92 protein-coding genes, 3 tRNA genes, 1 pseudogene and 1 riboswitch are annotated in these 99,024 nt (G+C 70.9%); of the genes and pseudogenes, 52 read left to right on the top strand and 44 right to left on the bottom strand.

Annotated features, from left to right (window positions below; genetic code table 11):
• The 3 genes and pseudogenes from OM076_RS30720 to OM076_RS30710 all read left to right on the top strand — a co-directional run.
• A pseudogene (locus tag OM076_RS30720) lies at positions 1-1,086 on the top strand (hypothetical protein); the annotation flags it as partial.
• A 13-nt stretch (positions 1,087-1,099) separates the two neighbouring features.
• On the top strand, positions 1,100-1,594 hold the full coding sequence (locus OM076_RS30715) for a GNAT family N-acetyltransferase (RefSeq protein WP_270043953.1): 495 nt from the start codon (positions 1,100-1,102) through the stop codon (positions 1,592-1,594).
• Between the two features lie 63 nt (positions 1,595-1,657).
• Complete coding sequence (locus tag OM076_RS30710; RefSeq protein ID WP_270043952.1) at positions 1,658-2,704, top strand: zinc-binding dehydrogenase; 1,047 nt, start codon at positions 1,658-1,660, stop codon at positions 2,702-2,704.
• Here the strand turns inward: OM076_RS30710 and OM076_RS30705 are convergent.
• From OM076_RS30705 to thiE, 6 genes are read right to left on the bottom strand one after another with little or no spacing between them, the layout of a single operon-like run.
• On the bottom strand, positions 2,695-2,925 hold the full coding sequence (locus tag OM076_RS30705; protein ID WP_270043951.1) for a hypothetical protein: 231 nt from the start codon (positions 2,923-2,925) through the stop codon (positions 2,695-2,697). The genes OM076_RS30710 and OM076_RS30705 overlap by 10 nt on opposite strands.
• Positions 2,926-2,933: 8 nt before the next feature.
• Positions 2,934-3,509 (bottom strand): DsbA family protein, encoded by a 576-nt coding sequence (locus OM076_RS30700; RefSeq protein WP_270043950.1) that lies wholly within the window; start codon positions 3,507-3,509, stop codon positions 2,934-2,936.
• Positions 3,478-4,845: a dihydrolipoyl dehydrogenase gene (gene lpdA, locus OM076_RS30695; protein WP_270043949.1), complete on the bottom strand. Its 1,368-nt coding sequence runs from the start codon at positions 4,843-4,845 to the stop codon at positions 3,478-3,480. The genes OM076_RS30700 and lpdA overlap by 32 nt, the downstream gene beginning before the upstream one ends.
• 12 nt (positions 4,846-4,857) lie before the next feature.
• The gene (locus OM076_RS30690) at positions 4,858-5,595 is read right to left on the bottom strand and encodes a sulfite exporter TauE/SafE family protein (RefSeq protein WP_270043948.1); all 738 of its coding nucleotides are present in this window, start codon (positions 5,593-5,595) and stop codon (positions 4,858-4,860) included.
• Entirely contained in the window at positions 5,592-6,245 is a 654-nt protein-coding gene (locus OM076_RS30685) for a hypothetical protein (RefSeq protein WP_270043947.1), read from the bottom strand. The genes OM076_RS30690 and OM076_RS30685 overlap by 4 nt, the downstream gene beginning before the upstream one ends.
• Positions 6,232-6,858, bottom strand: a complete 627-nt coding sequence (thiE, locus tag OM076_RS30680; protein WP_270043946.1) for a thiamine phosphate synthase — start codon at positions 6,856-6,858, stop codon at positions 6,232-6,234. The genes OM076_RS30685 and thiE overlap by 14 nt, the downstream gene beginning before the upstream one ends.
• 19 nt (positions 6,859-6,877) lie before the next feature.
• A riboswitch (TPP riboswitch) is annotated at positions 6,878-6,985 on the top strand.
• Here thiE and thiO point away from each other — a divergent pair.
• The 4 genes from thiO (at position 6,982) to OM076_RS30660 (ending at position 10,043) form a co-directional block, all read left to right on the top strand.
• Complete coding sequence (gene thiO / locus OM076_RS30675; protein ID WP_270043945.1) at positions 6,982-8,088, top strand: glycine oxidase ThiO; 1,107 nt, start codon at positions 6,982-6,984, stop codon at positions 8,086-8,088. It overlaps the preceding riboswitch by 4 nt.
• Positions 8,085-8,291 (top strand): sulfur carrier protein ThiS, encoded by a 207-nt coding sequence (gene thiS / locus OM076_RS30670; RefSeq protein WP_270043944.1) that lies wholly within the window; start codon positions 8,085-8,087, stop codon positions 8,289-8,291. The genes thiO and thiS overlap by 4 nt, the downstream gene beginning before the upstream one ends.
• A 1-nt stretch (position 8,292) precedes the next feature.
• On the top strand, positions 8,293-9,081 hold the full coding sequence (locus OM076_RS30665) for a thiazole synthase (RefSeq protein WP_270043943.1): 789 nt from the start codon (positions 8,293-8,295) through the stop codon (positions 9,079-9,081).
• 146 nt (positions 9,082-9,227) lie between these two features.
• Positions 9,228-10,043 (top strand): type IV toxin-antitoxin system AbiEi family antitoxin domain-containing protein, encoded by an 816-nt coding sequence (locus OM076_RS30660; RefSeq protein WP_270043942.1) that lies wholly within the window; start codon positions 9,228-9,230, stop codon positions 10,041-10,043.
• Position 10,044: 1 nt separating this feature from the next.
• On the opposite strand, the gene OM076_RS30655 is transcribed toward OM076_RS30660, so the two are convergent.
• The 7 genes from OM076_RS30655 to OM076_RS30625 form a co-directional block, all read right to left on the bottom strand.
• Positions 10,045-15,006 (bottom strand): Ig-like domain-containing protein, encoded by a 4,962-nt coding sequence (locus OM076_RS30655; RefSeq protein WP_270043941.1) that lies wholly within the window; start codon positions 15,004-15,006, stop codon positions 10,045-10,047.
• Positions 15,007-15,059: 53 nt separating this feature from the next.
• On the bottom strand, positions 15,060-17,771 hold the full coding sequence (locus OM076_RS30650) for an Ig-like domain-containing protein (protein ID WP_270043940.1): 2,712 nt from the start codon (positions 17,769-17,771) through the stop codon (positions 15,060-15,062).
• Positions 17,772-17,841: 70 nt separating this feature from the next.
• Positions 17,842-19,527 carry an Ig-like domain-containing protein gene (locus OM076_RS30645; RefSeq protein ID WP_270043939.1) on the bottom strand — a complete coding sequence of 562 codons (1,686 nt, stop codon included), beginning with the start codon at positions 19,525-19,527 and terminating at the stop codon, positions 17,842-17,844.
• 79 nt (positions 19,528-19,606) lie between these two features.
• Positions 19,607-21,847, bottom strand: a complete 2,241-nt coding sequence (locus OM076_RS30640; RefSeq protein ID WP_270043938.1) for a choice-of-anchor Q domain-containing protein — start codon at positions 21,845-21,847, stop codon at positions 19,607-19,609.
• 3 nt (positions 21,848-21,850) lie between these two features.
• Positions 21,851-23,566 carry a choice-of-anchor Q domain-containing protein gene (locus OM076_RS30635; RefSeq protein WP_270043937.1) on the bottom strand — a complete coding sequence of 572 codons (1,716 nt, stop codon included), beginning with the start codon at positions 23,564-23,566 and terminating at the stop codon, positions 21,851-21,853.
• A 57-nt stretch (positions 23,567-23,623) separates the two neighbouring features.
• Positions 23,624-25,351, bottom strand: coding sequence for a choice-of-anchor Q domain-containing protein (locus OM076_RS30630; protein WP_270043936.1), 1,728 nt, complete (start codon positions 25,349-25,351; stop codon positions 23,624-23,626).
• A gap of 41 nt (positions 25,352-25,392) precedes the next feature.
• Positions 25,393-27,057, bottom strand: a complete 1,665-nt coding sequence (locus tag OM076_RS30625; protein ID WP_270043935.1) for a choice-of-anchor Q domain-containing protein — start codon at positions 27,055-27,057, stop codon at positions 25,393-25,395.
• Positions 27,058-27,233: 176 nt separating this feature from the next.
• Between OM076_RS30625 and OM076_RS30620 the strand changes: the two genes are divergently transcribed.
• Both OM076_RS30620 and OM076_RS30615 read left to right on the top strand, forming a co-directional pair.
• Positions 27,234-32,543: a ThuA domain-containing protein gene (locus OM076_RS30620; protein ID WP_270043934.1), complete on the top strand. Its 5,310-nt coding sequence runs from the start codon at positions 27,234-27,236 to the stop codon at positions 32,541-32,543.
• Positions 32,544-32,607: 64 nt separating this feature from the next.
• On the top strand, positions 32,608-33,075 hold the full coding sequence (locus OM076_RS30615; RefSeq protein WP_270043933.1) for an ester cyclase: 468 nt from the start codon (positions 32,608-32,610) through the stop codon (positions 33,073-33,075).
• Here OM076_RS30615 and OM076_RS30610 read toward each other — a convergent pair.
• Positions 33,065-33,685 (bottom strand): endonuclease/exonuclease/phosphatase family protein, encoded by a 621-nt coding sequence (locus OM076_RS30610; protein ID WP_270043932.1) that lies wholly within the window; start codon positions 33,683-33,685, stop codon positions 33,065-33,067. The two genes, OM076_RS30615 and OM076_RS30610, sit on opposite strands and share 11 nt — an antisense overlap.
• On the opposite strand from OM076_RS30610, the gene argF reads away from it, so the two are divergent.
• The 3 genes from argF to OM076_RS30595 are packed head-to-tail and all read left to right on the top strand — an operon-like array spanning position 33,685 to position 35,917.
• Positions 33,685-34,587, top strand: a complete 903-nt coding sequence (gene argF, locus OM076_RS30605) for an ornithine carbamoyltransferase (RefSeq protein WP_270043931.1) — start codon at positions 33,685-33,687, stop codon at positions 34,585-34,587. The genes OM076_RS30610 and argF overlap by 1 nt on opposite strands.
• Positions 34,588-34,998: a hypothetical protein gene (locus OM076_RS30600; RefSeq protein WP_270043930.1), complete on the top strand. Its 411-nt coding sequence runs from the start codon at positions 34,588-34,590 to the stop codon at positions 34,996-34,998.
• 52 nt (positions 34,999-35,050) lie between these two features.
• Positions 35,051-35,917: a type IV toxin-antitoxin system AbiEi family antitoxin domain-containing protein gene (locus tag OM076_RS30595; protein WP_270043929.1), complete on the top strand. Its 867-nt coding sequence runs from the start codon at positions 35,051-35,053 to the stop codon at positions 35,915-35,917.
• Here OM076_RS30595 and OM076_RS30590 read toward each other — a convergent pair.
• Positions 35,911-36,849: an aldo/keto reductase gene (locus OM076_RS30590; protein WP_270043928.1), complete on the bottom strand. Its 939-nt coding sequence runs from the start codon at positions 36,847-36,849 to the stop codon at positions 35,911-35,913. The genes OM076_RS30595 and OM076_RS30590 overlap by 7 nt on opposite strands.
• Positions 36,850-36,858: 9 nt before the next feature.
• Entirely contained in the window at positions 36,859-37,572 is a 714-nt protein-coding gene (locus tag OM076_RS30585; RefSeq protein WP_270043927.1) for an SDR family oxidoreductase, read from the bottom strand.
• Positions 37,573-37,674: 102 nt separating this feature from the next.
• Here OM076_RS30585 and OM076_RS30580 point away from each other — a divergent pair, with 102 nt between their 5' ends.
• Positions 37,675-38,520 (top strand): helix-turn-helix transcriptional regulator, encoded by an 846-nt coding sequence (locus OM076_RS30580; RefSeq protein WP_270043926.1) that lies wholly within the window; start codon positions 37,675-37,677, stop codon positions 38,518-38,520.
• Here the strand turns inward: OM076_RS30580 and map are convergent.
• Complete coding sequence (map, locus tag OM076_RS30575; protein ID WP_270043925.1) at positions 38,458-39,192, bottom strand: type I methionyl aminopeptidase; 735 nt, start codon at positions 39,190-39,192, stop codon at positions 38,458-38,460. The two genes, OM076_RS30580 and map, sit on opposite strands and share 63 nt — an antisense overlap.
• Before the next feature lie 21 nt (positions 39,193-39,213).
• Between map and rlmD the strand changes: the two genes are divergently transcribed.
• Positions 39,214-40,599, top strand: coding sequence for a 23S rRNA (uracil(1939)-C(5))-methyltransferase RlmD (gene rlmD / locus OM076_RS30570; protein WP_270043924.1), 1,386 nt, complete (start codon positions 39,214-39,216; stop codon positions 40,597-40,599).
• Between the two features lie 47 nt (positions 40,600-40,646).
• Entirely contained in the window at positions 40,647-41,585 is a 939-nt protein-coding gene (locus tag OM076_RS30565) for a hypothetical protein (protein WP_270043923.1), read from the top strand.
• Between the two features lie 33 nt (positions 41,586-41,618).
• On the opposite strand, the gene OM076_RS30560 is transcribed toward OM076_RS30565, so the two are convergent.
• Both OM076_RS30560 and OM076_RS30555 read right to left on the bottom strand, forming a co-directional pair.
• On the bottom strand, positions 41,619-41,777 hold the full coding sequence (locus OM076_RS30560; protein ID WP_270043922.1) for a hypothetical protein: 159 nt from the start codon (positions 41,775-41,777) through the stop codon (positions 41,619-41,621).
• Between the two features lie 61 nt (positions 41,778-41,838).
• Positions 41,839-42,606: an esterase/lipase family protein gene (locus OM076_RS30555; RefSeq protein ID WP_270043921.1), complete on the bottom strand. Its 768-nt coding sequence runs from the start codon at positions 42,604-42,606 to the stop codon at positions 41,839-41,841.
• 63 nt (positions 42,607-42,669) lie between these two features.
• On the opposite strand from OM076_RS30555, the gene OM076_RS30550 reads away from it, so the two are divergent.
• Positions 42,670-43,608, top strand: coding sequence for a zinc-binding dehydrogenase (locus tag OM076_RS30550; protein WP_270043920.1), 939 nt, complete (start codon positions 42,670-42,672; stop codon positions 43,606-43,608).
• On the opposite strand, the gene OM076_RS30545 is transcribed toward OM076_RS30550, so the two are convergent.
• The 5 genes from OM076_RS30545 to OM076_RS30525 are packed head-to-tail and all read right to left on the bottom strand — an operon-like array spanning position 43,597 to position 48,607.
• Positions 43,597-44,220: a TPR end-of-group domain-containing protein gene (locus tag OM076_RS30545; RefSeq protein ID WP_270043919.1), complete on the bottom strand. Its 624-nt coding sequence runs from the start codon at positions 44,218-44,220 to the stop codon at positions 43,597-43,599. The two genes, OM076_RS30550 and OM076_RS30545, sit on opposite strands and share 12 nt — an antisense overlap.
• Positions 44,196-44,801, bottom strand: a complete 606-nt coding sequence (locus OM076_RS30540) for a uracil-DNA glycosylase family protein (protein WP_270043918.1) — start codon at positions 44,799-44,801, stop codon at positions 44,196-44,198. The genes OM076_RS30545 and OM076_RS30540 overlap by 25 nt, the downstream gene beginning before the upstream one ends.
• 49 nt (positions 44,802-44,850) lie before the next feature.
• Entirely contained in the window at positions 44,851-46,758 is a 1,908-nt protein-coding gene (locus OM076_RS30535; RefSeq protein WP_270043917.1) for a PHP domain-containing protein, read from the bottom strand.
• An 11-nt stretch (positions 46,759-46,769) separates the two neighbouring features.
• Positions 46,770-47,387 (bottom strand): response regulator, encoded by a 618-nt coding sequence (locus OM076_RS30530; RefSeq protein WP_270043916.1) that lies wholly within the window; start codon positions 47,385-47,387, stop codon positions 46,770-46,772.
• Positions 47,384-48,607 (bottom strand): sensor histidine kinase, encoded by a 1,224-nt coding sequence (locus OM076_RS30525; RefSeq protein ID WP_270043915.1) that lies wholly within the window; start codon positions 48,605-48,607, stop codon positions 47,384-47,386. Before OM076_RS30525 ends, OM076_RS30530 begins: the two co-directional genes overlap by 4 nt.
• A gap of 105 nt (positions 48,608-48,712) precedes the next feature.
• On the opposite strand from OM076_RS30525, the gene OM076_RS30520 reads away from it, so the two are divergent.
• Together OM076_RS30520 and OM076_RS30515 are read left to right on the top strand one after the other, a co-directional pair.
• Positions 48,713-49,165 (top strand): plastocyanin/azurin family copper-binding protein, encoded by a 453-nt coding sequence (locus OM076_RS30520; RefSeq protein WP_270043914.1) that lies wholly within the window; start codon positions 48,713-48,715, stop codon positions 49,163-49,165.
• Positions 49,162-49,575, top strand: coding sequence for a hypothetical protein (locus OM076_RS30515; RefSeq protein WP_270043913.1), 414 nt, complete (start codon positions 49,162-49,164; stop codon positions 49,573-49,575). Before OM076_RS30520 ends, OM076_RS30515 begins: the two co-directional genes overlap by 4 nt.
• A gap of 68 nt (positions 49,576-49,643) precedes the next feature.
• Here the strand turns inward: OM076_RS30515 and OM076_RS30510 are convergent, their stop codons facing one another.
• The 5 genes from OM076_RS30510 to OM076_RS30490 all read right to left on the bottom strand — a co-directional run bounded on the left by OM076_RS30510 (position 49,644) and on the right by OM076_RS30490 (position 54,568).
• Entirely contained in the window at positions 49,644-50,828 is a 1,185-nt protein-coding gene (locus OM076_RS30510) for an inositol-3-phosphate synthase (RefSeq protein ID WP_270043912.1), read from the bottom strand.
• A gap of 49 nt (positions 50,829-50,877) precedes the next feature.
• A complete protein-coding gene (locus OM076_RS30505; RefSeq protein ID WP_270043911.1) occupies positions 50,878-51,525 on the bottom strand; it encodes a CDP-alcohol phosphatidyltransferase family protein in 648 nt (215 codons plus the stop codon).
• 14 nt (positions 51,526-51,539) lie between these two features.
• Positions 51,540-52,310, bottom strand: a complete 771-nt coding sequence (locus OM076_RS30500; RefSeq protein WP_270043910.1) for a phosphatase PAP2 family protein — start codon at positions 52,308-52,310, stop codon at positions 51,540-51,542.
• A gap of 205 nt (positions 52,311-52,515) precedes the next feature.
• Positions 52,516-54,072: a hypothetical protein gene (locus tag OM076_RS30495; protein WP_270043909.1), complete on the bottom strand. Its 1,557-nt coding sequence runs from the start codon at positions 54,070-54,072 to the stop codon at positions 52,516-52,518.
• 67 nt (positions 54,073-54,139) lie between these two features.
• Positions 54,140-54,568: a CAP domain-containing protein gene (locus OM076_RS30490; protein WP_270043908.1), complete on the bottom strand. Its 429-nt coding sequence runs from the start codon at positions 54,566-54,568 to the stop codon at positions 54,140-54,142.
• A 286-nt stretch (positions 54,569-54,854) separates the two neighbouring features.
• Between OM076_RS30490 and OM076_RS30485 the strand changes: the two genes are divergently transcribed.
• Genes OM076_RS30485 through OM076_RS30465 form a run of 5 tightly spaced genes read left to right on the top strand, consistent with a single transcriptional unit; the run spans position 54,855 to position 59,626 of the window.
• Positions 54,855-55,523: an endonuclease III domain-containing protein gene (locus tag OM076_RS30485; RefSeq protein ID WP_270043907.1), complete on the top strand. Its 669-nt coding sequence runs from the start codon at positions 54,855-54,857 to the stop codon at positions 55,521-55,523.
• Positions 55,524-55,545: 22 nt separating this feature from the next.
• Positions 55,546-57,459, top strand: coding sequence for a molecular chaperone DnaK (gene dnaK, locus OM076_RS30480; protein WP_270043906.1), 1,914 nt, complete (start codon positions 55,546-55,548; stop codon positions 57,457-57,459).
• The gene (locus tag OM076_RS30475) at positions 57,459-58,046 is read left to right on the top strand and encodes a nucleotide exchange factor GrpE (RefSeq protein WP_270043905.1); all 588 of its coding nucleotides are present in this window, start codon (positions 57,459-57,461) and stop codon (positions 58,044-58,046) included. The genes dnaK and OM076_RS30475 overlap by 1 nt, the downstream gene beginning before the upstream one ends.
• Positions 58,047-58,048: 2 nt before the next feature.
• The gene (dnaJ, locus tag OM076_RS30470; RefSeq protein ID WP_270043904.1) at positions 58,049-59,173 is read left to right on the top strand and encodes a molecular chaperone DnaJ; all 1,125 of its coding nucleotides are present in this window, start codon (positions 58,049-58,051) and stop codon (positions 59,171-59,173) included.
• A 3-nt stretch (positions 59,174-59,176) separates the two neighbouring features.
• Positions 59,177-59,626 carry a heat shock protein transcriptional repressor HspR gene (locus OM076_RS30465; protein WP_270043903.1) on the top strand — a complete coding sequence of 150 codons (450 nt, stop codon included), beginning with the start codon at positions 59,177-59,179 and terminating at the stop codon, positions 59,624-59,626.
• Here OM076_RS30465 and OM076_RS30460 read toward each other — a convergent pair.
• Complete coding sequence (locus OM076_RS30460) at positions 59,613-61,013, bottom strand: MFS transporter (RefSeq protein ID WP_270043902.1); 1,401 nt, start codon at positions 61,011-61,013, stop codon at positions 59,613-59,615. The genes OM076_RS30465 and OM076_RS30460 overlap by 14 nt on opposite strands.
• A gap of 68 nt (positions 61,014-61,081) precedes the next feature.
• On the opposite strand from OM076_RS30460, the gene OM076_RS30455 reads away from it, so the two are divergent.
• Complete coding sequence (locus tag OM076_RS30455; RefSeq protein ID WP_270043901.1) at positions 61,082-61,444, top strand: MarR family winged helix-turn-helix transcriptional regulator; 363 nt, start codon at positions 61,082-61,084, stop codon at positions 61,442-61,444.
• On the opposite strand, the gene OM076_RS30450 is transcribed toward OM076_RS30455, so the two are convergent.
• Positions 61,437-61,817 (bottom strand): hypothetical protein, encoded by a 381-nt coding sequence (locus OM076_RS30450; RefSeq protein WP_270043900.1) that lies wholly within the window; start codon positions 61,815-61,817, stop codon positions 61,437-61,439. The genes OM076_RS30455 and OM076_RS30450 overlap by 8 nt on opposite strands.
• Before the next feature lie 132 nt (positions 61,818-61,949).
• On the opposite strand from OM076_RS30450, the gene OM076_RS30445 reads away from it, so the two are divergent.
• Positions 61,950-65,441, top strand: coding sequence for a serine/threonine-protein kinase (locus tag OM076_RS30445; protein WP_270043899.1), 3,492 nt, complete (start codon positions 61,950-61,952; stop codon positions 65,439-65,441).
• Here the strand turns inward: OM076_RS30445 and OM076_RS30440 are convergent.
• Complete coding sequence (locus OM076_RS30440) at positions 65,438-66,235, bottom strand: C1 family peptidase (RefSeq protein WP_270043898.1); 798 nt, start codon at positions 66,233-66,235, stop codon at positions 65,438-65,440. The two genes, OM076_RS30445 and OM076_RS30440, sit on opposite strands and share 4 nt — an antisense overlap.
• Entirely contained in the window at positions 66,220-66,474 is a 255-nt protein-coding gene (locus tag OM076_RS30435) for a hypothetical protein (RefSeq protein WP_270043897.1), read from the bottom strand. Before OM076_RS30435 ends, OM076_RS30440 begins: the two co-directional genes overlap by 16 nt.
• Before the next feature lie 62 nt (positions 66,475-66,536).
• Here OM076_RS30435 and OM076_RS30430 point away from each other — a divergent pair, with 62 nt between their 5' ends.
• The 8 genes from OM076_RS30430 (at position 66,537) to clpB (ending at position 74,883) form a co-directional block, all read left to right on the top strand.
• Complete coding sequence (locus tag OM076_RS30430) at positions 66,537-67,196, top strand: FHA domain-containing protein (protein ID WP_270043896.1); 660 nt, start codon at positions 66,537-66,539, stop codon at positions 67,194-67,196.
• A gap of 36 nt (positions 67,197-67,232) precedes the next feature.
• Positions 67,233-67,940, top strand: coding sequence for a response regulator transcription factor (locus OM076_RS30425; RefSeq protein ID WP_270043895.1), 708 nt, complete (start codon positions 67,233-67,235; stop codon positions 67,938-67,940).
• Positions 67,928-69,304: a sensor histidine kinase gene (locus OM076_RS30420; protein WP_270043894.1), complete on the top strand. Its 1,377-nt coding sequence runs from the start codon at positions 67,928-67,930 to the stop codon at positions 69,302-69,304. The genes OM076_RS30425 and OM076_RS30420 overlap by 13 nt, the downstream gene beginning before the upstream one ends.
• Positions 69,305-70,006: 702 nt before the next feature.
• Positions 70,007-70,459, top strand: a complete 453-nt coding sequence (locus tag OM076_RS30415) for a hypothetical protein (RefSeq protein ID WP_270043893.1) — start codon at positions 70,007-70,009, stop codon at positions 70,457-70,459.
• Positions 70,452-70,907: a hypothetical protein gene (locus OM076_RS30410; RefSeq protein ID WP_270043892.1), complete on the top strand. Its 456-nt coding sequence runs from the start codon at positions 70,452-70,454 to the stop codon at positions 70,905-70,907. The genes OM076_RS30415 and OM076_RS30410 overlap by 8 nt, the downstream gene beginning before the upstream one ends.
• Positions 70,904-71,755 (top strand): FAD:protein FMN transferase, encoded by an 852-nt coding sequence (locus tag OM076_RS30405; protein WP_270043891.1) that lies wholly within the window; start codon positions 70,904-70,906, stop codon positions 71,753-71,755. The genes OM076_RS30410 and OM076_RS30405 overlap by 4 nt, the downstream gene beginning before the upstream one ends.
• Positions 71,752-72,318, top strand: a complete 567-nt coding sequence (locus tag OM076_RS30400) for a ferric reductase-like transmembrane domain-containing protein (protein ID WP_270043890.1) — start codon at positions 71,752-71,754, stop codon at positions 72,316-72,318. The genes OM076_RS30405 and OM076_RS30400 overlap by 4 nt, the downstream gene beginning before the upstream one ends.
• 6 nt (positions 72,319-72,324) lie before the next feature.
• Positions 72,325-74,883, top strand: a complete 2,559-nt coding sequence (clpB, locus tag OM076_RS30395) for an ATP-dependent chaperone ClpB (RefSeq protein ID WP_270043889.1) — start codon at positions 72,325-72,327, stop codon at positions 74,881-74,883.
• On the opposite strand, the gene OM076_RS30390 is transcribed toward clpB, so the two are convergent.
• On the bottom strand, positions 74,855-75,577 hold the full coding sequence (locus OM076_RS30390) for a hypothetical protein (protein WP_270043888.1): 723 nt from the start codon (positions 75,575-75,577) through the stop codon (positions 74,855-74,857). The genes clpB and OM076_RS30390 overlap by 29 nt on opposite strands.
• A gap of 71 nt (positions 75,578-75,648) precedes the next feature.
• Here OM076_RS30390 and OM076_RS30385 point away from each other — a divergent pair, with 71 nt between their 5' ends.
• The 3 genes from OM076_RS30385 to purE all read left to right on the top strand — a co-directional run bounded on the left by OM076_RS30385 (position 75,649) and on the right by purE (position 77,611).
• Positions 75,649-75,930 (top strand): GYD domain-containing protein, encoded by a 282-nt coding sequence (locus tag OM076_RS30385; RefSeq protein ID WP_028062947.1) that lies wholly within the window; start codon positions 75,649-75,651, stop codon positions 75,928-75,930.
• Between the two features lie 8 nt (positions 75,931-75,938).
• Positions 75,939-77,153, top strand: a complete 1,215-nt coding sequence (purD, locus tag OM076_RS30380; protein ID WP_270043887.1) for a phosphoribosylamine--glycine ligase — start codon at positions 75,939-75,941, stop codon at positions 77,151-77,153.
• A gap of 77 nt (positions 77,154-77,230) precedes the next feature.
• On the top strand, positions 77,231-77,611 hold the full coding sequence (gene purE / locus OM076_RS30375; protein WP_372518096.1) for a 5-(carboxyamino)imidazole ribonucleotide mutase: 381 nt from the start codon (positions 77,231-77,233) through the stop codon (positions 77,609-77,611).
• On the opposite strand, the gene OM076_RS30370 is transcribed toward purE, so the two are convergent.
• Complete coding sequence (locus OM076_RS30370) at positions 77,608-77,898, bottom strand: DUF1330 domain-containing protein (RefSeq protein WP_270043885.1); 291 nt, start codon at positions 77,896-77,898, stop codon at positions 77,608-77,610. The genes purE and OM076_RS30370 overlap by 4 nt on opposite strands.
• Before the next feature lie 25 nt (positions 77,899-77,923).
• On the opposite strand from OM076_RS30370, the gene purB reads away from it, so the two are divergent.
• The 7 genes from purB (at position 77,924) to OM076_RS30335 (ending at position 85,015) form a co-directional block, all read left to right on the top strand.
• Entirely contained in the window at positions 77,924-79,198 is a 1,275-nt protein-coding gene (gene purB, locus OM076_RS30365) for an adenylosuccinate lyase (protein ID WP_270043884.1), read from the top strand.
• Positions 79,195-80,286: a M24 family metallopeptidase gene (locus OM076_RS30360; protein ID WP_270043883.1), complete on the top strand. Its 1,092-nt coding sequence runs from the start codon at positions 79,195-79,197 to the stop codon at positions 80,284-80,286. The genes purB and OM076_RS30360 overlap by 4 nt, the downstream gene beginning before the upstream one ends.
• A 16-nt stretch (positions 80,287-80,302) precedes the next feature.
• Positions 80,303-81,172 (top strand): phosphoribosylaminoimidazolesuccinocarboxamide synthase, encoded by an 870-nt coding sequence (locus OM076_RS30355; protein ID WP_270043882.1) that lies wholly within the window; start codon positions 80,303-80,305, stop codon positions 81,170-81,172.
• On the top strand, positions 81,169-81,390 hold the full coding sequence (gene purS, locus OM076_RS30350) for a phosphoribosylformylglycinamidine synthase subunit PurS (RefSeq protein ID WP_270043881.1): 222 nt from the start codon (positions 81,169-81,171) through the stop codon (positions 81,388-81,390). Before OM076_RS30355 ends, purS begins: the two co-directional genes overlap by 4 nt.
• Positions 81,387-82,049, top strand: coding sequence for a phosphoribosylformylglycinamidine synthase subunit PurQ (purQ, locus tag OM076_RS30345; protein WP_270043880.1), 663 nt, complete (start codon positions 81,387-81,389; stop codon positions 82,047-82,049). The genes purS and purQ overlap by 4 nt, the downstream gene beginning before the upstream one ends.
• On the top strand, positions 82,049-84,247 hold the full coding sequence (gene purL / locus OM076_RS30340; protein ID WP_270043879.1) for a phosphoribosylformylglycinamidine synthase subunit PurL: 2,199 nt from the start codon (positions 82,049-82,051) through the stop codon (positions 84,245-84,247). The genes purQ and purL overlap by 1 nt, the downstream gene beginning before the upstream one ends.
• A 183-nt stretch (positions 84,248-84,430) precedes the next feature.
• The gene (locus OM076_RS30335; protein ID WP_270043878.1) at positions 84,431-85,015 is read left to right on the top strand and encodes a hypothetical protein; all 585 of its coding nucleotides are present in this window, start codon (positions 84,431-84,433) and stop codon (positions 85,013-85,015) included.
• Positions 85,016-85,061: 46 nt separating this feature from the next.
• Here the strand turns inward: OM076_RS30335 and OM076_RS30330 are convergent, their stop codons facing one another.
• On the bottom strand, positions 85,062-86,447 hold the full coding sequence (locus tag OM076_RS30330; RefSeq protein WP_270043877.1) for an aspartate aminotransferase family protein: 1,386 nt from the start codon (positions 86,445-86,447) through the stop codon (positions 85,062-85,064).
• A 269-nt stretch (positions 86,448-86,716) separates the two neighbouring features.
• Between OM076_RS30330 and purF the strand changes: the two genes are divergently transcribed.
• The 5 genes from purF (at position 86,717) to OM076_RS30305 (ending at position 92,734) form a co-directional block, all read left to right on the top strand.
• Positions 86,717-88,147 (top strand): amidophosphoribosyltransferase, encoded by a 1,431-nt coding sequence (purF, locus tag OM076_RS30325; protein WP_270043876.1) that lies wholly within the window; start codon positions 86,717-86,719, stop codon positions 88,145-88,147.
• Positions 88,148-88,220: 73 nt separating this feature from the next.
• Positions 88,221-90,122, top strand: coding sequence for a RecQ family ATP-dependent DNA helicase (locus tag OM076_RS30320; RefSeq protein ID WP_270043875.1), 1,902 nt, complete (start codon positions 88,221-88,223; stop codon positions 90,120-90,122).
• The gene (purN, locus tag OM076_RS30315) at positions 90,119-90,751 is read left to right on the top strand and encodes a phosphoribosylglycinamide formyltransferase (RefSeq protein ID WP_270043874.1); all 633 of its coding nucleotides are present in this window, start codon (positions 90,119-90,121) and stop codon (positions 90,749-90,751) included. The genes OM076_RS30320 and purN overlap by 4 nt, the downstream gene beginning before the upstream one ends.
• Before the next feature lie 35 nt (positions 90,752-90,786).
• Positions 90,787-92,355 carry a bifunctional phosphoribosylaminoimidazolecarboxamide formyltransferase/IMP cyclohydrolase gene (gene purH / locus OM076_RS30310; RefSeq protein WP_372518095.1) on the top strand — a complete coding sequence of 523 codons (1,569 nt, stop codon included), beginning with the start codon at positions 90,787-90,789 and terminating at the stop codon, positions 92,353-92,355.
• 10 nt (positions 92,356-92,365) lie between these two features.
• A complete protein-coding gene (locus OM076_RS30305) occupies positions 92,366-92,734 on the top strand; it encodes a hypothetical protein (RefSeq protein ID WP_270043872.1) in 369 nt (122 codons plus the stop codon).
• Between the two features lie 67 nt (positions 92,735-92,801).
• Here OM076_RS30305 and OM076_RS30300 read toward each other — a convergent pair whose 3' ends face one another.
• Positions 92,802-93,353 carry a TetR/AcrR family transcriptional regulator gene (locus OM076_RS30300; protein ID WP_270043871.1) on the bottom strand — a complete coding sequence of 184 codons (552 nt, stop codon included), beginning with the start codon at positions 93,351-93,353 and terminating at the stop codon, positions 92,802-92,804.
• 113 nt (positions 93,354-93,466) lie between these two features.
• Between OM076_RS30300 and OM076_RS30295 the strand changes: the two genes are divergently transcribed.
• Positions 93,467-93,538: transfer RNA gene (locus tag OM076_RS30295), tRNA-Lys, on the top strand.
• A gap of 219 nt (positions 93,539-93,757) precedes the next feature.
• Positions 93,758-93,958, top strand: a complete 201-nt coding sequence (locus tag OM076_RS30290) for a hypothetical protein (protein WP_270043870.1) — start codon at positions 93,758-93,760, stop codon at positions 93,956-93,958.
• A 191-nt stretch (positions 93,959-94,149) separates the two neighbouring features.
• On the opposite strand, the gene OM076_RS30285 is transcribed toward OM076_RS30290, so the two are convergent.
• The 4 genes from OM076_RS30285 to OM076_RS30270 form a co-directional block, all read right to left on the bottom strand.
• Positions 94,150-94,221, bottom strand: a tRNA-Glu gene (locus OM076_RS30285).
• A 19-nt stretch (positions 94,222-94,240) separates the two neighbouring features.
• Entirely contained in the window at positions 94,241-94,993 is a 753-nt protein-coding gene (locus tag OM076_RS30280; RefSeq protein ID WP_270043869.1) for an SDR family oxidoreductase, read from the bottom strand.
• Positions 94,993-95,325, bottom strand: coding sequence for a hypothetical protein (locus OM076_RS30275; RefSeq protein WP_270043868.1), 333 nt, complete (start codon positions 95,323-95,325; stop codon positions 94,993-94,995). The genes OM076_RS30280 and OM076_RS30275 overlap by 1 nt, the downstream gene beginning before the upstream one ends.
• A 7-nt stretch (positions 95,326-95,332) precedes the next feature.
• A complete protein-coding gene (locus OM076_RS30270; protein WP_270043867.1) occupies positions 95,333-96,319 on the bottom strand; it encodes a hypothetical protein in 987 nt (328 codons plus the stop codon).
• A gap of 169 nt (positions 96,320-96,488) precedes the next feature.
• On the opposite strand from OM076_RS30270, the gene OM076_RS30265 reads away from it, so the two are divergent.
• Positions 96,489-96,668 carry a hypothetical protein gene (locus tag OM076_RS30265; RefSeq protein ID WP_270043866.1) on the top strand — a complete coding sequence of 60 codons (180 nt, stop codon included), beginning with the start codon at positions 96,489-96,491 and terminating at the stop codon, positions 96,666-96,668.
• A 50-nt stretch (positions 96,669-96,718) separates the two neighbouring features.
• A tRNA-Val gene (locus tag OM076_RS30260) sits at positions 96,719-96,792 on the top strand.
• Positions 96,793-97,102: 310 nt separating this feature from the next.
• Here the strand turns inward: OM076_RS30260 and OM076_RS30255 are convergent.
• The 3 genes from OM076_RS30255 to OM076_RS30245 all read right to left on the bottom strand — a co-directional run.
• A complete protein-coding gene (locus OM076_RS30255) occupies positions 97,103-97,252 on the bottom strand; it encodes a hypothetical protein (protein ID WP_270043865.1) in 150 nt (49 codons plus the stop codon).
• Between the two features lie 61 nt (positions 97,253-97,313).
• Entirely contained in the window at positions 97,314-98,144 is an 831-nt protein-coding gene (locus tag OM076_RS30250) for a hypothetical protein (RefSeq protein ID WP_270043864.1), read from the bottom strand.
• 363 nt (positions 98,145-98,507) lie between these two features.
• On the bottom strand, positions 98,508-99,024 hold a 517-nt coding region (locus OM076_RS30245), incomplete at its 5' end, for a transposase (protein WP_270043863.1).

Raw genomic sequence — 99,024 nt, 5'->3', positions numbered from 1 at the left:
GACGGCCGCGTCGCCGCCCCTTCCCGGCGGCGCCGCGGACGCCTCCTCGCGGCGTCCGGCGTGCTCGTCGTCAGCGCCGGCGCGGGCATCGCCCTCGCGACCCGCGGGGAGGACCCGCCGCCGCCCGCTCCCGTCTCGCACGCCGTCGTCGCGCGGTCGACGCCGCTCGTCGCCGGCAAGGTCGGCGTCACGCTGCCGCCCGGCTGGAGCGTGCTCTCGTTGCCGGTCGACGTGCCCGGCCTTCCGCACGAGCGTGCGGCCGCGCCCGCCGGCAAGGAGTCGGCCGGCGTCGTGCTGGCGGGGATGGCACCGCGCGACACGCACAACCCGAAGCTCGTCTCGCCCCGGCTCCACGCGGGCAAGCCGTCCGAGGCGCGGCTCGGCGCCTTCCCCGCCTACCGCTATGAAGGGCTGCGCTGGAACGGCCGCAAGCTCACCGTCTACGCCGCGCCCACCTCGGCGGGCGTGGCGACCGTCGCGTGTCTGTCCCCCGCGCCCGGCTGCGAGCGGATCGCCCAATCGCTCACCGTGCCAGGCGCCACGGCCTTCCCGCTCGGCGCGAACCCCGCGTTCGCGGCCGCCGCCAACCGCGCGCTCAAACTGCCGTCCCGCTCGCTCGCCACGGGCACGCCCAAGGCCTTCCGTCTCGTCGGCGGCGACTATCGATCCGCCCGCTCGAAGCTCGCCCGGATCAGCACGGGCCCGGCCGATGAGCCGCTGCGAGCCGGTCTCGCCGACCAGTTGGAGCGCATCGCCGCCGCCTACCGCGGCCTCGCCGCGGCGCGCACACCCGGGCCCTACGCGAACGCCACCAGGCGCGCCCGCGGGGCCGAGGACGCCCTGCGCCGCACCGTTCGCGGCAGCGTCTATCGCGACGCCATCCGCGTCCCGGGCCCGCGGCCGATCCCCACGCTCCGCCACGCGCCGGTCGTCCCGCCACCGACGCCCACACCGGTCCCGCACAGCGACCCCACCCCCGTTCCCACCGCGGTCGCGACCGCCACGGCGGTGCCGACCGCGGCCCATCCGCGCAAACCACCGAAAATGGGCTGCGACCCCGGCCCGTGCACCGGCGGGGACGGCTGACAACCTACGGTTCGTGATCGATATTCGCCGCGCCACGCCGGAGGACGCCGAGGCGCTCGTGCGCATCCACGCGGATGCGAGCGCCTACTACGCGGAGCTCGAGCCCGCGCTGTTCCAGACCCCCGACCTCACGGGCTACGCCGAGCTCGTCGAGCGCGATCTCGCCGAGGCGGACGACACGACCCTTGACCTCGTCGCGGCGGTCGGCGACGAGATCGTGGCCACGCTCTACGCCCGCCTGATCACGCCGCAGGAGGGAGCCGAGTACGCCTACCCGCGCGACGTGACGCGGACACGGGTGGAGATCGCCTACCTCGCGACCTCCGCGCAGCACCGGCGCAGCGGTGCCGGCCTCGCGCTAGTCGAGGCGGCCGAAGCGTGGGGACGTGAGCACGGAGCGACGGTCGCGGAGGCTTCGACCTACCACCGCAGCGCGCTCTCGATCCCGTTCTGGACGCTGGGCGCGGGCTACGCGCCGCGGTCGATCGTCTTCCGCAAGGAGCTCTGAAGCGGCGCGGTAACGCTCGGGTGGTGTGGTGTAACGGCGCCACACCCGACGGGAGGAGAACCCATGAAGGCACTCGTATTCGGCGGCCCGGGGCAGCGGTCCTGGGACAACGTGGACGATCCGGGCATCACGGACCCGACCGACGTGATCGTCAAGGTCGACACGACGACGATCTGCGGCACCGACCTCCACATCCTCAAGGGCGACGTGCCCGCGGTGACGGAGGGCCGCATCCTCGGGCATGAGGCCGTCGGCACCGTGGTCGAGACGGGCGCCGCCGTCACGTCGCTGAAGAAGGACGACCGCGTGCTCGTGCCCGCGATCACCTCGTGCGGGCGCTGCGGGCCGTGCAAGGCCGGGATGGCGGCGCACTGCGAGGCCGTGGGCGGGATCGGGTGGATCTTCGGTCACCTGATCGACGGCGTTCAGGCCGAGTACGCGCGCGTCCCGTTCGCCGAGACGTCCGTGCATCTCGTCCCGGAAGGTGTCTCAGACGAGCAGGTCCTGTTCCTCGCCGACATCCTGCCCACGGGCTACGAGATCGGCGTCCAGAACGGCCGGGTCGGGCCCGGCGACACGATCGCCGTCGTCGGCGCCGGCCCGGTCGGCCTGGCGGCGATGATGACCGCGGCGATCGCCGGCGCGGGGCGGATCATCGCGGTCGACATGGCCGAGTCACGCCTGCGTCACGCCGCCGCCTCCTTCGGCGCGACCCACACCGTGGTGGGCGGGGAGAACGCCGAGGCCGAGATCATGGAGATCACCGGCGGGGCGGGTGTCGACGTGGCGATGGAAGCCGTCGGCGTGCCGGCGACGTTCGACCTCTGCACCCGCATCGTGCGGGCGGGCGGCACCGTCGCCAACATCGGCGTCCACGGGGCGCCGACGACCCTGCACCTCGAGGAGCTGTGGATCAAGAACATCACGATCACCACCGGCCTGGTCAGCGGCAACACGATCCCGACGCTGCTCAAGCTCGCCCGCGACGGCCGCATCGAGGCCGAGAAGCTCGGCACCCACCGCTTCTCGCTGGGCGACATCGAGGAGGCCTACAACGTCTTCGGCGCCGCCGGCGAGCACGACGCGCTGAAGGTCGTGATTCAGGCCTGATAGCGGCGCCACTTGGCAAGGAACTCGTCCGCCTCCAGCTGCGCCAGGTCGGCGCGCAGGGCGCGGGCGAGCTTGCCCGTGTCGCGCGGGCGGGTGTCCCAGAACAGGACGACCTCGCCGGTGTCGATCTCGATCACTTCGACCTGCTCGATCGCGTCGCTGGGGCGGAAGAACCGGCCCTGACGGTGCACGATCAGCTCGTAGGCGCGGTTGCCTCGCATCGCCGCGCCTAGACCGGGATCGCCCGCTCGCCGGACAGGACCTCGCCGCCGATCCAGATGGCGGGCAACTCAGTCACGCCGTCGGCCGTGGCGCGGGCGTTGGCCTCGGCGAGCGCGCGCTTGGTGCTGCCCAGCTCGACGCCCTTGATCACCGCGGTGGGGTGCATCTCGCACGCGGCGGCCGCGATCAGGACGTTGTCGGGCAGTGCGAGATCGCGGCCGGCGGCGAACGCCTGCCGCAGCGCGGCGAGCGAGAAGGCGACGCCGCGGCCGATCCACTTCGCGTACGTCGCGGCGAGCAGCGCCCAGCTCTGGTCCTCGGCGGGGAACGGCTCCGGCCAGCGCATCTGCATCAGGCCGAGCTCCGCGGCGCGGCGCTCGACGTCCTCCCGGTAGGAGGCGACCTCCTCGGCGCAGCGAAACCCGAACGACCCCACGCCCACCGGGATCCACTCCGGCACCTCGCCGAGCGCGTGCAGCGCGCGCTCGGCGACCAGGTAGGACTCGGGTGACGCGAAGTCGTAGTAGAAGCGGGGCTGCTCCGGCTGTTGCTCAGCCGTGGATGAGCCAGCCGTCGGCGGCACGGGCAGCCTCCATGACACCCTCCGACAGCGTCGGGTGGCCGTGGACGATCCGTGCGACCTCGGCGTAGCCGCCCTCGAGCGCCTTGGCGTTGACGAGCTCCTGGATGAGCTCCGTCGCCTTGGCGCCGACGATGTGCCCGCCGACCAGTTCGCCGTAGCGCTTGTCGCCGATGATCTTGATCAGGCCGCCGCGGTCGCCGTAGACCGTGCCGGCGCCCACCGCGCCGTACTGGACCTTGCCGACGACGACGTCCATGCCCTGCTCGCGCGCCTGCTCCTCGGTCAGCCCGAAGGAGGCGACGTTGGGCGTGCAGAACGTCGCGCGCGGAATGTCGATGTACTCGATCGGGTGCGTCTCGAGGCCGGCGGCGTGCTCGACGGCGATGACGCCCTCGTCGGACGCCTTGTGCGCGAGCGCGGGGCCGGGGACGAGGTCGCCGATCGCGTAGATCTTGTCGGCGCTGGTGCGCAGGTTGCCGTCGACCTCGATCAGGCCGCGCTCGCCGAGCTTCACGCCCGCCGCCTCGAGGCCGAGCGCCTCGACGTCGGGCCCGCGGCCGGTGGCGATGACCAGCCACTCCGCCTCGCCGGTCGCGTCGCCGTAGGAGAACGTGACCTTGTCGTCGTGGGACTGGACGTCCTTGACGAGCGTGTTCGTGTGGACCTTGATGTTCTGCTTGGAGAGACCGCGGCCGGCGATCTTGGAGATGTCGGCGTCCTCGGTGGGGAGCACGCGGTCGAGCGCTTCGAAGAGCTGGACGTCGACGCCGAGGCGGCCGTAGGCGGAGGCGATCTCGGAGCCGGAGGCGCCGGCACCGAGCACGGCGAGCGTCTTGGGCAGCTCGGGCAGCGCCCATGCCTCCTCGGTGCCGATCACGCGGCCACCGAAGCTCGTGCCGGGGACGGACTTGGCCACGGACCCGGTGGCGAGGATGATCGCCTTCGACGCGGTGTAGGTCTCGTCGCCCACCTTCACGCCGCCATCGACCAATGAGCCGACGCCCTCGATGTAGGAGATCTTGTTCTTCTTGAACAGGCCGCTGACGCCGCCGGTGAGGGTCTTGACGACCTTCTCACGGCGCGCGGAGACCTTGGAGAAGTCGACCGTGCGCGAGGGGATCTCGATGCCGAACTCGTCGGCGTCGTCGACCTCGGCCAGGATGTCCGCCACGCGCAGGACGGCCTTCGCGGGAATACACGCGTAGTTCAAGCAGCGCCCGCCGACAGTGTCCTTCTCGACGACGGCGGTGTTCATCCCGAGCTGGGCGGCGCGGATCGCCGCGACGTAACCACCCGGCCCGGAGCCGATAACGATGCAGTCAAATTGCTCGGGCATAAGGCGGTGACGTTAGCGCGTAACTAGCAGGATCACCGCGACGACGGCACCACCGATAACAACGATCCATCTCAAGACCTCGGAGGGGATGTGCCGGCCGTAACGCGCGCCGACCTGCGCGCCGACGACGGAGCCGACGGCGATCAGCCCCGCCGCCTCCCACGCCACGTCGGCGACGGCGATGAAGAGGATCGCCGCGACCCCGTTCGCCACCCCCGCGAGGACGTTCTTGAGTGCGTTGAGGCGCTGCAGGTCGTCCGGGAAGCAGAACCGCAGCAGCGACATCAGGATGATTCCCTGCGCGGCGCCGAAGTACCCGCCGTAGATGCCGGTGCTGAACGCCGCGGCGGTGCCCGCGGCGGTGTGATCGACGTCGGCGTGGGTGGACGGCGTGCGCTTGATCGCCATCAGCACGACCGCGAGCAGGATCAGGATCGGGACGACGGCGTCGAACACGGCGTCCGGCAGTTCGAGCAGCAGGATGCCGCCGATCAGCGCGCCGACGCTGGTGCCGCACGCGAGCGTGATCGCTCTTCGCCGCTGGCCTTTGAGCTCGCGCCGGTAGCCGATCACTCCGCTGATGCCTCCCGGCACCAGCCCGACGGTGTTGGAGACGTTGGCGACGACGCTCGGATAGCCGACCGCCAGCAGCACCGGGAAGGTGATCAGCGAGCCGCTCCCGACGATCGCGTTCACGCCGCCGGCCGCGAACCCCGCCGCGGTCACGGCGATCGCCTGCCAGAACGTCACTCGCGTGGCACCTGCAGCCGCGCCATCACCCGGACGAGCAGCCAGAACACGGGCGAACAGGCGCCGATCACAGCGAGCGCGAGCAGCACGGCGAGCAGGTTGCCGGCAAACGCGAGCGAGAGCGTGGACACGATGATCGAGAGCGCGAGCAGCGCCTGGAAGAGCAGGATCACGAGGTACCGGCGCGTCCACAGGCCGGCGGCGACGGCCACCATCAGGATCGCGAACGCGAAGCCGGTGGCGGGCGACTCGCCCCCGGCGCCCAGCGCGGCGGCGATCAGATTGATCGCCGCGATGAACAGCGCGAGCGCGGTCGCGAGCTTGAGGCCGAGCGGGCGCTCATCCGGGCCGAGCGGCTGCAGCTGCGCCTGGATCGCCTCGGTCTTGGCGCGCGACCGCGCGTACCCGCGCGCCATCGCGTCGCGATCGGCCGTCGCGCCGGTGGGGGTTGCGCCGGCGCGGCCCGGCGCCGCGCCGGCCGCGTCTCGCGTCGCCGGCACGTCGTCGGTGTCGTCCGGGCGCGCTGCGCCGGCCGCGTCTCGTCTCGCCGTCCCGTCGGCAGTGTCGTCCGGGCGCGGCTCGCCGTCCGCCGCCCCGACGGGTCGGGCCTCGTCCGCCGGCGCCTCTCCGCGCGGGTCAGCGCTCGACACCGACGCGTCCTTCCAGCGCCGCGCGCAACTCGCGCGCCGCGGCCTCGGGGTCCTCGGCGTCGGTGATCGCGCGGACCACGACGATCCGGCTCGCCCCGCGCTCGACGACCTCGTGCACGTTGCCCGCGTCCAACCCGCCGATCGCGAACCAGGGCTTCTGCACCGTTTCCGCCGCGTGCTCGACGTACGCCAGACCGACCGCCGCGCGGCCCGGCTTGGTCGGCGTCGCGTGGACCGGGCCGACCGCGAGGTAGTCGACGTCGATGTCCGCCTCGGCGGCCGCGGCCTGGTCCGGCGCGTGGGTCGAGCGCCCGACGATGCGGTCCGGGCCGACCGCCGCCCGCGCGATGGCCGGCGGGTCGTCGTCCTGCCCCACGTGGATGCCGTCAGCGCCGCACGCCTGCACCAGGTCCGGCCGATCGTTGAGGATGAAGAGCGCGTCGTGGCCGACGAACGCCGTCGCCGCGCGCACCAGTTCCTCGTCGTCGAGCGACTTGTCGCGCAGCTGGATGAGGTCGACGCCTCCGCGCACGGCGGCGGCGATCCACTCCCGTGGGCGGGCGGGGCAGACGAGGTACAGGCGAGCCGTGGCGAGGCGCTCTCGTGGCGTCACCCACCAGGGGATACCATGAAGCGCAGAACACGGGAGCCCGCAATCGGGCTGAGAGGGCGCCAGCGGGGCGCCGACCGTCGAACCTGATCCGGGTCGTGCCGGCGTAGGGAGGCCGTAACCGCAGTGCCAGTCCAGTCCGAGAGCTTCGACGTTGCCGTCGTTGGTGGTGGCGCGATCGGCCTCGCCTGCGCATGGCGCGCGTCGCAGCGCGGCGCGCGGGTCGTCGTGATCGACTCGGGCGAGCCCGGCGCGTGGAACGTTGCTGCCGGAATGCTGGCGCCAGTCTCCGAGGCCGACTTCGGCGAGCGCGAGTTGCTGCAGCTCGGCCTGCAGAGCTCCATGCGCTACGGCGCGTTCTGCGCGGAGCTGGACGACCCTGGCTACAGCTCGATCAGCACGCTGGTCGTTGCGCGCGACCGCGACGAGGCCGAGGAGCTCGACCGGCTCCTGGCCTTGCAGCGCGAGCTCGGGCTCCTGGTGGACCGTCTGCGGCCGTCGCAGGCCCGGTCGTGCGAGCCCGCGCTGGCGCCGACGATCCGGCTCGCGCTGAACGTCATTTCCGACAACGCGATCGACCCCCGCAAGCTCGTCGCCGCGCTGCGCCGTGCGTTCACCGGGGAGCAGCGGACCGGCCGCGTCACCGGTCTCACCAGGCAGGGCGACCGGGTCACCGGCGTGACGCTCGAGGACGGGACGATCGTCGCCGATCAGGTCGTCATCGCCGCCGGCGTCGACGTCGCGTGCCTCGACATCCCGGAGCATGCTCGCGTTCCCGTCCGCCCGGTCAAGGGCCAGGTCCTGCGCTTGCGCGACCCGAACGGACCCGGTCTCGTGTCGCGGACGATCCGCGGCCACGGGGTCTACCTGGTGCCACGCGTCGACGGTCGCTACGTGCTCGGCGCGACGATGGAGGAACGCGGTTGGGACACGACGCCGACCGTGGGCGGCGTCTATGAGCTGCTGCGCGACATGAGCGAGATCGTCCCCGGGATTCTCGAGCTCGAGATCGAGGAGATCATCGCGGGCCTGCGTCCCGCGACGCCCGACAACCTGCCGGCGATCGGCCGCGGGGCGCTCGAGGGCCTGGTGTGGGCCACGGGCCATTACCGCAACGGGATCCTGTTGACGCCGATCACCGCGGAGCTCGTCGTCGACGCGCTGGCCGGAGAGAGCCTGCCCACGTACGCCGTCGCCGCCGATCCGCGCCGCTTCGAAGGAGTACTCGCATGAAGGTCCTGCTCAACGGCGAGACCGCCGAGCTCTCTCCCGGCGCCACCGTGCTGACCGCGTTGGAGTCGCTCGACCTGCCCGGGGCGGGCCGTGGAGTGGCGGTCGCCGTCGACGCCGAAGTGGTCCCGCGCGGACAGTGGGAAGCGACGCAATTGCACGAGGGGGCGCGGGTGGAGATCCTGCGCGCGATCCAGGGAGGCTGAGATGGCCGTCACCGATACGAACACCGATGTCCTGACCATCGCGGGTGTGGAGCTGGGTTCCCGGCTGCTGCTCGGCACGGGCGGGTTCCGCTCGCTCGACGCGTTGGCGGGCGCCTTGGCCGTCTCGGGCTCCGAGCTCGTGACGGTCGCGCTGCGACGCATCGATCCGTCTTCGCGCGGCTCGATCGTCGACGTGCTCGACCGCGCCGGCGTCAAGCTCCTCCCCAACACCGCCGGCTGCTTCACCGCGCGCGACGCCGTGCTGACCGCGAAGCTCGCCCGCGAGGCGTTCGAGACCGACTGGGTCAAGCTCGAGGTCGTCGGCGATGAGCGCACGCTGCTGCCGGACGCGGTCGCGCTGCTCGAGGCCGCCGAGGAGCTCGTCGACGACGGCTTCGTCGTGCTCCCATACACGAACGACGATCCGATCCTCGCCCGCCGGCTGGAGGACGTCGGCTGTGCCGCGGTCATGCCGCTCGGCTCCCCGATCGGCTCCGGGATGGGGTTGCTGAACACCTACAACCTCCGCCTGATCCGCGAGCGGGCGGGCGTCCCGGTGATCCTCGACGCGGGCATCGGCACCGCCTCCGATGCCGCGCTGGCGATGGAGCTGGGCTACGACGCGGTGCTGTGCGCGACCGCGATCTCCCGCGCCGAGGATCCGGAGACGATGGCCCGGGCGATCCGCCTGGGGGTCGAAGGTGGCCGCTTGGCCTATCGCGCTGGTCGTATTCCACGCCGCCTATATGCGCAGGCTTCGACGCCGGAGGACGGCGTTGCGCAGTTTTGATGCACTCTTGGTGCAGTTAATTCACAAACGCGTGTAGATCGGTTGCATGCGGCGGCGCGAATCTCCCCGGCATGCCGCCACCGAGGGGTCCGCGCTCAGAAAGTAAGCCACACGCTTACCAAGCCATCACGGTCGCCGATCTTGCCGTGGCGAAGCGGGCGGCCGGGCAGTGGGGCGTGCTGTCGCTCGACGAGTTGCGCGCGTGCGGGCTCAACAAGGTCGCGGTCGGCGTGCGCGTTCGCCGGGGCAATCTGCATCGGCTCTACCGAGGCGTGTACGCGGTCGGCCACCGCAATCTGACGGTCGAGGGCCAGTTCCTCGCAGCGGTCAAGGCATGCGGTCCCGACGCTGTGCTCTCGCACTACTCGGCGGCGGCTCTGCGCGAGCTCGTGAGATGGGACGGGCGGCCGTTTGAGATCACGGCGCCATCGGCGCACTCGCATCCGCGGATCAAGGCGCACCGCAGCACATCGATCGAGCGTGTCCTCGTGAAGGGGATTCCGGTGACGCCGAAGCTGCGTACCGTGATCGATCTCGCGGATTTCGAGGACGAGGCGATCGTGAAGCGCGCGTTGCGGCAGGCGAAGTTCACCCGCGCCGAGCTCGAGCAGCTGCCGGCCCGGATCCTCGATCTGGGCGTTGTGCCGACGAGCAGCCCGCTCGAGGATCGCGTCCACGATTTCATCGTCCGGGCAGGCCTCGAAGCACCGCTCGTCAACGCGCCATACCGGCTGCCGACGAGGACGGTGATCCCCGATCTCTATTGGCCACATCTGCGGTTGATCGTCGAGGTCGACAGCGTCGAATGGCATGACGATCCGCTCGCCCGCCGAGACGACGCCGCCCGCCAGGCCGAGCTCGAGGCCGCCGGCGAGCGGGTGTTGCGGGTGACGAGCGTGGACATGCGCAAGCCACCGCTCATCCTGGCGCGGCTCCGTGCTGCGGGGGTCGGAGATGCTTGAGCTACTTCTTCTTCGGACGTGCGGTGTAGCTCTTGCCCTTCTTGATCAGGACCTTCTTCTTCTTGGCGAAGTCCTGAACCTCGACCACCCCCGTCGCGACCTTGGTCACGGTGGTGGTGCAGGTGTCGGTGACGAGCCACTTGGTGCCGCGGACGGTGGCAGCGGAGTACTGGCCCTTGGTGCGGAACTTCCCCTTGCCGTCGCCCCACAGCTTGCGCGTCTTCGGCTTCTTGGCCGCGGCGCTCGCCGAGGACTTCTTGGGCTTCGGGCAGCCGGTGAGCTTCTCCGTCAACGTGAGCACGGTGAATCCGCCGGAGTGGCTGAGCTTGAAGATGCCGTCGTAGAACTTGGCGACGCCGCCGTCGGAGCGGGTGATCTCGACCACGCCCTTGCGGGCATCGACCTCGGCGCCGTTCTTGATCAGCGAGGGACTGAGTTTCACGAACACCTTCGAGCCCGGGAGCTTGATCAAGACGGTGCCCGAGACGGGTGTGATGTCGACGCTCTGGTTCGCGACCGGCGTCGGGGTCGGGGTCCCGGTGGGCGTCACCGACGGCGTGGGCGTGGGGGCCGGCGTGGCTTGCTGCGGCACCGTGACCGTGAACGCGCGCTGCGTCGTCTGGGCGTTGCCGGCGGCGTCGACCGAACGGACGGAGAAGACGTAGTCGCCGGGTGCGAGCGCACCGAACGTCTTCGGCGAGGTGCACGCGCCGAACTCGCCCGTCACCGGGCCGGGCCCGTCGAGCTTGCACGCCGTCGAGACCGCGTCGGCGGCCGAGAAGCTGAACGCCGGCGAACTGTCGGTGGTCGGGCCATCCGGTCCGGAGACGACGGCGGGCGCGGCCGGGGGTGTGGTGTCGACCGTGAAGGCGCGGCTGGCCGGCGTCGCGTCGAGGTTGCCGGCCACATCGGTCGCGCGGACCTCGAAGGTGTGCACGCCGTCGGTGAGCTGCGGCGAGGTGAACGGCGAGGTGCAGTCCACGAACGCCGCGGCGTCGATCTGGCACTCAAACGTGGAGCCCGGCTCGTCGGAGACGAACGTGAACGTCGGCGTGGCGTCGTTCGTCGCGCCGGACGGGCCGGCGCTGATCGTGGTGCTGGGGGCGCCGGTATCGAGGGTGAAGGTCTGCGACGCGGGGGTGGGATCGACGTTGCCGGCCGGATCGGTGGCGCGCACGTCGAACGTGTGCGTACCCGCGCCGAGCGTTGCCGTCGTGAAGGGCGAGTCGCAACTCGTGAACGCTCCCCCGTCGACGCGGCACTCGAACGTCGCGCCGGCCTCGTTGGCGCTGAACATGAAGCTCGGCGTGGCATCGTTCGTCGGAGTCGCAATCGGCGTCAGGGACGTGTTGGGCGCCGTCAGGTCGACGACGAACACGACCGAGGCAGGCGAGGGATCGGGCGTGCCCGCCGCGTTGAGCGCGCGGATGTCCACCGTGTGTTGGCCGGCAGTGAGCGGTCCCGCAGTGAACGGCGAGGTACACGCGGCGTAGGCGGTCCCATCGACGCGGCATTGGAAGGACGCTGCTCCTCCGGTGCCCGTGAACGAGAAGCTCGGCGTGGTGTCGTTGGTCGCCGCGCCGGGACTGCTGGTCACGTCGGTGTTCGGCGTCGTGGTGTCGATCACGAACGTCTGCGCGGCCGGAGTGGCATCCGTGTTCCCGACCGCGTCGGTGGCGCGGACGTTGAACGTGTGACTGCCGTCGCTGAGCGGCGCGGAGGTGAACGGCGACGTGCAACTCGCGAACTGCGCGCCATCGATCCGGCATTGGAACGTCGAGCCGGCCTCGCTCGAGGTGAAGGAGAACGACGGTGTCGGGTCGTTGCCGAGGTTGTCGGCACCGACAGTGATCGTCGTGTCAGGGGCCGCGGTATCGACGGTCCAGCCGCGCGAGGCGGGGGTGGCGTCCGTGTTGCCGGCGGCATCGACCGCTCTGACCTGGAACGTATGGGCGCCCTGCGCGAGCCCGGTGTAGCTCGCGGGGCACGCGGCAAACGCGGCGCTGTCGAGCGAGCACTGGAAGGTCGAGCCCGCTTCGGTGGAGGTGTAGGTGAAGGCGGCGGAGGTGGAGGCGACCGTGCCGGTCGGGCCGCCGGTGATGTCGGTGTTAGGCGCGACGGTGTCGACGGTCCAGGTACGCGTGGCGGGTGAGGCGTCGATGTTGCCGACGCCGTCGGTCGCGCGGACGGCGAAGGTGTGCGAGCCCTGGGCTAGGCCGGTGTATCCGGCGGGGCACGCGGCGAAAGCGGCGCTGTCGAGCGAGCACTGGAAGGTCGAGCCCGCCTCGGTGGAGGTGTAGGTGAAGGTCGCGCTCGTGGAGGACACGCTGCCGGTCGGCCCGCCGGTGATGTCGGTGTTGGGCGCGACGGTGTCGACCGTCCACGATTGCGTGGCCGGGGACGCGTCGGTGTTCCCGGCCGCGTCGATGGCGCGGACCTGGAAGGTGTGCGCGCCTTGTGCGAGGCCGGTGTATCCGGCGGGGCAGGCGGCGAACGCTGCGCCGTCGAGGGCGCACTGGAAGGTCGAGCCCGCCTCGGTCGAGCTGAAGGTGAACGTCGCCGAGGTCGAGGCGACCGCGCCCGTCGGGCCGCTGTTGATCGTGGTGTTGGGCGCGACGGTGTCGACCGTCCACGATTGCGTGGCGGGCGAGGCATCGACATTGCCGACGGCGTCCGTCGCGCGGACCTGGAAGGTGTGCGCGCCTTGTGCGAGGCCGGTGTATCCGGCGGGGCAGGCGGCGAACGCTGCGCCGTCGAGGGCGCACTGGAAGGTCGAGCCCGCCTCGGTCGAGCTGAAGGTGAACGTCGCCGAGGTCGAGGCGACCGCGCCCGTCGGGCCGCTGTTGATCGTGGTGTTGGGCGCGACGGTGTCGACCGTCCACGATTGCGTGGCGGGCGAGGCATCGACATTGCCGACGGCGTCCGTCGCGCGGACCTGGAAGGTGTGCGCGCCTTGTGCGAGGCCGGTGTAGCCGGCGGGGCAGGCGGCGAAGGCGGCGCCGTCGAGGGCGCATTGGAAGGTCGAGCCCGCCTCGGTCGAGCTGAAGGTGAACGTCGCCGAGGTTGAGGACACGTTCCCGCTCGGCCCGCTGTTGATCGTCGTGTTGGGCGCGACGGTGTCGACCGTCCACGATTGCGTGGCGGGCGAGGCGTCGACATTGCCGACGCCGTCCGTCGCGCGGACCTGGAAGGTGTGCGCGCCTTGTGCGAGGCCGGTGTAGCCGGCGGGGCAGGCGGCGAACGCGGCGCCGTCGAGGGCGCACTGGAAGGTCGAGCCCGCCTCGGTCGCCGTGTAGGTGAACGTGGCCGAGGTCGAGGCGACCGTCCCCGTCGGTCCGCCGGTGATGTTCGTGTCGGGTGGCGTCGTGTCGACCGTGAACGAGCGCGACGCCGGCGTGTTGTCCACGCCACCCGCGGCCGACTGCGCGCGGACCTCGAAGGTGTGCGAGCCCTGGGCGAGCGGGACGGTGGTGAACGGCGTGCTGCAGGCCGCGAACTGCGCGCCGTCGACCCGGCATTGGAAGCTCACCGCGCCGCCCGCCCCGGTGAAGGTGAACGTCGGCGTGGTGTCGTTGGTCGGCCCGTTCGGCCCGCCGGTGATCGTCGTGTCGAGTGCCGCGACGGTGAACAACCGGGACGCCACAGGACCGCTCGGGAACGCCGAATCGCGCACCGAGAACGTGTAGGACCCGTTGCCCAGGCCGGTGTAGAGCGCCGCGTTGGACTTGTAACACGTGACGAAGCCCGCGGACTGGCCGGGTCCGGTGAGCTGGCAGACCGGGTCGGCGCTCGGATCGGTCGAGCTGAAGTCGAACTGGACGCTGTCGGTGGTGATCGTCGTCCCGTTCGGCCCGCTCGTGATGGTGTAGGTGGCGGGCACGTCGAGCTCATACGCGCCGGAGTCGCACGCCGTGCCCTGCGGGCGGTACAGACCGCGCTGATCGAGCGTGCCCGCGGCGCAGTTGCTGCCCACCGCCAGGCGATCGACCGCGGGGCTGGCCCCGCTGATCGGGAGGACGTCGACGTCGCCGCCCGCGCTCGCGAGCTTCGTGTCGAGCTGCGGATTGCCCGTGAAGTTGAAGCCGCAGGTGTCGTTGTCCTCGACGTTGGCGCCGGCGTCGGTGGGCTTGACCGCGTTGCAGTTGACCGTCGCGGTGCCGATCTTGTTGCGCGCGAGGATGCTCCCCGCGATCGACGTCCGGCCTGCCGCGGTGCTCGAGATGCCGCCGGCGGCCGCGCCGGTCCCGCCGACGTTGTCGGCCACCGTCGAGCGGACCACCGAGAGGATGCCGCCGAGGTTGACCGCGGCGATGCCGCCGGTGCCCCCGGCCGCGGCGGTGTTGTTGAAGACCGTCGAGTCGGTGAGCGCGATGCCGGTGATCGGCTGCGTCTCGGTGTTGCCGACGTTGACCAGGCCGCCGCCCGTCGTGGTCGCGGTGTTGCCGTCGATCAGGCTGTGGGCGATCTGGGTGATCCCGTTCTGCAGGTTCGCCACGCCGCCGCCGCGCGCCGCCTGGCTGCCCGTGATGTGCACGGAGTCCAGCACCAGGCTGCCCTGATTGAGCACGCCGCCGCCGTCGTTGGAGCCGGCCTGCCCCGCGGCGCCGTTGCGGATCGTGAAGTGGCTGAGGGAGACGGTCGCCCCGGCCGCGACCCGCAGCCCGCGGTACTTCGCGCCCCCGTCGATGATGTTCGTGCGGGCGCTGGTGCCGACGATCGTCATGTCCGACCCGACGGCGAGATCGTTGTTGATGTTGATCGTGCCGGCGGGGACGTTGATCGTGTCGGCGGGCCGTGTGATCTCCGCCGCGGCGATCGCTGCGCGCAGGCTCGGGCAGGTCGTGCCCGCACAACCGGTCGGCGTATCGCTGCTGCCGTTGGTGACCGTGAAAACGTCGGCTCGAGCCGGGGACGCGAGCGCCAGCGCTGCGAGCACGGCGATGAAAGCGGCGCCCAAGCGCATCTCAAGCGACACTAACCCGAACTTGGAGCATCAAGCAAGGCCCAAACGGTCAGTCACCGCTTAGGCCTGGCGGTGTAGCGCTTGCCCTGTTTGAGGAGGATCGTCTTGCGCTTGGCGAAGTCCTCGACGGCGACCACGCCGCGCACCACGCGCGTGAGCGTGGTGGTGCACGTGTCCTGGACGAGCCACTTGGTGCCGCGGACGGTGGCGGCGCTGTACTGGCCCTTGGTGCGGAACTTGCCCTTGCCGTCGCCCCAGAGCTTGCGGGTCTTCGGCTTCGCGGCCGCGGCCCGCGCCGGCGAGGACTGCTTGGCCTTCGGGCAGCCCGTGAGCTTCTCCGACAGCGTGAGCGTGGTGATGCCGCCGGACTGCGAGAGCTTGAAGATGCCGTCGTAGAACTTGGCGACGCCGCCGTCGGAGCGCGTGATCTCGACGATCCCCTTGCGCGCGTCGACCTCGGCGCCGTTGGCGATCACGGAAGGGCTGAGCGGCTCGAACGTCTTGGCGCCCTTGAGCTTGACGAGCACCGTGCCGCCCACCGGCTTGGCGCCGACGCTCTTCCCGGCGACCGGGCTCGGCGCGGGAGTGGCCGTCGGGCTGGGGGTCGCGGTCGCCGCCGGCAGCACGACCGGCGGGAGCACCGTGAACGTCCGCCGCTCGGGCGTCGCGTCGACGTTGCCGAAGGCGTCGACGGCGCGGACCGTGAACGTGTGCTCGCCCACCGCCAGGCCGTCGAACGCGACCGGAGACGCACACGGCGCGAAGGCCGCGTCGTCGAGCGAGCATTCGAACGTCGCTCCGGTCACGGGCGAGGTGAACTCGAACGGGCCGTCCCCGGCGAGCGTCGTCTCGGGTGGGGTCGCGTCCATGAAGAAGGAGACGGTCGCCGGGGAGGCGTCGGCGTTGCCGGCCGTGTCGACGGCGCGGACGGTGAAGGTGTGCAGGCCGCGCTCGAGCGGTGCGGTCGTGAACGGCGAGGTGCACACGGTGAGCGCGTCGTCGTCCACGGCGCACTCGAACGCGCCGGTCTCGGTCGCGGTGAACGTGAAGGTGGGGGTGTTGTCGCCGGTCGTCGCGGGAGGGTTGCCGGTGATCGTCGTGTTCGGCGCGGTCGTGTCGACGACGAAGGTCTGGCTCGCCGGGGAGGCGTCGGCGTTGCCGAGCGCGTCGACCGCGCGCACCTGGAACGTGTGCGTGCCCTGGGAGAGCGCCGGCACCGTCCGCGGCGAGGTGCAGGTCGCGAACGCCGCGGTGTCGACGCGACACTGGAACGTCGCTCCCGCCTCGGAGGAGAAGCTGAAGGTCGGCGTCGTGTCGTTGGTCGGCGAGGCGATCGGTATGAGCGTCGTGTCCGGCGCGGTCACGTCGACGGTGAACGAACGGGACGCGATCGGCGGGTTCGTGAAGGTTCCGTCCAGCGCGCGGACCGAGAACGTGTAGGCGCCACTCCCGAGCCCGCTGTAGCTCTGCGCCGTCGGGCTCGTGCAGGCGGCGAACGCCCCGGACTGCCCCGGACCGGTCATCCGGCACTGCAGCGACACGCCCGGCTCGGTCGTCGAGAACCCGAACGACGCGGTCGCCGACGCCACCGTCCCGGTCGGGCCGGAGGTGATCGTCACCGTCGGCGCCTGGTCGACCTCGTAGGCGCCGGCGTCGCACGCCGTGCCCTGCGGGCGGGTGACGCCGCGCTGGTCGACGGTGCGTGGCGTGCACGCGGCGACGTCCACCGCGGAGCTGTTCGACGGGATGGTGAGCGCGGGTGGCTGGGAAGTGTCCAGCGCCGCGGCGAGCTGCGGGTCGGTGTGGACGCCGCCGAGGCCGCACTGGTCGGCGCTGTCGGGCGTCACGTTGCCGCCGTCATCCGTGGCCGCGGAGGCGAGCGCGCAGTTGGAAGGCAAGTCCTGCGGGCCAGGGCCGAAGTTGAACGTCGACGTGTTGCCGGCCACGATCGAGCCCTGGAAGCGGGCGTTGGTGGCCGCCGACGAGATCCCGCCCGCCCCGCCGCTCGGCGTGCCGGCGCGGGCGTTGTTGCGGGCCAGCGTCACACCGCGCAGCACCGGCGCCTGCCCGGTGTTGTTCTCGATCGCGATCCCGCCGCCGTTGCGCGCCGAGTTCGACGCGATCGTCGAGTCCTGGATCGTGATGGGCGTCGCGGTCGTCTGGCCCTGGACGTAGATGCCGCCGCCCGCCGCGGTGAGCGCGGTGCCGGTCGCGGTGTTGGCGTCGATCAGGCTCGACTGGATCGTCAGCGAACCCGCGCCGAGCACGCCGATCCCGCCGCCCTGCGGCGCGCTGCCGCCGGTCACCCGGACGCGGTTGAAGGTCGCGGTCGCCTGGCTGGAGACCAGCACGTTGCCGCCTTGCCCGGAGGTGATCGTGCCGCCGCGCAGGGTGACCCCCGTGACGGTGACGCCGGCCGAGCTGCCGATGACGAGCGCGCGGATCGTCCCGGGCGACTGGATCGCGGTCGAGTTCGCGCCCGCGCCCTGGATCGTGATCCGCGTCGCGCCGTTCGGCACGGTCAGCGCGCCGGACGCGGCGGTGACCGCGTAGGTGCTGCCGGCGGCGAGGACGATCACGTCGTCGGCGGTGTTGCCGTTGGCCGCCGCCGCGGCGATCGCCGTACGGACCGTGCAGAGCGTGGCGGTGCATCCCGCGGCGCCCGGCGTGTCCGCCGTCGTCGTCACCGTGAACGTCGCGGCCTGGGCCGGTGCCGCGGTCACGAGCATGGCGAGCCCCAATAGAGCTACGGTGCGCACGCTCATCTGCGAGCGACCCTAACCGGGCCATTGACCGTTGGGCAAGAGCCGAACGGTCCGATCATTCGGGCACGGCTTACTTCTTCGGCTTGGCGAGGTAGCTGCGGCCCGCGCGGAGCAGCACCGTCTTGCGCCGCGCGCTGTCGCGGACCGATACGACGCCCTGCGAGGCTCGCGTGAACGTCCCGTCGCAGGAGTCCTCGACCAGCCACTTGCCACCACCGGTCGTCGCCGTTCCGGACCTGCCCTTGATGCGGAACTTGCCCTTGCCGTCGCCCCAGAGCTTGCGGGACTTGGGGTTCGCCGCGGGCGCCTTCGTCCTCTTGCAGGGCGCGAGCGTCTCGCTGAGCGTGAGCTCGAGGTAGCCACTGACCTGCTGCACCACGAAGAGCCCGGCGTAGAACGTCGCGCGTTCGAAGGCCTTGCCGTCGGCGGGCTCGACGGTGAGGACGGCCTTGCCCTTACGGGCATCGATCTCCGAGCCGAGCGGGACCGCCGACGACCGCGAGATCGCCACGAACTCGGTCGTTCCCGGCTTGCGCACGAGGATCGTCCCGCTCGACGCGCGCACGACGACGCTCTCGCCGGCCTGCGGCGTCGGGGTCGGCGGGGCGATCGCGACCGGTTCCGGGGCGGGAGTGGGCGCCGCTTCCGGGATCGCGACGACGGGCGGAGCGGCGACCGTGAAGGCGGTCGGCGCAGCGTCGGAGTGGTTGCCGGCCTCGTCGAACGTTCGCAGCGTGAAGCGGTAGCTGCCGGGTGGCAGATCGGGATAGGCCTTCGGCGACGTGCAGGCGCGGAAGCCGCTGTCGCCCGACGGCCCCTCGAGCCGGCACTGGAAGGAGCTGCCGCTCTCCGCGGGAGCGAAGGTGAACGTCGTCTCCGAACGGGCCGGGGCGACCGCGGCCGGCGCGGAGCGGTCGACGACGACGGTGACCGGGACCGGCTCGCTCGACAGGCCGGCGGCGTCCTTGGCCGTGATCTCGACGCGGTACTCGCCGTCGTCCGGGGTGGGGACGACGAAGGGCGACGAGCAGTCCTGCGGTGCCGGAACGTCTGTCGAATGCGCGACCGAGCAGGTGAACGTCGCGGCCTCGGACGCCGTGAAGGCGATCGTCACCGGCGTCGCGTTGGTCAGGCTCGGCGGCGCGGAAGTGATCGTGACCGCGGGGGCGATCGTATCGACGCGCACCGTGCGCGTCGCCGGCGCCGAGACGTTGCCCGCCGCGTCGAATGCCGTGGCCGTGAGGACGTGCGTCCCGTCGGCGAGGCCGTCGAGCTTCAGCTGCCACGTCCCGTCGGCGCCTAGCGTCGCGGCTCCCTTGTCGACGTCGTTGTCGGAGACGCGCACGGACGTGGCGTCCGCGGCGAGCGTCCCGTCGAGCACGACGGATGCGCCGACCACGGCGTTGTCGGCCGGTGACGTGATCGCCGGCGGCGCCGGCGGGACCGTGTCGACGGTGAACGACCGCGTGGCGCTGAGCGCGGGGTCGTGGGTGTCGGACGGCGAGACGACGAGCCGGTAGTCGCCGTCGGGCAGGTCAGTGAGCTGGTATGGCGAGGTGCACGAGACGTTCGCGGGGTTCGGTTCCACGCGGCAGTCCGTGGGGAACGCGGCCGTGAACCCGAAGCTCGGGGAGCGGTTGTTCGTCGGCCCGCTCGGGCCGGCGGTGAAGACCACGGGATCGGCCTGGGCGTGCGCCGCGGGAGCGAACGCCAGACAGGCGGCCGCGATCCCGATCGTCATCCACTTCCAGCGCATCCGTTCCTTCCTCGGGCCTCTGGTCGAGGTTAACCGAGCACCGTCGCGTGGCTACGCCAACGATCGTCCACTTTCACGGCTATTTCTTGGCCCGCGCCGTGTGGGACTTGCCCTTGCGCAGCACGAAGGTCTTCTTCTTGACCTCGTCGCGGACGTCCACGACCCCCTCCGCGACCCGCGTGATGGTGCTGGTGCAGGTGTCCGTCACGAGCCACTTCGTCCCGCGGACGGTCGCGGCGCTGTACTGGCCCTTGGTGCGGAACTTGCCCTTGCCGTCGCCCCACAGCTTGCGGGTCTTCGGCTTCTTGGCGGCGGCGCTGGCCGAGGACTTCTTGGCCTTCGGACAGCCGGTGAGCTTCTCGCTCAGCGTCAGCGTCGTGATGCCACCCGCCTGGCTGACGAGGAACAGGCCGGCGTAGAAGGTCGCCTTCTCGCCCGTCGACGTGGTGATGACGACGACCCCGTGGCGGGTATCGATCTCCGCCCCGTTGAGCAAGACGCCCGCGCGCAGCGGCACGAAGGTCTTGGCGCCCTTCGGCTTGACCAGGACGGTCCCGCTCTCCGGCTCGACCTCGACGCTCGTGTTCGCCACCGGCGGCGGTGTCGGAGTCGCGGTCGGCGTGGCGGTCGCGGTCGGGATCGCCGTCGCGGTCGGCTCCGGAGTGGGCGAGGTCGTCGCAACGGCCGTGGGGGTCGGGGTCGGCGTCGGCGTCGGAACGGCGGCCCCGACGGTGAACGTCCGCGTGGCCGGCGTGGCGTCGGCATTGTTCGCGGCGTCGAGCGCGCGCACGCGGAACGTGTAGGTCTGATCGAGCGGGAGGTCGTTGTACGTCCGCGGCGATTCGCAGGCGGTGAACTCGACCGGCCCCTGGTCGAAGCTGCACTCGAAGCGCGCGTTCGGCTCGCTGGAGCTGAAGGAGAACGTCGGGTCGGTGCCGATCGTCTCGGTCGGCCCGGGCGAGTCGATCGTCGTCTCCGGCGCCGTCAGGTCGACCGTGAACGTCGCGAAGTCGCCCTGGCTGAGGTCGGTCGCGCCCGCCGGGCGCACCTCGAAGCGGTACGCGCCCTCCGCCAGGTTGCTGTAGGTGATCCCCGAGTCGCAGCCGGAGAACGCCGGCTTCGGGTCGCTGGGCCGGATCAGGCGGCAGGCGTAGTCCGGCCCGGCGTCCGAGTCGAAGGAGAACGTCGCGGTCTGGCTGCTCGTCGGCCCGCTGGGCGGGTCGCTGATGGTGATCTTCTGGTTGACGCGGTACTCCCAAGCGCCCGCGTCACACGGAGCGGACCGGGCGAAGCCTGTCTGGTCGAGCGGCGAGCACGTCCCGCCGATGTTCTCGGCCGGGCTCGGCGTGTCGAACGGCAACACGTCCGTCTCGCCGCCGTAGTTGCGCAGGTCGGTGTCGAGGCCGGGGCTCTGATCGCTGCGGTCCGTCTGCTGCGCGAAGTTGCAGTCAACTCCCGAGTCGACGTTGAACCCGTCGCTGACCACGCCCGTGCCCGCGCAGTTGGACTCGCCGATCGGTCCTTGGTTGGACGCCACGATCGAGCCGCTCACGTGTGCGCTGCCCTGGCTGATGTTCAACCCGCCCGGGGCGCCGGCGGTGGCGGTGTTGCGCGCGAGCGTCACGCGCTGGAGCGTCACGGAGTCCTGATCGCCGCCCCACTGCATGATGCCGCCGCCCACCCGCGCGGAGTTGAAGGCGACCGTCGAGTTCGTGATCGTCAGGTTCGCCGCGGCGAGGCCGTCGCCGCCGAAGTTGAGGATGCCGCCGCTGTCACCGCCGCCGTCCGGGGCGGAGTTGTGGTCGATCAGGCTGTTCGAGATGGTCATCGTGCCGTTGCGGTTGGCGATACCGCCGCCGCTGTAGGCGCGACCGCCGGTGCTGCGGATGTGATCGAGCGTCACGGTGGCGCTGGCGGCGACGATGTTCCCGCCGAAGTAGCCCGCGGCGTCGGTCGCGACGCCGCCGGCGACCGTCAGGTTGCTGATCGAGGCGGACCCGCCGTTGATCTGGATCACGCGCGACACCGGCGCCGCGTAGAGGGTCGTGGTGCGTGCGCTGTCGCCGCGCAGCGTGATGTCGGAAGTGAGCAGCAGCGGGCCCTGCGTGAGCTGATACGTGCCGGCCGCCAGGTCGACCTCGTCGGCCCCGGCGGCCTGCGCGGCCGCGGTGAGCGCCGCGCGGATCGTCGTGCACTGGCCCGACGCGCACGACCCGGTGTCGTCGCCCGTCCCAGTCACGGTGAAGGTGTCGGCCGCCGCGGGTGCCGCGGCAACCAGCAGCGCGGCGATCGTGGTCGCCAGGAATCCGTTCCAGCGCATCGTTTATCGCCTCGGTCTCGCGGTGTAGCTCTTGCCCTTGCGCAGGATAACCGTGCGCTTTGTCACGTCGTCGCGGACGCCCACCACGCCGGTTGCGACCGTCGTCCTGGTGTAGCGGCATCCGTCCTGCACGAGCCACTTGGTACCGCGAACGGTCGCGGCGCTGTATTGGCCTTTCGTCCGGAACTTGCCTTTCCCGTCACCCCAGAGCTTGCGCGTCTTGGGCTTCTTCGCCGCCGCGCGGGCCGATCTGGCCGGCGCGCACGGTGCCAGTGGCTCGTTGAGCGTGAGCGTCGTGATCCCGCCCGACTGCGTGACCTTGAACATCCCGGCGTAGAACTTCGCGGTCTCGGGCTTGCCGCCGGCCTTGGGCACGGACGTGAGCGTCACGACGCCCTTGCGCGCGTCGACGGTCGAGCCGACCTTGATGGCCTGCACCGCGGGCAGCAGCTTGAACGTCTTGCTCCCTGGGTCGCGCACGAGGATCGTCCCGCTGAGGCTGCCGCCGACGACCGTCTTCCCGTAGACCGGGGTGGGCGTGGGGGTGGCCGTCGGCGCCGGCGTGGGTGCGACGGTCGGCTGCGGGGCGGGAGCGGCCGTGGGTGTCGGCTCCGGGGGCGGCGGGATGTACTCGAACGCCCCGGAATCACACGCGGCACCCACCGGTCGCGCGGTGCCGGTCTGATCTTGCGTGCCGGCGCCGCAGTCGACCGCGCGATCGATCGCCGGGCTCCCCGCGAGCAGCGGCAGCACGTAGGTCCCGTTGATCGTGACGAGTTGCGGCGCGAGCCCGGCGTCGGCGTTCTGGCTGCCGTTGGTGAATCCGCAGTCGCTGCCGGACTCGACGTTCTGGCCGGAGTTCGCCGGCGCGAAGGGGGCGCAGTCCGACGGCGCGGTGACGCCCGTGCGCGGCGCGGTCGCGCTGTTGCGCGCGACGATCGAGGACTTGACGGTGAAGTTGGCCTGGGCCGGCGTGATGTAGAGCCCGCCGCCGGGGGCGGTGGTGGAGCGGTTGTCGGCGACCGTGACGCGCTCGAGCGAGACCGCGCTCGCGTTGTCGCGCGACGCGATGCCGCCGCCGCTCGCCGCGGAGTTGAAGGCGACCGTGGAGTCGACGAGCGCGAGCGTTCCGGCGTTGCCGCCCGCCTGCAGCGGCTGCGCGAGGATGCCGCCACCGGAGCCGGTCGTGCTGTTGTTGTCGATGACGCTGGAGACGGCCCCGGCGATCAACCCGCCTCGCAGCGCGATCCCGCCGCCACCGCTCGGGGCGGAGTTGCCGGTGATCCGCGACCCCGTGAGGATCAGGCGCGCACTGCCGGAGACGAGGATGCCGCCGCCGTACGGATTCGCCGTGTCCGTCGTCGCGTTGCCGCCGGTCACCGTCACGCCCGTCAGCTGCAGGACATGTTCCGAGCTGACCGTGAAGATCCGGAACGTGTTGTTGCCGGTGATCGTCGTCGACGACGCGCCGGCGCCCGTGATCGTGATCGTCTTCGGGATCGTGATCGAGCTGGTCAGCGTGTAGGTGCCGGCCGGCACCGTGATCGTGTTCGACGCGTCCTGCGAGCCGTTTACCGCGTTGCGGAGCGTGCAGATCTGCGGACAACCAGCCGCGCCCGCCACGTCATCGGTCCGATTGACGGTGAAGTTCGCGGCGGAAGCCGGCCAGGCGGCGAGCAGCACGAGTACGAGAGCGAGCGGTACAGCGGAAAGGCGCATCCGGCGCGACGACATTAGTTCGGGTTGGTGGTGGTTTGCAACCGACGGAAGTCTGGGTCAGCGGCGTGGGCGGGCGGTGTACGACGTGCCCTTGCGCCGGATGATCGTGCGCTTGGTCACGTCGTCGCGGACGCTCACGACGCCGCTGGCGACCGTCGTCCTGGTGTAGCGGCATCCGTCCTGCACGAGCCACTTGGTCCCGCGGACCGTGGCGGCGCTGTATTGGCCCTTGGTGCGGAACTTGCCCTTGCCGTCACCCCAGAGCTTGCGCGTCTTGGGCTTCTTCGCCGCCGCCCGCGCGGACGACTTCGCCTTCGGGCACGGCGCGAGCTTCTCGGTCAGGGTCAACGTGGTCAGACCGCCGGACTGGGAGACCTTGAAGGTGCCCTCGTAGAACACGGCCTTCTCGCCGGTCGAGGTCGTGATCTCCACGCGGCCCTTGCGGGTGTCGACCTCTGACCCGTTGCCGATCACCGACGCATCGAGCGGGACGAACTTCGACGTGCGCGGGAGCTTGACCAGCACCGTGCCACGCACCGGCGTGGCCCCGACGCTCTCGTTGCGCACGGGTGGTGGCGTGGGCGTGGGTGTCGCGGTCGGGCTCGGCGCCGGGGTCTCTGTGGGCGTCGGCGTCGGTGTCGGCTCCACCGGCGGCGGCTGATACTCGTAGGCGCCGGCATCGCACGCATTGAGCTGCGGGCGAGCAACGCCGCGCTGATCGACGGTTCGCCCGGCGCAGTCGGCGATGTCCACCGCCGGGCTGTTCGCGGGGAGCGCCAGCGCGGGCGGCTCGGAGGAGTCCAGCGCGGCCGCCAGGTGTGGATCGGCGTGGGAGCCGCCGAGGCCGCAAGCGTCGGCGGTGTCGGGCGTGACGTTGCCGCCGGCATCCGTGGCGGGGGTGGCGAGCGAGCAGTTGGACAGCAGGTCCTGCGGGCCGGGGCCGAAGTTGAAGGTGGACGTGTTGCCGCCGACGATCGAGCCTTGGAAGGTGGCGTTGGTGGCGGCGGACGAGATCCCGCCCGCCCCACCGCTCGGGGTGCCGGCGCGGGCGTTGTTGCGCGTCAGGGTCACGCCGCGCAGCACCGGCGGCTTGCCCGAGTTGTTCTCGATCGCGATCCCGCCGCCGTTGCGCGCCGAGTTGGACACGATCGTCGAGTCCTGGACGGTCAGTGCCGTCGTGAAGGTCTGGCCCTGGACGTAGACGCCGCCGCCCGCCGCGGTGAGCGCGGTTCCGGTCGCGATGTTGGCGTCGATCAGGCTGGACTGGATCGTCAGCGCGGTCGCGCCGAGCGCGGCGACCCCGCCACCTTGGGCCGCGTTGCCACCGGTGATCCGCACGCGGTCGAGCGTCGCCGAAGCCTGGCTCGACAGCAGCAGGTTCCCGCCCTGGCCGCTGGCCCCCGACCCGCCGCGCAAGGTGACGCCGGTGATCGTGACGCTCGCGTTGCTGTTGATCGTGAGCGTGCGGATCGACGCCGGAGGTTGGATCGTCGTCGAATTCGCGCCTGCGCCTTGGATCGTGATCCGCGTCGCGCCGGTGGGAATGGCCAACTGCCCGAGCTGCGTGCTGACCGCGTATTGCCCGGCAGGAAGCACGATCACGTCATCGGTCGTGTTCCCATTGTCCGCGGCGGCGCTGATGGCGCTCCGGAGCGTGCACAGCGCCGCGGTGCAGCCGGAGGCGCCGATGGTGTCGGCGGGCCCGGTGACCGTGAACGTGTCCGCGCTCGCCGCGGCCGGAAACAGCGCGAGGACGACCGTCGCGAGAGCGAGCTTGGCGGTCAAGGCGCTGTGAAAAACCACGGGCGCGTTGGAAGTTGCGGCGGCTACTTCTTCTTCGCCCGGGCGACGTACGGCTTGCGCTTGGTCACCAGGACCCGCTTGTGCGTGACGAAGTCCTCGACCTGGACGGTGCCCGTGCTGACCCTGGTGGTCGTCGTGGTGCACGCGTCCTGGACGAGCCACTTGGTGCCACGGACGGTGGCGGCGCTGTATTGGCCCTTGGTGCGGAATTTGCCCTTGCCGTCGCCCCAGAGCTTGCGGGTCTTGGGCTTCTTCGCCGCCGCGCTCGCCTTGCCCTTGGCCTGCTTGCAGCCTGTGAGCTCCTCCGTCAGCGTGAGTGTCGTGAGCTTCTTCGTCTGCTGGATCTTGAAGATGCCGTCGTAGAACGTGGCCTTCTCGCCCGGCGTCGTGGTCGTGATTGTGATCTCGCCGTCGCGCGCGTCGATCTCCGAGCCGTTGGGCACCACGCCGTCCTTGAGCGGGATGAACTTCTTCGTCTTCGGGTCCTTGATCTTCACGTCACCGGTCACGTCCGCGGCAACGGACTTGTTCGTCACGGGGGTGGCCACCGGCGTGGCGATCGGAGTCGCGACCGGAGGCTCCGGGGTGGGGACCGGCGGTTCGGGCGTCGGGGTCGGCTCCGGCGGAGCCTGTGGCGGGACCCCCGACAGCTCGTACGCGCCCGCGTCGCAGGCGGACTCCCCGTTGGGAACCCGGTTGTAGCCGCGCTGGTCGATCGTCACGAGGCACGGCGTCACGTAGTCGACCGCCGGGCTCGCGGCGGGGATCGTCAGCACGTCCGTCCCGCCGCCCGCGTTGACGAGAGCCGCCGACAGACCCGTGCCGATGCCGACGCGGTTGGTGCCGTGGTCGAAGCCGCAACTGTCCGCGTTCTCGACGTTCTGGCTCCCGCTGCCGATCGTCCCGGAGCAGTTGCCTTGCGGATTGTTGGCGATGATCGACGCGTTGACCGACGAGCTCCCGCCTTGCAGCAACAGCCCGCCCTGCGTGTTGCCCGCCACCGTCGACGCCAGGATCGAGACGGAGTTGCTGCCGGTGCCGCTGGACAGGATTCCGCCGCCCTGCTCGTTGACCGTGTTGGAGAAGACGGTGGAGTCGGCCACGACCAGCTCGGCCGCACCCTGCGAGCCGTTGTTGTAGATGCCTCCGCCGGTGCTCGCGGTGTTGTGGTCGATCAGGCTGTTGGCGATCGTCAGCGTGCCGGAGTTCGCGATGCCGCCGCCGCTGATGGCGGTGCCGCCCGTGACGCGGGCGAACACGAGCCCGACGTGCGAGCCCTGACCGACGAGGATGTTCCCGCCGTCGCCGGAGACCGGGGCTCCGCCGGCGATCGTCATGTTCGAGAAGCTCACGGTGACCGGTCCCTCGACGTCGAATACCCGGGCCGGGCTCGCACCCTGAATCGTCGTCGCGCGAGCACCCGCGCCGACGATGCCGACATTCGAGGTCAGCTGGAACTGCCCGGCGGTGAGCGTGATGGTCCCGGGGGGGAGCGAGATGGCGTCCTCATTCGGGTCGCGCCCGGCCTCGAGCACGGCGTCGCGCAGGGTCGGGCAACTCGCCGGGGTCACGCAACCCACTGGATCGCCCGTGTCGCCGGTGCCGGTGACGAAGTAGGTCTCGGCCGCCGCGGGCGAGGCCGTGAGGAGGCTGAGAGCGAGTGCGGCGACGATGACACGGGAGCGCATAGGTGCTCTCGACCCTAATGGGACGGCCGATTTTTTGCCCGAGATCCAGAACCCGGCACTCCAAGAACCGGTTACTCGTGTCATTCGACGGATGGTCGATCAAGATTTGCGTGACAGATGACAAAAGGCTGATAGCTTCCCGCGCCGCTTGAAAGTTGAATGAGAGGGGGAGTTCCATGCGTTCCAGGAGGGGAGCGGGCCTTGGCCTGCTCGTTGCGCTGCTCACGTGCGTCTTTGGTGTGGGCACCGCACGGGCGGCCGGGCCGCTCGAGAAGGTGCTCGTGTTCTCGAAGACGGTCCAGTTCCGTCACGACTCGATCCCGCAGGGGATCGCCGCGATCCAGACGCTTGGGACGCAGAACGGCTTCACGGTCGACGCGACCGAGGACTCGACGAAATTCACCGACGCGAACCTCGCGCAGTACGACGTCGTCGTCTTCCTGTCCACGACGGGCGACGTCCTCAACGACACGCAGCAGGCCGCGTTCGAGCGCTACATGAAGGCCGGCGGCGGCTACGCGGGCGTTCACGCCGCTTCCGACACCGAGTACACGTGGCCGTGGTACGGCCAGATGCTCGGCGCCTACTTCCGCAACCACCCGAACGGCACGCCGACCGCGACGGTCAAGATCGAGGACGCCGACGAGCCCTCCACTACGGGGATTCCGGCCTCCTGGACGCGCGCGGACGAGTGGTACAACTTCCAGAAGCCGAACGACCCGGTGGTCGGCGGCAACCAGGCGGGCATCCCGGACTACTCGCCGCGCACGAGCGGCGTCCACGTCCTCGCCACGGTCGACGAGTCCACGTACGACGAGGTCGACGACTCCGCCGACGCTGACGACCACCCGGTCGTCTGGTGCTCGAACTTCGACGGCGGCCGCGTCTGGTACACGGCGCTGGGCCACACCCAGGCCTCCTACTCGGAGCCTGACTTCCTCAAGAGCCTGCTCGGCGGCCTGAAGACCGCGGCGGGCGCCACGGACGCCGACTGCGGCCCGATGCGCACCTCCCCGCCCACGAGCAACGACTTCGAGCTGGCGACGCTGGCCAAGGGCGTCGACAAGACCGGCGAGCCGATCTCGCTGGCCGTGCTGCCGGACCGCCGCGTCCTGCACACCTCGCGCGACGGTCGCGTCTGGCTGACGACGCCGAACTCGACCACCTCGCTGGCGGCCCAGCTGAACGTCTACTCGCATGACGAGGACGGCCTGCAGGGCGTCGCGGTCGACCCCGACTTCGCGACCAACCAGTGGGTCTACCTGTACTACGCGCCGCGCCTGTCGACGCCGCTCACGGACGCGCCGGAGACCGGCGACGCCGCGGCCTTCGCGCCGTACAAGGGCCACAACAACCTGTCGCGCTTCAAGCTCGGCGCCGACGGCAAGCTCGACCTCGCGAGCGAGCAGACGATCCTGCAGGTCCCGACCGACCGCGGCATGTGCTGCCACGTCGGCGGCGACATCGACTTCGACGCCCAGGGCAACCTGTACATGGTCACGGGCGACGACTCCAACCCGTTCTCCTCCGACGGCTTCGCGCCGATCGACACGCGCGCCGGCCGCAACCCGGTCTTCGACGCGCAGCGCACGGCGGCCAACACCAACGACCTGCGCGGCAAGCTGCTGCGGATCAAGGTCGGGCCTGACGGCACCTACACGATCCCGGCCGGCAACCTGTTCACGCCCGGCACGATGGGCACCAAGCCCGAGATCTACGCCATGGGCTTCCGCAACCCGTTCCGCTTCGCGGTCGACCGCGCCACGGGCTATGTCTATCTCGGCGAGTACGGCCCCGACGCCGGCGCCGCGCAGGCGAACCGCGGCCCGGGTGGCCAGGTCGAGTTCAACCTGATCAAGCAGCCCGGCAACTACGGCTGGCCTTACTGCACGGGCAAGAACGACGCCTACAACCAGTGGGACTTCGCCACCAACACGGGCGGCGCGAAGTTCGACTGCAACGCGCCGAAGAACACCTCGCCCAACAACACGGGCCTCACTGACCTCCCGCCGGCGGTCCCGGCGTGGATCGCCTACGACGGCGGCAGCATCCCGGCGTTCGGCTCGGGCTCGGAGTCGCCGATGGGCGGCCCGACGTACCACTTCGACGCCAGCAACCCGTCGACGACGAAGTTCCCCGCCTACTTCGACGGCAAGAACTTCGCCTACGAGTTCGGCCGCGCGTGGATCAAGACGTTCACCGGCGGCGCCGACGGCAGCTTCCCCGCCATCGAGACCTACTTCGGCAACTTCGGCTTCAAGCAGCTGATCGACCTGGAGTTCGGCCCTGACGGCTCGCTGTACGTCCTCGACTACGGCTCCGGCGGCTTCTTCCAGGGCGACGAGAACTCGGCCGTCTACCGGATCGACTACGTCTCGGGGCAGCGCAGCCCGGTCGCCGTCGCCAAGGCCGACAAGACGTCCGGCCCCGCCCCGCTGGCGGTGCAGTTCTCCTCCGCGGGCTCGATCGACCCCGACGGCGGCGACCTCACCTACGCGTGGGACTTCGACAACGACGGCACGGTCGACTCGACCGCTCCCAACCCGGCGCACACCTTCGCCGCGGGCCGGTACATCGCCGCGCTGACGGTCAAGGATCCCTCCGGCAAGGAGGCGCACTCGTCGGTGAACATCGTCTCCGGCAACACGATGCCGACGGTCAAGATCAACCTGCCGGCCAACGGCGCGATCTACAACTACGGCGACACGATCAAGTACACGATCACCGTCACCGACCCCGAGGACGGGACGATCGACTGCTCCAAGGTCCTGCTGAACACCGCGCTCGGTCACAACGACCACTCGCACGGCGATCAGTCGATGACCGGCTGCAGCGGCCAGTTCACGATCCCGCAGGCGTGGGAGGACAAGACCCAGCACACCTGGTACATCCTCGGCGCCAGCTACACCGACAAGACCACGGGTCTCGAGCTCACCGGCACGAACCAGGTCATCCTCGAGTGGAGCACGCAGCAGGCCGAGATGTTCGACGAGAACTCCGGCATGCAGGAGACGCGTGCCACGGCGGCCGCGGGCGGCGGCCGGATGGGCTACACCGATCCGGGCGACTGGCTGAAGTTCAAGGACATCAACCTGACGGGCATCACCAGCGTCACCGCGCGCACGACGGGCGTGGCGAACAGCCGCTTCGAGCTGCGCGTGGACTCGCCGACCGGTCCGCTGGTCGCCTCGATCCCGGTGGTCTCCTCCGGCGACTGGGAGATCTACAAGACCCAGGACCCCGCCGCGGTCACCGACCCGGGCGGGACGCACGACCTCTACGCCGTGTTCCCGCAGTCCAACATGGACCTCGACGAGTTCACGTTCAACGGTCCGGGCGCCAACGGCAACGCGACACCGGTCATCTCGGCCGCGAGCGCCACGCCGCTGTCCGGCGCCTCGCCGCTGAAGGTCGACTTCACGGCGAACGCCACCGATCCCGAGGGCACCGCGGTCTCCTACTCGTGGGACTTCGGCGTCGCGGGCGTGCCTGCCGCGACGACCAAGGACGCCTCCTACACCTACACGCAGCGCGGCCTCTACACCGCCACGCTGACGGTCAAGGACGCGGACGGGCGCAGCGCGACCCGCACGTTCACGGTCGAGGTGCTCGGCACGTGCCCCGGCACGGACCTGTTCACCGGCACGACGCTTGACCGCACGGTCTGGCCGACGATCGTCCGCGAGGACGCGGCCAACTACAAGGTCGAGAACGGGTTCCTGAAGATCAACGCCGTCGCCGGTGACATGTGGACCGGCGCCACGACGGCCAAGAACATCATCTCGCGCCCCGTGCCCAAGGGCCCGTGGACCGCGACGACGAAGGTGACGCTGGCGCAGGTCGCCAACGGCGAGCAGGCGGCGGTCATCCTCCGCCAGAGCGACACCGAGTTCCTCAAGGCGGCGTACATCCGCACCGCCGAGGGCCGCAACATCGAGCTGGTCGGCCTGCGGGCAGGCTCTGAGCCCACGGTCGAGCGTTCGGCGATCTTCGCGACGAGCGCGCCCAACACGGTGTACCTGCGGATGACGTCCAACGGCACCACGGTGTCGGCGGCGTACTCGCTGGACGGCGTGACGTTCACGACGGTCGGGACGCCGAAGGCGCTCGATCGCATGACCAGCCCGCTGATCGGCATCTCCGCCTACAACGGCACGGCCGGCACGCCGGCGAGCTTCGAGTGGTTCAACCTCTCGGGCTCCGACGACGAGTTCGACGGCAACGCGCTCAACGACTGCCGCTGGTCGACGATCCTGCGTCCGGTCGCGGGCGAGGTGCGCGTGACGGGCGGCCAGCTGCAGATCGACGCGATCGACGGAGACCAGTACAACGGCACGTCGACCGCCAAGAACGTGCTGCTGCAGAACGCTCCGGCGAGCGGCCCCTGGCAGGCGATCACGAAGGTGAAGATCCCGCAGGGCGGCTCCTACGAGCAGGGCGGGCTGATCCTGTTCAAGGACGACAAGAACTTCGCCAAGGCCGTCCTGATGGATTCCGAGGGCAGCGGCTGGGTCGTGGAGTTCGGGCAGGACATCAACGGCGTGGCGAGCACGCCGACCGGCTACCGCTCGGCCTCGCTGCCCGCGAGCGTCGAGGCCAACGGCATCTGGCTGCGGATGACGAGTGACGGGACGTCGCTGAAGGCGGCCTACTCGCTCGACGGCACGGCGTGGACGGACATGACCCTCACCCGGTCGCTCGCCACGCTGGCCACCCCGAAGATCGGCCTCGCCGGCTACCACGGCAACGGCCAGCCGATCTCGTTCGATCGCTTCGAGCTCAAGGCCGGCGCGCAGAACTCGGCGCCGGTCATCTCGTCCGCGACCGCGACGCCTTCCGGCGGCAACGCACCGCTGCCGGTGCAGTTCGGCGTCACGGCCACCGACCCGGAGGGTGCCGCGCTGACGTACGCGTGGGACCTCAACGGCGACGGCACGACCGACTCGATCCAGCAGAACCCGACCTACCGCTACACCGTGGCCGGCACCTACGTGGCCAAGGTGACCGTCTCCGACGGTGAGCTGACGGCGTCGAAGACCGTGACCGTCACGGTCACCGGCGTGGCCGTCAGCGGTGACGCCCCGGTCACGGGCGAGGTCCCGGGCACGCTGAGCCTGACGCTCGGCGGTCCCGTCTCGTTCGCGACGTTCATGCCGGCGCTGACGAAGGACTACACGGCGTCCACCACGGCGATGGTCACCTCGACCGCCGCCGAGGCGGTGCTGACGGTCGGCGATCCGTCGGCCAACGCGACCGGGCACCTGGTCAACGGCAGCTTCTCGCTGGCGCAGGCGCTGCAGGTCAAGACGGGCTCGGCGGCGTTCGCGCCGGTCACGGCCTCGACGCCGCTGACCAGCTGGACGGCGCCGGTGGGCAAGGCGGCCGTCGCGATCGACTTCAAGCAGTCGATCGCCGAGACCGACGGGCTGCGCAGCGGCACGTACGGCAAGACGCTCGTGTTCACGCTCTCGACCACGACGCCGTAAGCGAATGATCGTCCCCGGCCCGACCGGTTCGCCGGTCGGGCCGGGGTCAGCCATCATTTGGCCGATGGAGGTGGACGAGCTCTTCGATGCCTGGGAGCGTGCGTGGTCGGGGCGCGACCCGCGCGCGTTCGAGGCCGTGTGCGTGAGCGGCGTCCACTACGAGGACCCGCTGACCCCCGAGCCGCTCGTCGGGACGCGCGATCTGGCCGCTCACGCCAAGCGGCTGTGGGAGGCGGTACCCGACGCGCGGGTCAACACCACCGGCGCGCGGATGAGCGACGGGACCTTCGCGTGCGCGCCGTGCCGGCTGCTGGGCACACACAGCGGTCCGCTCGGGCGCATCTCGCCCACCGACCGCCCGATCGAGGTCCACGCGGTGGTCTACGCGGAGCTCGAGGACGGGTTGTTGAAGCGCGTGCGGGCGTTCTTCGACGTCTACGCGGCCGCGATGACGCTCGGCGTGCTGCCCAAGCCGGGAACGGCCGGGGAGCGGGCGATGCTGATGCTGCGGGGGTTCGGGATCAGAGGGTGACCCGCACCGGCGGGTGGTCCGAGAGCCGACCGCGGTCGAGCACCTCGTAGGTGGCGGCGCCGTGGCCATAGAGGTGGTCGACGTGGTTGCCGCCGAGCCAGTTCAGGCCCGGTAGGTCGGGTTTGCCCTTGAGGTTCAGATCACCGCCGAAGAGGAACGCGTCCGGGAAGGCCTCGAGCGCCCGGTCGACGTCCCGCCGTGCCCACTGGTCCTTGTGCGTCGACGCGTGGAGGTTCACGACCCAGCCGGGTTCGAGTCTCACCGCGTGCGCGTAGCGACGCTCCGGCCACCAGGTCAGGCACTGGGTGCGGTGCGCTTCGATCTTGTGCGTGCGCACGAGGATCGCGTTCGCTCCGCCGCCGTTGGACTTGAGGATGTCGGGGTTTCGTGTGGAGACCGCTTTACGCAGCGCGAGGCCGAAATTGCGGCTGGTGTTGACCTCGCGGTGGTCGGCTGTGGCCGCCGCGGCGAGGTGGGGCGGCCACCACGGCGGCACTTCTTGCAGCAGCGCGACGTCCCACTCCCACCCCGCCAGCGTCTGCGCGAACTCGTGGAGGAGGGAACTCCCGGAGGGGTTCGGGCTCCGTCCGTGGTAGAGGTTCCAGGTCAATGCCCGCACCTCAACATTTCATCACTGGCGCTGAACTCGACGCGGACCGGCTCGCGGCGCTGCTTCGTCGCGCCGTCGCGCTCAAGCAGGCACCGCTCTCCTCGCGGGCGCTCGAGGGCCGCACGATGGCGCTCGTGTTCAACAAGCCGTCCACCCGCACGCGCACGTCCTTCGAGTCGGGCGTCTTCGAGCTCGGCGGGCATCCGATGGTCCTGCGCCCCGACGAGATGCAGCTGACCCGCGGCGAGTCGATCCGCGACACCGCCTACATCCTCTCGCGCCATTCGTCGGTGATCGGGTTGCGCACCGGCGACGAAGACGAGATCAATGGCTTTGCCGAACATGCCACTGTTCCCGTTGTGAACATGCTTTCCCCGCTGCACCATCCATGCCAGGCGCTCGCCGATTTGCAGACCATGCAGGAGGCGCTCGGCTCGCTGGACGGCCGCGTCGTGACCTACGTCGGCGACGGCAACAACGTCGCCCGCTCGCTGGCGGTCGTGGGTGCGTTGGCGGGTGTGGAGGTGCGCGTGGCGGCGCCGTCCGGCTACCAGCTGCCCGTCGGGGAGACACCCGCGATCCTGTTCGAGGATCCCTACGAGGCGGTCGCCGGCGCCGACGCCGTCTACACCGACGTGTGGGTCTCGATGAGCGACTCCGAGGACTCCGCCGCCACGCGCCGCGTGGCGCTCGCCCCATATGTGATCGACGACGCGCTGCTCGACGCCGCGGGCGGGGACGTCTTCGCCCTGCACTGCCTTCCGGCCCACCCGGGCGAGGAGATCACGGAGTCCGTGCTGTACGGCTCCCGCCAGCGCATCTGGGATCAGGCCGAAAACCGGCGCCATGCACAGAAAGCGCTCCTCGAGCTTCTCGTTTCGGCCGACGGGCAGGACGGGTAGGTGTCCGCGGCCATGCCGCAGGCCAAGAAGACGCCGCCCGAGGATGAGTCGTCCCGCAGCGTCCTGAACCCGCTCGACGTGATGGTGATCACCCGCGAACGGCTCCAGGACACGCTCGACGACGCCGTCCGCCGCGGCCGCATGACCCGCGACGACGCCACCGACCTCCTCGCCGAGATCGTCCGCCGCGCGATCTCCGCCCCCACCGACCGGGTCATGCGTGAGGTCCGACGGGTGACCGGCGCCGCCGACGTCTTCCCGATCGACGAGTACGACGAGCTGACCGCGGCGCAGATCGTCTCGCGTCTGGGAGAGCTGCCGGTGGGCGAGCTGCGGCGGGTGCGGGACTACGAACGGCGAAACGCGAACCGCAAGACGGTCTTGGCGGCGCTGGACGCCAAGTTGGCCTGAGCGTCGCGAACGTCGAGTTTCTCGAGTACAGCGCGAGAAACTCGACGCTCGGGTGGCCGCTCGCCAGTTCAGTGTGGTGAGCCTCGCCCAGTTGCATGAGTGCGGGATGTCGGACGGTCAGGTCACGTGGCGCGTGCAGAGTGGGCGGCTGTTCCCGTACTTCCGCGGGATCTACGCCGTCATCCCGCAGCTCTCGATGGAGGGCGTGTTCGTCGCGGCGGTGATCGCCTGCGGGCCGGGAGCGGTGCTCTCGCACTACTCGGCCGCGGCGCTCCGCGGGTGGGTCGAGTGGGACGGGCGTCAGCCGGAGGTCACGACACCCACGCCCCGCTACCACCCCGGCATCCGGACGCACCGGTCGCAGACCGTCGAACGCGTCGTCATCAACGGGATCCCCGTGACTCCGGCGGCGCGGACCGCCATCGACATCTCCGCGACGCTGCCCGAGCGGCGGCTCCGGCGGGCGATCAATGAAGCGCTCAACCAGCGGCAGCTCGAGCTTCGCGACCTCGTCACGTCTGGTCATCGAGGCGCGCGCAAGCTGCGCCGGGTCCTCGCGAGCGCCGCGCCGACCCGCAGCGAGCTGGAGGACGTCGTCCTGGCCGTGCTCGCCGATCTGCCGAAGCCCGACGTCAACCGGCGGGGGACACGGTTCGTGCCCGATTTCCGGTGGCCGGCGCACCGGGTGATCCTCGAGGCCGACAGCGTCCGGTTCCACGACCAGCCGCTGGCACGGGCCGACGACGCGAACCGCCAGCGTGCCCTCGAGCGCGAGGGCAACACGGTTCTGCGGACGACGTGGGATGAGGCGACACTTCGCCCCGGGGTGCTCGAGCGGCGCGTGCGCGCCGCCCTCGATGCGTCGACCGTCGAGTTTCTCGAGTACAGCGCGGGAAACTCGACGGTCGCGGCTCAGTAGCGCGCGCCGACCGGGTCAGGCAGCGCGTCCAGCTCCGCCAAGTCAGCGGCGCTCAACACGAGCACCGCCGCCGCCGCGTTCTCCTCGAGCCGGGAGCGGCGCTTCGTGCCCGGGATCGGGGCGATGTGCTCGCCCTGCGCGAGCAGCCACGCCAGAGCCACCTGCGCCGGCGTCGCGTCGTGCCTGGCAGCGACGGTCTTGACCGTCTCGACGAGCGCCGCGTTGGCGTCCATCGCCTCGGGCTGGAAGCGCGGGTTGTTCTTGCGGAAGTCGCCCGACGGGAACTTCTGCGGCTCGAGCTTGCCGGTGAGGAAGCCGCGGCCGAGCGGCGCGAACGGGAGGAAGGCGGCGCCGTGGGCGGCGCACCACGGGACGACTTCGGCGAACGCGTCGCGCGTCCACAAGGAGCCCTCGGACTGGACGGAGGCGACCGGGTGGATCGCCTGCGCGCGCTCGAGTTCCTCGACACCCACCTCGGACAGGCCGATCGCACCCACCTTGCCCGCCTCGACCAGCGACGCCATCGCGCCCCAGGTCTCCTCCAGCGGCACCTCGGGGTCGACGCGGTGGAGCTGGTAGAGGTCGACGAAGTCGGTCTGCAGGCGGCGCAGGGAGGCGTCGATCGCGGCGAGCACGTGCTCCGGGCGGCCGTTGCGCGCCAGGACGTACTCGCCCGCGTCCTCGACGACGAGCCCGCACTTGGTGGCGAGGACGGCCTCGTCGCGCCGGCCGGCCAGCGCGCGGCCGACGAGCTCCTCGTTGGTGTACGGGCCGTACATGTCGGCCGTGTCGAGCAGGGTCACACCGAGGTCCAGCGCGCGGTGGATGGTCGCGATCGACTCGGTGTCGTCGCGGTCGGCGGCCGAGTACGCCCAGGTCATTCCCATGCAGCCGAGCCCGATGCGCCCGGTGTCCCGTCCAGCGATCTTCATACGGTCACCTTAGGCCTGCATCGTGGGCACCAGCTCGACGCGGGAGAGGTTGACGTGGGTGGGCTGGGACGTGATGAACGTGATCACGTTCGCCACGTCCTCGGAAGTGAGCAGCTCGATCTCGGCGAACATGGCGTTGAGCTCCTCCTGCAGCCCGGGACGCACGTGGTCGGCCAGCTCCGACTGCGTGCCTCCCGGCTCGACGATCGTCACGCGCACGCCGCGGCCCGCCCACTCGGCGCGCACGCCCGCGGCGAACTGGGTCGCACCCGCCTTCGTCGCCGCATAGCCCGCGTAGTTCGGGAAGGCGATGTGCGCCGCGATCGAGGACACGACGACGAGATCCGCCGGCCCGCCGCGCTCCGCGGCGGCCAGCAGCGACGGCGCGAACGCGCGGGTGGTGTTCACGAGCCCGATCAGGTTCGCGTTGAGCATCCGGTCGAGGTCGTCCGCCGCGGACTCCTCGGCGGGGGAGGGGAGCATCACGCCCGCGTTGGCGACGACGAGGTCGGCGTCGCTCGCCGCGGCTTCCAGCGCGGCGCGGTCGCCGACGTCGGCCGCGACGGCGGTGCCGCCGAGCTCGTCCGCGAGTGCCTCGATGCGGTCGGCGCGGCGGGCGATCAGGGTGACGTGGGCGCCGGCGGCGGCGAGAGCGCGGGCGGTGGCGGCGCCGATTCCTGAGGAGGCGCCGGTGACGACGGCGCGGCGATCTTGCAAGTTCATGCCACGCAGACTGCGCCGGCGACCCGCCCCTTGCCAGGCGTCGCCGGAGCCTAGGACGCACAGACCCACCCGCCCGCGAAACTCGTGCGGCACACTGGTCATATGGCCGAGCTCGGTGACTTCCTCCGCACCCGGCGCGCCCGTCTGCAGCCGCAGGACGTCGGGCTTCCCGACTACGGCCGGCGCCGCGTCCCAGGCCTCAGAAGAGAAGAGCTCGCCCAGCTCGCGGGCGTCAGCGTCGACTACTACGTCCGGCTCGAGCAGGGCCGCGACATCCAGCCGTCGGACTCGGTCCTCGACGCCATCGCATGCGCGCTCCAGCTCACCGACGACGAGCGATCGCATCTGTTCACGCTCGTCCGGCCGCGTCGCCGCGCTCGCCGCCGTCCCAGCGAGCGGGTGCGTCCCGGGGTCCAGCGGCTGGTCGAGCGGATCGAGTTCCCAGCGTTCGTGCTCGGGCGCCGTATGGACGTGCTGGCCTACAACGCCCCGGCGGCCGCGCTGCTCGGCGGCATGCGTGAGCGCAACATGCTGCGGTACATGTTCTTCGACGACGGCGCCCGCGCGCTCTATCCCGACTGGGAGCAAGTCGCCGCCGAGGGCGTCGCCTACCTGCGGCTGACGGCCGGGGAGGACCCTGACGACGCCCAGCTCGTCGAGCTGATCGGGGAGCTCTCCCTGCACAGCGAGCCGTTCCGCCGCCTGTGGGCGCGGCACGACGTGAAGTCCAAATCGTTCGGCGTCAAGACCTTCGAGCACCCGCAGGTCGGGCCGCTCGAGCTCGACTACGAGTCGCTCAAGCTGCCCGACGCCGACCAGACGCTCGTGACCTACACCGCGGCGCCCGGCAGCCCGTCGGAGACCGCGCTCGGACTGCTCGCCCAGCTAGGCCGTGAGGAGGATCGGGGCGGCGTCGGTGATGACGATCGTGTGTTCGAAGTGCGCTGAGGGCGAGCCGTCCTCGGTGCGGATCGTCCACCCGTCGTCGTCCACGTAGACCTCGCCCGCGCCCGCGGCGATGATCGGCTCGACCGTGATCACGAGCCCGTTCGTCAGCTCCGGGCCGTCCCAGGCGATGTTCGGGACGTCGGGCTCCTCGTGGATCCGGCGGCCGATGCCGTGGCCGGTGAGCTCGGCGCAGACGTTGAAGCCGCGGCGCTCGACCTCGGCCTGCACGGCCGCGCCGATCGCACCCACGTTGTTGCCGGCGCGCGCCGCCTCCAGGCCGAGCCGCAGCGCGGACTGCGCGGCGGCGGAGAGCCGCTGCTCGCGCGGCTTGACCTTCCCGACCTGCACGGTGCGGCAGGCGTCGGCGTAGAAGCCGTCGAGCTCGGCGGTGACGTCGAGCTTGACGAGCTGCCCTTCGCGCAGGCGGCGCTTGCCCGGGATGCCGTGCACGCACTCGTCGTCGAGCGAGATGCAGGTCGTGCCGGGGAAGTCGTAGTCGAGCATCGGGCCCGAGCGGGCGCCGTGGCGGGCGAACACCTGCGCCGCGACCTCGTCGAGCTCGGCCGTGGTCACGCCCGGGCGTACGCGCCGGGCCATCTCGCGGATCGTCTCGGCGACGACGCGGCCCGCGGCCCGCAAGGCGGCCAGCTCATCAGGGTCATCGATGGACACCCTGTCATCCTCACACATCTCATGTCTTCGGCAACTTTCACCCGGCCGTCGCGCGGCGACGTGCTGGAACTCACGATCGATTCCCTGGCCCACGGCGGCAACGGCGTCGCCCGGCGCGAGGGATACGTCGTGTTCGTGGCCGGCGGCATCCCTGGCGACAAGGTCCGTGCCGAGGTCGGCAAGGCCAAGAAGGCCTACGCCGAGGCGCGGGCGATCGAGATCCTCGAGCCCTCGCCCGAGCGCGTCCCCGAGTTCGCCGACCACCCCGGCGCGCCGTGGCAGGTGCTCTCCTACGAGCGCCAGCTCGAGGTCAAGACGGAGCAGGTCGCCGACGCTCTGAAGCGCATTGGCAAGCTCGACGACATCGAGATCGAGCCGATCGTGCCCGCCGTCGAGCAGTGGCGCTACCGCAACAAGCTCGAGTACTCGTTCGGCACCGACGAGCAGGGCGAGCTGGTGTGCGGCTTCCACGCGCCCGGCCGCTGGAACGAGATCGTGCCGATGGTCGATTGCAAGCTCGCCAGCGAGAAGTCCAACGAGCTGCGCGAGCAGGTCCTGCAGTTCTGCAAGATCGAGCGCCTGACGGCGTGGGATCGCAAGGACCACCGCGGCTTCCTGCGCAACGTCGTCATCCGCGAGGGCCGGCGCACGGGTCAGACCCAGGTGCGCCTGATCACCTCGCCCGGCAAGTTCGACGTCGACGGCTTCATCGACGCCGTCGACGCCGACGGCCTCTGGTGGACCCAGACCTCCGACCTCGGCGAGAGCACCTACGGCGGCGAGTCGATGCTGCTCTCCGGCGCTCCCCAGCTGACCGAGCAGCTCAACGACCTCGACTTCCTGATCTCGCCCGAGGCGTTCTTCCAGACCAACACCGAGATGGCCGAGCGGCTCTACGGCATCGCCATCGAGTTCGCCGGCCTGCGCGGCAGCGAGCGCGTCTTCGACCTCTACTGCGGCATCGGCACGATCGGCCTGAACATGGCCGCCCGCGCCCGCAAGGTGATCGGCTTGGAGATCATCGAGCCCGCCGTCGCCGACGCCCTCGAGAACGCCCGCATCAACGAGATCGTCAACGCGTCCTTCTACGCGGGTGACGCGCGGCTGGCCCTGCGCGAGCTCGTCGAGAAGGAGGGCAAGCCGGACCTCGCGGTCATCGACCCGCCGCGCGCCGGCCTCTCCCAGAAGATCGTGCGCCGGATCGTCGACGCCGCGCCGGCGCGGATCGTCTACGTCTCCTGCAACCCGACGACGCTGGCGCCCAACGCGGCCCAGCTGGTCGAGGCGGGCTACAAGCTGATCAAGGTGCGCCCCGTCGACATGTTCCCGCAGACCCCGCACATCGAGTGCGTCGCGCTCTTCGAGGCGGGTCCCGACGGCGTGCAGAACCCGGACCGCGAAGCTTAACCGTTCGGTCGCGTCCGATTGCGTCGGACGCGAGCTACGTTCGCCTCATGAGATGGGTCTGCGCCGCCACAGCGATGATCGCGTGGTGTTCCGTCACACCCGCGTACGGCCAGTCGTCGACGCGGTATCTCGACTGGAGAGCCGGTGACACGCCGTACCTCCACGCGGTCCCTGGCCCGAAGGCCTGGGCCGGCAAAGTCGAGGTGGTCCGTTGTCCCGCCGGCGGAGCCTGTGAGTCGACGCCGACGCCGATGACGCCCGAGGGCTACGTCGACCTGACGGCCATCGCGGCCGGCGACAGCTACGAAGCGCGATGGAGCGAGGACGACATGGTCGTGAAGGCCGTTCGTACACCGCCTTGGCTCGGCCCCTACGTGGTCACGGCTCCGCCGGCGGTCGCGGGTGTGCCCGCCGTCGGCGGGACGCTTTCGGCGGTCCTCGCGGAGGTCTCAGGCGGCTGGGGCGCGCCGTGGGGCCCGTTCAGCGGCGGCTCGCTCGCCGTGTGTCGCTCGCCGCAGGCGACCGACTGTCAAGTGCTCGGGGAAGGCTCGGCTCCCGTCCTCATCAGCGAGCGCTGGACCGGTTGGTACGCGTTCGCCACCACTGGCTTCGTCTCAGGTCAATCCCACCCTACGGATTCGATACCGGTGTATGCGAAAGGGGTGTACCCCTACGCGGTCGAGTCCCTGCAACCGAGTGCGAGACGCGCGGTCTCGGCGCCGGCCGGTCCGATCGCGACCGCCACCGCCACGATCCGCGACCGCGCGCTCCGGCGAGAGCACCGGCTGAGCGTGGCGAGGGTCACCTGTCCTCTGCCCTGCTCGGCGCAGTTCAAAGTGAGCGGTGGTGGCGAGAAGGCCTACACGCAAACGGTGGCCGTGACCGGATTGGCGGCTTTGACGATCCCGCCGCGGCACGGCAAGCTGCGCGTGCGCGTGACGGTCGACGGGAAGCTGCTGGCCAGCGGCACGTCAGTGGCGCGATAGGAGAACCGTGCGCCGCGGGACGACGCGGGCGGGCTAGGCGCCGCCGAACGGCGGGATCTGGCGCCAGGAGCTGGCGCGGGGATCGTCCGGCGTGGGCGGGCGCTCGGCGGCCTCGATGGTCTCGACCATCTCGCGCGGCGGCTCAACGGCCTGCCACTCGCCCTTCGCGTCCAGCTGCACTTTCAACTTCATGGGTGGCGGCTCGCCGGCCGTCTGACTGCGGGCGGGCTCTTGACGGGGCATACAACCGAGTCTAGGCCGCTTCGGCCCAGAACTCACCGTCGTCGTCGGCGAAGGAGCCGAGCGCGTTGCCGACCTCGGCGTAGACCTCCGCGTTGAGGCCCATCCCGAGGTGCGACGCGCGCACCTCGACCTGGTTCGCGGCCGGGTCCAGGCAGGCGTGCCAGTCGACGACGCCGTCGGTCTTCGAATACAGCGCGGTGTAGCCGACCTCGTCCGGGAACGGGCCTGCCAAATCGGCGCGGAAACGCTTGCAGCAGGCGCCCCGCAGGCAGCTCACGCGGAACATGCCGGGGACCTTGCCGGTGCCCAGCGCCCCCACGACGAGTACTTGGGCGAGCACGAACGGGTGGGCGCTGAGCTGGCGCACGGTCGGCGCGCCGAGGGTCACGATCCCGCTCACCAGGTCCGGGCGACGCGCTCCCAGCACCCGCGCGAAGACCCCTCCGCGCGACTGCCCGATGATCGCCACGCGGTGGCCGGTGATGTCCGCCAGCTCCTCCAGGCGGACCTCGAGCCGCGCGAGGTATTCCTCGCTGCAGCCCACATTGGCGCGGATCCCGGCCCGGTGCGGGCGGTAGCCGTTCTCGCGCAGCCAGCGGGTCATCGTCGACATCGAGCCGTCGCCCGCCATGAACCCGGGGATCAGCAGCACGGGGCGCCCTTCGCCGTCCGGCACCCCGCCGCCCCGCCACACCGAGCTGCGGAACAGCGCCGCGGCCTCCACGCCGGCGAGACCTTCGCGCCAGAGCGGGGGGAAGTGCGGAAGTGATACGCCCACGGAAAAGGTTTACCCCATTCAGTCGCAATACGTACACGACGAACGGGGAGTAGCCTCGCGAGCATGCGTGCCGCCACCATCCGCGATGGCCGGATCGAGGTCGTCGAACACCCGGATCCGGAGCCCCAGGACGGCCAGCTCCTGGTCCGCGTCAAGGCCGCCGGCCTCAACGGCGCCGACATGATGCAGCTCGCCGGGGGCTACCCCGCGCCGCCCGGCGTCCCGCAGGACATCCCCGGGCTGGAGATCGCCGGAGAGGTCCTGAGCTGCGGGCGGCGAGCCGGGCGTTTCGAACCGGGCGATCGCGTGATGGCGATCGTGGCCGGCGGCGGGCAGGCCGAGCTCGCGGTCGTCCACGAGCGCACGGCGATGCCCGTCCCGGAGGAGCTCGACTGGACCGCGGCGGGCGGCGTGCCCGAGGCGTTCACGACGGCCCACGACGCCCTCTTCACCCAGGCGGGGCTGATGTGCGGCGAGCGGCTGCTCGTCCACGGCGCCGCGGGCGGGGTCGGGATGGCGGCCGTCCAGCTCGGCACGATGACCGGCGCGCGCGTGACCGCGACCGTGCGCAACGAGCAGCACCGGGCCCAGATCGCGGCCCTCGGCGTCCACGCGATCTCTACGGAGGGCTTCGCGTCCGAGGGCGAGTACGACGTGATCCTCGAGCTCGTCGGCGCGCAGAACCTGTCCGAGAACCTCGACGCACTCGCGACCGGTGGCCGGATCTGCATCATCGGCGTCGGCGCGGGGGCCAAGACCGAGATCAACCTGGTCAAGCTGATGGGTAAGCGCGGGCGCATCCACGGCTCGACCCTGCGCAACCGGCCGATCGAGGAGAAGGCGATCGCCGCGCGGCTGATGGAGAAGATGGTCCTGCCGGGGTTCGCGTCCGGCGATCTGTCCGTCCCCGTGACCGAGACGTTCGCGTTGGCGGACGCCCCCGCGGCCTACGAGCGCTTCCTGGCCGGCGGCAAGCTCGGGAAGATCGTCCTACAGACGTAGCGACTCGAGATCGGCGTCCTTGGACGCCCACTCGCGCGTCTCGGGATTGTTCGCGAAGGCGACCTCGAGATGCGCGAGCGCGTCTTCGCGCCGGCCGGCGAGCGCCGCGTAACACGCGAGGTTGTACTGCAGCGACGGGTTGTCCGGGTGGGCCTCCAGGCCCTCCGCTGCGATCTCGTAGGCACGCGCGTAGTCGCCGGAGCGGTAGGCCGGGGTCGCGCGGTACCAGTACTCGAACGGCGACGGCGGCCCGGCCGCCCCCGGCTTGCCGCCGATCACCAGGACCGTCGTGTCGTCCTCGGCCGCCTTCGCGGCGCGATGCTGCTCCGGGCGGGCGAAGACCAGCGTGCCGGGCGGCGCGTCGATCGTCTCGCCGTCGAGCTCGAACTCGGCCCGGCCGGTCAGCACGACGTAGAGCTCCTCGTGCCGGCCGGACCCGTGGCCCTGCTCGTCGTGGGGCTCGATCACCTCGTCCCCCGCCCGCGGCCCGGTGTAGGCGTTCACGCCGAACGCCGAGACGCCCAGGGCCCGGGCGATCGGCCGGTAGACGCCCTCTCCCACCTCGACCGATTCGAGGTCGGCGAGGCCTAGTACGGAGGGAAGTCGGCCCACCAGCCCCCCAGCTCTCGGAACGCGCTCCAGAACGCGCGCTTGGCGGATTCCTCGTCGAGCGACCGGTCGATGTCGGGCACGTAGAGCGCCTCGATCGACGGGGTCAGCCGCTGGACGACACCGGGCGACTCGAACACCTCGCGCGCGAGCGGCAGCTGCAGCTCGTTGAGGATGTCGAGCGCCTCCATACCCATGACCACGATGATCTTGGGCTGCACGATCGCGATCTCCTCCACCAGCCGCGCGACGCACTCCGGCGCGGCCAGCAGCGGGTCGGCGACCGGGCACTTCACACACAAGGTGCCGTAGACGACCAGGGGGTCGATGTCGAGCCGCTTGAGCGACTTCATCAGGGCGGTTCCGGCGCGGCCGTAGAACGCGACGCCCTCCTCGACCTCCGCGGGCGTGGGCGCGTGCTTGAGGAGCATCACGTCGGCTTGCGGGTGGCCAGAGCCGAGGACCGGCATCAGGTTGCCACGGGGGCAGCGGTCACAGCTCTGTAGCTCGCGAGTGAACGTGTTGAGCTCGCGGATGGCGCGCTCGAGGTACTTCTCGCGGATCTCGTCGTCGGTGGCGGGCATTGCGCCGACCGGTTTCACCCCGAGGCCGGGTTCCCCTCCACTCTGCAACTCACTGCCCGCCGCGCCCCGCGACGGCCTTGGCCACCTTGCGCCGGCGGGTGGCCGCGCGAGCGGCCGACGGAGCGGCCTTCGTCTGCAGGAACTTGAGCGCCTGAACCCTTGCGTAGCGCAGGGATGAGGGCTTGGCGGCGATGTCGGCGTCGCGCAGCGATTCGAGGAACTCCTTGGGCCCGTCGAAGTCGCGCATGCTGATCCGGACGCTGCCCAGGCCCTGGGCGACGTGTGAATCACTTCCTGCACCGCCGACGATCCGGTACTTGCCCGCGAAGCGCACGGCCTCCTCGTTGAAGGCCGGCAGGGCGATGCGCGGATTGAAGACCTCGATCGCGTCGATGTCTGAGACGACGGCGAGCATGTGCTCGTAGTCCGGCACCGAGTGCATCCGGTCGAAGGGATGCGGGACGTAGACGATCCCGCCCTGGCGGCGGATCTCGGCGATCGTCTCGGCGAGCGTCATCCCGCGCGGGATCTTCTCCTCGATGAACAGGCCGATAACCTCGCCCTGGTCGGCGGTCATGACCTCCTCGCCGACGATCACCTTGATGCCGTACTGGGCGGCCTTCTCGCGGGCGTCCAGCGCGCCGGAGACCTCGTTGTGGTCGGTCACCGCGATCGCGCCCAGGCCGACGTCCACGGCGGTCGCCAGCAACACGTCGACCGGTGTCGCGCAGTCGCTGGAGTGGTCGGTGTGCATGTGCAGGTCGACCTCGATCAGCTTGCGCTTCGCGAGCCGTGCCCGGACCTCGGGCCTGGGGTCCGGGTCGTGGCGCTGCGCGGCCAGGCGGGCGTAGATCGCCTCGACCTCGTCGGCGACGCGCGACCAGGCCAGCTCCCCCCGCGCTTGCGCGCCGTGCTCGGCGATGCTCGTGCGCAGCGGCTCGTCGCGGATCAGGCGCTCGAGCTGCTCGGTGAGGACGTCGACGTCGCCGGGCTCGAAGTGCAGGCCGACGTCGCCGTGGCGCAGGATCTCCTCGTAGACCGGCAGGCGCGAGGTGAGCGGGACGGCGCCCGCGCCGAGCGCGCGCACGACCACGCCGGGCGCGGTCTGCTGGCCGAGCGAGGCCGTGACGACGACGTCGGCGCCGGCGAGGGCGAGCTCTTCGTCGTCGACGACCGTGACCCGGTTGCGCAGGCTCGAGCGCAGGGTCGGGATCGCGCCCGTCTTGGAGTAGACGACCGCTTCCCACGGCAGATCCTCCGGGAGGTGGCGCAGAGCGCGCAGGAAGAGCCGCAGCGCGGCGCGCTCCTCGCGATCGGAGAAGACGATCCGCACCGGCGCGCCGGGCTCGCGCTCCACCCGCGTCTCGCTCGTGACGCCGGGGCGCAGGAGCTCGTACCGCGCCGGGAAGTAACGGTTCAGCAGCTCGGCGGTCGCCTCGTAACTGGCGGTGCGGGCGTCGAGGCGGCCGAAGAAGGTCTCGACGAACTTCCGCGCCACCTGCGTGGAGAGCACCCGCTCGGCGGGCGCGTGGAAGGAGCCGACGTTGAGCGCGCGCGAGTGCCGCAGCGCCACGGAGCCGGCGCTCGGCGCCCACGGCTCGTGCACGTGGACGAAGTCCAGCGGCGCTGCGCCCAGCACGTCCTCGATCGTGCGCGCGATGTCGACCGGGGGCGCGGGATTGATCCCGCGGCGGCTGCCGGAGAACAGCAGCTCGCCGACGCCGAGCACCCGCACCCCGCCGTCCGGGTCGAAGAAGTCCTCAGGCGTCTCGCGCGCGGCGCGGATCAGCTTGCGCGACTCGCGCACCAGCTCGGGCGAGCGCGAAGGGGCGAGCAGGAGGACGCGGTGCCCGCGCTCGGCGAGTTCCCGCGAGACCTCGGCCGCGAACGTCCCGACCTCGTTCGCATCCTCGAACGGATGCGGCGCGACCTGGGCGATGGCGAAGCGCTCTGCCACTGACCCGCAGCCTACCGGACGCCGTTTCTGTGGGCCCAGAGCGCCGCCGCGGTGCGGTCGGTCACCCCGATCGCGGCGAAGATCTTCGTCATGTGCGCCTTCACGGTCTTGTCCGTGATCCCCAGCGCGCGGGCGATCTGCTTGTTGGGCAGGCCTTCGGCGACGAGCTTGAGGACCTCGCGCTCGCGGGCGGTGAGCGTGGAGCCGGCCTCAGGCGTCGCGCGGGTGAGGACGGCGTGGGCGGCGCGCGGGTCCAGCGGGGACTCGCCACGCGCGGCGGCGCGGATGCCGCGCAGCAGCTCGTCCGGCTCGGCGTCCTTGAGCAGGTAGCCGCGCGCGCCGGCGTCCAGCGCGCCGAGCACCTGCACGCGGTCCGAGAACGCGGTCAGCACGACGACCTGGGTGTGCTCGCTGGCGGCGCGGACGCGGCGGGTGGTCTCGATGCCGTCCATGCCCGGCATCGCGAGGTCCACGAGCGCCACGTCGGGCTTGAGGTCGCGCGCGAGGGTCGCCCCGGTCGAGCCGTCGCCCGCGTCGCCGACGACCTCCATGTCCTCCCCCGAGGCGATCAGCCGGGCGAGCCCGGCTCGCACCAGCGCGTGATCGTCGATGAGCAGGACGCGGATCACAGCTTCAGGAGGATGCTGGTTCCGCGGCCGGGCGTCGAGCGGATCTCGAGCGTGCCGCCGTGCTCGCGCGCGAGGTCGTCGAGCATCCGCAGGCCGAGGTGCGGGCGGGTGTCGGTGGGCGCGTCGAAGCCGTCGCCGTCGTCGGTCACCTCGAGCGTGGGTCCGCGGGTCACGCTGACGTGAACGCTCGACGCGTGCGAGTGGGCGGCGACATTGCGCAGCGCCTCGTGGGCGGTGCGGTACAGCAGCGCCTCGGTGCCGCGGCCGAGCTCGAGGCCTTCGTCGACGTGCAGCTCGGTGCGCATCCCCTGGCTCTGCAGCGGCGCGAGCAGGTCCTCGAGCGCGCCGCCGAGGCCCTGGCGGTGCAGGTCGTCGGGGTAGAGCTCGACCAGCAGCGTGCGCAGGCGGCGGATCGCCTGTCGCACCTGCGCGCCGGTCTCGTGGTCCTGCGCGGCACCGAGCGTGAGCGAGACCGCGACGAGGTCCTGGACGACGCCGTCGTGCAGGTCGCGAGCGAGGCGGCGGCGCTCGTGCTCGGACGCGGTCACCGCCTGGTAGAGCAGCTCCTCGCGCTCGCGCTGGCCGCGCTTGAGGCGCCGCGACAGCGACCAGCCGAGCGGGACCTGCACGAGCCAGAGGGCGAGCAGGACGCCGAGGACGATCGGGATCACGTCCCGCCACACGCGGTGGGTCTCGGCCGAGATCGCGCCCTCGCGGAGGTAGGTCTCGAACAGCAGGCGGGTGCCGTGCGGGCCCGGGATCCCGAGGTAGACCTCTCGCAGCGCGCCGCGGCCGGCCTCGAAGCGGTTCTCCGGGCGGGTGAGGTCGCTCACGTCGGCGTGCACGCCCGGGTGGCGGAACAGCGCGCGCTCGTCGGGCTCCAGCGCGAAGCGCTTGCCGATCAGCCGCGGCTCGTCGGAGTAGACGATGCGGCCGCTCTCATCCCAGAGCTTCACGCGCACGACCGGGTCGCGGAGCACGTAGAAGCGCACGACGCGGTCGAGCTTCTCCAGGCTCTGCTGGTTCCCGGTCAGCACGCCCGGCTCGATCGCGGGGGCGACGACGGCGTTCCCGGCCAGCTCCGTGACCTGCTTGGCGTCGCGCAGCGCCTCGTTGCGGGAGATGTGGCGGACGGCCAGCACGCCGACGACGGCGACCGCGAGCACCACGAGCAGGCCGCTGAGGGCGAACTGGGTGACGGGTGAGAGCAGGCGGCGCATCGCTACCGAGGATGGCGGCGCCCGGTGGGTCCCGCATTGGACCTTGGTCGTATACGACCAAGGTCGGGTGGGAAAGTGGACCCGTCTGGAGCGACCGTGTCGGCCATGACAAGACTTCCTCTCGCCGCCCTCCTGATCGGTGTCAGCGGCTTCGTCGCCGCCTGCGGGGGCTCCAGCGCCTCCGGCTCGACGACGACCAGCACCGGCTCCAACGCCGCCTACAGCGCGCCTGCCGCGACCGCAACCGCGGCTGCCGCCACCTCGTCCTCCGCCCACGTCACGACGCTGAAGCTGAGCGCGGACCCGGGCGGCGCGCTGCGCTTCAACAAGAGCCGCCTGAGCGCCAAGGCGGGCAAGATCAAGCTCGTGCTGACGAACCCGTCGTCGTCCGGCATGCCGCACGCCATCGCGATCCAAGGTCACGGATCGGGCAAGGTCGTGCAGCCGGGCGGGACCTCGACGCTCACCACGACCCTCAAGCGCGGCACCTACACGTTCATCTGCCCCGTTCCCGGCCACGCCGCCGCGGGCATGAAGGGCACGCTGACCGTGCGATGACAGAGCGCGCGAACACCATCACGATCGTCGGTGTGGCGGGGATCGGCCTGATCCACCTGCTCGACAGCATCGACACCTTCCACGAGACCCGCTGGCTGTTCTGGGCCTACGTGCTGCTGATGGCCGCGACGCTCGTGGTCTCCGCCGCGCTCCTGTACGCGCCCGACCCGCGCTGGCTGGCGGCCGCGGCGGTCGTCGCGCTCCTCCCGCTCGCCGGCTACATCCTCAGCCGCACCACGGGCCTGCCGGGCGCCGACGACGACGTCGGCAACTGGACCGACCCGCTCGGCCTCGCGTCCCTGTGGGTCGAAGGCGCCGTCTTGGCGACCTCGTCCGCGGCACTGGCCCTCTCCCCCCGCCGCGCACCCGCCCCGGCCCGCCCGTTGACCGTCACCCCGCTCGAGAACTGAGCCGCGTTAAAACGACCCGCGCCGCCCGTTGAGAGGCGGCGCGGGAACGAAAGCGAGGGCGGGGCGGCTTACTCGGCCGCGACCTTTTCGTCGGCCTTCTCGGAGGCCTTCTTGTCGCGTGCGGCGCGGGAGACCTTCTCGGCGCGGGCGTACTGGGCGATGAAGGCCTCGGTGTCAGCGCGGGCCTGATCGTCCGGGCGCTGGTTCATCGGGGACTTCATGAGGTACGAGCTGGGGCCGTCGAGCTGGCCGGCGACGCCGTGGTTCAGCGCGAGCTTGCAGCAGCGGGCGGCGTCGATGACGATGCCGGCCGAGTTCGGGGAATCCCAGACCTCGAGCTTGAGCTCGGCGGTCAGCGGGACGTCGCCGAAGGCCGCGCCCTCGAGGCGGATGTGCGCCCACTTGCGGTCCTCGAGCCACGGCACGTAGTCCGACGGGCCGACGTGGACGTCCTTGGCGGGCATGTCGTGATCGACGATCGACGTGACCGCGTTGGTCTTGGAGATCTTCTTGGACTCCAGGCGCTCGCGCTCGAGCATGTTGTAGAAGTCCATGTTGCCGCCGACGTTGAGCTGCGACGTGTGCTGCAGCTCCACGCCGCGGTCGCCGAAGAGGCGGGCGAGCGCGCGGTGAACGATCGTCGCGCCGACCTGGGACTTGATGTCGTCGCCGACGATCGGCAGGCCCGCCTTCTTGAAGCGGTTGCTCCAGTACTCCTCGCGGGCGATGAACACCGGGATGCAGTTGACCATGCCGCAGCCGGCCTCGAGGATCTGCTCCACGTACCACTTCGTGGCCTGCTCGGAGCCGACCGGCAGATAAGAGACGACGACGTCGGTGCGCGTCTCCTTGAGGACCTCGACGATGTCGACCGTCGAGCCCGGGGCCTTGGTGATCTTCTCGGACAGGTACTTGCCGAGGCCGTCGTGGGTCATGCCGCGCTGGACGGGGACGCCCAGGTGCGGCACGTCCTCCTTGACGAACTTGATCGTGTTGTTCTGGCCGGACCAGATCGCCTCGGAGAGGTCCTTGCCGACCTTGTCCGCGTCGATGTCGAACGCCGCGGAGAACTCGATGTCCGAGATGTGGTAGCCGCCGAGGTCCACGTGCATGAGGCCGGGCACGCGCGTGCCGGCTTCAGCGTTCTTGTAGTACTGGACGCCCTGCACGAAGGCGTTCGCGCAGTTGCCGACGCCGATGATGGCGACGCGGACCTTCTCGTTCTGGTAGCGGCTGGTGCCGTTGGTGCTCAAGAAACTCGATTCCTTCGCAAAGGGGGTGACCGTTGACAGGTAAACCCTGTTAGACGGCTTCAGTTACAGGCTTATTCAGCTCCGAGCGCACGTGGAAGATGCGCTGAAAGACCGTCACGACCGCCATCACGGCCAGGACGTACACGGCCGGTTCGATCGCCTTGAGGTCCCCGAAGACCAGGCCTGCAGAGAGTACGACGACACGAAACGCACGGTCGGCGATGCCCACCTTGCACTCCACGCCCAGGGCCTCGGCACGCGCTCGCGTGTACGAGACCATGATCGACGCGATGACCGCGACGACCACCATCGCGACCGCGACCTGGTTGGACGCGATGAACGTCAGGTCCGGGTCGTCTGCGAACTGATAGGCGACCGCCGCGAGGACGATGCCCTCCTCGACGCGGTCCAGCGTCGAGTCCAGGAACGCTCCGAACGGCGACGCCTTGCCGGACATCCGCGAGTAGCGGCCGTCGAGCGTGTCGCATACCGAGCCGACGATGAACGCGATGCCGCCGGCGATCCACCAGCCCTGCAGGATCAGCACCGCCGCGACCACGCACAGCGCGAAACCGGTCAGCGAGATCGCGTTCGGCGTCAGTCGCGACTGGATCAACCGGTTGCGGAACTCCGTCTGATAGTCGCGGGGTCCGTTCCCGCGGCCGCGCGGGGAGCTCTCTACGGGAGGAGTCGCCATGGTGGCCGATGAGCCTATCCGGCGCGCGCCGGTGCCGGTAGGGCCGCTTGGTCGGGATCCCAGGCCCATGCCGCCGGCCGCACGCGGGCGAACACCGTCTGCGCCGCCAACGCGCTGATCCCCGCGACCAGCGCGCCCGTCACCGCGTCGAAGATCCAGTGGTTGGCCGTCACGATGACGACACCGGCGACGATCGGCGCGTAGAGCGCCCACAGCACCTTCGCCCACCGGTGCTTGACGATCCGCAGCATCGGGACCCCGAGCATCAAGGCGAACCCGACGTGCATCGAGGGAACCGCGGCGTATGGGTTGAAGAGGGCGTTGACGTCGGAGTCCGACGAGACGCCGGTGAAGTCCGACACCGAGTCGATGAACCCGAGCTCGGGCAGCATCCGCGGCGGCGCGGTCGGGTACAGGATGTAGCCGATCAGCGCCAGCACCATCGCCACCATGAACATGTTGCGCACGAAGTAGAAGTGCTCGTTGCGGAACAGGTAGATGAACGCGAGCGTGCACGTGGTGACGATGAAGTGGGTGTTGAGGTACATCCAACTGCCCACGTCATTGACGAACCCGGTCCCGACCGCCCAGTTCTGGATCGCCGGTTCGGCGAACACGTGCAGGTGCCGCTCGAGCGACACGATGTCGCGAGCATGGTTGAACGCCTCCGCGGACTGGTCGAAGACCTGCCCGCGAACGAGCCGGTAGAGCCAATACGCACCGCAGAACAACACGATTTGCCACAGCAGGTCCCGCACGCCACGGGGCAACAGGTTCTTCACCATCGCCCCCGAGGCTAATACGCGAAGGGCGGACGCTCCACGGGGGCTAACACCCGTTATCGCCATGTGGTGGATCGCTGGCCAGATCCACGGTCGTTCCTGCCGGCGGCGATCGCCGCGGTCGTACTGGTGGTCCGGTGGCGGCGATCGCCGCCCGGCAGGGGCGAGCGGGGCCCGCCAGAATCCGCCACAGGGCGGTGACGGGTGTTCAACACCCCTTTGCCTGTCTGCCTCGCTCCAGGCCGAACTTCGCCTGCACGAGGATCACGCCGCCGTCGTTGTGGGGCTCGACCTCGGTCCAGCCGTCGTCGGCGCGGGAGAGACAGGCGTCGGTCGTCGACCAGTACTTGGTGTAGCGGTAGCGCACGACGGTCGTCTTGGAGGCGTCGAGCATGAACCAGTTCGGGCCCGCCGCCAGCAGTTTCGCGCCGTTGGAGGCGGGCGGGTCGGTCCCGCGGACCTCCCAGATCCGCCAGCGCGGGGACTCGTACTTGAGCTTGAGGAACTTCGCCCCCCGTTCGAGCACCACGGCCTCGGCGCGGGCGGAGTAGTCCAGCGGGGCGTTGGGCAGCGCGACCCAGCGCACGGCGTTCTCCTGCAGCCACGCGTGGTAGGTCGCCGCGGTCATCGGCTTGCCGTCGTAGAAGATCGGGTTGGCCTTCTGGTCGAGCTGGCGCTCCCACCCGCGGGCGAGCGGGACGACCTTGGCCAGGTCGGCGGCCTCCCAGTGGTTGACCGTCATCGGCACCTCGACGCGCTCGCCCGGCTTCGTCACGCGCGCGAGGAAGTCGCGCGCCTCGGCCTGGAAGGCGAGGCGGGTGCTCGGGTCGCCGTGCGCCTCGGCGACGGCGCGGACCGCGGGCAGCCACTGGAGGTAGAGCAGGCCGACGCCGACGACCGCCAGCGCGAACACCGGCACGCGCTTGCGGTGCGCGAGCGCGAGCACCGACGGCCCGGCGAGCACGCCCAGCCGCAGCGCGTTCTGCCCGAACGGCGACGGGACGACGAACGCGCCCACCAGCACGATCAGGTACAGCAGCCCGCCGGCCCACAGGGTCCGGCGACCCGGCGCGAGCAGCGCGACACCCGCGCCGGAGATCACGAGCATCGGCCAGAACGCGGTCGCGGTGAAGCGATCGGTGCCGCCTTCGGGGAAGAGCAGATAGAGCCCGACGCCGCCCGCGAGCGCGGGGAGCCCGAGCCACAGGGCGGTTGCCACCGCGGGTCGTCCGTCCGCCATCAGCTTCGCCAGCGCGCCGAGCATCAGGAACACGCCCGCGACGGGACTGGCCAGCATCGCCGCGAGCGCCAGCACGCCCGAGAGCACGCGGCGCTTGGACCGCGCGGCCGACCAGGCGCCGACGGCGAGTGCGATCCCCAGCAGGAACGGCATCCGCCCGATCAGGACGTTGGAGAGCACGCCGGCGGTCAGCAGCCACATCGCGGCCGCGCCCGCCGAGTCCGACGGCGCCGCCGCTCGCGCGAGCGGGATGAAGAGCAGGACCGCGGCGACGGCGCTCAAGACACCCACGTAGGCGGGCCCGATCGCGGCCGCCAGCGGCGCGAACAGCAGCGAGTACCCGAGCACGTGGTGCCCGCCGTACCACTGCGCGTTCCAGACGGTCAGCCCCTCGTGCTGGAAGAGCCACGCGCGATAGGAATGCGCGGCCATGTCGGCGGTCGCCGGTTGGGCCAGCAAGTAGATCCCGCAAACCAGCGCGCAACCCAAGGCCGGCGCGAGGGGATGCTCGAACGCGCGCCGCATGGCGGAGCAGACCCTAGCGCCCGGCTGGGCGGCGGGCATGAGGGGGCGGGATGAGGGGTGGAGCGCTTTAGTGCGCGGAGGCGAAATCCGCGGTCACGAAGCACCGCCGCGAGCCGCTGCGCCCGACGCCGATCCGCCGGAAGGAGCGCGAGAGCATGATCTTGCGGTGCGGGGCGGAGTTCAGCCACAGGTTCACGACGCGCGTCGCGTTGCAGCCGTCCATCCACGCGATGTTCTCGCCGACCTTGCGCGTGCGGACGTAGCGCCGCACCCGACGCCCGACGTCGCCGTGACCGATCCGATTGGTGCGTCGCATCGTGGCCGAGTGGGCGCCGGCCGCGCGGGCGAGGCCGCTGCTCGAGCGCAGGCGCGGAAGTCCGTAGCTGGCCCGCGCGTTGTTGAGGGCGCGGATGATCGAGGCTTCTGTGGCGTCGTGGCTCGCCGCGGACGCACGCGAAGGCGCGACCACACAGGCGATCAGTAACACGGCAAGCACGGCTCGCCGCACTGACGTGACGGACATGGGGCTCTCCCTGGGAACCGCGCGCCCGACCAAAGGCACGCGTACTTGCACGGGTCTGGGGACCCGCGTTCCAGTGCATTCCGTCGCTGGAACTCTGACCACCCGCGCTTCCGTCGCGGGCCCCGCAACCTAAAGGTCGCCCGGCAGGAATTCGTACATAACCCTGCCGTATCGTCAGAAAGCATACCCTGATACGTGCTTTTTCCCCTAATCGGGGTAGGGCGCGTCAACCGGACGGGTCACGCATAGGCTGCTGAGGGTGTCCGCCCCGAACCGCGCCCGAGTCCGGCGCATCCGCGACCGCCTCCGCGAGGTCTACGGGCGCCCGTTCGCGCCCCCGCACGGCCACGGTCTGGACGAGCTGATCCTGACCGTCCTGTCGCAGTCCACCAACGATCGCAACCGCGACGTCGCGTTCCTCGCCCTGCGCCGGGACTTCGGCGATTGGGCCGCCGTCCGCGACGCCGACAACGCCGACGTGGAGCGCTCGATCCGGCCCGGCGGGATCTCCAAGGTCAAGTCCGCGCGGATCCAGGAGATCCTGCGCGACATCGACATCGACACGTTCGACGAGCACCTGGCGAGCCTCGGCGTCAACGACGCGAGACAGGAGCTCGTCGCCCTCCCCGGGGTCGGCCGCAAGACCGCCGCCTGTGTGCTGCTGTTCGCCTACGGGATGCGCGACATCCCGGTCGACACGCACGTGAGCCGCGTCGGCACCCGCCTCGGGCTGTTCCGCGAAGGCGCCCCGTTCGAGGAGCTGCATGACGCGATGCTCGCCCTCACCCCGCGCGGGCAGGAGCTCGAGTTCCACGTGAACCTGCTCCGCCACGGGCGCCGGACGTGTCATTCAAGGCGCCCTAAATGTGAGGAGTGCGCCCTTCTGCGGCTCTGCCCGACCGGCTACAATCTGCGCCAAGCAGACTGAGATTTTCAAGAGGAGCAAGCATATGGCAAAGACGATCGGAATCGACCTCGGGACCACCAATAGCTGTATGGCGGTCTTCGAGGGCGGTGAGCCGACGGTCATCGAGAACTCCGAGGGCGGCCGCACGACGCCGTCCGTCGTCGCGTTCACTGCCGGCGGGGATCGTCTCGTCGGCACCGTCGCAAAGCGCCAGGCCGTCACCAACCCCACGAACACGATCTTCTCCGTCAAGCGCTTCATGGGCCGCAAGGAGGCCGAGGTGCGCGAGGAGGAGTCGATCGTCCCGTACAACGTCGTCTCCGGCTCCGGTGGCGACGCCCGCATCGAGGCCGGTGGCAAGCAGTACTCGCCGCCGGAAGTCTCGGCGATGATCCTGCAGAAGCTCAAGGCCGACGCCGAGGCGTACCTGGGCGAGACCGTGGACTCCGCGGTCATCACCGTCCCGGCCTACTTCAACGACGATCAGCGCCAGGCGACCAAGGACGCCGGCCGGATCGCGGGCCTGGACGTCAAGCGCATCATCAACGAGCCGACCGCGGCCTCGCTCGCGTACGGCCTCGACAAGGAGTCCGACCAGACGATCCTCGTCTTCGACCTCGGCGGCGGCACGTTCGACGTGTCCGTGCTCGAGATCGGCGACGGCGTGTTCGAGGTCAAGTCCACCGCCGGTGACAACCACCTCGGCGGCGACAACTTCGACAAGGCGATCGTCGACTGGCTCGGCGCGGAGTTCAAGCGCGACCAGGGCATCGACCTGACCGCCGACAAGATGGCCCTCCAGCGCCTCTACGAGGCCGCCGAGAAGGCCAAGATCGAGCTGTCCTCCGCCCAGGAGACGCAGATCAACCTGCCGTTCGTCACCGCGGACGCCTCCGGCCCCAAGCACCTCGACGTGCGCCTCACGCGCGCCAAGCTCAACGAGCTGGCCGGCAGCCTGATCGAGCGCGTCGTCGGCCCGGTCCGCCAGGCGATGGACGACGCCAAGGACAAGGGCGTCAAGAACATCGACCACGTCGTGCTCGTCGGCGGCATGACCCGCATGCCGGCGGTCCAGGACAAGGTCAAGGAGCTCACGGGCAAGGAGCCGCACCGCGGCGTCAACCCGGACGAGGTCGTGGCCATGGGCGCCGCGATCCAGGCGGGCATCTTCTCCAAGGACGTCAAGGACGTCCTCCTGCTCGACGTGACCCCGCTCACCCTCGGCATCGAGACCAAGGGCGGCGTCATGACCAAGCTGATCGAGCGCAACACCACGATCCCGACGCGCAAGTCGGAGGTCTTCTCGACCGCCGAGGACAACCAGCCCTCCGTCGAGATCCACGTCCTGCAGGGCGAGCGCGAGATGGCGACCTACAACAAGTCGCTCGGCAAGTTCCAGCTGACGGGCATCCCGCCGGCCCCGCGCGGCATCCCGCAGATCGAGGTCGGCTTCGACATCAACGCCGACGGCATCGTGAAGGTCTCGGCCAAGGACCTCGGCACGGGCAAGGAGCAGCAGATCGAGATCAAGTCCGGCTCCGGCCTGTCGGACGACGAGATCAAGCGCATGGTGACCGACGCCGAGTCGCACGCCGACGAGGACAAGCGCCTGCGTGAGGTCGTCGAGGCCCAGAACCAGGGCGAGTCGGCGGTCTACACGGCCGAGAAGCAGCTCAAGGACCTCGCCGAGCAGATCGACGACGCCTCCAAGGCCGAGATCCAGGAGGCCATCAAGGCCGTCAACGAGGCGCTGAAGGGCTCCGACGCCGAGGACATCAAGGCCAAGACCGAAGCGCTGCAGACGGCGTTCCACCGCGTGAGCGAGCAGATGTACGAGCGCGCGCAGGCCTCCCAGCAGGCGGAGGAGCCGACCGCCAACGGCGCGTCCAGCACCAACGGCTCCGCCTCCTCCGAGGAGGAGGTCGTGGATGCCGAGGTCGTCGACGAGTCCAAGTGATGACGGAAGACACTCGTACCGAGCCTGAGGAGACGATTCAGGCACAGCCCGTCGCGGAGGAGGACGACTTCTCCGCGGCGGCGCCGCCGCATCCTGCCGCGGCCGGGACGGGCGAGGTCTCCTTCGGCGACGCCGAGGCGCCCGCCGCTTCCGAACTGAAGATCGCGCAGGACAAGGCCGACGACTACCTGGAGCTGGCCAAGCGCACGCAGGCCGACTTCGAGAACTACCGCAAGCGGATGGCGCGCGAGAACGCGGCGGCAGTGGACCGTGGCATGGCCAAGCTGGCCAAGGAGCTGCTGCCCGCGATCGACCACCTCGAGCTCGCGCTGAAGGCCGCCGCCGGCCATGAGGACGTCGTCAAGGGCTTCGCGATGGTCGCCGGCGAGCTGCAGGCGGCGCTGAACCGCGTGGGCATCCAGACGTTCTCGCCGCAGGGCGAGGTCTTCGACCCCAACGAGCACGAGGCGATGGCCCAGCAGCCCCACGAAGGCGTGGAGCCGGGCACCGTGGTCGAGGTCTACCAGTCCGGCTACCGGATCAATGGCGCGGTGCTGCGGCCCGCGCGTGTCGTGGTCGCGGGGTAGCGATGGCGAGAGCTCCCGATCACTACAAGACCCTGGGGGTCGACAAGAAGGCGTCCCAAGAGGACATCAAGAAGGCGTACCGCAAGCTCGCCCGCAAGTACCACCCGGACACGAACTCCGAGCCCGGGGCGGAGGAGCGCTTCAAGGCGATCTCCGAGGCCTACGACGTGATCGGGGACCCGGAGAAGCGCAAGAAGTACGACCGTGGCGGCTCGGTCTTCGGCGGCGGCAACCCGTTCGGCACCGGCACGACCGGCGGCGGAGCGGGCGGCGGCGCGACGGCGACCGACTTCGGCTCGTTCTCGGACATCCTGTCGGGCATCTTCAACTCCGGCGGCGGCGGGCGTGACCGCACGAAGCCGTCGGTGGAGCGCGGCAAGGATCTCGAGACCTCGGTCACGCTGTCGTTCGAGCAGGCCAATGAGGGCGCGCAGATCCCGGTCTCCGTCGCCACCCACGCGGCCTGCGGCACCTGTCGCGGCAGCGGCGCCCGCCCGGGCACGTCGCCGAAGGTCTGCCCGGTCTGCAACGGCCGCGGCGTCGAGGCCCAGGGCCAGGGCGTGTTCTCCATCACGCGCCCGTGCCATCGCTGCAACGGCTCCGGCACCGTGATCGAGGATCCGTGCCCGACCTGCGGCGGCGAGGGCCGGCTGAGCGAGATGAAGCGCTACCGGGTCAACATCCCGGCCGGCGTGCGCGAGGGTTCGCGCATCAAGCTCGCGGGCAAGGGCGAGGCGGGTCTGCGCGGCGGCCCCGCGGGCGATCTGTACGTGATCACCCACGTGACCGAGTCCCCGGTGTTCAAGCCCAAGGGCGAGAACTACGAGGTCGAGGTGCCGATCACCGTCACCGAGGCGCTCGGCGGGGCCGAGGTCGAGGTCCCGACGCTCAACGGCACCAAGAAGCTGCGCGTCGCGCCGGGAACGAAACACGGCACGCTGCAGCGTCTTCGCGGCGAAGGTCCCCCGATCCTCTCCGGTTCCGGCCGGGGCGACCTGCACTATCGCTTCGTGATCGAGATGCCGACCGACCTCACCCAGGAGCAGCGCGACGCCGTCGAGCAGCTCTCGAAGGTCATGAACGGCAACCCGCGCGAGCGGATCCTCAGGGCGGCGGGGAAGGCCTAGCCGATGGCTGCCCGCCGCACCACCACGCGCATCACGGCCCGCGTCGACCACGACCGCGGGGTCTTCATGATCTCGGTCGCGGCCGAGCTGGCCGAGATGCACCCGCAGACGCTGCGGATGTACGAGACGCGGGGGCTCATCGAGCCCAAACGCTCCCCCAAGGGCACGCGCCTCTACTCGCAGGCCGACGTCGAGCGGCTGCGGCGGATCCAGGAGATGACGACGGAGTGGGGGATGAACCTCGCCGGCGTCGAGCGGGTCTTCGAACTCGAGCAGCAGCTCGACCGCATGCAGCGCAAGGTCGACGTCCTCGAGCGCCGCGCGGAGCAGCTGCTCGAGGAGATCGCCCGGTTGGAGGAGAAGCGCGAGTCCGTCAAGGCCGAGATCGTGAAGTTCGAGGCCGCCCCGGGCACCGCGCTCATCCCCCACCGTCGCGGGTCTAAGAGGCCGTAGCGACCACCTCGTCGGTGCGCGGCCGCACGACGCCGGTCAGCGCCAGCACGAGGCTGAGCACGGCGACCCCGAGCACGATCGCGATCGCCGTCCGGTAGTCGCTGATCGTTCCCTGGCCCACGACGGCGCTGACCGCGGCCAGCACGATCGCCCCGCCCATCTGGAACGAGGTCTGGACCAGGCCGGCGGCCAGGCCCTGCTCATGGTCGGAGACGCCCGCGGTGGCCTGGACGCTGAGCGCCGCGTAACCGAGGGCGAAGCCGAGGCCGAGCAGCATGATCGTCGGCAGGAACGTGAGCACGTAGGGCGTCGCGTCCACGCGCAGGAAGAGCGCGTAACCGGCCGCGAACGCGACCGTGGAGGCCACGATCGGCTTGGCCGTGCCGTAGCGCGTGATCACCGTGCCCATCCGCGGCGCGCCGACGGCGACGAACAGGCCGGCGGGCAGGAACGCCAGCGCGGTCTCCAGGGCGCTCCACTGGAGCGTCTTCTGCAGGTACAACGTCGCCACGAACTGGAAGCCGACGTAGGCGCCGAACAGGCACATCGCGCCGAGGTTCGCCCGCACGAGCGGGGCGGAGCGGAGGATGCCGAGCCGCACGAGCGGCTGCGGCGCGCGGCGCTCGACGGCGACGAAAGCTGCGAGCAGGCCCGCGGCGAGCAGGAACGCGGCGATCGTCTCGGGAGCGGCCCAGCCCGCATTGGGCGCCTCGACGATCGTGCGCACCAGCAGCAGCATCCCCGCGGTCAGCAGCAACGCACCGGGAAGGTCGTAGCGGCGCTTCTGCCCGATGTGCGGGCGGTCGCGAGCGATGTAGCGCGGCATCAGGAACAGCAGCAGCGCCGCGACCGGCACCGGCAGCAGGAAGGTCCAGCGCCAGCCGACCTCGGTCAGCAGGCCGCCGAACACGAGCCCGAAGGAGAACCCGCTGGCGCCGAACGCGTTGAAGATCGCCATCGCCTTGTTGCGGGCGGGGCCTTCGGTGAAGGTCGTGGTGAGCAGGGAGAGCGAGGCGGGGACGGTGAACGCCGCGGCGACGCCCTTGAGGAAACGGGCGGCGATCAGCAGGGCGCCGCTGTCGACGAGTCCGCCCATCAGCGAGGCGAGCGTGAAGACCGACAGCGCCGCGATCAGCACCCGCCGCCGGCCGAGGAGATCAGCGGCGCGGCCTCCGAGAAGGAGCACGCCGCCCAGACCGAGCACGTAGGCCGAGATGACCCACTGCAGCTGGGAGGTGGTGAGGCCGAGGTCGGCCTGGATCGAGGGGAGTGCGACGCCGACCATCGAGACGTCGAGCCCGTCGAGGAAGAGCACGCCGCACAGCAGGAAGAGCGCGGTCCAGAGACGCGCGTCCCACCGCTGAGCAGCCGGGGAGGAAGAAGTCATCCCCAGAGACAATACATGCACGTGCATCTAATGCAATAGCAATAGATGCACGGTGTACAATCGACAGCGTGTCAGTCGATCTCGGTGAGCAATGGCGTGAGCTCCTGACGCGCCATGCCCGCACGGCGTGCGCGCTGGACGAGGCGCTGGCCGACCACGGGCTCGGGATGAGCGAGTTCGAAGTGCTCGAGCGGCTCGCGTGCGACTGCGGCGAGAAGCCTCGGATGCAGGAGCTGGCCGCCGCCGTGCATCTGAGCCAGAGCGCGCTGTCGCGTACGGTCGCCCGCCTCGAGAAGGACGGACTCGTGGCCCGCGCGATGTGCCCGGAGGACCGGCGCGGGATCTCGGTCTGTCTGACCGAGGAAGGACGCGAGCGCTACGACGCGGCGCGTCCCACGCACCGCCGAGTGCTCGCGGAAACCCTCAGTTAGCCGGCGAGGCCCAGAGCGCGAGCTGCAGGGCGGACGCGAGGCGGTGGTGCGTCGCGTCGCGGATGTCGTCCTCGGTCAGACGGACGACGATCACGCGGTGCGAGGCGGCGTCGAGCGTGAACCCGCGGCCGGCCATCGCGCAGGCGACCTGCCAGGCGTCGCGGCCCGTGTCGCGCAGGTCGATCGCGAGGCGGACGCTGTCGCTGCCGCTCTTGACCTCCGGGCCGAGGACCCGGACGTTGTCGAGCTCGGCGATCCGGTCTCTTGCGATCATCGCTGCGGACCTGACGCGTTCAAGAGTCGCCTCGGCGGCGAAGTCACGCTGGATCGTCGTGACGTCGGAAGCGGGGAAGAGAAGGGAGGGGGCGGCCATGGCGTAACCCTCCCCGATCGTCGAGGGGACCACCATGAGCTTGGGGGGTGAACCTTTCCCACGGCGGGTGTGAGGCATCTCCCCCCATCGAGTGAGACACCGGCGTCCGTAGACTTCGAGGTTCTGAGCCAGTTGCGCTCCACGTGCCCGAATTGCGGTCGCCCGCTGGATGCGGATGGCGGTCCTTGCCCGGCATGCACGATCGCCTCCCCGGAGGCGGCCGCGCCGGTCGCGGCGAGCCCGGGGATGGTGGCCGGCCGCTATCTCCTGCAGCGCCAGCTCGGCCGCGGGGCGGCCAAGGACGTGTGGCTCGCGCACGACCTCACGCTCGACCGCGGCGTCGCGCTCGCGCGGGTCAGCGGGCCTGGGGCGTGGGAGCGGCTGCGCCGCGAGGCCCGGCTCACCGCCCGCCTCGGCGGTCACCGGCACATCGTCACCGTGCACGACGTCTTCGAGGACGACGGCACGCCCTGCCTCGTCGCCCGCTACATGACGGGCGGGTCGCTCGCCGACCGGCTCGAACGCGCACCCGCCCGCCGGCTGGAGCCCCAGGAGGTGATCGCCGCCGGGCGCGAGATCGCCAACGCGCTCGCCCACGCGCACGCCCACGGCGTCGTCCATCGCGACGTCAAGCCCGACAACGTCTGGATCGACGCCGAGGGGGAGGCCGCGCTGGGGGACTTCGGCGTCGCCGTCGCCGAGGGCGAATCCGCTCCACCCGCCGGCACGCCGCGCTACGCCGCGCCCGAGCAGACGCTGGGCGAGGCCGCGACGCCGCTGTCGGACCTCTTCGCGCTCGGCGTGACCCTGTACGAGCTGCTGTGCGGGTCGCGGCCGTTCGACTCCAAGGACATCTTCCGGATGCGCGTCCCGCCGCCGCCGTCGAGTCGCGTGACCGGCGTCCCGGAGGCGCTGGACCGGCTGATCCTCGCGCTGATCGCGCCCGATCCCGCGGACCGGCCCGCCGACGCCGTGGGCGTCGCGCGCGAGCTCGACCGCCTGATCTCCCGCCCGTCCGAGGAGGCCTTCACGCCCGCCGGCGTGGTCGGCCGCGGTCCCGAGCTCGAGCGCCTGCGCAAGGTGCTGACCCAGGCCTGGAGCGGGACGGTGCGCACGGTCGTCGTCGCGGGCGAGTCGGGCATCGGCAAGACGACGCTGCTCGACGCACTCGCCAACGAGGCCGGCAACCGCGGTGGCGTGGCGGTCCGCGGGCGCGGCGAGGCGGAAGGGCGCCCGTACGGCGTCTGGCGCCCGGTCGTGCGCGCGCTGAGCGGCCTCGTGGCGGGCGAGACCGACCCCGCGCTCGGCCCACTGCTGGGCGGCGCGGCCACCGGTTCCGGGGGCGAGGAGCAGCGCCTGCAGCTCTACGACGCCGTCGCCGATCTGCTGGCGATCGCCGCGACGGACGCGCCGCTGGTCGTCGTGCTCGACGATCTCCACTGGGCGGACGCGTCGTCGCTGCGGCTGCTGTCGCACGTGGTGGCGGCCGAGACGGCGGCGCGCGTGCTCGTCGCCGGCGCGTACACCGAGGGCGAGGTCGCCTTCCCGGAGGTGCTGGAAGGGATCGAGGGCGATTCGCGCGTGGCGCGGGTGGAGCTGGGCGGGCTGGAGCCCGAGGCCGTCCGCGCGCTCCTGCCCGCCGACGTCGCGCAGCCGACGGCCGACTCGATCCACCGCCGCACGCGCGGCAATCCGTTCTACGTCGCGGAGCTGATCCGCCTGCTCTCCTCCGGGTCCGTCGACGACGACACCAGCACGACGCTCGTCCCCGCGCGCGTGCGCGAGGTCGTCCGCCGCCGCGTCGAGCGACTCGGCGACGAGGCCTGCGCGGTGCTGGAGGTGGGCGCGGTCGCTGGGCGCTTCACGATCGCCGACCTCTCGCGGGCGGCGAGCGTGCCGCGGGCGACGGTGGCCGCCGCGGTCGACCGCGGGCTCGCCTCGGGGCTCGTCTCCGCCGAGCAGGCCGGGCACTTCTCCTTCGCGCACGGGATCGTTCGCGACGCCGTTCGCGAGGCGCTCCCCGAGCAGCGCCGCGGCGCGATCCACGAGGCGGTGGCCGGCGCCCTGATCGTTCGCCGCGACGCGGGTGCCGACGTCCCCGCGGCGCAGATCGCCTTCCACGCGCTGGCCGCCGCGCGGGCCGGAGCGGACCCGCAGTCCGCGTGGGATACGGCGGTGGAGGCCGCGCAGGAGGCCGCCGCGACGCTCGCGCACGCCGAGGCCGCGCGCCACTACGCGGAGGCGCTCGAGGCGATCGCCCTCGGCGCCGAGGCACCCGCCGCGGAGCGCCGGGCGACGATGCTCGCGCTCGCCGAGACGACGTTCGCCGCGGGGGACATCGAGGGCGCCCGCCGGCGCTACGCCCAGGCCGCGGCCAGCGCGCGCCGCGACGCGGATGCCGACGCCATGGCCGAGGCCGCGCTGGGGTTCTCGCAGGTGCACCCGTACGGCGCGACCGACCCCGAGGGCATCGCCCTGCTCACGCAGGCGCTCGACCGGCTGCCGGCCGGGGACGGATCGCTGCGGGCACGCGCGACGGGTCTGCTGGCGATCCTCGAGCCCGAGCAGGAGCGGCGCGAGGCGCTGATCGACGACGCGCTGACAATGGCCCAGCGCCTGAAGGACGAAGCCGTCGTCGGCGCGCTGTACCCGATGCAGCTCGTGGTCGAATGGCGCCCCGAACGCGCGGCCGACCGGGCGCGGGCGGCCGAGGAGCTGGTGCGCGTCGCGGCGCGGCACGCGGACCATGGCGCGCTCGCGTGGGCGTATCTGCACCGGATCCGCGACGCCCTGCAGGCGGGTGACGTCGCGCGCGCCGACGCGGATCTCGACCGTGCGCGCTCCGTGTCGCGGGCCACCCGCCGGACCCACCACCGCTGGTTCCTGATGGTCTACGAGGCGGGCCGGGCGGCGTTCGCCGGCCGCCTCGACGAGGCCGAACGCCTCAACGACGAGGCGCTGGCCCTCAACCGCCAGCACGGCGAGGACTGCTACCAGGAGTACACCGTGCACCGCCTGGTGCTCTCGCGGCTGCGCTGGCGCCCGCAGGACGCGGACGCGGTGGCGCTGCGCGGGTTCGCCGCGCGCTACGCCCTGCTCCCGGTCTGGGAGGCGATGCTCGCCTCGCTCGAGTGGGAGCTGGGGGACGTCGAGGCCGCGCGCCGGAGCGTCGTGATCTGCGCGCACGACGGCTTCGCCTCCGTCGTCGGCTCGCCGGACTTCCTCCCCGCTGCGCTCTGCCTCGCCGAGGCCGTCTCAGGGGCGGGCGAGCCCAAGCACGTCGAAGCGCTCTACGACCTGCTGCTCCCGCACGCCGAGGCCAACCCGGTGCTGATCAACCTGTGGGCGATCTGGGGTCCGGTCGCGCGCGGGCTGGGCCTGCTCGCGGCCGCGGACGACCGTCCACAGGACGCCGCCGCGCACTTTTCCGACGCGCTGCGGCTGGCCGGTGAGTGGGGAGCGCAGGGCTGGGCGCTGCGCACGATCGGCGACTGGCTGGCCACCGGTGTCCCGGTGCCGGATCGGACCGCGATCGTCAACCACGGCCTCGTGCTGGCGCGCGAGCTCGGCCTGCCGGGCGTCGCGGCGAGGATCGCCGACGAGGCGCAGGCGATTTCGACCTAGAGCATCACGCCGTAGCTCTCGATCACGGCCTGGGCCGTGTACTCGAGGCTCATGCGCGCGTAGCCGCCGTCGCGCCAGGACGGTCCCCAGCTCGAGCGCAGCAGGAAGTGGTCCGGTCCGTAGCCGAACAGCGCGGCGGCGTGGCTGCCGTGCGCCGCGTCGCGGTCGAAGACGTCGAGCGTCGCACCGGGGGTCTCGAGCTTGCCGTCGAGCGCGATCAGGACGAGGACCGGGCCGTTCTCGTGCATCCAGCGGCGCCACTCGTCGAAGTGGGCGGTGCGGTCGGTCGCGCTGTCGTCGCCGAGGTTGAAGTAGGCCATGATCCGCCGGCGCTTGGCGGACGCGTAGTAGGCCTCGGGCGACCCGGCGGCCAGCCGGCCGGACCACGGCAGCTCGTCCTCCAGGACCGCGCCGAACTTGCGGATCACGTCGAGGCCCGCCTTCAGGCTCGTGCCGTCCTCCTCGAGGAAGGTCGACGGGTACTCCTCGCGCTGGTCGGTCTCCTTCGCCGACATCCACACGTGGCGGGCCGAAAGCGGCTTGTCGGGCTCGAGCCGGCCGGCCTCCACCATGTGCCAGCGCAGCACCGAATCGGCGACCGCCCAGCCGACGCACGACGCGGTGCGTCCCTGGTCGGGAACCGTGTGCCAGGGACGCCGCAGGTCGATCTCCGCAGGCAGCGGCGCCTCGCCGAGCGCGCCGTCCGCGTGGGCCTTGGCCGCGTCGAAGTCATCCGCCGTCGCGCGCGAGCGCCGCGCGGCGGGGATCGCCGAGATGTTCAGCTTCCCATCCACGACCCTGCGTCATCGTGCAGGCCGGCGGCGCGAGCGGCGACCGGTTCGGAGCGCGTTGTGTCCGGCTGCAACTCGAGCACGAGCTCGTAGTTGGCGACCGCCGCGGCGAGCGCGAGCGCGTAGTCCTGATCGTTTTGATCCTTCGCTTGCTGGAACTTCTTGGCCAGCAGATCTTCACGCGCGGACTCGTCGAGATCGGCGTATCCGGGCCACGGTTCGCGAGGAGAGATGTCGCTCATAATTCCGCGACTCTACGTGGTTCGCTGGCTCTCTTGGAGGCGGGTCCGTAGAGTGACCGTTCGTGCACGACTGGCCGGATCGTCACGCGTCCACCCCGAGCGAGTTGCAGGACCGCCTCGCGGCCGAGCGTTCGGACGCCCCCTTCGTCGAACTTCGCGACGGCGATGGCGTGCAGCGCTTGGTCACTTTGACCGAGGGTTTGACCGTGGGACGCTCGCCCGCGTGCGGGATCGCGTTGATCTGGGACGCGCAGGTCTCCCGGTCGCATGCGTCGATCGAAGCGGTCGACGGTGTGTGGACGGTGCTCGACGACGGGCGCTCGACCAATGGGACGTTCGTCAACGAGGAGCGGGTGCAGGGCCGGCGCACGCTCCGGCACCTCGACGTGATCCGCGTGGGCGCGACCCGGCTGCGCTTTCACGACCCCTCGGCGACGACCGACTCCAAGCTGACCGAGGTCGCCGCGCAGGCGGTCGTGCCGACCCTGACGCCGGCCCAGCTGCGGGTGCTCGTCGCGTTGTGTCGTCCGGCCGGCGGCCCCGCGTCCAACGAGGAGATCGCGGATGAGCTGACTGTGTCGATCGACACGGTCAAGACGCACATGCGGGCGCTGTTCGACGCATTCAGCCTGCAGGCGTCGGCGCCCTATAAGAAGCGCTTCGAGCTCGTGCGCCTGGCCGTGGACGCGGGCATGGTCTCGCCGCCCGACGGCCGCCGTTAGCAAACCCTTTGCCTTAAGCGCCCTAGCCTTGCGTGGGTGAAGCCGCGCGTGTTGTTCGTCGAGGACGAGGAGTCCATCTCGTCGCCGTTCGCGAGTGCTCTGGCGCGCGAAGGGTTCGATCCGGTCGTGTGCGGGTCTTTGGCGGAGGCGCGGTCGGCGTGGGCGGGTTCGGAGTTCGATCTCGTGCTGCTGGACCTGATGCTGCCCGACGGCGACGGGCGGGATTTCGCGCGGGAGTTGCGCGGCTCGGGCTCCGAGGTGCCGATCATCATCCTCACCGCCCGCGGGACCGAGCTCGAGCGGGTGGTCGGCCTCGAATTGGGCGCCGACGACTACGTGGTCAAGCCGTTCAGCGGCGCCGAGGTGATCGCGCGGATGCGGGCGGTGCTGCGGCGGGTCAAGCCCACGGCGGCTGCCGCGCCGCCGTCGGATCTGGTGGTCGGACCGCTACGGGTCGAGCTGGGCTCGCGGCGGGTGTGGCTCGACGACGCCGAGCTCGGGCTCAGCCGCAAGGAGTTCGACCTGCTGGTGGAGCTGATGTCGCACGCCGGCGAGGTCGTCACCCGCGAGGACCTGATCTCGCGGGTGTGGGACGAGAACTGGTTCGGCTCGACCAAGACGCTGGACGTCCACGTCGGGTGGCTGCGCGGGAAGCTGGGCGACGACGCCGCGGCTCCCCGGTGGGTGCACACCGTGCGCGGCGTCGGCTTCCGCTTCACCGGGCCGGCGGAATGGGCGTCCTGACCCTCCGCGCGCGGCTGGTGCTGGCGCTGGCCTACGTGCTCGTGCTGGCGATCGGCTCGATGCTCGTGCCGCTGGTGCGCTCCGTCCGCGACCGCGTCAACGCGGAGGTCGAGACGCAGGCGCTCTCGCAGGCGGAGATCGTCGCGGCGACCTATGCGGGGGGCGCGTCGGGGGACGACCTGGTGCGCGAGGCGGCGCGCTCGGTGCGCGGGCGGGTGGTGATCGTCGACCGGCGCGGCATGGTCGTCGCCGACTCGTCGCCCGGCTCGATCGGGGCGAACTTCTCGTCGCGGGCGGAGATCGCCAGCGCGCTGCGCGGGCAGGTCACGCGCGAGCAGCGCGACAGCTCGACGCTGGGGCAGCGGATCCTCGCGACGGCCGTGCCGGTGGTGCGCGGCGGGCGGACCGACGGGGCGGTGCGGATCACCCAGAGCGTGGACGCGGTCAGCCGCGCCTTGCGCTCCGCGACGCTCGGGTTGGTGCTCGTGGGCCTGATCGTGCTGCTCTTGGGCCTGGCCGCGGGTGCGCTGTTGGCGGCCTCGGTGGTGCGACCGCTGGTGCGGCTGTCGGCCGCGGCGCGGCGGGCGGGTGAGGGGGATCTCTCCGTGCGCGTGCCGGTGGAGGGGTCGCGCGAGCAGCGTGAGGTCGGCCTCGCCTTCAACGAGATGACCGGGCGGGTGCAGCGGATGGTCGACGCGCAGCGCGACTTCGTCGCCGACGCCTCGCACCAGCTGCGGACGCCGCTGACCGGGTTGCGCCTGCGGTTGGAGGAGGCTGCGGCCACGTCCTCCGGGCCGTCTTTGGAGCAGATCGAGGGTGGCTTGGCCGAGGTGGACCGGTTGTCGGGCGTGGTCACCGAGCTGCTGATCCTGAGCGAGGCGGGTACCGCCCGCCCGCCGGACGCCGCGACCGACTTGCTGGCGGGTGCCCGCCGGGCCGTCGAGCGGTGGTCGTCGGCCGACGTGGTCGTCACCGGGTCGTCGAGCGTCGTGCGCTGCACCGTCGCCGACCTCGACCGCATCCTCGACGTCCTGATCGAGAACGCGATCGACTACGGGCCGCCGGGCCAGCGCATCACGCTGGTGGGTGCGCCGGGGCGGCTCGACGTCGTCGACGAGGGCCCGGGCCTCGCCCCGGGCGAGGAGGAGACGATCTTCGCCCGCTTCCACCGCGGCACCGTCGGCCGCGCGTCGCGCCGTCGCGGGACCGGGCTCGGCCTGCCGATCGCGCGCGAGCTCGCGTCGCGCTGGAACGGCAACGTGACTCTCGCCAACCGCGCTTCGCGTGGGACGAGGGCGACGATCGTGCTGCCGCTGGCCGACGGCACGACGCCGAACGAACCCGTCGCGGCGGGTGCGGCATGACGGGTTGGCGCCGCAACCTCGCGATCGGCCTCGCCGCTGTGGCCGGGCTGCTCGTCGCGGCGGCGCTCACCACCGCCGCGAGCTCGCTCTCGCGGCAGAGCATCGGGCTTTCGTCCGAGCCGCTGACCGCGGGGAGTTCGCTCGCGCCGGTCGAGACGCCCACCGCCACGGCTTCCCCGACCCGGACCGCGCGCCCGACACGGACCCCGACACGCACGCCGCGACCCACACCGACTCGTACCGCGGTGCCGACCGCTGCCCCGACTGTCGACGACAACTCGGGCTCTGGGAGCGACGACCATTCGGGCCGTGGACGGGGCCGCGGCAGGGGACGCGGGGGCGACGACTAGGGCCTGAAAGTCAACGGCTCCGGGTGGGGGAGGGGGAAGTGGCAGTGCCACCCGTCCCTGGCTGGCGTGGGTCCGCTCGGTGCGCGGCTCTGTTGGGGTCGAAGTGCCGTGCTGGGATACCGACAGTTACGGGCGTGGTGCTGACACGCCCGTCCGCGCCGGGCCTTCCGGTGATCGGTTACGGCAAGCAACGAAGTCATGCGCGAGGGGGTGACGAACAAATGAGTCCTGTGAGGACGCAAATGTTCATCACCCCCACCAGCGCAGTTGACGTTCGTCTACAGCGAGGCTTTGCCAAACCTTTCCCGTCTCCTACCACCCACTTGGGGGCCCGGATCCGATGGTGTGTGGCATGAACCTGCGCACTCCCCTCGTCGGCTCCCTCGCCGTCCTCTCAGCCCTCGGTGGCGTCGCCGCCGCCGCGATCGCTCTGCCGAGCTCGCCGCCGAAGCCGACGGCCGTCGCCGTCGCGACGCCAACGCCTGAGGTCCGGACCGAAACGGTCCGCCGCACGATCCATGTCGTCCGCCGCGCGAAGGCCACGCCCACACCGGCGCCCGCGCGGGCCGTGAGCACGCCCGTGGCGACCGCCTCGCCAGTGGCTCGGCGCTCGTCGTCGGTCGACGATTCCGGCCATCACAGCGGCGGCGTCGACGACTCGGGTCATCACCGCGGCGGCGGCACTTCGGGCCCGGGCAGCGGTGGCGACGACTCGGGTCACCACAGCGGCAGCGACGATTCCGGCCACCACGGCGGCGGGTCGGGTCGCGGGCGCGGCCGGGGCCGCGGCGGCGACGATGACTGACGCCGGCGACGGGCCGCGATCGGACCCGGACGCACCGACCGCGAAGCTCCCGCGCGTCCCGTCAGGCGCCGGTGAGGCGCCGACCGCCGAGCTGCCGCGCGTGCCGCCGAAGGCGCCCGCTCCGCGGCGCGAGCGGATCCGCAAGCCGGGCCCGCTGACGGTGATCGCCGGCTCGTTCGGGCTGTTCTTCGCGATCACCGCGCTGCTCGCCGCACAGATGCGCCGCGGCGCCGACCCCGCCCTCGGCGCGCCGAAGCCACAGCTCCTCGCCGCCGCGCCCGCGCCTCGCCACATCCTCGTCCGGCGGGTGATCGTGACCCGGATCGTCGAGTCCGCGCAGGGGGGTGCCCCGTCTAACTCACGCCCACCGAGCGTTTCCCCGGGCACCCCCGCACCTCCCGCCGCACCCGCACCCGCTCCGGCGCCCCTCACCACTCGCTCCTCATGACCGACGTCAGCTTCGACTGCATGGGCACGACCGTCCGCCTCGTCACCGACGCGGCCGACGACTGCCGCGCCTTCCTCGAACACTTCGACGCGACCCTCAGCCGCTTCCGGCCGGGCAGCGAGCTGTGCCGGCTCAACGCGGACCCGCGCGAGGAGGTTCCCGCCTCGCCCCTGCTGCGCGCGGCCGTCTCCGCCGGCCTATTCGCGGCGGAGCTGACGAACGGCCTCGTCGACCCCACGCTCGTCTCCCAGCTCGAGGCCAACGGCTACGACCGCACCCGCCGCACGCCCGAGCTCCCGCTCGCCCAGGCACTTGCAAAAGCCCCACCGCGCAGCCCCGCCAGGCCCGACCCCGACGAACGCTGGCGCGAGATCACGCTCTCCGACGGCACCGTCCGCCGCCCGCCGGGGCTGAGATTCGACACCGGCGGGACCGGGAAGGGCCTCGCGGCGGATCTCCTCGCGAAGCGTCTCACCGGCCGCTGGGCGGTCGACTGCGGCGGCGACCTGCGGGTCGGCGGCGCCCACGCCGTCGAGGTTCGCCACCCGCTCACGCACCAGCCGATCCACACACTCGAAATCCAGGACGGCGCCGTCGCCACCTCCGGTATCGACACCCGCCTGTGGACCGCCGAAGACGGCACGCCCCGCCATCACCTGCTCGACCCGTCCACCGGCACACCCGCCTGGACCGGCCTCATCAGCGTCACCGCGCTCGCACCCACCGCGCTCGAGGCCGAGACGCTCGCCAAGGCCGCGCTCCTGAGCGGGCCGCGCCACGCCCAGAACTGGCTCGCCAAGCACGGCGGACTGCTGTTCACCGACGACGGCGACGTCCATTTCGTATGAACCCGCAAGAGCACACCTGGTGGCTCCTCAGCCGCTCGGCGGGGATCGTCGCGCTACTGCTGATCGCCGCCTCGACCCTGATGGGCCTCGCTCTCGCGAACGGCCTCGCCAAGCAGCCGCAGGCCCGCAAGTCGATCACCACGTTCCACGAGCACACCGCCAACGCCGGCCTCGCCGCCATCGGCCTGCACGGCGTGAGCCTGCTCGGCGACGCGTTCCTGCACCCGCGCGTCACAGACCTCCTCATCCCGCTCGCCATCGACTACCGCCCGCTCTACGTGGCGACCGGGATCGCAGCCGGCTACATCGCGGCGCTCCTGGGCCTGAGTTTCTACGCCCGCAAGCGGATCGGGGCCAAGCGCTGGCGCAAGCTCCATCGCGCCACGCCCGTCGTCTACGTCCTGGCCCTCATCCACACGCTCGGCGCGGGCACCGACGCGGGCTCGTCGTGGCTGCGCGCGTTCATGCTGGCAACGGCCGTCCCCGCGGCGACACTTCTCGCGCGGCGGTTGATCGCAACGCGCAAGGCGGGTAGAATCTCAGTCACTCCGACTAAGATTTAGGAACACATGCAAGCCGACCGCTTCACGATCAAGTCCCAGGAGGCGTTGCAGGCCGCCATCGCCGTCGCGGCCGACCTCCAGCACACCGAAACTCAGCCCGAGCACCTGCTCGTCGCGCTGATCGACCAGCCTGAGAGCGTCGTCGGGCCCGTCCTGCGCAAGCTCGGCGCCCGCCCCGGTGCGATTCGCGCCGAGGTCATGGATCTCCTGAAGAATTTCCCGACGATCACCGCGGGAGCCAAGGAGCCGGCCACCAGCCGCGAGCTGATGGACATCCTGCGTCTCGCCGAGCGCGAGGCGGGCAAGCTCAACGACGAGTACATCTCGACCGAGCACATCCTGCTCGCGCTGACCGGCGCGCAGGCGGGCGAGGTCGCGAAGGTCCTCAACCGCAGCGGCGCGAACCACAAGAACACGCTCGAGGCGATCGAGGCCGTCCGCGGCCCGCACCGGGTCACCGACCAGAGCCCCGAGGACAAGTACCAGTCCCTGCAGAAGTTCGGCCGCGACCTCACCCAGGACGCGGAGGACGGCAAGCTCGACCCGGTCATCGGCCGCGACGACGAGATCCGCCGCGTCATCCAGGTGCTGTCACGACGCACCAAGAACAACCCCGTGCTGATCGGCGAGCCCGGCGTCGGCAAGACGGCCATCGTCGAAGGCCTCGCCCAGCGCATCGTGTCCGGGGACATTCCCGAGAGCCTGCGCGACCGCAAGGTCATCAGCCTCGACATCGGGGCCCTGCTCGCGGGCAGCAAGTACCGCGGCGAGTTCGAGGAGCGCCTGAAGGCCGTCCTGAAGGAGATCCAGGACGCCGAGGGCCAGGTCATCCTGTTCATGGACGAGCTGCACACGATCGTCGGCGCCGGCGCGGCCGAGGGCGCGGTCGACGCGTCCAACCTGCTCAAGCCGATGCTCGCCCGCGGCGAGCTGCGCGCCGTCGGCGCGACCACGCTCGACGAGTACAAGAAGCACGTCGAGAAGGACGCCGCCCTGGAGCGCCGCTTCCAGCCGATCTACGTCGGCGAGCCGAGCCTCGAGGGCACGATCGCGATCCTGCGCGGCCTGAAGGAGCGCTACGAGGCACATCACGGCGTCACGATCACCGACGCCGCGCTGATCGCCGCCGCGACGCTGAGTGACCGCTACATCGCGGACCGCTTCCTCCCCGACAAGGCGATCGACCTCGTCGACGAGGCCGCGTCGCGGGTCTCGATCGAGCTGAGCAGCGTGCCCACCGAGATCGACGAGGTCGAGCGCCGCATCAAGCAGCTCGAGATCGAGATGGTCGCGGTCGGCAAGGACGAGACCGCCGCGGAGCGCAAGGCCGAGATCGAGCGCGAGCTCTCAGACCTGCGCGAGACCGCGGCCGGCATGCGCGCCCAGTGGGAGCGCGAGAAGGAGCAGGCCGAGGGCCACGGCAAGCTGCGCGAGCGCCTGGACGAGGCGCGGCGTGAGCTCGAGCGCGCCGAGCGCGAGCTCAACTACCAGCGTGCGGCCGAGCTGCGCCACGGCGAGATCCCGGACCTCGAACATCGCCTGCAGGACGCCGAGAACCGTCCGGAGGAGACCTACGAGCCGCCGGTCTACCTGAGCGAGCGCGTCGACGTCGAGGAGATCGCCGAGGTCGTCGGCAAGTGGACGGGCATCCCGGTCTCCCGCCTCGTCGAGGGCGAGGTCGAGAAGCTGATCCACATGGAGGAGCGCCTGCACAAGCGCGTCATCGGGCAGGAGGAGGCCGTTCAGGCGGTCAGCGACGCGCTGCGCCGCTCACGAGCCGGCCTGAGCGACCCTGACCGCCCGATCGGCACGTTCCTCTTCCTCGGCCCCACCGGCGTCGGCAAGACCGAGCTGGCCCGCGCCCTGGCGGAGTTCATGTTCGACTCCCAGGACGCGATGGTCCGCATCGACATGTCCGAGTACATGGAGAAGCACTCGGTCGCGCGGCTGGTCGGGGCGCCTCCCGGCTACGTCGGCTACGAGGAGGGCGGCCAGCTGACCGAGGCGGTGCGCCGCCGGCCCTACGCGGTCGTCCTGCTCGACGAGATCGAGAAGGCCCACAGCGACGTCTTCAACGTGCTCCTGCAGGTCATGGACGACGGTCGCCTGACCGACGGCCAGGGCCGGACCGTGGACTTCAAGAACACGGTGCTGATCATGACCTCCAACATCCCGGGCGGACGGGCGGGGGTGGACGCGAACTTCAAGCCGGAGTTCGTCAACCGCCTCGACGACATCGTCGAGTTCGACCCGCTCTCCCGCGAGCAGCTGCGCGAGATCGTCGACCTCCAGGTGGCCCGCCTGATCGTGCGGGTGGCCGAGCGCGGCGTGGACGTGCACCTCTCCGACGCCGCTCGCGACCTCCTGGGCGAGATGGGCTATGACCCGGCCTACGGCGCCCGCCCGCTCAAGCGGGTGATCTCAAAGTCGCTGGTCGATCCGCTCGCGCTGTCGCTGCTCAAGGGCGAGTTCGCGGCGGGCGACCGGATCGAGGTCGACGCCGAGGAGGGCAACCTGCGCTTCCAGCGGACCCGCGTCAGCGAGCCGGAGACCGTTTCGGCTTGATCTTCGGGGCCTTGCGCACCTTGACGGTCAGCGGAACGCGCGGCGAGGCCTTCGGGTCGTAGTTCGGCTTCTGGTCGAACTGGATCGTCCACACGCCCACCTGCGGGCTCTTCTTGAACGGGAACTGCTTCCGTTTGACCGAGAAGAGTCCGCAGTCGCCCGTCGGCAGACCGAGGCTGATCGTCTGCTTCGACTTGCCGGCGTAGACGTAGTGCATGTAGATCGGGAGCGTCAGATCCGTGAAACCGCGGCCGCGGAAGCGCACCCGGTCGCTGGTCGCGGCCGCAGCCGGCGACTGCTCGACCGACAGGCGCGTGACCTTCGAGGTCGCGATCGCCGAATTCGCCAGCGTGTCGTGCTCCGTTGCGCGTAGCGTGAACGTCCGCTGGCCTTCGTCGATGAACGGCGCCGGGACCGAGCCGCTCAGCGTGCCGTCGTACGCGGCCTGCGGCTGCGGGTCCGGGAGCGTCTGCAGGATGTCGTCGAGGAAGATGTCGATCTTCGCGAACGGGGTGAAGTTCTGCCCTTGGACGACGACGAACTCGCGCTGCGCCTCCGTCGCGGCGACGTAGCACGGCCTGAGGCCGCCGAGGGAAGGGGGCTGAACCGGCGTCGGGACCGGGGTCTGCGCGGACGCGGACACGGTTCCGAGCACCGCGAACGCGATGGCGAGGAGGGTGGTACGAAGGAGCATCGTCACGTAGAACACCGCATCGGCCGCGATGGTTCGGTAGAAGGAACGGTGAATCCAGCGAGGAGGACGCCGTGCCGACATACATCATGCTCTCGACGCTTACGCCTGAGGGAATTCAAACGGTTCGTAATAACCCGCAACGCATCCGCGAGGTCAACAAGGAGGTCGAGCAGCTCGGCGCCGAGGTCAAGGCGCAGTGGGCGACGCTCGGGTCCTTTGACTTCGTCAACGTGATCGAGGCGCCTGACGACAAGACGATGGCGCGCATCTCGCTCGAGCTCGGCTCGCGCGGCACCGGGCACTACGAGACCTTGATCGCGATCCCGATCGACGACTTCATCGCTGCGCTTTGACGCCTCGGGTGCTCGTCATCGGCGGCGGAGGCCGCGAGCACGCGATCGTGCGCGCGCTGCTGCGCTCGCCGCAGGCGCCCGAGGTGCTCTGCTCGCCCGGGAACGCCGGGATCGCGCTCGAGGCGGCGCCGTTCGACGGCGCCGACGATCCGGCGCGGATCGCGGCAGCCGGGATCGATCTCGTCGTGATCGGCCCCGAGGTCCCGCTGGTCGCGGGGTTCGTCGACCGCTGCCAGGCGGCGGGCGTCGTCGCGTTCGGCCCGGTGGCCGACGCGGCGCAGCTCGAGGGCTCCAAGGCGTACGCCAAGGAGGTCATGGAGGCCGCGGGCGTACCGACCGCGGCCTACACCGTCGTGGCCGACGTGGCCTCCGGGCTCGCGTCGATCGACCGCTACCCGGTCGCGCTGAAGGCCGACGGCCTGGCCGCGGGCAAGGGCGTCGTGATCGCCGCCTCCGAGGAGGAGGCGCGGGCGACGCTCGAGGACATGCTCGTCGGTCATCGCTTCGGCGACGCGCCCGTCGTGGTGGAGGAGTTCCTCGAGGGCGTCGAGCTCTCCGTGCTCGCGCTGTGCGACGGGGTGCGTGCCGTGCCTTTGGCTCCGGCGCGCGACTTCAAGCGCATCGGCGAGGGTGACACCGGCCCGAACACGGGCGGGATGGGCGCGTTCTCGCCGGTCGAGGGCGCCGACGCCGCGCTCATCGAACGCGTCCGCGTGGAGATCTGCCAGCCCGTCGTCGACGAGCTCGCCCGCCGCGGCACGCCGTTCCACGGCGTCCTCTACGCGGGGCTGATGCTGACCGCGGAGGGCCCGAAGGTGATCGAGTTCAACGTGCGCTTCGGTGATCCGGAGACGCAGGTCGTCCTCCCGCGGTTGAAGTCCGACCTGCTCGACCTGTTCCAGCGGTCGGTCGTGTTCGGCGGGCTGGCCGGCGCTGCGCTGGAGTGGGACGAGCGCGCCGCGGTCACGGTCGTCCTCGCCTCCCGCGGCTACCCGGCGTCCTCGTCGTCGGGCGACGTGATCAGCGGCTTGGAGGAGGCGGGCGGCGAGGTCACCCACGCGGGCACGGCGGCCAAGGACGGCGCGATCGTCACGGCCGGCGGGCGCGTGCTGAACGTCACCGCCCTGGGCGCCGATCGCGAGGCCGCCCGCGCCGCCGCCTATGCTGCGGCCGACAAGATCACCTTTCCTGGCAAGACCTACCGCAGAGATATCGCCGCATGAGCAAACCCACCACCGAAACCGAAGTCGAGACCGCCCTCGAGGGCCTGGAGGTGGATTCTCCGCACGTCGGCATCGTCATGGGCTCCAAGTCCGACATGCCCGCGATGGAGAAGGCCGCCGCCGAGCTCTCCGAGCGCGGCATCCTGCACGAGGTGCGGGTGATGTCGGCGCACCGCGATCCCGAGATGGTCGCCGAGTACGCCAAGAACGCCCGGATGCGGGGCCTGCGGGTGATCATCGCCGGCGCCGGACTCTCCGCCGCGCTGCCGGGCGTGGTCGCCGCCCACACCGATCTCCCCGTGATCGGCGTGCCGCTGACGTCCAAGACCTCGATCGCGGGCGGCCTCGACGCGCTGCTCTCGATCTCGCAGATGCCACCGGGCGTCCCGGTGGCCTGCGTGGGCGTGGACAACGCCCGCAACGCCGCCGTGCTGGCGGCGCGCATCTTGAACGCCTAGACCCCTTCGACGATCCGGATGTCGCGCTCGGCTCCGTCGCCGAGCGCGGCCAGCGCGGCCTGGTAGGCGGGGCCGTCGTGGGCGGCGATCGCCTGCTCGACGCTGTCCCACTCGATCAGCGTCACGCGCTCGTTCTCGCCCAGCTCGTACACCGCCGCGGGCATGCCGCGGGCGATGAACGTGCCGCCGGCGCTCTCGAGCGCGGGCTTGGCGAGCGCCGCGTACGCCGCCATCTTGTCGGTGTCGTTGATCGCGCGATAGCTGCTGATCCAGTACGCCTTGGGCATGGCCGGGATTCTAGGCTTGAGGGCAATGATCGCCCGCTATACCCGGCCCGAGATCGGGGCCGTCTGGACCGATGAGGCGCGCTTCGGCGCGATGCGCGACGTCGAGGTCGCGGCTGCCGAGGCGCTCGACGGCCCGACGCCGGAGGACCTGGACGCCATCCGCGCGGCCACCTTCACGGTCGAGGCGATCGACGAGCGCGAGAAGATCCTCGACCACGACACGGCGGCGTTCGTCGACGTGCTGGCCGCGTCCGCGGGCCCGGCCGGGCGGTGGATCCACTACGGCTTGACGTCTTCGGACGTGGTCGACACCGGGATGGCGCTGCAACTGCGCCGCGCGGGCGCGCTGCTGGTGCCGGCGGCCCGCACGCTCGCCTGGGAGCTGGCCGAGAAGGCGCGCGAGCATGCCGACACGCTGTGCGTGGGCCGCACCCACGGCGTGCATGCGGAACCGACGTCGTTCGGTCTCAAGCTCGCGGGCTACGCGATGGAGGCGCACCGCAACGCCGAGCGGCTGGAGCGCGCGTTCGCGCAGATCACGGGGGCGATCTCCGGCGCGGTCGGCACCTACGCAACGCTCGGGCCGGACTACGAAGAGCGGGTGATGGCGAACCTCGGGCTGCGGCACGAGGACATCTCCACCCAGGTCGTGCCGCGTGACCGGCATTCGGAGCTGCTTTCGTCGATTGCCCTGTGCGGCGCGGGGTTGGAGCGCTTCGCCACGGAGATCCGGCACCTGCAGCGCACCGAGGTGCGCGAGGTCGAGGAGCCGTTCCGGAAGGGCCAGAAGGGCTCGAGCGCGATGCCGCACAAGCGCAACCCGGTCGTCTGCGAGCGGATCTGCGGCCTGGCGCGGGTGCTGCGCGGCAATGCCCAGGTGGGGATCGAGAACGTCGCGCTCTGGCACGAGCGCGACATCACGCACTCCTCCGCCGAGCGGATCGTGCTGCCGGACTCGACGATCCTGCTCGACCAGCTGCTCGCCCTGACGCTGCGCGTCGTGCGCGGCATGACGGTGCACAAGGACCGCATGCTGGCCAACCTCGAGCTGACGAGCGGCGCGCTGTTCTCCCAGCGGGTGCTGCTCGCGCTCGTGAGCGGCGGGATGCAGCGCGACGACGCGTACCGGATCGTCCAGCGCTTCGGGCAGCAGGCGTGGGACACCCAGACCCCGCTACGTTCCCTGCTCGAACAGGACGGCGTCGAGATCGACTTCGATGCGGTCTTCGACTACAGCTACTACACGCGCTTCGTGCCCGAGGTGCTGGCGCGGCTGGAGGTGATCCCATCGCCGTCTTGATCCATGGAGCGTCAGACCTCTCCGCGACGATGTTCCACGAAGTGCCCACGGGCATCACGGACGCGTTCCTCTACCTCGAGAACGATGGTCGCCGCGCGGCGACGGTCTCCGTCCTGGACGCGGCCAAGGTCACCGGGTTCGGGATCGAGATCCTCGACCCGAACACGCTCGGCATGGACGATCTGGTCGCCGCGGGGCTCGACCGGCTCGCGATCGACGCCGAGATCGCGCTGCGGGCCACGCTCGCGCTGCGGATCAGCTCCGCCTCGGTCCCGCCCGAATTTCCGCTCTTCGTCGCCGATCATCTGCGCGCGAACGGGATCGAGCTGACCGTCGACGACGACGAGTTCGTCCGCCGCCGGCGGGTCAAGTCCGAGACCGAGCTCGACGGCATCCGGCGCGCGCAGAAGGCCGCCGACGCGGCGATGGGCGTCGCGCGGTCGCTGATCCACGAGCTGCGACCGGGGCTCACCTCCGAGGAGGTGCGGTTCGCCATGCAGGCGACGTGCGAGGAGCACGGCTGCGAGCTGCCCGACGACGTGATCGTCTCGCACGGGGCGCAGTCGGCGATCGGCCACGAGTCCGGCTCGGGCGCGATCGAGGCGGGTGAGCCGGTGGTGGTCGACATCTGGCCGCGCGACCGCGTCTCTCGCTGTTGGTCAGATATGACCCGCACGTTCGTGGCGGGCGGGGGCGAGCCGCCGGACGAGCTGGCCGAGTACTGGCGCCTCACCCGCGACTCCCTCGATCGGGTCTACGCCGATCTGGGCCCGGGCGCGAACGGCCGCAAGCTCTTCGAGCGCTCGTCGGAGCCCTACATCGAGGCGGGCAAGCCGACGCAGCTCACCAAGGAGCCGGGCACGATCCTGGAGGACGGGTACTTCCACGGGCTCGGCCACGGCGTCGGGCTCGAGGTCCACGAGCGCCCGCACATGGGCCGGCTGGACGATGATCTGGTGCCCGGCGACGTCGTCACGGTCGAGCCGGGGTGCTATCGGCGCGGCTTCGGCGGGTGCCGGCTGGAGGACATCGTGCTCATCACCGAGGACGGCTACGAGGTCCTCACCGATTTCCCGTACGACCTGTGAAGTAGCCTGAGGCGACGTGTCAACCCTTCCGCTCCTGCACTCCGGCAAGGTCCGTGAGCTCTACGACCTGGGCGGCGACCTCCTGATGGTTGCCTCCGACCGCATCTCCACTTACGACGTGGTCCACCCCACGCCCATCCCGGACAAGGGCCGAGTACTCACCGGGCTGTCCGTGCTGTGGTTCGGGTTGACGCGCGACATCGTCCCGAACCACTTCGTCTCGGCGACCGACGGCGTTCCCGCCGAGTACCGCGGCCGCGCGCTGCGCGTGCGGCGGCTGAAGATGCTGCCCGTCGAGTGCATCGTGCGCGGCTACATCACCGGCTCGGGATGGAAGGACTATCTCGCCACCGGCGCGGTGTCCGGGCTCACGCTCCCCGAGGGGCTGCAGGAGTCCGAGCAGCTCCCGGAGCCGCTCTACACGCCGTCGACCAAGGCCGAAGAGGGTCACGACGAGGCGATCGACTTCGCCGAGACGGTCAAGTTGCTCGGCTCCGAGGAGCTGGCCGCGCAGGTGCGCGACGTCTCGATCGCGGTCTACAAGGCCGTCGCCGCGCATGCCCTGGAGCGCGGCGTGATCCTCGCCGACACGAAGTTCGAGTTCGGCGTGGACGACGCGGGTGTCCTGACGTTGGGTGACGAGGTCTGCACGCCCGATTCCTCGCGCTTCTGGCCGGCGGACACCTACGAGGTCGGGCACGGTCAGCCGTCGTTCGACAAGCAGTACGTGCGCGACTGGGCGACCGGGAGCGGGTGGGACAAGAACCCGCCCGCGCCGGCGATCCCCGCCGACGTGGTCGAGCAGACCCGCGAGCGCTACGTCACCGCCTATGAGCGGCTGGCGGGCGAGGAGTTCGGCGCGTGGCTGGATCGGGTCGCCCCGTGAGCCGCGTTCGCGTGCTGATCCGGCCCAAGGCCGGGATTCTCGACCCGCAGGGTCAGTCCGTGGAGCGCGCGTTGCCCGCCTTGGGCTTCGAGGGCGTCAGCCACGTCCACGTCGGCCGGCTGGTCGAGCTCGACGTCGAGGACACGTCCCAGGTCGCGGCGATGTGCGAGCAGCTGCTCGCCAACCCGCTGATCGAGGATTACGAGATCCAGTCGTGAAGTTCGGGATCGTCCGGTTCCCGGGCTCCTGCGATGAGGTCGACGCGCTGGTGGCGGCCCGTCGCGTGGGTGAGGCCGAGCTTTTGTGGCATGGCGACGCTGACTTGCGCGGCGTCGACGCCGTGATCATCCCCGGCGGGTTCTCCTACGGCGACCACCTGCGGGTGGGCGCGATCGCGCGCTTCGCCCCGGTCATGGGCGAGATCGAGCGGTTCGCGGCTACCGGTGGTCTGGTATTGGGCATCTGCAACGGCTTTCAGGTGCTGTGCGAGGCGGGGCTGCTTTCGGGCGCGCTGTTGCCCAACACGTCGCTGAAGTTCGTCTGCCGCCAGGTGGGGCTCGAGGTCGTCAACGCGTCGACGTCCTGGACGGGCGCGTGCTCGGTGGGCGAGACGCTCTCGATCCCGGCGAAGCACACGACGGGCCGCTACTACGCGCCCGATCCGGTGCTCGACGAGCTCGAGGCCAACGGCCAGGTCGTCCTCCGCTACCGCGCCGGGGAGAACTTCAACGGCTCCGCGCGGGACATCGCGGCGGTCTCCAACCCGGCGGGCAACGTCGTCGGGCTCATGCCGCATCCCGAGCATGCGGTCGATCTGCTCACGGGATCCGCAGACGGGCTCAAGCTGTTCGAGTCGGCCGCGCGGGTGCCGGCGTGATGGCCAAGCATCGCGAGCTGGGCCTCACCGACTACGAATACGACCTGATCGTCTCCAAGCTCGAGCGCGAGCCCAACGAGGTCGAGCTCGCCGTCTTCTCGCTGATGTGGTCCGAGCACTGCGGCTACAAGCATTCGCGGCCGCTTTTGAAGACGTTGCCGACGGAGGGTCCGCGGCTCGTGCTGGGCCCGGGCGAGAACGCGGGCGCGGTCTCGGTGGCTCCGGGCCTGGCGTGTGCGTTCAAGGTCGAGTCGCACAACCACCCCAGCGCGGTCGAGCCCTTCGAGGGCGCCGCGACGGGCGTCGGCGGCATCCTGCGCGACATCTTCGCGATCGGCGCGCGGCCGATCGCGATCTTGGACTCGCTGCGCTTCGGCGAGGTCTCGACCTCGGCGCGCTCCCGGTACCTGCTGGAGCGGGCGGTGGCGGGCATCGGCCACTACGGCAACTCGATCGGGATCGCCACCGTCGGCGGCGAGATCTACTTCGAGGGTCCGTACGAGCAGAACTGCCTGGTCAACGCGATGGCTTTGGGGCTGATCGAGACCGACAAGCTCATTCGGAGCGCTGCCGCCGGCGTCGGGAACATCGTCGTCCTGTTCGGCGCGAAGACGGGCCGCGACGGCATCGGCGGCGCGTCGGTGCTGGCGTCGGCCGAGCTGGACTCCTCGGAGGACAAGCGGCCGACCGTGCAGATCGGCGACCCGTTCACCGAGAAGAAGTTGCTCGAGTGCTCGCTGGAGCTTTTGGACCGCGGTCTGTTGGTCGCTCTGCAGGATCTGGGCGCTGCGGGCCTGACGTCGTCGTCGGCTGAGATGGCCTCCAAGGGCGAGGTCGGGCTCGACCTCGACGTCCGTAAGGTCCCGCTGCGCGAAGAGGGCATGGAGCCGTTCGAGATCATGGTCTCGGAGTCCCAGGAGCGGATGCTGTGCGTCGTCGAGCCTGCGCGGGTCGACGAGGTGCTGGCGGTCTGCGCGCGCTGGGAGGTCGACGGCACGGCGATCGGCGTGGTCACGGACACGCGGCGGTTGCGGGTCTTCGAGGGCACTTCGCTCGTCGGCGACATGCCGGTCACGGCTCTGGTCGACGAGTGCCCGACCTATGAACTCTCGCCCGCCGAGCCGGCCACGCCGCTGTACCCGGCGCCGCCCGTGGTGCTGACGTCGTCCGATCCGGGCGAGGTGCTGGTCGCGCTGCTCGGGTCCTCGAACGTCGCGTCGCGCAAGTGGGCGTTCGAGCAGTACGACTCGATCGTCGGCTCGCGCACCGTGCGCCGGCCCGAGTCGGCGGACGCGGCGGTGCTCATGCTCCCGTCCGGTGACACCGATCCGCTGACCGTCCTGTACCCGGACGGCTCCGACGGGGCGCGGCCCGCGATCGCGGTGGCGATCGACGGCAACGGCCGTCGCGTGGCCGCCGATCCCTACCGGGGCGCCGTCGAGGCGGTCCTGGAGTGTTCGGCCAACCTCGCCTGCGTCGGCGCGGAGCCGCTGGGGTTGACCAACTGCCTGAACTTCGGCAACCCGGAGAAGCCGCACATCGCGTGGCAGTTCACGCGGGCGATCGCGGGGCTGGGCGACGCCTGCCGCGGGTTCGGGATTCCGGTCGTGGGCGGGAACGTGTCCTTGTACAACGAGGGCGGCGAGGGGCCGATCTACCCGACGCCGGTGGTCGGGCTCGTGGGTGAGCTGCCGGACGCTCGCCGGGCGGGGCGGCTCGGGTTCCTGGCCGAGGGCGACGTCATCGGGCTCGTGACCGCGGGCTGGGCGCCGTCTTTGGCCGCGTCCGAGCTGTCCAAGCTGCGCGGCGAGGTCGTCGCGGGGCCGCTGCCCGCGGTCGACCTGGGCTCCGTGAAGGCGCTGCACGCCGCGATCCGCCAGGCCGTCCGGTCCGGCGCGCTGCACTCGGCGCACGACGTCGCCGAGGGTGGCGTCGCGGTCGCGCTCGCGGAGTCCTGCATCGCGTCAGGGCTCGGCGCGGTGGTTTCGGGGCTCACCTCGGAGGCCGAGCTGTTCGGCGAGGGCCCGGGCGCCTTCGTCGTCTCCGGTCCGGCGTCCGCGCTGGCGGCGTTCGGTGGCGCCGCGCGGGTGATCGGCACCGTCGGCGGTGACGCGGTCACGATCGAGGGTGTGTTGAGCGTGCCGCTCGACGAGCTCGACCGCGCCTTCACCTACGGCCTGGCCGACCTCCTGCACTAGCGGCTCCTCGACGTGTGGGTCTTCGGTCTGCGATCGAGGACCCACACGGTCGTCACTTCGGAATAGCTCGCCCTTCTCGGCGTCTCGTCGGACATGCACCCGACGAGACGGCCCTCCACTTCGGCTCGTCGAATCGCGAATCACGTATTCGCGACCCCCTCGACCGCCTCTTTGGAGTAAGCGATGCCTCCGAGTCTTCTCTCCGACGCGGCGCTGGTCACGCTGGGTCGGCCCACGCCCGCCCCCGCGACGCTGCGCGTCGACGCCATGCTCCTCACCCGCGGTCTCGCGGGCACCGAGCCGCTGGTCGCCGCCGCCCTGCTGATCGACGCCGTCCGCTCCGGTCACCTCGACGTCCTCGAACGCCGCCGCGTCGTCGCCGGCCGCCACACCGCGGGTGAGCCGGCGCTGCTCGCCGACCTCCGCGACCGCGTCCTCGCCTCAGCCCCCGGGTCCCCGCTGACCTGGATCGAACGCACCGCGACGTTCGCGCCCCACCGCATCGCGACCGAGCTCGTCGTGGCGGGCCTCGCGTCTCCGCTCCGCGCGCGCTTCCAGCGCACCTTCACGCTCGGTGTCGACGCCCGCGCCGAAGCCGCGGCCCGAGCGCACATCGCGCTCGACCCGGCGCTCGCCGTCCTCCTCTACACCTTCGGCATCCCGACGGGAGACCCACTCCCCCCGTCGAGCCACACCCGCCCCGCGGCCGAACAGGCGATCCTCGCCGCCTTCCGCGAAGCCGCCACCACCGCCCGCCTCGCCGTGTGATGGATTGGTAAGCCTGTGGCTTACCAACCCATCTAAGGCCGCACCGCTACGACATGAGGTCGTCGGCCATCGCCTCGAAGACCTGGACGTACGCGTCGACCGACGCGTCGTCGTGGGTGACGGACAAGGTCCACTCTTCCTCACGCCCCGGCGTCATGAAGATGCCGCGGTTCATGTTGTAGAGCCAGGCCAGCTCGGAGAGGTCCTTGTCCTGGTTGGCCTTGAAGGTCTCGTAGTCGACGATCTTCGACGGCGAGAACGTGACGCAGCCCTTGGAGCCGACGCCGACGGCGTAGCCCGGCAGGTTGTGCTTGCGGATGACGGCCTCGCAGCCGGTCAGGATCCGGTCGTTGAGACCGTCGAGGTGCTCGTAGGCCGCCGGGGTCAGGACCTCCAAGAGGTTCGCCCGCGTCGCGGCCATGCCGAGCGGGTTCCCGTTGTAGGTGCCCACTTGGTAGACGGAGCCGTCCTCGACGGCCGCCATCGCCGCTTCGGTGCCGCCGATCGCGCCGATCGGCGTCCCGCCGCCCAGTGCCTTGGCCAGGGTCACGAGGTCCGGCGTCACGCCCCACTTCTCAGTGGCGCCGCCCGGCGCGATCGTCAGACCGGTCTTGACCTCGTCGAAGATCAGGATGATGCCGTGGCGGCGGGTGATGTCGCGGACGGCTTCGAGATAACCCGGCTCCGGCAGCACGACGCCGAGGTTCATCATCGCCGCTTCCATGATCACGCAGGCGGGCTTGCGGCCCTCCGCGGTCAGGCGCTCGATGCGGCGCTCCATCGCGCCCGCGTCGTTGAACGGCACCGGGATCGTCAAATCCACGACCGCCTGCGGGATGCCGGCCCCGTAGGGCAGCGAGGCGAGGTTCTCGTGGTCGCCGATCTGGTCGTACTCGACGCCGATCGAGACCATCACGCCGTCGTGATGACCGTGGTAGGAGCCGAAGATCTTCACGATCGTCTCGCGGCCGGTCGTGCCGCGGGCGATGCGGATCGCGTCCATCGTGGACTCGGAACCGGAGTTCGTGAAGCGCCACTTCGGCAGACCCCAGCGGCGGGCGAGCTCGTCGCCCACGACGACCGCGTCCTCGGTCGGCGCCGCGAAGTGGGTGCCGGACGAGTACCGCTCCTGGATGGCCGCGCCGATCGCCGGGTGGGCGTGGCCTTGGACCATCGAGCCGAAGCCGTTGTGGAAGTCCCACATCTCGTTGCCGTCGACGTCCCACACGCGCGGGCCGGAGCCGCGCTCCAGGTAGATGGGCCACGGATCGCGCAGCTGGTAGGAGGATGCGACGCCGCCGGAGAGGTGGACCTGCGCGCGCTCGTACATCTCCTTCGAGCGCTGCGTGCGGTCGTTGAGCTGCTTCTCCTCGCGCTCGACGAGCTCCGCGATGCGCTGGCGGGGAATCTGAACAGGTGCGTCGGTGGCCATATTTATCCCGTTCCCGAGTCGGACTGGGCTGCCCGGCGTGGCCGTGCGAGGCAGCGGAGGTCCATGGAGCCTAGTGCTCGGCGATACTTGGCGCGGCAGACGCATCGTCATGTCCTTGGACGCGTGCCGCCACACAGTGTTGCCTTCGGAACGGCACGCCGACGGCCGTGCGCCCGGGGCGACGAATCCTCCCCTTCCCCTCCGGGCGCCTTGCTAGCCTGAACTGGCCGGTCGTTCTCACGGCAACCTTCTCTTGCCGGCGGTTCCCCTTGCCTGACCCAGCTCCCCTCGAAGACCGCGATGGCCCGCGCGATGAGTGCGGTGTCTTCGGCATCGTCGCACCCGGTCGCGAGGTCGCACGCCTCACGTACTTCGCGCTCTACGCGCTCCAGCACCGCGGCCAGGAGTCGGCGGGCATCGCCACGTCGCAGAACGGCCACATCATGGCCATGCGCGACCAGGGTCTGGTCAACCAGGTCTTCGACGAGCAGAAGCTGCGCGCGCTGCAGGGCGAGATGGCGGTCGGCCACGTCCGCTACTCCACGACGGGCGCCAACTCGTGGGAGAACTCCCAGCCGGTCTATCGCGCCGACAAGCGCGAAGTCGCGCTCGGCCACAACGGCAACCTCGTCAACGTCGTCGAGCTGCACCAGGAGCTGCGCCAGAAGGGCGTGACGTTCCGCAGCACCTCCGACAGCGAGATCATCGCCGCGCTCGTGTCCACGCATGAGGCGGACACGGTCGAGGAAGCGCTGGTGGACGTCATCGGCCGCATCGAGGGCGCCTACAGCACGGTCGTCATGACCGAGGATCGCGTGGTCGCGTTCCGCGATCCGATGGGCCTGCGGCCGCTGTCGCTCGGCATGATCGGAGACACCTATTGCGTGGCGTCGGAGACCTGCGCGTTCGACATCATCGGCGCCAAGTTCCTGCGCGACGTCCAGCCGGGCGAGATCGTCTCGATCACCAAGAACGGCATTCAGACGCGCCAGGCCGTGCCGTCGCCGCGCTCCGCCCTGTGCGTCTTCGAGCACATCTACTTCGCCCGCCCGGACTCGCGTCTCGGCGGCCAGGTGATCCAGGTCTCGCGCGGGAAGATGGGCGAGATCCTGGCCAAGGAAGCGCCCGTCGAGGCCGATCTCGTGATCCCGGTGCCGGACTCGGGCAACCCCGCCGCGCGCGGCTTCGCGCGTGCGTCAGGTCTCCCGCAGGACGACGGCCTGATCAAGAACCGCTACGTCGCCCGTACCTTCATCCAGCCCGGCCAGGAGCTGCGCAAGCACGGCCTGCGGCTGAAGTTCAATCCGCTCCCCGAGGTCGTCGCCGGCAAGCGCATCGTCGTCGTGGACGACTCGATCGTGCGCGGCAACACGACGCGCCAGATCGTGCAGATGCTGCGCGACGCCGGGGCCAGTGAAGTGCATATGCGCATCTCCGCGCCGCCGATTCGTCACCCCTGTCATTACGGGATCGACATGTCGACGCGGGAAGAGATGATCGCCCACAACCGTACGGAGGCCGAAGTGGCCGCCGAGCTGGGGGCCGACTCGCTCGCCTACCTGTCGCTCGAGGGCGTCTATGAGGCGATCCGCGGCTCGCGCGAGACGCATTGCGACGCCTGCTTCAGCGGCGTCTACCCGCTCGTGGGCACGTCCGCCAAGGACGCGTTCGAGCACGCTTTGCCGCTCGTTCGCGGCTAAAGCGCAACGGACTGCAACAACTCTGCGCAAACGCGCCGAAGTCGACCGGGGCTGGCGGTAAGGTCGCCAGCCCGTGTCGCTCCCCTGGCTCGAAGAACCACCGCCCGCACTGCAGACGTCCTTGGATCTGGGCGTGGCCGACGGGCGGGTGCCGCGGGTGCCGGTCGCGCGTGCGACCGACGTCGACGGCGCGCTGGCGGAGCTCTTCGGGTTCCCCGGGTTCCGGCCGGGTCAGCGTGAGGCCGTAGAGGCGGCCCGCAACGGGCGGGACGTGCTGGTGGTGATGCCCACCGGCTCGGGCAAGTCGCTCTGTTACCAGCTGCCGGCGCTGATGCGGACCGACCTGACGCTCGTCGTCTCGCCGCTGGTGTCGCTGATGCAGGACCAGGTCGAGGCGCTGGAGCGGATCGCCCCCGGCCGCGTCGCATTGGTCAACGCCCAGCAGGACTCGCGGACCAACCGGCTGGCGATCGAGCACGCGATCTCCGGGCAGGTACGGCTGCTCTACGTCGCGCCGGAGCGGTTCGCCTCCCCCGGGTTCCTGGAACGCATCCGGCACGCCGAGATCGGGCTCTTCGTGGTCGACGAGGCCCACTGCGTCTCCCAGTGGGGACACGACTTCCGCCCGGAGTACTTCCGCCTGGCCGACGCGGCGCGCTGGTTGGGCGCGGAGGCGATCCTGGCGTCGACCGCTACCGCGACCCCCGAAGTGGCCGCGGACATCGTCTCCCGTCTCGGTCTGCGCGAGCCGGTGCACGTGGCGACGGGATTCGATCGCCCGAACCTGACCTTCTCGGTGGTCCAGTGCCCGAGCAAGGACGCCGTGCAACGCCGCATCGTGGCGGCCTTGGAGGAACCCGACGCGCTACCGGCGATCGTCTACGCGGGCACGCGTTCGGAGGCCGATCGGCTGGCCGATCGCCTCGGGTTCGAGCTGGGCGTCGAGGTGCTCGCCTACCACGCGGGTCTCCCGCGCGACGTGCGGGCCGAGGCGCAGCGTCGCTTCATGGCGGGTTCGGCGCCGGTCGTGGTCGCCACCAACGCCTTCGGGATGGGGGTCGACAAGGCCGACGTGCGGACGGTCTGCCACGAGTCCGTCCCGAGCTCGATCGAGGCCTACTACCAGGAGGCCGGCCGCGCCGGTCGCGACGGGAAGCCGGCGCGCTGCCTGCTGTTCGCCACCGGGCGCGACAAAGGCCTGCACGTCTTCTTCATCGAGCGCTCGGCGGTCGGCGAGGACCTGTTGAAGGCGACGGCGCGCAAGATCGTGGCCTCGGCCGAGGGCTCGCCACCGCGGTACAACCTGCATCTCAACGAGCTCGCCGAGCCAGGCGAGGAGGACGCGGTGCGCGCCGTCGTCGGCTACCTCGCGCGGGCGGGCGTGATCCAGCCCGCGCCGTCCGCGCCGGATCGCGTGGCGGGGCGGATCGTGGGGACGTGGGACCGCACGACGCTGGCGGTGTGCAAGGCCGCGACGCAGGAGGGCACCCGCGTCCGCTGGCGCCAGTACCGCTCGGTGTGGGCGTGGGTGGAGGGCGAGGGCTGTCGCCGCCGCGGCATCCTGGGCCATTTCGGCGATCGCTCGGAGCCCGAGCCGACCGTCCCGTGCTGCGACGTCTGCGATCCCGCGGCGCTGCCCGAGGCACCCGTTCGCGTGCGTCAGAGCACACTCTCACCGGCGGCGGACCTGGACACTGCGATCCTCGACGTCGTGTCCCGCGCCGTGCCCGGGGTGGGCCGCACGCGCTGCGTCGAGATCCTGCGCGGCGGCCGCTCGAAGCTGATCGCCAAGCATTCCTATGACGGGCTCCCGAGCTACGGGGCGTACCGCGACCTGCGCGCGGAGGAGGTCGCGGCGGCGATCGACGGACTGCTCGCCGCTGGGCGCCTGCGTGCGACCGACGGCCGCTTTCCCAAGCTCGAGGTCGTGCGGACGCCGTTCGCGCCCGAGCTTCCTAACGTAGAGGCTGCATGAACGAGCCCCATCGCCTGCGCGTCGGAGTCCTCGCCTCCGGCGCCGGCACCAACCTCCAAGCCATCCTCGATCGCGTCCACGGCAAAGATGCCGACGTCGTCGCCGTCGGGTCCGACAAGCCGGGCGCCGAGGCGCTGGGGCGTGCGCTGGGGCTCGGGATCGCCGCGCGCGAGTTCCCCGCCTCGGAATACGCCGACCGCGAGGCGCGCGACCTCGCGATCGCCGAGTGGCTGGTGGAGCAGGACGTCGAGCTGGTCGTGCTCGCCGGCTACATGCAGCTCGTGAGCGCCGCGTTCCTGGCGGCGTTCCCGCTGCGGGTGATCAACGTCCACCCGGCGTTGCTCCCCGCGTTCCCGGGCATCCGGGCGGTCGAGCAGGCGATCGACTACGGGGTCAAGGTCTTCGGGGTCACGGTCCACTTCGTCGACGAAGGGATCGATTCCGGCCCGATCATCCTCCAGCAGGCGGTCGAGCTGCCGGAGGCGAGTGATGCGGCCCAGGTGCGTGCAGCGCTGCGGCCGATCGAGCACGAGTTGTTGACCGGAGCGGTGCGGCTGATCGCCAGTGGGACCGTCCGCCCGGATCCAGCCCATCCCCGGCGCGTCCTCGTGGGAGGGACCCCGCAATGACCGACACAGGTATCGTCCGCGGCGCGATGGAGGCGATGGTTCAGCCGGGTGAGGTGCGAGTCCGCCGAGCGCTGCTGTCGGTCTCGGACAAGACGGGGATCGTGGAGTTCGCGCGGGGGCTCGCGTCGCTCGGGGTCGAGCTGCTCTCGACGGGCGGCACCGCCACGGCGCTGCGTGAGGGCGGTTTGGACGTCCGCGCGGTCGAGGACTTCACGGGCTTCCCCGAGATCATGGGTGGGCGGGTCAAGACCCTGCACCCGAAGATCTACGCGGGTCTGCTGGCGTTGCGCGACAACGACGAGCACATGGCCGCCGCCGCCGAGCACGAGGTCGAGTTCGTCGACCTCGTGTGCGTGAACCTCTACCCGTTCGAGCAGACCGCCGCCCGCCGCGGCGCGACCGATCACGAGGTGATCGAGAACATCGACATCGGCGGGCCGACGATGATCCGCGCGGCGGCCAAGAACTTCGCGTTCACCGCGGTCGTGGTCAACCCGGCCAGCTACGACGCCGTCCTGCAGGAGCTCAAGGACGCCGGTGCCCGTCTGTCGCTCGGTACGCGCGAGTCGCTGGCCGCGGAGGCGTTCTCCTACACCGCGCGCTACGACAGCGCGATCTCGCGCTGGTTCGTCGAGAAGCAGGACGACTTCCCGCCGCTCCTGCTGAACGCCTACGAGAAGGTCACCGACCTGGCGTACGGCGAGAACCCCCATCAGCGCGCCGCCTACTACGCCCAGGCGGGAGCGCGCATGCACGTGCTCTCGATGGTGCGCCAGCTCGGCGGCAAGGAGCTGTCGTTCAACAACGTGCTGGACCTCAACTCTGCGCGCCTGCTGGTGCAGGAGTTCGAGCTGCCGGCCTGCGCGATCATCAAGCACAACAACCCGTGCGGGGTCGCCGTCGGCGGGTCGGTCACCGAGGCCTACAGCGCGGCCTTCGCCTGCGACCCGATGTCGGCGTTCGGCGGTGTCATCTGCGTGAACCGCACGGTCGACGCGACGTTCGCCGAGGCGCTGCTGAAGCAGTTCTGCGAGGTCATCATCGCCCCCTCGTTCACCGACGAGGCGCTGGCGATGCTCGCGGCCAAGCCGAACATGCGCATCCTCGAGGATGGCGAGCGGCGCGGCGTCAACGTCGCCGAGCGCGATATCAAGCGCGTCATGGGCGGCCTGCTGATCCAGGACCGCGACATGGGCCTCGAGGACCGCACGGAGATGCAGGTCGTCACCGAGCGCAAGCCCACCGAGGCCGAGTGGGGCGAGATGCTCTTCGCGTGGAAGGTCTGCAAGCACGTGCGCTCCAACGCGATCGTGCTCTCCAACGACCTCGCCTCCGTGGGCGTGGGCGCGGGCCAGATGAGCCGCGTGGACTCCGTCCGCCTCGCGATCGAGAAGGCCCGTGCGGCCGGTTCCTCGCTGCTCGGCGCCGCGATGGCCTCCGACGCCTTCTTCCCCTTCTCCGACGGCCCCCAACTCGCCGTCGACGCGGGGATCACGACGATCATCCAACCGGGCGGCTCCAAGGCCGACCCGGTGGTCGTCCAGGCCGCCAACGCCGCCGGGATCAGCATGGTCCTGACGCACCGCCGCCACTTCAAGCACTAGCGAGCGAGCCGTGCAGGCGCGAACGATCGCCAAGCAGATCGCGTACGGGCGGATCGCCATCGGCGCCGCGCTCCTGGTCAAGCCGGACCTCGTGACCGGCCGCTGGGTCGGGCCGGTCGCGGACTCGCCCGGCGGCAGGGTGCTCGCGGTGGCCTTCGGCGCGCGTGACCTCGCCGTCGGCGCTGGCACGGCGTTCGCACTGCACACGGGCGCGAGCGCGCGTCCGTGGCTGGTCGCGGCGGTCTTCACCGACGCGGTGGACGCCGTGGCGACCGGTGGCGCGCGTCGCTCGCTCCCCACGCCCGGCGCGCTCGGCACGGTCGCGCTCGCGAGCGTCAGCGCGGCGGTCGGCGCCTGGACCGCGTCCCAGCTCGACTGAAACGGGAGGGGTGTTCGACGTTTGTCCCCATATATGGGGAGGTTCGTCAACCACCCCCTGCGAGAGGCTAGGCGGCGCCGTAGAGGACGCGCGTCCAGATCGTCGTCAGCGTCTCGGCGACGGTCTCGCGCGGGGTCTCGGCGGGTAGGCGGCCGAGGCTGCGGTTCAGGTAGCGCTCCATCATCCACACGAGCGCGGTCGCGGTCTCTGACGCGTCGAGCGGCAGCACCCGCCCCGCCTCGATCTCCGCCTCGATGTGGTGCGTCGTGACGTCGATGAAGGACTGCACGAGCCCGCCGTAGACGAGCTCGACCTCGGGGTCGTCGGTCGCCGCGTCGGCCAGCGCCCGCAGCACGGGACCCTGGCGGGCGTAGACCTCGACGATTCCCTCCATTGCCTCCCGCGCGAGCGCGGGCCCGTCACCCGCGCCGGTGTACCAGCGCTGCGACATCGTCCGCAGCTCTCCGCGCAGGTGCTCGACCACGCGCAGGATCAGCGCGTGCCGGTCCTTGAAGTAGACGTAGAAGGACGGACGCGACAGGTCCGTCCGGCGCATGACCTCGTCGACGGTCAGCTCGCGGAACGACCGCTCGCGCAGCAGCGACTCCGCCGCAGCCACGATTTCGGCTTCCGCGACCTCGGGAGTCCTCCGGCGTCGGCGCCCCCCCATCTCCACATCGCCTACGCTCACCCTCGTCCAAGCGTACTGCGCGCTAGAGTCGACCGCGCCGGGCCGCCGTAGCTCAGCGGTAGAGCAACGGACTTTTAATCCGATGTGCGCAGGTTCGATCCCTGCCGGCGGCACTCATTCTCAAGTCTTCTCCCCGCCCTGCCGATTTCGCGGCCAGGGAGGCTCCGTAAATCCAAGACGAGAGCTGGTGAGAAGGCGATGCAGGTTCCTGGCGCGCACATCGTGACGCTGCACAACCCCGTTCAGTACACCCCCGCCCAGATCGACCAGGCGGCGGCCATTGCTCACACCCTTCAGCGCGGCCAGTTCGTGCTGTGCGAACTCCCGCGCCGATGAGCCTGGGCGAGACCGTGGTGTGGCTGCCTGAGCCGTTCGCGCTCGGCACCGGCACCGTCTTGGGGTTCACCGAGATCGGCTGGATCGAGGTCGTCTGGCAGAACGGCGAACTCGGGATCTACTGCCCGAATGCGCTCGAGCAGGCGGACGTCTGGGAGCGCGCGCAGGTCGAAGCGGCGTTCGGCGACGCCGCCTGACGCGAGCACCCGTCAAGATGGACGGGTGCTCCAAACGCTTTACGCTGCCGTCGCCTGCGTTCTGAGCTTCGCCATGTGCGTGCTCGTCGTCTATTTCACGTTCGCCGGTCGTCACGATCGCGACAAGGATGAAGAGGCGCGCGAGTACTTCGATGCGCACGGCCACTGGCCGGACGAAGCCTGAGAAGAAGTACCCCCAGCGAGAATCGAACTCGCGCTACGGCCGTGAAAGGGCCGCGTGCTAACCGCTACACCATGGGGGCGTAGACCCACAGTTTAGGGTCACACGCTGCGGGTGAGTCCGCCGTCCACCAGGATGGCCGTCCCGGTGATGTACGCGGCGAGGCCGGAGCACAGGAAAACCGCCGCCGCGGCGAGCTCTTCGACCGTGCCGAGCCGCCCCGCCGGGACGTTGTGCTTGGCGCGTTCCTGGGCGGCCTCGAGCGAGCCGGCCGTGTCGATCATCCGGTCGGTGGCGATCTGGCCCGGATGCACGTGATTGAACGTCACGCCGTCGGCCGCCACCTTGCGCGCGAGGACCTTGAACGCGGCGACGAGCCCCGGCCGATGCGCGTTGGAGAGCTGAAGGACGTCGATGGGCTCGCGGACGGCCATCGAGCCGATCGCGACGATCCGGCCGAAGCCGCGCGAGCGCATGCCGGGCAGTACGCGCTCGATCACCCGCATGGGGGAGATCAGCAACGTCCGCTGCGCGGCCTCCCACTGCTCGCGGGTGAACTCCAGCGCGTCACCCGCCGGCGGGCCGCCGGTGTTGGCGATGTAGAGGTCGATCGGGCCGAGGTCGGCCTCGATCGCGTCGAGCAGCGGCCCGATCGCGTCGAGGTCGCCGGAGTCGAAGCCGTACCCTCGCGCACCCGCGCCGATCTCGCTCGCGACCGCCTCAGCGCGCGCAGCGGTGCGCGACGTCAGCGCCACGCGGACGCCTTCCGCGGCAAGTCCCTCGGCGATCCCGCGCCCGATGCCCTTCGACCCGCCGGTGACGAGTGCCACCTTCCCGTTCAGGCCGAGCTCCATCAGGCCACCGCGACCCGTTCCGGCGCCGCCAGCCGCGCGCACCAGTAGGCGAAGATCGCCACCGCGAACGGTGCGCCGAGCCAGTGGACGCCGATCAGCACCGTGATCAGGCTGGGGATGCCGGCCAGCGCGGCACCGGCCAGGACCGGCAGCAGCGGCAGCCGCAGGACGGCGCCCGTGAACAGCGCGCACGCCGCCCACGCTCCCGGGCCGGCGAGCCAGCCCCAGGATTCGAAGAACGACTTGTCGAGCGTCGAGCCGAGGATCAGCGCGACGACGCCGAGCGTGAGCGCCTGCAGCAGCGCTGCCCGCCAGAGCACCGAACCGTCCATGGCTCCATCATGCCAGGCGCCCACGGTGCGCCGGCGTGGGGGTTTCGGTCGGGTCCGGCGTGGCCGTCTCGTCCGGTGTCGCGGTGGGGGTCGGCTCCGGCTCCGCGCTCGGGGTGGGGACGGGGGTCGGCTCCGCGGTCGGCTCGGCGGTCGCGGTGGGTGCGGGGGTCTCCGTGGGGGTGGCGGTCGGCGTCGGCGTGTGCGTCGGTGTGCGGGTCGGCGTCGGCGTGCGAGTCGGGGTCTTGGCCGGCGGGCGAGGAGTCGCGGTGGGGGTCGGCAACGGGCTCTCGAGGACCGTCGCGCCGGGATCGCGCACCGGGTCTCCGGGAACGACCACCGGGCCGACCGGCGGAGCGGCGGGCGGTGCGGGATCGCCCGTGACGACCGGCGGCGCGGACGGCGGCTTCGGCGGCGTCTTGTCGCGCGCGGCTCGCTTGATCAGCGAGCACGTCGACTTGTGCTGCGCCGGCGACGGGTCATAGCTGTAGATCGCGTACGCGTCGACGGAGACGATCTTCGAGTAGCGCGCGCACCACGAATACGCCTCGGCGAACCACTCCGCGAGCGGGAGCTTGCCCTTCCACCACTGCGCGTGCGGCCGGCGCATGATGCGCCGGAACTGGCCGCGATCGCTGTTGCTCATCACCGTCAGGTCGTACACGTGGCCGAGCTCGTGCAACATCACGCCGCGCGGGTGGGAGAGCCCGCGCTTGAGGTAGATCACCCGCGGGTTCTTCGTATACACGCAGCCCGCGGCGTTCGGCAGCTCGGGACACCCGGTGAGGTCGACCACCACCTGCCCGGTCACGGTCGGCACGAGCGACGCATTCGCCCACCCTTGCCAGTCGCCCGTCAGGCGCTTGCCCCCGGCCGCGACGAGCTTCACCGCGTGCGGGCCGGCGAGATTGGAGGCGCGGGCAGCACGAAGCAGTGGGAGTCCAAGACCGACAGACAACCCCGCCAGCAAGACGACCGCGGCGACCCGACGCAGCACGGACAGTGATCTACCACACAACCTCTGTCGGCGTTGGGTGGATCCTGCCATCACGCTTCGGTAATGGCGCCCGGCAGACCGGGGCCTGACAATCGCGTGTGATGCCGGCTTCGCTCGCACTCACGGTCGCGGCCCTGTTGCTCGGTGCCCCCGCGACGTTCCCCGTGTCGTGAGCCCGATCGACCCAGGCCCCGTCGAACTCTTCACCCGCCTCGCCGGAGCGACCGCCTTCACCCCGACGGTCCTGACCCCGAAGGGCAACGGTGACGCCCAACTCGCCGCGGCCGGCACCCACGTCCTGGCCGCCTTCCAGAGCGGCGACCGCCTCCACCTGACCGTCGTGCGCTGACCAACCCAGGTCGAACCACAGCCCGACCGCACTAGCATGGCCCCGCCCGCGGGCGGTTAGCTCAGTTGGTCAGAGCGCCTGCCTTACAAGCAGGAGGTCCCCGGTTCGAGCCCGGGACCGCCCATCACCCAGAAGCCCCGCTACAGAGTGGTAGCGGGGATCTGGCGACTGGTCGGTCTCGCGTTGCGAGCCGGCCGATGGAAACGATCTGGAAACTTCGGCGCCCGCCGTGAGTTGCCCGCTGGCCACGTGTTCCGGCTGCGTGTGCACGTGGCGTGTCGTTGCTGAGTAGGGGCGACGCAGCTCGCCCGGAGGGGGCCTGGCCCCCTACCCGGCGCATCAGCGGAAGGACCGGCGGCTGTCAAGGACGAGTCCGTCAGGACCGGGCGAAGCCCGTCGCGAAGCGATCGCCTTGACAGGTGTCGGGCCTGGAGCTACGCGAGCTCGTTGTCGTCGACGCTGCTGGTGTGAGCTGAGTGCTGCGCGTCGTGGTGGTCGTGGTGTTGGCCGGCGAGCACGGCGAGCGCAGCGAGCCGCGCGCAGCCGGCCGCGGCCGAAGGCCGCCTTGATGTCGTAGAGAACATCCTCACGAATGCCCGGCGCTGACACCCGGCGCTGGCGTGCCCCGATGCCCACCGCTGAGTGCTACGCGGCCCCCGCGGCCTCGCTGGCGTCTGGCTGGGGTTCGTGCACATCCCGTGGCGTGGCGGCTACGCGTATGCGGTGCACGGTCCAGACGACGTGCTGGTGGAGGTGGGCGAGTGTCGCGCTGATGGTCTGATTGGCCAGCTCCGCTTCGCCCTCGACGATCGCGAGGTTCAGGTCGGGCATGTATGTGGCGCCCGAGTCGGTGCGATAGGTCGCGAGCAGCTGGCCGTCTTGGACGCGTCCCGGCGCGTAGTAGAAGCGGATCTCGGGGTCCTTCTCCGCGTGTACGCCGAACGCGTGATGCGACAGGGCGGCGGTCGTGACGGTGAGTGTGCGGTGCTTGTCGATCCTGTCGAGGTCGTGAACCCGCCAGAGCGGACGGAATAGGTGTGCCGTCGGGTGTTCGGACGTCGTCCATCGGAACGGCTGCTCCGCTTCGATGACGGCGCAAACGGGCGGCGGTACGCCGGGAAGACGGTCCTTGACGACCTGTTCCCAGCCGCCCTTCGGAGGCTTGTCGCGGATCGGGAACATCAGCGCTTCTTCTGCGGCGGGCGAGAGTGTCCCCACGGAGTTGCTCAGCGCGGCTTCGAAGACGACGTGGTCGAGCGCGGCGCGGAGATTGTGGACCGCGTCGCCGATGACGAGAGCAAGACGCGCGGGCGGCGGTGCGGTGATCTGCACGCGCAGCTCAGTCCTGCCGGTGCGCTCGTCGGCCGTTCGCACGACTGTGCAGGCCCCGTTGTCGAGATAGGCATCGACGAGCTCGTCAGCCGCCTCGATGTGTTCGCGGGCCCGCTGTAGTTTCAGGTCACTGCCTTCCCACATCAACGTGAAGGTACCGGTGAGCCCGGCACGCAGCGACTAGGCACAAGATCCTTCAGCGCCAGAGGAGCCGTGCGCTGCAACCGACCAATTGGAGGAGCGAGGCGGCGACCCGCTCGCCTCTCGTGCGCGAAGTCGCAGGCGGACGCGCAGCGCGTGGGAAGCGGTCGGCCGGCCCCCCGACGCCGAGCTATCGGTGCCAGGCGAAAGCAGAAGCGCGGCCGGTGGCAGGTCGACCGTGATCGCGTCTGCTCAGTTGCGCGGAAGGCGATAGCCGCGCCGTGACTGCTACTTTGCACGGATGCAGGAGCGAGGAGTCAAGTCCCGAGACGTGGTGTAGGAGATCGTCGGTAAGGGATCGGCTGCTCAGGCCGCTTTGAGCTCGGGCACCTCTTCCTTGATCTCGTTGTCTGTGATCTCGGCTGGTCCGGCGAGGACGAGAGAGATCGATTCGGCGGAGAGGTAGCCGCGCCCGACGAGCCATTCGTCGTTTTGCTCGATGCAGAGCATCCCGGCGAGGCGGATCAGGCTGCGGTCGTCGGGGAAGATGCCGACGACGTCGGTGCGCCGGCCGACTTCCTTGTTGAAGCGCTCCAGCGGGTTGGTCGAGCGCAGCTTGCTCCAGTGCGAGCTCGGGAACGCGTAGAAGGCGAGGATCTCGTGCTCGGCGTCTTCGAGCATCGTCGCGATCTTCGAGAGCCGCCCGTCGAGATGCGCGACCGCTTCAGAGAGCCGATCACGCGCCTGTTCGAGGTTGTCGGCGGCAAAGATCGGGCGGATCAACGCGCCCAGTAGCCCGTGTTGGTCCTTGCGGGCATGCCCGAAACAGTCGCGGAGGAAGTGGACCGTGCAGCGTTGCCAGGCGCAGCCGAGGACCTTGGCG

Source organism: Solirubrobacter ginsenosidimutans, assembly GCF_027587205.1.
This window is presented reverse-complemented; position numbering and strand designations above follow the sequence as displayed.

Excerpts from the sequence above, each read along its gene's own strand:
- OM076_RS30645 (WP_270043939.1), bottom strand. The coding sequence starts at position 19,527 with ATGCGCTGGAAGTGGATGACGATCGGGATCGCGGCCGCCTGTCTGGCG.
- OM076_RS30550 (WP_270043920.1), top strand. The coding sequence starts at position 42,670 with ATGCGTGCCGCCACCATCCGCGATGGCCGGATCGAGGTCGTCGAACAC.
- OM076_RS30410 (WP_270043892.1), top strand. The coding sequence starts at position 70,452 with ATGACTGACGCCGGCGACGGGCCGCGATCGGACCCGGACGCACCGACC.
- OM076_RS30475 (WP_270043905.1), top strand. The coding sequence starts at position 57,459 with ATGACGGAAGACACTCGTACCGAGCCTGAGGAGACGATTCAGGCACAG.
- OM076_RS30640 (WP_270043938.1), bottom strand. The coding sequence starts at position 21,847 with ATGCGCTGGAACGGATTCCTGGCGACCACGATCGCCGCGCTGCTGGTT.
- OM076_RS30560 (WP_270043922.1), bottom strand. The coding sequence starts at position 41,777 with ATGAAGTTGAAAGTGCAGCTGGACGCGAAGGGCGAGTGGCAGGCCGTT.
- dnaK (WP_270043906.1), top strand. The coding sequence starts at position 55,546 with ATGGCAAAGACGATCGGAATCGACCTCGGGACCACCAATAGCTGTATG.
- purB (WP_270043884.1), top strand. The coding sequence starts at position 77,924 with ATGATCGCCCGCTATACCCGGCCCGAGATCGGGGCCGTCTGGACCGAT.
- OM076_RS30580 (WP_270043926.1), top strand. The coding sequence starts at position 37,675 with ATGGCCGAGCTCGGTGACTTCCTCCGCACCCGGCGCGCCCGTCTGCAG.
- purL (WP_270043879.1), top strand. The coding sequence starts at position 82,049 with ATGGCCAAGCATCGCGAGCTGGGCCTCACCGACTACGAATACGACCTG.
- rlmD (WP_270043924.1), top strand. The coding sequence starts at position 39,214 with ATGTCTTCGGCAACTTTCACCCGGCCGTCGCGCGGCGACGTGCTGGAA.
- OM076_RS30620 (WP_270043934.1), top strand. The coding sequence starts at position 27,234 with ATGCGTTCCAGGAGGGGAGCGGGCCTTGGCCTGCTCGTTGCGCTGCTC.
- OM076_RS30370 (WP_270043885.1), bottom strand. The coding sequence starts at position 77,898 with ATGCCCAAGGCGTACTGGATCAGCAGCTATCGCGCGATCAACGACACC.
- lpdA (WP_270043949.1), bottom strand. The coding sequence starts at position 4,845 with ATGCCCGAGCAATTTGACTGCATCGTTATCGGCTCCGGGCCGGGTGGT.
- thiS (WP_270043944.1), top strand. The coding sequence starts at position 8,085 with ATGAAGGTCCTGCTCAACGGCGAGACCGCCGAGCTCTCTCCCGGCGCC.
- OM076_RS30465 (WP_270043903.1), top strand. The coding sequence starts at position 59,177 with ATGGCTGCCCGCCGCACCACCACGCGCATCACGGCCCGCGTCGACCAC.
- OM076_RS30335 (WP_270043878.1), top strand. The coding sequence starts at position 84,431 with ATGCCTCCGAGTCTTCTCTCCGACGCGGCGCTGGTCACGCTGGGTCGG.
- OM076_RS30280 (WP_270043869.1), bottom strand. The coding sequence starts at position 94,993 with ATGGAGCTCGGCCTGAACGGGAAGGTGGCACTCGTCACCGGCGGGTCG.
- purE (WP_372518096.1), top strand. The coding sequence starts at position 77,231 with ATGGGCTCCAAGTCCGACATGCCCGCGATGGAGAAGGCCGCCGCCGAG.
- OM076_RS30655 (WP_270043941.1), bottom strand. The coding sequence starts at position 15,006 with ATGCGCTTGGGCGCCGCTTTCATCGCCGTGCTCGCAGCGCTGGCGCTC.
- OM076_RS30330 (WP_270043877.1), bottom strand. The coding sequence starts at position 86,447 with ATGGCCACCGACGCACCTGTTCAGATTCCCCGCCAGCGCATCGCGGAG.
- purH (WP_372518095.1), top strand. The coding sequence starts at position 90,787 with ATGGTTCAGCCGGGTGAGGTGCGAGTCCGCCGAGCGCTGCTGTCGGTC.
- OM076_RS30710 (WP_270043952.1), top strand. The coding sequence starts at position 1,658 with ATGAAGGCACTCGTATTCGGCGGCCCGGGGCAGCGGTCCTGGGACAAC.
- OM076_RS30705 (WP_270043951.1), bottom strand. The coding sequence starts at position 2,925 with ATGCGAGGCAACCGCGCCTACGAGCTGATCGTGCACCGTCAGGGCCGG.
- OM076_RS30495 (WP_270043909.1), bottom strand. The coding sequence starts at position 54,072 with ATGCGGCGCGCGTTCGAGCATCCCCTCGCGCCGGCCTTGGGTTGCGCG.
- OM076_RS30255 (WP_270043865.1), bottom strand. The coding sequence starts at position 97,252 with ATGTTCTCTACGACATCAAGGCGGCCTTCGGCCGCGGCCGGCTGCGCG.
- OM076_RS30635 (WP_270043937.1), bottom strand. The coding sequence starts at position 23,566 with ATGCGCCTTTCCGCTGTACCGCTCGCTCTCGTACTCGTGCTGCTCGCC.
- clpB (WP_270043889.1), top strand. The coding sequence starts at position 72,325 with ATGCAAGCCGACCGCTTCACGATCAAGTCCCAGGAGGCGTTGCAGGCC.
- OM076_RS30420 (WP_270043894.1), top strand. The coding sequence starts at position 67,928 with ATGGGCGTCCTGACCCTCCGCGCGCGGCTGGTGCTGGCGCTGGCCTAC.
- OM076_RS30450 (WP_270043900.1), bottom strand. The coding sequence starts at position 61,817 with ATGGCCGCCCCCTCCCTTCTCTTCCCCGCTTCCGACGTCACGACGATC.
- OM076_RS30585 (WP_270043927.1), bottom strand. The coding sequence starts at position 37,572 with ATGAACTTGCAAGATCGCCGCGCCGTCGTCACCGGCGCCTCCTCAGGA.
- OM076_RS30415 (WP_270043893.1), top strand. The coding sequence starts at position 70,007 with ATGAACCTGCGCACTCCCCTCGTCGGCTCCCTCGCCGTCCTCTCAGCC.
- OM076_RS30290 (WP_270043870.1), top strand. The coding sequence starts at position 93,758 with ATGAGCCTGGGCGAGACCGTGGTGTGGCTGCCTGAGCCGTTCGCGCTC.
- OM076_RS30520 (WP_270043914.1), top strand. The coding sequence starts at position 48,713 with ATGACAAGACTTCCTCTCGCCGCCCTCCTGATCGGTGTCAGCGGCTTC.
- OM076_RS30250 (WP_270043864.1), bottom strand. The coding sequence starts at position 98,144 with ATGTGGGAAGGCAGTGACCTGAAACTACAGCGGGCCCGCGAACACATC.
- OM076_RS30275 (WP_270043868.1), bottom strand. The coding sequence starts at position 95,325 with ATGGACGGTTCGGTGCTCTGGCGGGCAGCGCTGCTGCAGGCGCTCACG.
- OM076_RS30505 (WP_270043911.1), bottom strand. The coding sequence starts at position 51,525 with ATGGCGACTCCTCCCGTAGAGAGCTCCCCGCGCGGCCGCGGGAACGGA.
- OM076_RS30405 (WP_270043891.1), top strand. The coding sequence starts at position 70,904 with ATGACCGACGTCAGCTTCGACTGCATGGGCACGACCGTCCGCCTCGTC.
- purN (WP_270043874.1), top strand. The coding sequence starts at position 90,119 with ATGAACGAGCCCCATCGCCTGCGCGTCGGAGTCCTCGCCTCCGGCGCC.
- dnaJ (WP_270043904.1), top strand. The coding sequence starts at position 58,049 with ATGGCGAGAGCTCCCGATCACTACAAGACCCTGGGGGTCGACAAGAAG.
- OM076_RS30500 (WP_270043910.1), bottom strand. The coding sequence starts at position 52,310 with ATGGTGAAGAACCTGTTGCCCCGTGGCGTGCGGGACCTGCTGTGGCAA.
- OM076_RS30615 (WP_270043933.1), top strand. The coding sequence starts at position 32,608 with ATGGAGGTGGACGAGCTCTTCGATGCCTGGGAGCGTGCGTGGTCGGGG.
- OM076_RS30525 (WP_270043915.1), bottom strand. The coding sequence starts at position 48,607 with ATGCGCCGCCTGCTCTCACCCGTCACCCAGTTCGCCCTCAGCGGCCTG.
- OM076_RS30515 (WP_270043913.1), top strand. The coding sequence starts at position 49,162 with ATGACAGAGCGCGCGAACACCATCACGATCGTCGGTGTGGCGGGGATC.
- OM076_RS30400 (WP_270043890.1), top strand. The coding sequence starts at position 71,752 with ATGAACCCGCAAGAGCACACCTGGTGGCTCCTCAGCCGCTCGGCGGGG.
- argF (WP_270043931.1), top strand. The coding sequence starts at position 33,685 with ATGCCCGCACCTCAACATTTCATCACTGGCGCTGAACTCGACGCGGAC.
- OM076_RS30590 (WP_270043928.1), bottom strand. The coding sequence starts at position 36,849 with ATGAAGATCGCTGGACGGGACACCGGGCGCATCGGGCTCGGCTGCATG.
- OM076_RS30460 (WP_270043902.1), bottom strand. The coding sequence starts at position 61,013 with ATGACTTCTTCCTCCCCGGCTGCTCAGCGGTGGGACGCGCGTCTCTGG.
- OM076_RS30625 (WP_270043935.1), bottom strand. The coding sequence starts at position 27,057 with ATGCGCTCCCGTGTCATCGTCGCCGCACTCGCTCTCAGCCTCCTCACG.
- OM076_RS30650 (WP_270043940.1), bottom strand. The coding sequence starts at position 17,771 with ATGAGCGTGCGCACCGTAGCTCTATTGGGGCTCGCCATGCTCGTGACC.
- OM076_RS30390 (WP_270043888.1), bottom strand. The coding sequence starts at position 75,577 with ATGCTCCTTCGTACCACCCTCCTCGCCATCGCGTTCGCGGTGCTCGGA.
- OM076_RS30665 (WP_270043943.1), top strand. The coding sequence starts at position 8,293 with ATGGCCGTCACCGATACGAACACCGATGTCCTGACCATCGCGGGTGTG.
- OM076_RS30435 (WP_270043897.1), bottom strand. The coding sequence starts at position 66,474 with ATGAGCGACATCTCTCCTCGCGAACCGTGGCCCGGATACGCCGATCTC.
- OM076_RS30565 (WP_270043923.1), top strand. The coding sequence starts at position 40,647 with ATGAGATGGGTCTGCGCCGCCACAGCGATGATCGCGTGGTGTTCCGTC.
- OM076_RS30540 (WP_270043918.1), bottom strand. The coding sequence starts at position 44,801 with ATGCCCGCCACCGACGACGAGATCCGCGAGAAGTACCTCGAGCGCGCC.